Genomic DNA, 83,077 nt, shown 5'->3' on the forward strand with positions numbered 1-83,077 from the left:
TGTAAACTGGTACAATTACGCTAATTAACGATTCCTTCATCTTCCATTCCTTTTTTGCAAATAATTCTCATTGGATTACCTACTACTGTACAATTATCCGGAACATCTTTATTCACCAGTGCACCAGCCCCAATTTTCACATTATTCCCAATATGAATTCCGCCAATTACAATCGCGCCTGTTCCAATAAAGACATTATCCCCAATGTCAGGCACATTGTTGCCATCAATCTTTTTTCCACGTCCTACTGTAACATTTTGATGAACCAAAAAGTTTTTGCCGATGCTTTGTGCATAAACAATCGTGGAATTTCCGTGACATACTAAGAAACCGCCACCTATTTTCTTGGAAATTACATCTACTGAAAAATCTTCTGCCGGCTTATAAAAAAGTCTCACAATTTTTTGCAGCTTTCTTGATTCAAACGAAACTCTTGTCAGGAAAATTCTTCTGAAAAGTTTAGACCGTACAAATAATTTGTGCAAGCTCCATAATGTTTCATTTTCACCCCAACGGCGCATATCCTCCATAACTGCTTGTTTGTTCCGCAATGAATGAAAAGCAATAAACACCGGTATAGAACGCCAGATAGTTAAAATCAGAAAAACTTTCTCCATCATATCTTCACCTTCTCTCTGCTACGGTAGGGAAAGTTACTCATAGCAATTCTTCAACAAATATTTTGCATAAAAGCGATAAATCGGCTTATATCCGATTGACCAATTCAAAATCAAATAAGCAAGGAACTGCTGTTTTCTGCTCAAAAGCGGAATCCACTCTTTATGCTTTTTAATTAAATTCCATACCGTTTTTTGTTCCAGTGTGAACTGACCAGTTCTATCCAGCACCAGAGAATTATATACGTTGACGCATGTACCGATATAAGCTTTTTCCGCTGCTTCCGTCATTCCATCAATTTTCATGTCCAGGATCAACTGCTTCACACGAATTGGGTCAAAAACTTTTTGTTGGTTCAGAGAAACCCTGGATGTCGATGTGTTACGCACCAAATAGTGATATTTGCAGGTATCCTGGAAAATTGACATATTGGCATTAGAAAACAAAATGTAGTTCATAAGTAAATCTTCATTGATTTTAATACTTCTGTCCATCACCTCAGTGTGTAACAAGCTGTGGAACAAGGTCTTGTGAAAGAGCTTATTACACAGGCCCGGCTCGACAAGTGATCCATCCAACAGGTCCTTCAGACCTGTTGTTCTGTCTTGCTGTACAAGACAGCCTGTATTATGAAAGCAGCTGATGCGACCATCAGAAAAAATCATCTGATACCCACAATGAGAAATATCAGCCCCATATTGCTCCGCATTTTTCAAGAGCATCTCATACATATCCGGCTCAATTTCATCATCTCCATCCACAAAACCAATCCACTCACCGGATGCCTGCTCCACTCCTGCTAAACGCGCAGCCGTTACTCCCTGATTTTGCGTATGTATTACTATAACCCGCTTATGCTGAGAAGAATATGTATCAATTATCCTTCCGGTTTTATCTGTCGAACCATCATCTACTACGATGACTTCAATTTCCGAATAGGTTTGCGCCAAAATACTGTCTAATGTTCTAATTATCGTAGATTCTACGTTAAACGCAGGCACAATCACACTAATCATACCTTTTCCTCACATAATTGAATCAGCAGTTTCTCAACCGCCTGCACTGTTTTTTCTGCGCTAAAATATTTTCCTCTCCGTTCCGCCTGTTTCGTGTAATATTCCAGTAACCCCGGTTCCACAAAGAAACGCTTAATCCCTTGATACAAGGCCTCTTCATTATTCTCAACCACAAGACCATATTCATTATTCTCTCCCAGCATTTCCTTCATACCAGAAACTTCGACAGTACAAACAGGTGTACCGACAATCAGTGCCTCCGTTGCTGCAGTGGAAAAGCCTTCTGCAAAGCTGGCACAAACAAACAGATCACACTTTGCTACATATCTGTAGGGGTTTATCTGATATCCCAAAAGAGTAATACTGTGTTCGAGCCCATTTTGCTGAATGTATTCCTGGAGACTGTTGCGTTCCGGTCCCTCTCCAAGTATATAGAGATGAACTGGATAACCTTGTTCTTTCAAACGTTTTACGATCCTTGCAACCCGATCAAAGCCCTTGCTCTTTAGTAACTTTCCCACCCCCACCAGCTTGATCTCATTAGGATTTATCATCCCCGGCTCCACAGCTTCCTGTGAAAGTCGAATGATTTTGTCGCTCTCATTGGTATTATATAACACTTCATGAGGCACAGGAATCTGCAATGCTTGTAAAAAATCCTGCTTTACAGTCTGGGAAACACATATAATACGATCAAACCGCCCATAGCACTCCTTAGCCTCTGCTACATTTCTGAAGGACACCGCCGCCCGTTTTGCCGTATGCTGTTCAATATGAATCCAGGTCAGCATTTTAACAGTTGGATCACTGCATCCACTGATCACTCTGGCACAAGGGCCTTCCAAATATGATATTTCTATATCGTAGTGCTCTTTAATAATGAGCTTATGAAGCTGCTTCGGGCTAAGTAGTTTCATCAAATGTGAATTGCCCGGAATCATTTTCTTGCACCAAGTCTTGTACCTTACATTTTTCCCTAAAAACTGACGATTCTCTCCACTGTCAAAAAGCGTCATTACAGTAATATCAAATTTTGAATCATCCATGTTATTGACCAGATTCACCAGAACCTTTTCTGCGCCGCCCTGGCCCAAGTCATGGATTAAAAAAAGCACCCTCTTCATAATGACGCTTTCCTCCTATATTGTATAACCGGTACCTTTCGTTATTATTTCTAAAAAGATTTATTTAGCACCAGCATTTTTAAAAAACAAGCGGGTTTAAAAAATTTATTTTGCAATATTAGCGATAATTTTCTCGACAGAAAAATTCTTTTATCCTTTAAAATCTCCACCACTGTTAAACTCGTCTTTTTCCGAAATTTGATGATCATATCTATCGCCTTTTCACGTTCTTGCCCTTGCAGACGTGATTTTGCAAGTACATAAGCGTTCATGCATTCTGCCAACACATTACTAAAAGCCAACATTCTCATCGCAGGATATTTATCAGCTATATATCGTGCTCTATAATATTTTCCTTCTAAATAATCAAGATTTTTTATACCAGAAAATGTCGACATAATACTTCCTTGCCTTTGTCTATAATAATATAAACAACTCGATATACTAGCTATTTTACCAGTAGAATCTACTACCAAATATTTCCACCATAAATCTTCATTCCTTTTTCCAATTTCAAATTTATTATTTAATACAACCTTGCGATAATACAATCCATTCCATACTACGTCAAAAGTTGAGTATTGCAATAATTTTACAAGGTACTCTTCAGAAGAACAAAAATCCGTTTCAAATAAAGATAAATCCATCATTATTAAATTTTCGATTTGCTCTTTATTATAAAACTTTTCATATTTGCAAAATACAATTTCACTTTTATTTTCAATCGCCACTTTAAGTAGACTATAAATCATTTGAGGATGTATAATGTCATCTCCATCCACAAACATAATGTATTCTCCACCGGAAGCTTCAATTCCAATATTTCTTGCTACAGACACTCCCTGATTTTCTTGATGAATAACCCGTATTCTCGAATCTTTTGTTTTCCATAGGTCACATTTGTCTGAACTGCTATCCTGTGAGCCGTCATCAACCAAAATTATTTCGATATTTTTATATGTAGACTTTAGAATAGAATCTACACAATCGTCAATATATTGCTCTATGTTATAAACAGGAACAACAACTGATACAATTGGAAGCATTTCATTTTCTCCTTTTTTATCTGAATAGTCGCTACCTACATTTTAATTTTCTGATTATACGATAAATTCTTGCCCGAAGCGCCCCATTTATTAGATTTATTACTATCTGTTTTCGCCGAGCATATTTTCTTTCTGTTCTAAATTTTTCAATCTTTTCAACATTTTTTTCTGGCTCAGTATATTCTGCGCATCGAATCATATCTAAATTGTAAAATGTATTCCTAGCAATAGCAAAGCCTATAGAATTATTCGTAACAAATTCGTTCATCGTTCTTTTCTGGAGATGAATATACATAAGTTCTCTTGTTTTCTTTCCATCAAAAGAGCAAAATTTAAGTATTCCATCAATCCATAAAACATACCCACTTGATTTTCCATCGATTATTTCATAGCTATCGACAGGAACGTCCAGAAAATCCCACGCTGTGTAGAACCTTATGCCGCAATCTGGATCGACCTCGTGTGCCCATGCAACCGTGCCATTTTCGTCAAAATGGCATGCATAATCTGTGGAAAACGCATATTCCCAATCCATTATATGCGGATATTGTCTCATAAAAAGCGTGTTCATCAATTCACAATTGCGAAAGAGGCTAAAGTGTCCTTCATAATATAGTTTATCATGCAAATCAAGTAATTCATCTGATATAAATTTAGAAATATTCCCCAAAATAAGGTCAACATCCATAAATCCCCAGAAATCATATTTTTGAATATTTTCTTCAAATAACAAACCATACATCGGCCTATAATCACACAGCTTATATGGTGATTTTAAACGCACTTTTTTATTTAGTAGTTTTTCTATTTTACACTTCAATTCCCCAAAAGATACTTTTATTTGTTTTACATTTGATTCTGGATTTATATTCAATTGAAGATCCGAATAAATTAAAAAATCAAAATCAAGGTTTTTCTCTGCAGATTGTAGCCACAAAGAAAAATAAGGAGGCACTTTCCCAAAATACGGTATTATGAATACAACTTTATTTTTCATAAATATCCTATAACCTTTCTGGCAAATAAAATTTCAGATTTTTATGGGATATGTTTTCTAGTCCAAACGATTATCTTTCTTCCCTCATTCAATAACAGTCAGATATGTAGTTATCCATTTTCTTTTGCCTTTTTCCTAACAACCGCCGTCAGCACCCATCCTAACGGTGTACACAAAACCGTCAACAGTTTTCTGGGCGACTCCTGAATATAGTACTTATTCCTTGCAATCTGACTGCTGGAACAATAATGGATACAATCCCGAATCATCCGCTTTTTACTTGTCGGATACTGCATTGCAACTTTTCGCAGGAAAGCAAAACCGCAAGGATTATTTAAATATTGCTTCCACATGGTTCCTGTTGAGCCATCGGCCTGATACTCGACTTCACAGATAACATCATTTAAAACGAACAGTTTATATTTCTGATCTACTAATGTATATTTGTAAACCAGTCCTACATATTTTTCTCCTGGGAAAACCGGATATGGAGGAACACTTTTGATCACATCGGTACGGTAAATCAGTTTCTTATCTCCTGAGCCTCCTGCAGCATAGTACCCACTCAAAGTGGTCTCCTGCATTCCGCTTGGGAATCCCTTCCCAATAAGATTTCCAGAAAAGTCTGTATCCAGAGCAATCAATCCGGCATATTCTTTTCCTCTGACCTTTTCCCAGGTCTGTTTAATTTTGCTGACAGCCCCCGAAGCCATTTTATCATCAGAATCAATGCAGACATTCAATTCTGTATGAATGTTTTCATATGCCGTATTATGGGCTGTATGCATTCCGCCATTTTCTTTATAGATATATTGAATTTCAAATCCTTTTTCTTCTTTTTGCCATCTTTTAACCAAATTTGCAGTTTCATCGGTAGATCCGTCATCCACAATCAGCCATATAAAATCCTTACAATCCTGCTCGCGCAGGCTCTCATAAGTACGGGGCAAAGTATGTGCCCGATTATAGGTCGGCGTAAAAACTGTAAGTAACACCATGCCATTTACCTCTCTGCTATTTCCAGATAAAATTTTTCCAATTTATTTGCTGCAGTTGAAATATCATAGCCGGCTTCCTGAATTTCTTTTCTATGGTTTTCATGTCGCCGGCCACTTTGTTGTAAAATACACTCCGCCCATCGTGCCGGAGATTCTTCCAAAGGCATACTGGAAACCAACCCCCTGGTTACAATGCATTCATCTGATACATGATCGGAAATAATACACGGCAGTCCCGATGCCTGTGCCTCTATCATGGTAACAGGGAGCCCTTCATATAAAGAAGGGAATACAAACACATTCATCGCCTGCATCAATCGATTGACGTCAGAGCGAACACCCGTAAAAACAACCTTACTTTGCAGATTCATATCAAAAACTTTTCGCTCTATTCTGTCTTTTCCCTCTCCATCTCCCACAAGCATAAGCTTAATATTGGGATCAAGTTTCGTACATTCATAGAAAATATCAATCAAAAATTCCTGGTTTTTTTGAGGCACAAATCTTCCAACATGACCAATAACAGTACCTTTGTCCAAGCCAAATTCCTCTCGAACAGCCATATCTACATTTTGGGAATACATATATCGATTTATATCTATCGCATTATTAAGAAGCTGAAAAGTGCTTTCTCCAAACATCCATTTACCAGCTGATTTACTGCAGGCAAAAAGATCGGTCGCATAGTCAGGTATTTTCTTCATGTAATACAGTTTGATCAAATATTTCAAGTTTTTATCCTGATTACTATTATGACTATGGGCAATGCGCATCGGCACACCACATTCCTCAGCACATTGCAGTGCAACAGAGCTCAAACAGTCCTGATGAACATGAACGATCTGATATTCCTGATGTTCATGAAAAAACTTTTTTAATTCCGTACGATACGCTCTGCTCCACGGAACAAGCCGGGAAACATGATAAATCCTTCCGCCCAGATCCAGAATTTCTTTGTCATAATCCGCTTCAAAATCACGATGAACCAGAAAATCTAATTGAACTTTATTACGATCAATATGGCGGTAATAATTCATTAACATGGTTTCCAGGCCGCCCCGCCCCATATAGGTAACCACTTGTAGTACTCTAATCATTTACTTTTCCCCACTTACAAAATTCCCCAGGCCACATGCATCTGATAATAAAAGAACGCCAAATAACCCACAACCAAAGCTATTTTTACAAGTCGTGCCGATTCTTTGGTAAACATATGGTCAATCAGCCATGGTACTGCAACATACCCCTGCAGCGTCGTGTAGATCGGAAGTCGTCCGATGTAAATGCCAGATGAAAAAGCACTCAACAGATAAATCATAGAAGTACAAATGCTGCAATTGACACACATATTTATGACAGGGGAATTCTCTTTATCAACATAACGTTTCCCAACCAATGAGAGACCCGCAGGAATCGAATAAAACAGCACTCGAAAAATATTAGTTCCATCGTCACTTGTCCAGATTTCATTTGTTATCAAATCACTATATTGTGTTTCCGCCAGCATGGTATCAAGAATCGATGTGAATTGGTCAATAAACAGAATAGCCACTCCAATACCGATCATCATAAATAAGGTACGCTTATTCCACGCTTTTCCTTGAATAACAAAAATAATGGGCAACATAAGCAATGCAGACCCATGAATTGTTGCTGCCAACAAGATCAGGCATATAGCAGGAACGTATTTTTTCTTTAAAACAAAGCCAAAACTTAATAGAACAATACTTACTGCAATAAATTGCCTCATACCGTTAAACATCCAGGATAAATAATCCGTAGATGCCACAAACATAAACATACACAGTATAAAATCAGTCGAATACTTTCTGAAAAAGTAAACAACACAAAACAGCTGAAACGATGCAATCACAAGGAAAAACAGCTTATCATTGTTACCAATAATACTCTTAATAACTGTCGCAAGAATGGTAAATCCCTTATCCTTCGTGTTTTCTGATAAGTAAACGAGCAGTTGAGAAAATGATTCCGGAAGGCCTCGAAATGTTTTCCTGTATGCTTCCGTGTCGCCAATAAAGCGGCGATTCATACACCAAACGGCATATGGGCATGCCAGCAAAATCACCGCCGGCCAGCTCCATCTATACTCAGTTTTTCCCAATACCTGCACTGGTTTTTTGGAAGCCGCAATTGCCAAAAAGCCTCCGGCTACAGCAAGCCAGATCAGCAGCCACCAATAATTCGTCAATGTCATATCTGTGTTCCTTTCTTTCCCTGCATCAGGCACGATTCCGACGCCATATTTATCTTGAAAGTCAGCATATATGCAAACAATATGAATTTCCTTACTACTAGTTTTTAATTATACCATGCAAATTACTTTTTTCCAAATGCTTTGCTATATCCATCTCTCTAATTTCTTTTAAAAACCGTTGTTCTCCTCTTTTCATTCTGATAAAATAGATACGAAAGTCAAAAGAGAATCAAAATCAGGAGTATATCGCAGTCATGAATCAGAAACCACGAAAAAAGATTCTTCTCATCACCAATCATTCCTATATGCTGTGGCAGTTCCGCAGAGAGCTGATCAGCGAACTGATGAAAGAAAACGAAGTCATTCTCAGCATGCCCTTTGTCGGCCATGAAGAGGATTTTCAAAAAATGGGGCTTCGATGCATTAATACGGACCTTGACCGCCGGGGCATCAATCCGATGACCGATTTAAAGCTTATCAATACATATAAAAAAATGCTGAAACAGGAAAAACCGGATATGGTCATCACCTACTCCATCAAACCAAACGTGTATGCAGGCCTTATGTGCGGAAAGCTGGGGATTCCCTTCTGTGCCAATGTGCAGGGTCTGGGAACCGCTTTTCAGAAGCCTGTCCTGGCACAGTTTGTAACTGTACTCTATAAAATGGCCTTCCGAAAAGTCCGCACAGTTTTTTTTGAGAACCAGACCAATGCGGAGGAATTCCGGAAACGGCACATTATTCCCATAGAAAAGCAGACGATTCTGCGCGGAGCCGGCATCAATCTGGAACATTATGCACTGCAGCCTTACCCTGTCAATGACAAGGTACATTTTTTATTCCTTGGCCGTATCATGAGGGAAAAAGGTATTGATGAACTTTTTTCCGCCGCCTCCCGTCTCCATAAAGAAGGATTTTCTTTTATGGTGGATCTGGTCGGATTTTTCGAGGACGAATATAAAAAACAGGTAGAAGATCTGGAAAATGCCGGAATCGTAAGTTTCCACGGATTTCAAAAAGATCCCCGTCCTTTCTACGCTGCTGCCGACTGTGTTGTCCTTCCCAGCTATCATGAAGGAATGAGCAATGTCCTTCTGGAGGCTGCTGCCGTAGGACGCCCTCTGATCACCAGCGACATTCCCGGGTGCAGAGAAGCAGTTGACAATGGAAAAACCGGTATCCTTGTCAAAGTCAAAGATACAGAAAGTCTCCATGCAGCCATGAAAAATATGATAAACCGTTCAGAAACTGACAGACAGAAAATGGGCCTTCTCGGAAGAAAAAAAATGGAAACAGAATTCCGGAAAGAGCTGGTCGTTGCCGAAACCATCCGGTCTCTCGGACTGAAAAAGGAGAAGCCGCTCTGATAACGGAGTGCTTCCCCTTTTTTACATTTTTACGATTCCTTGTTTTCCCTGGCGTGGATCGTTCCGGTTCCCCCTTCTACCACACCATCACTTTTAAAAACAGAACGAAATGTTCCGAAGAAGCATTTGATATCCATGGGGAAGCTCAGATGCTCTACGTAATATCCGTCAAGCTTTGCCTTTTCTTCGATTTCCAGCTCATCCCGCCCATGGATCTGCGCCCATCCGGTCAATCCCGGACGAACGTCATTGGCACCATATTTATCTCGTTCCGCAATCAGATCGAATTGATTCCATAATGCCGGCCGGGGGCCCACCACCGCCATATGTCCTGCAAAAATATTGAAAAGCTGAGGCAGTTCATCCAGGGAGGTTTTTCTTAAAAAACGCCCCACCTTTGTAATATACTTCTCCGGATTTTCCAGAAGATGTGTCGGCATGTCGTGAGGAGTATCCGTCCGCATTGTCCGGAATTTATAGATTTCAAAATGTCTTTTATGTATTCCCACCCGCTTCTGTCTAAAAAAGATCGGGCCGGGTGATGTCAGTTTGATTGCGATGATGATAATGACAAACAGCCATGATAAACAGATCAGCCCCAAAAATGAAAGGATGATCGAGAGAATCCGCTTTATAAAACTGCGGTACATTCAGTTTCCTCCCTTTTCCAAAACTCTTTCCATCGATTATTCTTCTGTCTCATTTTCCTTTCTCTCTGATTTTTTCTTTTCGCCATATCCGTAGCCGTAGCCATACCCATAGCCATAGCCGTACTTACGACGTCCATAACCATAACCGTAGCCATATCCATAATTATAGCCGGTAATTCCTGCTTCTGCTCCGTTGATGGCATATCCCAGTATTTTTATTCCGGTATCAGCCATTGTTTCCACACCTGACACAATCCTGTCGACTCTGGCATGATCCTGCCGGACTACCATGACAGCCCCCTGTGCAAAACGTGCTTCTATCGATGCGTCAGCAACCACACTGCAGGGAGGCGTATCCACAATAACATAATCCGCATTCGCCTCGAGAGTGAGAAGAAGCTTTTCCATCCGCTTGCTTCCCAAAAACTTCACAGGATTGGATACAGCCGATATTCCCGGAAGGATAAGGAGTCTGGAATCTTTCTCATAAGATATCAGTGCGCTTTCCAACGGGACCTTCCCCTTAAGCACATCAGCAATTCCGGCAGATACCTGATCAAGGCCCAGGGCAGATGCCACCGAAGGGTTTCTCAGATCTCCGTCAACCAGTATGACGCGGTTTCCTTTTTTGGAAAGAGAAATTGCCAGATTCGCCGCAAAGGTAGTCTTCCCTTCCCCTGAAACTGCACTGGTCACAAGAATCCGGTGGATGTTCTGTTCCTCCGCATCCTTTAACAGTCTGGTACGGATCATACGAAAACTCTCTCCAAGGACCACAGAACATTCCCTTGTATCCATCAAAACCAGCTGATTTGTTTTTTTGCTCCGTTTTTTCAATTTAACCAGCGGGATGCTTCCCAGGTAGGTAATATTCAGCCGTTTCTTTATATCCTCTTCCCTGCGGACGGTTTTTCTTGTCATTGCATAAAAGAAAAGGAAAGCCAGACTGATCACAGCGCCCAGAAACGCACCCTTTTTGGCACTGCTTTTAAAGTCCGGAGGATTCACAGCCGTATCGGGAACGCCGCTTTCATCCATCAGGGTAAGCTGTGTATCTCCTATAATATATTCTGCCACCGCAGGATAATTCTCGATAACTGCCTGCAGCACATCATATGCCATCTGCGGATCTGTTGAATTGACTTTTATTGTAAAGAGTGCTGTCTCCTGCATGGCCTCTGCCATGATCGTAGCCGGGACACTGTCAAGCCCCAGACTTTCGGCCACCACCTGATTTAAGACTCCGCTGGTCATGATATAAGGGAAGGTCTTACTCAGCTGCTCCGCCGTTGTCTTGTTATAATAGGACTCATTGTATCCATATGCAGTCCGTGTATTTACTACAAAAGAAGAATACGCCTGATAATAGGGAACATAAGCTCTCTTCGCGCGGAAATAAAAGAAAGAGGAGCAAAAACTGATAAGCAGAAGAAAAATCCAGAAGAACCGTTTGAGTCCTCTCCACATATCGTCTAACAGGATCGACAGATCAATTAATTCCATATCGTCTGATGTATTGTTATGCCCGTTTTCCATAATGTCCTCCATAACCATAGTTTCCTGTATCCTTTATAATTCCTGTCATGACATCATTGAAAACACATCCGATCACTCTTCCCCTTGTCTGATTCAGTATATCCACCGCATCATTGATATCCTTTGCCAACACCATGTCCTGGCGGACAACGAGGACAGAAGCATCTGCAAACTCCGCCAGCTCCTCCGTATCAGCCACCAGAGACAGAGGAGAAGTGTCCATAATGACGTAATCCATTTTCTGTCTGCAGAAATCCAGAATATTTTTCAGGGTTCCGTTTTCTATCAGACCTTCCATGGAATCTGACGCTTTACTGTTGAAGATCGTATAAAGACTGCTGTCTTTTTGTTTCTTGATCAAATTTGTCAGACCCGAATGATTTTTAAGCACTTCCGGAAGATTTACCGCCTCATTTTTAGCCAAATCAAAAATTTTATATTGAGCCGGCTTTCTGAAATCGCAGTCGATCAGAAGAACTCTTTTATTCTCCTGTGCCAGAGACAGGGCCAGATTCGCCGCGACTGTAGATTTTCCTTCATTCTCTGTGACACTTGTCACCAGAAGGACCTTCACCTTTTTCTTATCCATCTGGCTTCTGATCCTGGAAGCCGTCATCCGGTTGGATTCAACAAAACGAAAGCTCAGCACCGGGTTCTTAATCAGAAGAGAAACGGATCTGGCTTTTTTTACCTGCCGCAGAGATTTGATTTTGCGCTCATGATACACCGTCCCCAGCCTTCTTGCATCGATCTTTTCCGACACCTCGCGCTCATTTTTTACTGTATCTCTCATATAAGAAAAGAAAACAAAGTATAAGATGAACAAGGCTGCCGTGATCAGGGCGCTTTTTTTCATGATTCCCTTTACATTTAACGGATTAGAAGGGCCGGTCGGAATAGAAGGGGACTGGATCACTTCAAGGATCACATTTTCGATCACATAGTCTGAGACCGTATTGTAATTATTCATGATAGAATTCATGATCCTGTAGGCGTCCAGTGCCGAATCTGCCGTGACCTTAAGCTCCATCAGGTTCGTCTCCGGAAGCACCGACGCAGAAGTGGTGGCCGTAAAAGAATCAATCTCCAGCTCTTCTGCCACTTTTTTCTTCAGAACATTACTTTCCAGGACCTGAGAAAACCGCTCCGCCAGTTCCTTCGTATAGGAAAGATTCTGATAGATGCTGCTGTTGGTTCCCTTTGCTGTCACTACAAAGGTGGACGATGTTGTATACTCCGGCCTGTATGTTTTATTTGCCCATACATTGACAAAAAGGCTCACAGAAACAGCCATCAGAAGAATAACCCACCATTCCCGGAGCACATCCTTTATGATACTGATGGGATCAAGCCGTCCCAAAATCCCCTTGTCTGTCTTGTTATCCATTCCCGCATCCTCCTACTCACTTACCACAACGATCAAACGGGTCATTCCTGTTCCGCCTTCCCCCGTCACCTGATAAGTGACCTCATACACTCCGGGAGTGTTATAGTCTATTTCCTGGCTGATCAGAAGATTTTCCCGGCTGGCGCCTTCTCCGGTAATCTCCCTGACATAAGCCGCAGGATTGATCGGCGAACCGGCTGCTGCATAAACCAGATATTCAGAAAGCTCGATCTGCGGTTTCATTCTTTCTTCTGCAGGATCGTAAATCTGAACAGTCACCGGAAGGTTCACTACATCTCCCGCACTGTTGACCACCGTAAAAAACATGGGATAATCTCCCGGCGTACCTGTATTGATAGAATAGTCAGTGGAAATCTTGATCTTATCTGTCAGGCTTCCATCCAGTACATCGGTCACATCCATTCCGCTTAAAATATCCTGAGTGCCGATCGGGAACCTGAGAGGCGCGCTCAGAGAAAATCTGGGAGACTGATAATCACTGTAAATAATTTCTCTGGAAGCCTTTGTCACATGGCTGCCCGAATCAAAGGCTGCTACTGTGATTTTCCTTCTGCCCTTTTCGATAAAATTACTCATACTCTCTATCAGAAGGCTCTCTGACACATCACCGTCTCTCTTATCCACTGCCTGGATACCGGAAAGGAGCTCTTCTTCACCGGCATTCACTGAAACTGTGATGCTCTCCTGACCCATGGTAATCCTGGGGCCCACCTGATCCGTTGTCTTAAACTCCTGATATTTATATATCCCAAAAACCGCAAGGGCGGCTGCAAATACCAGGATACTGAAAATTCTCGTCCTGCTCATGAATTTCTCCTGTTCTCACCAAAAAAATCTTTTCTTTTCCGGCAGCTTTCCGTGTACCGGTATGATGCCGTCTGTTATGATCTGTTCCGGATTCTTTACCAGAAGGCGGTACATCTGTTCATCTCCATACCTGTCTTTCAGATAATCAGCTGCATCGCCCATAAAAGTTGTCCTGGTATAGGGGCCATGGGCATCGCTGGCCACACAGGTGGCCAGATCATTGTCTAACATGATCTGGGAAAGCCGTTCTGAACGCCGTCCGAACTTTCCGAACATACTGCCCTTATTGATCTGGGTCAGACACCCCATCTGCAGCCATTCATAGATAAGCTCCGGAGCTTCCTGTGTACAGTAATAACGTTCCGGATGGGCAATCAGCGGAATACCTCCCACGTCCATGATCTCCGACAGTCTCCTGAATATCCAGTCCGGTTTTCCGTCAAAAGGAAATTCTACCAGAAAATACCTGGAATAATTGAGCCCTATAAGGAGCCCTTCCCTTATCTTTTTTCCCATATCCTCTGAGGCAAAGATCTCCATCCCCGGCAGGATCTGTATCTGTGCCCCTTTCTCCGAAAGAGCATCATAGAAATCTATAAAGACCTGTTTCAATTCTTCTGTATGATAATTTTCAAATCTGCCTTTCTGATTGCTGTGAGGCGTTGCCACCAGTGTATCCACCCCACCCTCGAGAGCCAGCTCCACCAGACACAGGGAATCCTTGATATCCTGGACGCCGTCATCCACTCCCGGCAGAATATGCACATGCAAATCAATCATACTTTCCCTTTCTGCCGGTCTGCATGATTACTGTTTTATTGCAGACCTTCTCAGTTTTTAACTATAACACAAAATGCTCAATAGATAAAGCAAAAACAATAGGATTAACAAAATTTGGATTTAATGATATACTTATCTCATCATTCTATTTCAAAAGAGGAAACCAACATATGAAATCAAACCGAAGCTTTGTATTCAAGATTATTGTATCTCTTTTGGCCGTAATCAATCTGATCGCTCTGTTTTTATTAAATTATCAAATTCCGGGATTTCTTCCTTTTTCACAAAAGGATTCTGAAAAGACAGCCGTCGTGTCTGTTTCCGGTTCAAATTCATCAAAATCCGGCTATACGATCCGGTTTGATACAGATACCCTTTCTTATGACGGTACGACAAAGCTTGATCTTTTGAAGGGTGTTTCCCTTGTTTCGCCCGACGGCAAGACGTCTGACATAAAAATTTTTGCCCGTATTCTGGCCGGTGATTCGCTTTCCAGAAAAACAGTTGAATATTCTGCCGACACAGCTGACGGACAGATCACCGCGACACGAAGCTTAAATCTTTCCGGTTACAGCGGGCCGTCTATTACCTTACCGGACACGCTTCCTTCCATCACGGAAGAGCAGCTGGATTCTGTTTTAAACACCATGACGGATATTTATGCAGATGACGGATACGGCAACGATATCACCGATTCTGTTCAGGCAAGCTATACACTGGCCTCCGACGGCACCGGCGGCAATGTTCATTACAAATTCAGCGTCACCAATGCTTTCAATGATTCGGCTCTTGTGGAAGCAGATCTTTCTTTGGGCGCTGCCAAGCCGGTACTTACTCTTTTAAAAACATCTGTGACTATAGAAGCCGGAGATGATTTCAATCCGCTGCGGTATGTGGACTCTGCCGTAGATACAGACGGAAGCTCCCTTTCCCAGCGGATCCGGATCTCGGGAACCGTGGACACAGAAACTCCCGGAACCTACGACCTCACTTATACGGCATCTTCCCCCAGCGGTGAAGTCTCCGATCCGAAAAAACTGACCGTGATTGTTGAATGATTATTTTGTCAAAAAAATCCTCAGGCCCTTTATCGGCTCTGAGGATTTTTTTCAGCAATTATTATTTCAGTGCTTCCAGACGTTTTCTGGAGATCACAGCAGTTCCGGAAAGGAGCGCTGCTGCTGCAACACCATAGATCAGAAGATTTGCTTCCCCTGTCTCAGGTGCCTTGGACGTCGTATTTGTAGTATCGGTAGTGTCTTTTGTTCCAGACGGGCTGGCCTCTGCCATGGCAGTTAAAGACATGCCGAACATCAAAGTGAGCGCACAGAAAACTGCGATTACCTTTTTCTTCATTTTGCTTCCTCCTTTTATTTTAACCAAAATTAATTTACCTTTTCATAAAACACATCCAGGATCAGTTCATAAAGTCCTTCTTCATCCGGAATGAATTCCGCATACTTTTCACCCTTAACGACTTCGCCGGGAACAGAATACATATTACCCTCTGAAAAGCCACCCTGCAAAACAAGCGATGCCAGATATGTGACCTCAGATACTGAGATATCCGTAACCATATATTCCGATGCCGCCTGATACAGTGCAACCGGAACCGTAAGATCTGACTTTGTTTTGGAGATCGTCGTGCCAAGGAAGCTCATCAGATACTGCTTCTGTCTGGCCATACGCATATTATTGGAATCAAGGAGCTCCGTATCTCTGGATCTCACATAAGTGTGGGCCTGCTCCCCCGAAAGAGTCACTGTCTTTCCCACCTGCAGTTCAGAATCCTGACCGGTGAGATCTTCCAGTACCTCCACAGTGACACCGCCCACAGCATCATTCAGAACACTGATTCCGGAATAATCAATGGCTGCATAAGCATTCACCGGCATTCCGTACAGCAGACGAGATACAGAGGCAACCGTATTCTCACAGCTTTTCTCCTTCCCATCACCATAGGCATAAGACAGACAGATCTGCATATTCTCAACGCCCAGATACTTTCCTTCCACATTGTACTTATTCACATCAACCATGGAATCCCTGGAAATGTTGACAAAAGACAACTGCCCCGTCTTTGTATTGAGAACCGCCAGAAAAAGTGCATCTGCCTGGCCATTTTCACCAATATTGTCAAGTCCCGTATCCCGGATCGACTTATCGATGCCCATACAGAGAATACTCACGATATCCTCATTATAACAATATTTTTCTCCTTTGTAAATAATGACTTTTCCAGCTTCCTCAACCTCGGCCTCCTCAGGAGCGGTGATCGTTTCCTCTTCCCTTGTCTCTCTCAGAAGCTTTTCCCCTCTGCTGCGAAGCACAAAAAACGCTGCGACCACAGCAGCAAGAAGAAAAAGGAGCACACACAGAAAAATAACAAACACCTGAAAGGGCTTTATCTTCTTCTTTTTTTTCTGCTGCCTTTTCAGTTTTCTGCGCCGTTTTTTGCTGTATTTGCCATGTCCTCCGGAGCCGCTTTTTTTCCTTCCCTGTATGTCACTGTCTTCCGGACTTCCGGCTCTGATCTGTTCCATCAGCTCCCGATTCAGCATATCAACGTCCGATTCTCTGTTTCTATTTTCCATTCCCATCATCCTTACTCAGAAATACCGCTCACACCTCTGCTGTCCGAGACCAGAACAGCCTGAACTAAATACCTGTAGCTTGTCTGAACTCCGACACAGGTCTCCAGCGTGATAATACGATCATCCACTGTCACATCCACAGCTTCTCTTATATTCGCGTCCATGGCCCGCACATGGAGAATACTGTTCAAATATTCTTCAAATACAGTCGGATCATCAAAATCAAAGGAGTTCATGATATGACGGTCATCATAAGTATAAGAGGCAAATATCTCATAAACCAGGATCCCATCCGGCATATAAATATACACGTAGGGATGCTCATCAAAAAAGGTCTTATCTTCAAACAGGTGAAGGTTCTGGAACATGGATTTGTTCTTCATATTGTGCCCGTATATGACAGTATTGGGATCTGTGAAATCCCTGCTGTTGCAGTCTTCTGTATAAATACAGCCCGCAAACCTGTATTGCTGGTACATATCATGATGCAGGTAGAATTCATCATCCCCTTCCCGCTGGGCAATGGGGTAATTGATATTGGTATCCGGAATCTGTATCCAAGCGTAAAGCTCCGGATTAATATCCTGCAGTGACTTAAAATCTATGGGATTTTCCAGATCCTTGAAAATATTGTCGGGGAGCTCGGCTTCCTCGCCGTCTATTTCTCCTGTAAACACATAAGTCTCCGGTTCTGTCTCCTGCTCTGTCTGCGGCTCTGTGGCTGTTTCCTGAATCTCTTCATATTGCTTCTGTGCCGCATAGTCCTGAACCAGATACCAGGCCACAAATCCCAGGCAGCAGATACATCCAACCAGGGAGAGGACCAGAATCATCCTCCAGAAACGTCTCTTTTTTTCCATGGTCATTGCTTTCCTTTCTACTACTTTACCTTTTCCAGAGTATTGCCCCGGATCTCATAAATATGATCACTCATGGTGAGAACACTGGGACGGTGTGTTGTCACAATACAAGTCCTGTTCTTCCCGTATGTCATGATATTTTTGAGGACGCGCTCTTCTATCTCCATATCGAGAGCCGATGTTGCCTCGTCCAGAAGAAGGACCGGTGCATCCCGCAGGAGTGCCCTGGCAATGGCCAGCCGCTGCGCCTGCCCTTCGGAAAATCCTGTTCCCCGCTCACCGATACTGCTGTTGATTCCCTGAGGAAGCTGTTCGATAAATTCGTAGGCACATCCTGCCTTCAGTGCTTCTATGATTTCTTCATCCGTTGCGTCTCTTTTTACCATACGCATATTTTCTGCCACGGTTCCTGCAAACACCGTATTGCCCTGCGGTACATAGCCGAAAAACTTTCTGGTTGCCGAGGAGACCGGACAGCGTACTCCATCTGCTCCAATGAGCTCTGCCCTGCCGGAAACGGGATAAATGAGTCCCAAAAGCAGTCGGATCAATGTCGTTTTTCCCTCGCCGGAAGGCCCGATGATCGCAACAAGTTCTCCCTTATCCGCACGGAAATCTCCTTTGCATACCACCTGGTTTCCTTCTCTGTAGGTTACATCTACCCGGCAAAGCTCCACAGACAATCCGTCTTTCTTCTGCTTTTCCAGTTCCTCTACAGCATCCTCCTCCAGTATCTGCTCCTTTTCAAGCTCGGCAACTGCCATCAGACGTCCCGCACACGTCGTCGCACTGATCGCAGACGGTACGACCTGTACCAGCGAAGAAAAAGACGAAGAAAGAGAATTGGCCATCTGAAGGAACATGATCATGGTTCCCGTTGTGATATAGCCGCTCCAGAGACGGTAAACGCTCCAGCCGAAGCAGATATAGGAAACGACCATTCCCACAATGGACATGAAGGAGGAGGTATATACAGAAAATCTGTTATACTCAAGCATTTTATTTTTATAATGCTGCTGCAGCTTTCTCAATTTATCCCGGAACAGACTCATGAGACCAAAGGCCTTTACTGTCTGCAGATTCTGAAACGCGTCATTCTGGAAAGACATCAGATCACTGCTGATCTGCCGCATTTCCTTATTGTACCGCCTCATCCGTTTCATCAGATAACCGGACACCAGAACCATGACCGGAGCGCTTAACAGCGCAATAAACGCCATCACCGGATCATAATAAAAGATGATTCCAAAGGCCCCCAGAAACTGTATCATCCTGGTGATCAGATTTGGAATCCATCCAATCACGCTCCCTGCCACTGTGCTTACATCACTGTTCAGCCGGTTCAGAAGATCTCCGCTCCGAAACTCATGGAGAGACTCCCAATCTGTATCGATGACCTTATCAAATATATCCGCCTGAAGCTCATTCTGTACTTCCACATTGATCCTGGCCGATATCCGGCTGATGACAGCCTTTGAAATAATATTTCCCAATGCCATGAATACGATCACTGCAGCCATAAGACCGATACGGCTCCTCTGTACACCCGTCACCGCATCGATCAGGTACTTGGAAACCACACTGCCGCCCAGGCTCATGCAGGTGCTGAAGATTCCTGCTGCAATATAAAAACAAATGGATGCCCAATATCTTTTCGTATACTGATACATCCACTTTGCCTCTTTGTACATTTCCTTCAGATATCCTTCGCGTATCTTTCCGAAGGCCTTCCTTATCATTCCCATAAAATCTGTCCCGAATTCGTATTTTTAACGATTATACCACTATTTGCCCGGGCAGACAAGGCTGTATATTTTTATGGCCGCCCTTCTGAAAGGGATCATATGAAGCCATACCAGACGGAAAAATTCCCACCAGAAGTTCCCCGGTCTCAGCCATTTTCCTTTTCTGCATACAGCCTTGATCAGACCGAATATCTGATCCTCTTCTATGGGACCCTCCGTCACAGTCTGGGCATCTCCGATAAAATAATACTGTTTTTTTCCGTTTCTTCCGGGACGGACAAAGCGGATCCGGTGCATCACATACTGACCGGACACCCTCTGAAAAAAGGCCATATCTCCTTTTTTTAAAGGCCTGTCCACCCTGCTGATCAATATTTTATCTCTCTCATGGACGAGGAAGGGAGACATGCTGTTTCCTGTCAGGATCAGCGCAGCCTCTCTCCCCTCCTTCAGGATCTCTTTTACTGTATTCAGATACAAGTCTGTATCTACTTTTTTAATAGGAATATCATTCTGCATTGCTTTATTCCTGTCGCTATTCTTCGTCCTTTGTCATAGCTGCTTCCTCACGTGGAGACTGACCGCATATCATATATTCGGGCACAAGCTCCTTCATCCGTATCCTGATATCTTCCGCCTCATCAAAAGCCATCCTGACAAGTGCTTCCACCTTGCCCCTGATATCTGTGCAGTCCACTTCTGCCGGATGGGCCACAAAGATCCTCTCATTGACGGTTTTCGTCAGGTTCTTCTCATTGATCAGCATCTCTTCATAAAGCTTTTCACCGGGACGCAGGCCGACGAATTCTATCTTGATATCTTTATCCGGTGTGTAGCCATATAGACGGATCATCTTTTTTGCCAGCTCCAGGATCTTCACCGGCTCTCCCATGTCCAGAATAAAGATTTCTCCTCTCTTTGCCAGAGCTCCGCACTGGAGTACCAGATTAACTGCCTCAGGGATCGTCATAAAATAACGGATGATATCCGGATGGGTCACCGTCACCGGTCCGCCTTCCTCGATCTGCTTTTTAAATAAAGGGATCACGCTTCCGTTGCTGCCAAGTACATTGCCGAAACGTACAGCCGCGAATTCTGTCTTTGACTCCTGGGCGAAGCCCTGGATGATCAGCTCGCAGATCCGCTTGGATGCCCCCATTACATTGGTAGGCCGTACCGCTTTATCTGTGGAGATCAGCACCATTTTCTTTGCACCAAACTGACTGGCCGCACGGGCAACTGTCCAGGTTCCAAGCACATTGTTCTTGACAGCCTCACAGGGGCTGTCCTCCATAAGCGGCACATGCTTGTGGGCTGCCGCATGAAAAACAAGATCAGGATGGTAGGTCTTAAAAATCGAATTCACACGCCGTTCATTCCGTACAGAACCGATGAGGACTTCAAGGTCCAGATCCGGATGTTTTTTCAGAAGTTCGTTCCGGATATCATAAGCATTATTCTCATAAATATCAAAGATGATCAGCTTGCCCGGATGGTGGAGTGCCAGCTGCCTGCAGATCTCACTTCCTATAGAGCCTCCCCCTCCTGTGACGAGGATCACTTTACCGGAAACGTAGTCCATGATCTCTTCCATCTCAAGCTTCACAGGTTCCCTTCCCAGAAGATCCTCGATTTCCACCTGCCGCAGCATGGAAACGCTGACCTCTTCATTGACCAGCTGATAAATTCCCGGAAGTGTAAGGATCTTACAGCAGGTAGTCTGGCAGATCTCCAGAAGCTCTTTCTGCGCTTTCCTGGGCAGGGTAGGAATTGCAATAACGATTTCTTCGATCTGATACTTCTCCGCAAACTCCGGAATGCTTTCCTTATTTCCTACCACAGGAATCCCCTGCAGATATGTACCGATCTTGTTCGGATCATCGTCAATGATACAGGGTATCTTCCGATTCAGATGCTTACTGTTTTTCATTTCCCGCACGATCATATACCCTGCGGAACCGGCGCCTACGATCATGGTACAGACCGGCCTCTGTTTTCTATGATTTGCCAGATTATGTCTGGCGATTCTCAGAAAACGATAAGAAAAACGGCTGACTACCGTCAGGCAGGTGAGGAGCAGCAGATAAAGAAAAGGATAGCTCCTGGGGACCGGCAGATCAAAAAGCCGCATGCCTAAAAACTGCATGACAGTAGAGATCACCACTGCAAAAAGTACATTTTTCAGTTCAACGATACTGGCAAAACGCCAAAGACTGCTGTACAGTCGGAATGCCCAGAAGATCAGAAGTGTACATCCTATGTTCGGAAGTATGTAATTGCGGACTGATCCCATAAACTGCGGCTCAATCACCGTAAAGCGAAAATCATACCGTATCCACAAAGCACCGGCCATACTGACAATGATCAGGAGCACATCCAGAAGAAGAAGTGCCATACTGCGGAGCATCATATCTTTATTATTTTTAATCATAAAGCCTTTCATACTCTACTTTCATCCTATTAACATTAATCATTGTTAATTTCCCTTATCTTTAAGCATGCGCTTAAAAACCGAGTTTGTCAATATTATATTTTTGTCAATTACTGTTAAAAAACCGTAAAAAAGGAGCTACAGCTCCCAATGAGGCTGGGAGCTGCAGCATATTGATCAATGCCCGGCTTTTCGATGTCCATGTGAATATTCACGGCACGAAGTGCTCCTCCATGTCCGTTTGTTACATATCATCCTGCCTTTCTCTGCCCTCCATTTCTTCCAGAGCCCGCAGCCGGATCCGTTTTTTCCGTTTTGACAACGCAGCCATATACCAGACAAACTCCAGGCCGATGACGCCAAATACCACCCAGATAAACCAGGCTCCCAGGTCACGGCAGGAAGCAGAGGAGACTATAATATACACGAACATCAGAAGAACGGCCGCATCGGTCCATGCCAGATAGGTTCTTGTGAGGCAGAGCCCCACCTGCATATCCTCCTCCGTGACAAGGTCCTTCAGTTTTTTGGAATACAGGCCTTCCGGGGTCGTCCCGTATTTGATAAACAGCATAGCGATGAAATGGCAGCCGTAAACAAAAAACAGGAGGATCACCAGAAGAAACAGCATTCCCTTTCCGCTCCAATTATCCACCACTCCTGCCGAATTGTAATGGGTGGGGATCTGGGCGGGGATATACTTCCAGAAGACAAACAGAAAGATCGTTGTCAGCCAGACACTTCCATGGATAATACAGTTTGCGATCCGATAACTGACCCTGTACGTTTTCATTCCTGCTCCCCCTTCCTTCCCTTTTTCCGTTTCCGGACAGCCTCCGTCAGAAGGTACTCGATCTGCCCGTTGATGGAACGAAAATCATCCTCCGCCCACTCTGCCAAATCATTCCAGAGGGTCGGAGACAGCCGCAAAAGCACCTGCTTTTTCGTTTTCTCTTTCTCGTTCTTTTTTTCGGGCATTCCTTCACCACCATTCTTATGCTGCGGCTCCAGTCCCTCGATCCGGCTTACGCCGCAGGTCATATAACTATATGATACAAATCAACTGCGATTAATAGATACTTCCGCTGTTCACAATAGGCTGTGCGTCCTTATTGCCGCAGAGTACCACCAGAAGATTGCTGACCATGGCTGCCTTCCGTTCCTCGTCAAGCTCCACCACCTCATTTTCGCTGAGCTTATCCAGAGCCATTTCCACCATGCCCACAGCGCCCTCCACGATCTTCTGTCTCGCGGCGATGACGGCCACCGCCTGCTGTCTCTGGAGCATGGCCGAGGCGATCTCCGGTGCGTAGGACAGATGGGTGATCTGTACGTCACTGACCTCCAGACCGGCATCCTTTACCCGCTCCTGAAGCTCATGGCGCATCCTTTCCGCCACCTCTCTGGTGCTGCCGCGCAGGGTCTTTTCATCGGCGTCGTTGTTGGGATTGCCGTCGTCCGCCACATCGTAAGGATAGAGGCGGGACACGTTCCGGATCACAGAATCACATTGGATGGACAAAAACGTCTTGTAATTGTTTACATTGAATACGGCTTTGGTGGGATTTACCACCCTCCAGATGACCACAGCGCCCACAATGACCGGATTACCCAGCTGGTCATTGACCTTCTGCTTCTCATTGTTCAGGGTCATGGTCTTCATGGAAACCTTTCTGCCTGTACTCATGGAGATGGAAATATTTCCCGTGGTGATCGCTGCATCCGGCTTCGCCGCCGGGTTTACCGCCACACAGAAGGGATTGACCAGATAAAAGCCCTCCTCCTTGATCGTACCGTAATAATTGCCGAAAAGGACCAGCACCAGCGCTTCCTTTGGCGCCACCACCTTCAGTCCCAGAAGAGGGAGCATCGTCAGGCAGACAGACAGAATTCCCACCGACAGTACAAGTCCCATGGCCACTCCCTCAAGCAGCAGCGCACTGCACAGGATCGCAGCCGCACCCGCCAGCAAAAAGAAAAGCGCCAGCATGATTCCAAGCATACCGCTCACCGGCTCAAGTTCCTTTTCCTCTGAAAAATCAACCTTCATGATACCCTCCCATCTGCGCCTTCCGGCGCTCCTTTTTATGAATGATATTATTTTGATATCAATTAGATAGTATCACCGGGTGTTGGAAATGTCAATTGCCATTGACACAAAAAAGCCGCCGGAAAAAGCATTTTTGCCCTCTCCGACGGCTTTTTATGTATTCCGTTTATTTTTCTTCTCTGGGCTTCATGAAGCATTCCAGTACAGGGATCAGGATAAAGGCCACAATGCCCGCCGTGAATCCGCCGTTATACAGCAAGAAGCCTCCATGAAGAGCCGGTACGCTGGTGACGAGGATCGCATGGATAGCGCCGGCTGCCACCCCTGCCGGGAAACCGAATCGGCCTGCCACCGGCGCCAGGCCGCTGGCGAAGGCCATGCCCACCAGGATCCCCTGGGTAGTCAGGGTCCAGCTCTGAGCCGGCACAACACCTGCCATCGCCATGAAGAAGGGAAGCAGGGAAGCCAGTGCATATCCAATCATGATGGGGAACACATTTCTGGGATGAGTTCCCTGGGCGCTGAATGCCATCATGCACATGATAGCGCCCATAGTAGCACCAGTGAATTTTGCCCCGGTAAACACCACGTCTCCGTCCGCCACAGCCATTCCGCGGACCAGATTGAAATACAGCAGCACGAAGATCCCGTAAATACCGATGTTGACCAGTGTGGCCGGGATTCCGAATTTTTCGGTAAAATCTGTTTTATAGCTGTCGCTCTTCCAGAGCGCCCTGTAGTTTTTGAAGCACTCCCTGTCCAGCATATATGCCGCAGCAAGACAGAGAACGAATACGATCAGGAAGAACACACTGACAAATACCTGATAACCGTCACCCAGCTTCGTGTTTGTGGGCACCTCAACCCCCGGTGACTTGAAAAAGATACAGAACATGAGGAACGCCAGGAAGCCTGCCGCCGGTCCTGCATTGTATAAATCATAGCCCTTGTGGAATGCCGGAGCATGTGCACAGAGGGCAGGCATCACGCAGCCCACCACAATGCCGAAGATCACTGTGCCGATGAGGCCCACCACGGAAAAGCCGCTGACCTCTGCATTGGGATAACGGAACATGAACTCGCTGGCGAAGGGTGCCAGTGCCGTGGAGAACATGGCCAGATTGGCCACACTTCCGAAGGATACCTTCTTGATCCTGGAATACACAAAAACACCCAGGAAGAACGGCCACATATTGACCGGATTCATACCGAAGGTGGCAAATCCCACATTCAGCCAAAAGGCTGCCACCGTAAGACCGGTACATCTGGCCTTTGTCACATACAGCAGAGCGCAGCAAAACAGCGCCACAAGACCCGTATTCAGAAAGGCACTCCCAAGACCGCCCAGAACAAAATAATCCATGGTAAACTGAGCCGGATGGGTCCAGATTGCCCAAAGCCCCGGAAACAGATTTCCGTAATCGCCCGCGCACAGAGCGCCGATCACAAACGCGACGGAGAATCCGAACAGGATCCGAAGAATCATTTTGCTGTTATCCACCGTTTTCTCTTTCATACTGCATACCTTCTTTCCCTAAGTATCAAACCCACTGTGACAGCCGCCGGCCTTCTGCCGCAGATAACAGAAAAGGCAGCATTCGCAAACACAAATGCTGCCCAGACGGTCGGCTCATATGGATTCCGGCTACACCGTGTTTTTCACGTTTGTCCGTCAGTAACCGAAACCTTATATTATGTTAAGAATATAACACAGTTTTCAGACTCCGTCAACCCATTTTGCAAATTATTCTGCGTTGGCCTTCTCGACTCTTGTAATGGCTGTCTTGACCATGGGGATACGGCAGTTCTTGTTTCCGCCGAATTCCACGATAACCATATCATCGGTAATGTCGATGATCACACCGTAAAAACCGCTGGTGGTCTCCACGCTGTCACCAACCTCCATGCTGGCGATGAGAGCCTGCAGCTGCTTCTGCTGCTTTCTCTGAGGACGAATTGCGATAAAATACATGAAAGCGATGATGACTACAATGTAAATGACCCAGAATCCTACACCGCCCATGCCGCTGGCTGCTAATAAATTCATATCTGTTCTCCTTTTTCCTCACAGGAGCCTTCCATCCGCTCCAGTTTTTCTTTTTTATACTCGGCAAAGCGATGATTCTCGATCGCTTCCCGTATCTCACTCATCATTGTATTATAAAAATAAAGATTATGCAAGACGCAAAAACGCATTCCCAGCATTTCTTTGGCTTTCAAAAGATGCCGGATATATGCTCTGCTGTAACGCCTGCACACCGGACAGCCGCAGCCCTCCTCAATGGGACGAGTATCCAGCTCATATTTGGCATTAAAAAGGTTCAGCTTTCCGTAATTGGTATACACATGTCCGTGACGCCCGTTGCGTGAAGGATAGACACAGTCGAAGAAATCCACGCCCCGCTCCACTGCCTCCAGGATATTGGCCGGTGTGCCGACCCCCATCAGATAGGTGGGCTTCTCCTCCGGCAGATGAGGTACTGTCACGTCCAGAATGTGATACATTTCCTCATGACTCTCCCCCACAGCCAGTCCGCCAATGGCATAGCCGTCCAGATCCATTTCCGCGATCTCCGCCGCATGGCGGATACGGACATCGTCAAGAACAGCGCCCTGATTGATCCCAAACAGAAGCTGATGAGGATTGATGGTGTCGGGAAGGCCGTTCAGCCGCTCCATCTCCGCTTTGCAGCGGGCCAGCCATCTGGTGGTCCGTGCCACGGATGCTTCGATATAGTCCCGCTCTGCCTTGGCCGGCGCACATTCATCAAAGGCCATGGCAATGGTGGAGGCCAGATTGGACTGAATCTGCATGCTCTCCTCCGGTCCCATGAAGATCTTTCGTCCGTCCACATGGGAGTTAAAATACACGCCCTCTTCCTTTATCTTCCGCAGCCCCGCCAGGGAAAACACCTGAAAGCCGCCGGAATCGGTGAGAATGGGCTTGTCCCAGGACATAAACCGGTGAAGACCGCCAAGCTTTTTCACCACCTGGTCGCCGGGCCGCACATGAAGATGGTAGGTGTTGGAAAGCTCGATCTGTGTCCCGATCTGTTCCAGATCGGAGGTGGCGACGGCACCCTTGATGGCCGCCGCCGTTCCTACATTCATAAATACGGGAGTTTCCACAGTCCCGTGGACAGTCTCAAGCCTGGCACGCTTGGCCCGTCCGTCCTTTGTCAGTATTTTATACATAGATTATTTCTGCTCTTTTGCCTTTAACTTGGTCTTCATCAGATACCAGATCGGTCCGGTCAGGAATACGGAGGAATATGCTCCGCAGATGATGCCGACGATCAGCGGCATGGCAAATTCCCGGATGGAGGATACGCCCAGAATAAACAGGACAAATACCATGATGAAGGTGGTCAGTGAGGTATAGATGCTTCTGCTCAGAGTCTGATTGATGCTTAAATTCACCACATCGGCCAGATCCGCCCTGGTGCCCATGGCCTTCATGTTTTCGCGGATCCGGTCGAAGATCACGATGGTCGCATTGATGGAATAACCGACGATGGTCAGCATACATGCGATAAAGGTGTTTCCGACACTCCATTTGGTGATGGCATAGAAGGCCAGAACCACCAGCACATCATGAACAAGGGCAAAGACCGCACTTGTTGCAAACCGGATATCCTTGAACCGGAACCAGATATAGATCAGCATGAAAATGGTAGCCACGATCACGGCGATGACGGCATCCCGCTTCATCTCCGAGCTTACGGTGGCGCTGATGCTGTCCGCCTTGATGTTTTCCTTGTCCACACCGTAGGCAGCCACCAGCTTGTCGTTGAGGCTTTCTCTCTCCTCCACGGAAAGAGTTCGTGTCTTGATGATGACCTCGTTGGTACCGGTCACCTTCTGCGTCTCCACATTGGCATCGCCGGTAACCTCTTCCACCAGAGGAATCACGTCGCTGTGGATGGTATCCATGGACATGTCCTCGTTGAAGGTCACATTGGTGGAGGTGCCGCCCTTAAATTCCAGACTGTAATTCAAAATGCTGCCCTGGCTGCCGTTTGCATACACGCCCATGGCCACGAAACCGGCTGCGATGACTGCCAGAGAGCAGATGATGCAGACCATCTTCTTTTTGACGAAATTGATCTTCTTCGGCGGCTTTGCTTTTCCATACAGCTTCTCTGACTGGAAGCCAATGCTGTAAAGAGCATTCAGCGCCAGTTTTGTGACCACAAGCGCTGTGAACATGGAAAGCACGATGCCGAGAGCCAGTGTCTGCGCGAAGCCCTTGACGGTGCCGGAGCCTCTCCAGAGAAGCACTGCCGCTGCGATCAGAGTGGTCACGTTGCCGTCCACAATGGCAGAAAGAGCTCTGCGGAAGCCTTCCTTAATGGCGGATTTTACAGTTCGTCCCGCTGCCAGTTCTTCACGGATTCTGGCAAAAATGATCACATTGGCGTCTACGGCCATACCGATGGACAGAATGATACCGGCAATACCGGGCAAAGTCAGGGTAATATCAAAAGCACTTAAGAATACGATCACGAGAGCTACATAGAAGGCCAGAGCGATGGCTGCCGCCACACCGGGGATCCAGTAAATGGCAATCATCAGAACAGCCACCAGGATAAAGCCGATGAGGCCTGCCTTGAGGCTGGTGGAGATCGCATCCTGTCCCAGCTTTGCTCCTACCACATTGGAACGGATCTCCTTAAGCTCCAGAGGCAGGGAACCGATCCGGATGGTGGAAGCCAGCTGGCTTGCCTCCTCGTAGGAAGACTGGCCGTCGATGCTGCAGTTTCCTCCGGTGATCTTCTCCTTCACCGTAGGAGCAGACACCGTCTTTCCGTCATAAACAATGGAGATCGCCTGTCCCACAAATTTTTCGGTTGCCTCGGCAAATTTCTGACTGCCCTCATCGTTGAGCTGCAGGGAAACGGAGTATTCCGTTGCACCGGTCAGCTGATTTTTCTTACCCGCAGGCTGTGCATCCTTCACATCATCACCGGTGAGGACCACATTGCCGTCGGGATCCTTGAAGGCCAGAGTACCGGGCTGACCCAGCTCCTCCAGGATCTTGTTGGCATCGGACACACCGGGAATATCCACATTGATCCGGTTGGAGCCCTCCTGGTAAACCTCAGCCTCATTGCTGTAGCCGTCCACACGAAGCTTCAGCTTGTAGATGGTATCCTGCATGTCCGTTTCGGAAGGATTCTCATCTACGGTCTGATAGGTAATGCTGACACCGCCGGCCAGATCCAGGCCCAGCTTGATGTCGCTCATACTTCCGGAGCCGTCGCTGCCCAGTCCCATCAGAGCCGTATAGTAAAGGCCTGCGACAAGGACCAGCAGAACCAGCAGACAGAGGATACCCTTTCCCCGTCCGGAATTCTTCTTTGCATAGGTTTTCATTGTATTCTCTCCTTTTTAAGACTCATCCGCCAAAGCGGCCTTTATCATGATCGCACACTCGATCCGCTTCTTCTGCATCTCACAGCCAATGTCATAGGCTCCGGTGATCGAGCCATTAAAATTCCAGGAATTGGCCGCACAGCCGCCGCTGCAGTAAAATCTGGCAAAGCAGTCCCTGCACTTTTCCTTGGCATAGACATTGCAGAGCTTGAACTCGTCGCGGACCTGCGTGTTTGTCACTCCGGTGTCCACATTGCCCAGCAGGAATTCCTCCTGCCCCACGAACTGATGGCAGGGATAAAGGTCTCCCCAGGGTGTCACAGCCAGATATTCCGTGCCGGATCCGCAGCCGGACAGCCGTTTTGCCACACAGGGGCCCTGACTTAAATCGATCATAAAATGGAAGAAGTTAAAGCCCCTTCCCTCTTTCTTTCTCTTAATAAACTCCTTTGCCAGACGGTCATACTCGGAAAGGATCTTCGGAAGATCTTCTTCCCGGATGGAATAATCCGCCTCCGGAGGCGCAACCACCGGCTCCACAGAGATCTGATCAAAGCCTTCGTCGGCAAAATGCAGCACATCCTCGGCAAAATCCAAATTATATCTGGTGAAGGTTCCCCGGATATAATAGCTCTTATCCCCGCGCTTCTTTGCAAACTCCTTGAACTTCGGCATAATGATATCGTAGCTGGAGCCCTTTCCGTTCCTGGTGGGACGCATCCTGTCGTTGATCTCCTTGCGGCCGTCAATGCTTAAGACCACATTTGCCATTTCCTTATTGACGAAATCAATGACCTCATCGGTCATCAGCATGCCGTTGGTGGTGATGGTAAAACGGAAATTCTTGTTGTGCTCCTTCTCCTGGGACCGTCCGTAGGCCACCAGCTTTTTCACCACCTCCCAGTTCATGAGGGGCTCACCGCCAAAGAAATCCACCTCCAGGTTCCTGCGGTTTCCGGAGTTGGCAATCAGAAAATCCAAGGCCTTTTTTCCTACCTCATAGCTCATGATAGCACGGCGGCCGTGGTACTCTCCTTCCTCCGCAAAGCAGTATTTGCAGCCCAGGTTGCAGTCATGGGCCACATGGAGACACAGGGCCTTTACCACAGTCTTTCTGCTCTTGAAATCCTTCACATACTGCTCATAAATATCCTCGGTGAACAGAAGGCCTTCGCTTTTCAGCTCCTCGATCTCCTCCAGAGCCTCCTCCACCTCTTTCTCGGGATATTTTCCCGAAAGAGCGCCGCTCACGGCCTCTTTTCCTTCTTTATCATAGACGGCCACCGCATCATAGACCACGTCATCCACCACGTGAACTGCTCCGCTGCACACATCCATGACAATATTGTATCCGTTGTTTTTATACTGATGGATCACAGTATCCAAGCTCCTCTCTATAACGGAAGAAAAGACACTTCGCGTATGCAAAGTGTCCCCTTACATGTCGTATTGCAAGAATGTGGGAGCGAAGACTCGCTCCCCCATCCCCAATTATTTATGATTTTCGCAGGACTGATTTCCCACTGTGCAGGAAGTCTTGCAGGCAGACTGGCAGGAAGTCTGGCACTCGCCGCAGCCACCCTTCTTCATGGACTCCTTCAACGTGCTGGAAGTCAATGTCTTTACTCTCTTCATGATCCTATCCTCCTATCTTAACCCAGTTTAAATGATTATAGCACAGTTTTTTCCATAAGAAAAGGTCTTTTTCCAAATATTCTGACATACGATGTCTTAAGCAGCGGACAGACGTCCTCCATATTCTGCTTCCTATTTTATTCATCAGAAAGAAGGTTATCCCATGGCATCCATCCCCAAAAGCAAACCTCTCTATTTGCTCCGTTCTCTCCTGCTCTCCTATGTCCTCAGCGGCCTTCTGCTGCTCCTTCTGTCCTTTCTTCTCTATAAGATGAAGCTGTCCAGAGACCAGATCCAGGCAGGCGTATACATCATCTATGTACTCTCCTGCTTTTTCGGGGGCTTCCTCTCCGGAAAGCAGCTTAAGACCCGCCGGTTTTTATGGGGAGGCCTATCGGGACTCCTCTACTTTGGCATCCTGCTCCTTCTGTCCCTTCTCCTGGGCAAGGGGATCCAAAGCGGCCTTTCCAGGCTTCTGTTAAGCCTTGGCCTCTGTGCCGGCAGCGGTGTCATCGGCGGAATGCTCAGCTGAAAGGCTTAAAACAGCAGATCCTCCCGGGTCGCGATTCTTGACATCACTGCGTCGATATTGTACAATCATTCCCATATAATACTATTTAGGAGAGTGATTTTTTTTGGACCCAAGTGACGTCATACAGATTGTCAGTATTGTAATCCTGTTATTTTTATCAGCATTCTTTTCCTCCGCGGAGACTGCGCTTCTGGGTATCAGCCCGCTGCGGATCCGTACCCTGGTGGAGGAGGGAAACAAACGTGCCGTGACTCTGGAGAAGGTGGTTCACAACAAGAGCAAAATGCTCAGCGCGATTCTGATCGGCAACAATGTGGTGAACTTAAGCTCCTCCTCCCTCATCACCACCTTTGTGATCCGGAAACTGGGCAATGCCTATGTGGGAGCCGCCACCGGCATTCTCACCCTGCTGATCCTGATCTTCGGAGAGATCTCCCCGAAGACCATGGCTACCCTGAAGGCAGAAGCCATGGCACTGCGGTTCGCCGGTATCATTTCCGTGCTGATGAAAATTCTGACGCCTGTGATCTTTATCGTCAACCTGCTGGCCAGAGGCTTCCTCCGTCTCATGCATGTGGATCCCGATGCCAAGACCGAGACCATTACGGAAAATGAGCTCCGCACTATCGTCGATGTCAGCCATGAAGAGGGTGTCATCGAGAGTGAAGAGCGGAAAATGATTAACAACGTGGTAGATTTCGGAGATGCCCAGGCCAGAGATATCATGGTTCCCCGCATCAACATGGTATTTGCCAGCGAGGATGCCACCTACGATGAGCTCCTAGAAATATACCGTGAATGCATGTTTACCCGCATTCCCGTTTACCGGGATACCACCGACAATGTGATCGGTATCATCAATATGAAAGATCTCCTGTTCTATCGGAAGGAAACGCCCTTCCAGGTACAGAATTACCTTCGGGAAGCTTATTTTACTTATGAATTTAAAAAGACCTCGGAGCTTTTCATGGAAATGCGCCAGAATTCCGTAAGCATCGCCATTGTTCTGGATGAATACGGTGCCACCGCAGGACTGGTGACTCTGGAAGATCTTCTGGAAGAGATCGTCGGCGAGATCCGCGACGAATATGACGAGGATGAGCTGCAGAGCCTTCAGAAGATCGGAGACCTGGAATATCGGGTGGAGGGCTCCATGAAGCTGGACGATATCAACGAAGCGCTCGAGTTAACCCTCTCTTCCGAGGATTACGATTCGGTGGGCGGTCTGATCATCGGAGAGCTGGATCATCTCCCCGAGGCTGGCGAAAGCGTTGTCACCCAGGGCATCCGCTTTGTGGTGGAAGCCATGGATAAGAACCGGATCGAATGGGTCCGGATGTATCTGCCGGAGCCCGGCGAGGACAGCAGCGAAGAAGATCTATAAATAAAAATACAAAAATGCCCGTTTCCGAACTTTTCCAGGCAGACATGCCTCATTGCGGAAAAGTTCAGAGACGGGCGTTTTTTTATTCTGTCTTTACCAAAATTCCATCCTTGTCAAGGCCCTCATTCCGTTTCGCCCGCACGGCGCAGTAAATGAAATCGGAAATATAATAAACCGCTCCGACAATGACAAAAATCTTTCCCACCGTCACACTGTAGCTGTCCGACAGCCAGGAAATCCCCTTATGGACAAAGGCAAACAGGCAGATGGCATAAATGCCCCAGGCCAGGGTACTTTCCAGGCAAAGGATTCCCTTATAATTGAAGGGCTTATCCTTGTAATCCCACCACACGGCCCCAAAGATCCTGATCATCACCTTCGCCACCAGAAATTCCAGTGCTGTTGCCGAAATACAACCCACCACATAAAGAAGCGGCCAGTTGTGGGCAATGGGTTTAAACAGGAAATAGGCGCCCAGAAAGCCTACACCATAAATAGGGCAGATCGGTCCGCGGACAAAGCCGCGGTTGGTCAGCCTTTTATTGCAGAAGGACATATAAATCGATTCCAGCAGCCATCCAAGCATACTGTACAGCAAAAACCAGTTAACCGCATGATAAAAATCTGTTGAAAACACCTTAATATCCCACATCGTAATTCTCCGCTCTCAAATCACCCAAGGATTTCTGCAAGTATCTTATTGACCAGGGCCGGATCCGCTTTTCCCTTCATGGCTTTCATCGTCTGTCCCACCAAAAAGCCCATAGCCTTCTTCTTTCCGCTCCGGTAATCCTCCACTGACTGAGGATTGTTTTTCACGATCTCCTCAATGGTGCTGCGAAGAGCGTCCTCATCCTGAACCATGATGAGTCCCTTCTCCTCCACGTAGGAGACCGGATCCATATCTTCTCTAAACAGAACCTCAAATACCTCTTTTGCAACCGTTCTGTTGATCTTTCCCTGCTCCACCAGACCGATGAGTGCCGCCAGATTTTTGGGACTGAAGGAAAGATCGGACGCATCCATATCCGCCTCCTTCAGAAGCCGCATGGTCTCCACCATCAGCCAGTTGGATACTTCCTTCGGCTTGCAGCCCAGGGCAATGGTCTCCTCGAAGATATCCGCCAGCTTCTTTTCCGAAGTCAGAATATCGATATCGTACTCGGGAATTCCATACTCCTCCTTATAGCGAAGCCGTTTCTCGTCACGAAGCTCCGGCTGTCTCGATTTGATCTCAGCCAGCCACTCATCGCTGATGACCACCGGCACCAGATCCGGCTCCGGGAAATAACGGTAGTCCTGCGCATCCTCCTTGGAACGCATGGCGTAGGAGCATTCTTTATTGTCATCCCAGCGTCTGGTCTCCTGGATCACCTGACCTCCGTCCTCGAGAATTGCAATCTGCCGCTCCCGTTCTCCTTCAATTGCTCTGGCAATGGCCTTGAAGGAATTCAGGTTTTTCATTTCTGTTCTGGTTCCGAACTTTTCAGTCCCCGCCTCGCGGACAGACAGATTCACATCTGCCCTCATGGAACCCTCCTGAAGCTTGCAGTCAGAAGCTCCCAGGTACTGAATGATCAGGCGCAGCTTGTCGAGGTATGCGATAACCTCCTCCGCCGAGCGCATATCCGGTTCGGAAACGATCTCAATGAGGGGCACGCCGCTCCTGTTAAAATCCACCAGAGTACAGTCATCCCACTCATCGTGGATCAGCTTGCCGGCGTCCTCCTCCATATGGATCTCATGGATTCCGATGGACTTCGGCCCCTCCGCCGTCTCAATATCCACATGGCCGTTTCTGCAGATTGGCAGATACAGCTGGGAAATCTGATAGTTCTGAGGGTTATCGGGATAGAAATAATTCTTTCTGTCAAATTTGCAGTTCTGCGTGATGGTGCAGTTGGTCGCCAGCCCCACCGCCACCGCATATTCCACCACCTGCTTGTTGAGAACCGGCAGGGAACCGGGCATACCGGTACATACCGGGCAGGTATGAGTATTGGGTTCGCCTCCAAACCTGGTGCTGCAGGAGCAGAATATCTTTGTCTTTGTCGCCAGCTCCACATGGACTTCCAGACCAATGACGGTTTCATACTGTTTACTCATCTTCGGAAACTCCTTTCTTTGCCAGCGGACAATGTTCATAGGCTCTCGTCTGTTCATAGGCATAGGCCGCACGGAACAGCTTCTTCTCCTGGAAGCAGTCGCCAATGAGCTGCATTCCGATGGGAAGCCCCTTGCTGTCGGTGCCGCAGGGCACGCTGATGCCCGGCAGTCCTGCCAGATTCACAGAAATCGTATAAATATCTCCCAGATACATCTTGATGGGATCACTCAGGCTTTCTCCCAGCCGGGGCGCCGTGGTCGGTGCCGCAGGTCCGAGAATCAGATCGTATCTGGCAAAGGCCTTGTCAAAGGCCTGCTTAATAAGCGCCTTTGTGCGGAGCGCTTTCAGATAATAGGCATCGTAATAGCCGCTGCTGAGAACGAAGGAGCCCAGCATGATCCTTCTCTTGACTTCCTCTCCGAAGCCCTCGGAACGGGTCTTTTTGTACATCTGATGAAGTCCTTCAAACTCTTCACTCCGGTAGGCATATTTTACGCCGTCAAACCGGGCCAGGTTGGAGCTGGCTTCCGCAGAAGCAATGACATAATAGGCCGGAATCGCATATTCCACCAGACTCAGATCGAATTCCTCCAGCACAGCGCCCTTTTCTTCCAGCACTGCGGCCGCCCGGAGAATGGCATCCTTTACCTCTCCGTCCAGTCCCTTTCCGAAATAATCACGGGGAATCCCGATCTTCATCCCCTTTACATCATCAACCAAAGCCGCCGTAAAATCATAATCCTCCCGCTTTACACTGGTGCTGTCCTTCGCATCGTGGGAGGCAATGGCCTCCAGAATGGCGGCACAGTCCGTCACATCCTTCGCGATCGGTCCGATCTGGTCCAGTGAAGAACCATAGGCGATCAGTCCGTACCGGGATACGGTTCCATAGGTGGGCTTAATGCCGGTCACACCACAGAAGGAGCTGGGCTGCCGGATCGACCCGCCGGTGTCTGAGCCCAATGCATAGGAGCATTCCTCCGCCGCTACGGCTGCACAGGAGCCCCCGGAAGAACCTCCGGGCACATGTTCCGTATTCCAGGGATTTCGTGTCACGCCGAACCAGGAGGTCTCTGTGGTACTTCCCATGGCAAACTCATCCATATTTGCCTTTCCCACAATCACTGCACCTGCCTTTTCCAGATTCAGGACCGCCTCTGCCGTATAGGGAGGAACAAAATTCCCCAGGATCCTGGAGCTGCAGGTGGTCAACAGTCCCCTTGTGCACATGTTGTCTTTGATGGCCACCGGAACTCCGGCCAGGGGACCGGTCAATGCACCCTCGTCAATCAGCCTCTGCACCTCAACTGCACGGGCCAGAACTGCCTCCTCAGGCACCACAGTCACAAAGCTGTGAACTGCCTCTTCCCTTGCCGCAATTGCCGCCAGAGAAGCCTTTGCCGCTTCCCGGACGGAAACCTCTCCTGTCTTTATTTTTTTACCTAATTCAACTGCTGTCAGACTCATCAAGCTCACGGTATTTCCTCCTTATCTACTCCACGGTCTTCGGCACCTTGTAGCAGCCGTCCTTCCGGTCCGGTGCGTTTGCCAGCATATTCTCCCTGTCATTACCGTTCACTACCACATCCTCGCGGAACACATTATGAAGCGGGAACGCATGAGACATAGGTTCCACTCCCGTCGTATCCAGTTCATTCAGCATATCGATATAATCCAGCATATTTGCCATATCCTTTTTAGCCTGCTCCTTCTCCTCCGGAGAAAGCTCCAGCTTGGCCAGGATCCCTACATAATCAATGGTTTCGTCTGAAATCACATTTTTAGCCATAACTGCTCCTTCCTGCAAAAGATCTGACATCTGAAAAGTCCGGAATACTTCAAACGTATCCCGGACTCCAAGATTCCTTTTCTACAACGTAACCACAGCATTTCCTCAGCCCGGAAATCGTAGTTTATCGTATCACAGTTTTTTCAGGTTGACAAGGGGAAATCATCATCTCTCCTCTTCGTTTTCTTACTCCCTGCCGGAGGCTGTTTCTTCGGTGGCATCTTCTGTCCCTTCCGATTCCTCCTCTTCCCCCTCGGCTTCCTCTTCCTCGGCAGGATTATAATAGACAGATGCTCTGGATGCCACAGAAGGCTGTTCGATCTGCGGCTTTGCAAACATGGCTCCCAGCACACCGCCTTTTACAGGGGGAGCCGGAGGTTCTTCTCCATTTTCCCTCGCCTCCTCCGCAAGGCGCTCCTGTTCTTCCCGTTCCTTTTCCTTCATGGTCTTTTTTATCTTCCATGCGGTGAACAATATCCACGCTGCCGCCGCTGCAAAAATGACTGCAAAAATGACGCTGATGACCGTATCCCGTCCGGCTTCCACCTTTCCATTTACCAGATCGCTGATTGTAGAAAAAGAAGAATAAAACAGATAAACCGCTGCCACCGTATAAAGCATCAGGACTGTTCCCTCATTGCGTTCCCGCTTCTTGGCTCCAAACAGACCACGACGCTCTTTGGGAGCTTCTTCGGAAGCCTCCTCCCCGGACCCGGCATCGGAAACTGCCTCAGTCGTTTCCTCCGTTTCTTCTATCTCCACATTTTTCTTTTCCTCTTCCAATACGAACCGCCTTTCCGGCCTTCTTTTCTTTCAGAAGGCGCTTTTCTTTTTGTTTGCACATGAGATTATTTTATCATTAAATATAGAAAAAGCGCAATCTTTTTATATTTTTTTCATAGATAACCCGGTTTCAACATTATACACAGTGTTTTTTCAGACAACCCCTCAAGTCCATTAGTAATTATTAACAATTTTTTCACCCTTTTCATGTGAAAAATGACCGTTTTCTCTTGACATTTCCATATTTTCCGTGTAATCTATAATCAGGTAACTGAGAATTGTTGGCATATTGCACATTTCCCCTTTTCAGGCGGTGATGCTTCACGTTTTACGGACAGCAATCTCAGGCTGCCTGCAGCCATTTCAACCATTATTAAAGATTGGGAGGACAACCACATGTATTTCAAATTTGGTGTAGACAGCTTCATCTGGGCTGAAAGCTTCAGTGAAAAGGATTTATGGGTCATCCCCAAGGCAAAGGAAATGGGTTTCGAGTGTATCGATTTCGCAATTTCCAATCCCTTCACATTCCCCACAGAGGCTGTTAAGAAAGAACTGGAAAGAGTCGGCATCGACTGTGTATGCACCACTACTCTGACACCGGAGACCAACCCCATCTCCCCCGACCCGGAGATCCGCAAGGCTTCTGTAAAGGCCATGAAGAAGTGCATCGATATCTGCAACTATCTGGGCGCTCCGATTCTGGGCGGCGTAAATTATGCCGGCTGGGGATACCTGACCAAGAAGCCCCGTACCGAGCAGGAATGGGCATGGGCTGTTGAGTGCATGAAGGAAAACGTTGCTTACGCAAAGGAAACCGGCAATGTGACCATCTGCGTAGAGTGTGTCAACCGTTTTGAGACCCACTTCTTAAATATCGCAGAGGATGCTGTGAAATTCTGTAAGGATGTAGGCGGCGACAATATCAAGGTTCATCTGGACTGCTTCCATATGATCCGCGAGGAGAAGAGCTTTGCCGGCGCTGTTAAGACCTGCGGTAAGGAATATCTCGGTTACATCCATGTAAATGAGAACGACAGAGGAATCCCCGGAACCGGTCTTGTTCCTTTCAAGGAATTCTTCCAGGCTGTTCACGAAGTCGGCTATGACGGACCCCTGGTTATCGAGTCCTTCGACCCCAGCTTTGAAGAGCTGGCAGGCAACTGCGCGATCTGGCGTACCTTCGCTCCTACCGGCGAGGATCTTGCCCGCGACGGTCTTGCAAATCTGAAGGCGATTGCCGCTGAACTGTAAAAAAAATATAGCCCGCAGGGATTATCCGCTCTGCGGGCTGTTTTAAAGAAAGAGGTAAAAAACATGAAAATTGCAATTGGTTGTGATGAGGCCGCTTACGCATTAAAAGTAGCCATCATGAAGCACCTGGACACCAAGGAGGATATCGAGTACACCGATTTCGGCGCTGCTGCCGGAGAAGTCATTCTCTATCCCGACGTTGCCCAGAAGGTTGCCGAGGCTGTTGCCCGCGGCGAATTTGAGAGAGGCATTCTTGTATGTGGTACCGGAATCGGCATGAGCATCGTTGCCAATAAGGTTCCCGGAATCCGCGCTGCCGTATGCCACGATCCTTTCTCCACCGAGCGTTCCAGAAAGAGCAACAATGCCCAGATCATGTGTATGGGCGAGCGTGTCATCGGCGTAGAGCTGGCAAAGTATCTTGTTGATATCTGGCTGAAATGCGATTTTGCAGGCGGCGGCTCCGCCCCCAAGGTTGCCAGAATTGATGAAATTGATGAATCTTACCGTAAACGTTAAAGGAGTTTTTTCCCATGAATATGATCATTAACAATCCGGATTATGTAGTTGAAGATATGCTGAAGGGCTTTGCAGCAGCAAACTGCGACATCATTGCCCCCACCTCCAATTCCAGAGTATATAAGTATGTCGGCGCTCCTGTTGAGGGCAAGGTCGGCATCGTAACCGGCGGCGGCTCCGGCCACAAGCCTGCATTCATCGGTTATGTCGGCAAGAATATGTGCGATGCTGTTGCCTGCGGCGAAATTTTCGCATCTCCCTCTGCAAAAGCATTTGAGGATGCCATCGAGGCTGCCGATGCCGGTAAGGGCGTTGCTGTTCTTTACGGTAACTATGCCGGTGACAATATGAACGTTAAAATGGCTATGCGCTCTGCAGCCAAGAAGGGAATCACCGTAAAGACCGTTGTTGCCAACGATGATGTTCCCTCCGCTTCCCCTGAGGAACGTGAAAAACGCCGCGGCGTTGCCGGCGAGATCCTGATGTGGAAGGTCGGCGGCGCAAAAGCTGCTATGGGCGGTTCTCTGGATGAAGTAATCGCAGCTGCTCAGAAGGCCATTGACAATACCCGTTCCGTAGGAATCGGTACTGCTCCCTGCACCATCCCTTCCAACGGTGTTCCCACCTTCCAGATCGCAGAGGGAACCATGGAAGTTGGCGTAGGCCATCACGGCGAATCCGGTATGGCAGTAAAGCCTCTGGGAACTGCCAATGAGATGGCCGAGGAAATGCTGGACATCATCCTTCCCGATCTTCCCTTCCAGGAAGGCGATGAGGTTGTTACCCTTCTTTCCGGTCTCGGCGCTACTCCTGTTATGGAGCAGTACATCGTATACGGCAGAGTAAACGAGATCCTGAAGGAAAAAGGCATCAAGGTTCACAGAGCTTATGTAGGCAACTACTTCACCTCCCTTGAAATGAAGGGCGTTACCCTGACTCTGATGAAGCTGGATGATGAGTTGAAGGAATGCATCGATCTTCCCTGCGATTCCGTTGGTTTAAAGCAGCTTCCTCTGGCCGGTGCTGCTCAGGAGACACTTCAGAAGCAGGCTGCTGCTGTGAAACATGAAACCGTTTCTGAGTCCGCCGCTGTAAAGGCTGCCCCCGAAACCAAGAAAGCCGTTTCCGGCGCTTTCTTCAAGAACAGTGCTGCAGGCAGTGTTGTTCTCGACCTGATCAAAACCATCCAGACAAATAAAGATTATCTTTGCGAAGTAGACAGCAAGATCGGTGATGGCGATCACGGCCTCAATATGAACAAAGGCTTTACCATGACCGAAGAGAAGCTGGCAGGAACCACCTACAATCTGTCCCAGGGCTTAAACGTTCTGAGCCAGACTCTGATGGAAGACATCGGCGGTTCCATGGGGCCTCTTTACGGTGTGTTCTTCGATGAGATGGGCATGGCCTGCGAAAGCGATGAAGATATCGACGCAGCCGTATTCAAGGATATGATTAATAACGCTGTTGACGGTGTCATGAATATCGGCGGCGCGAAGCCCGGCGACAAGTGTCTGCTGGATGCCATGGATCCCGCAAGAAATGCTTACAATGCAGCCCTTGAAGCAGGCAAGGATTTCGCAGCTGCTCTTGAGGACATGAAGGCAGCCGCAAAGGCTGGATGGCAGGCAACGGAAGGCATGGTTGCAAAGATCGGACGTGCAAGCCGCCACGGTGAGAAGAGCCGCGGTATCCTGGATGCAGGTGCAACCAGCGCATATCTGATGCTGACCTCCATCGGCAATTCTATTCAGGGTCTCATTAAATAAGACTCCGAATTCTTTCTTCACAGACTATATAACGGAACCCGCCCATATAAGTTCTTTCGGAACTATGGGCGGGTTTCCTTCATTTGTTTATGCCATCTTCTGTATTTTTTCCGAATGTTCTCTGACCACTTGCTTCACTAAGCTCATATCTGTCTCGAGAGCGGTGATCTTCGTTGCCTCTGTCTCATACCGCTTCTCTTCCGGAGCATGTCCGCAAAAAGGCCATGTGCTTTCGCACATGGCCTGATTTCGCAGATTTCTCTGTATGTAATTCTTACGAATTATTTCAGATACTCATCAACATTGTCCTTGGTGATCAGAACGAAAGGAACCATGATGTTCTTCTCAGCGGGAGCGGTGCCGTTGATATCATCAACCATAGCATCGATACCAGCCTGAAGCTGACCAACACCATCCTGAAGAACGGTAGCGCCAAGCTCACCAGCCTTAACCATCTTCAGAGGAGTTTCGTTTCCGTCAACGCCTACGCAGATGATGTCAGGACGGCCGTTTGCGATACAAGCAGACTGTGCTGCGGAAGACATATCGTCGTTATCGCAGATAATAGCTACCAGCTCATCGCCGTACTGAGCGATTGCGTTCTCAGCTGCAGTTGCAGCCTTCTCGCCGCTCCACTGGGTATCTTCATCAGCTACCATCTCGAATTCGGGATGAGGATCGAGGATGTTGTGCATACCTTCGGTTCTCTGAATCTGAGCGGAGTTACCAAGGATACCGTTGCAGTGTACATACTTACCACCATCGGGGCAGTTATCCAGTACCCACTGTCCAAGAAGTTCGCCTGCGTAAACATCATCGGAACCGGAGAATACCCAAGCAACATCATCAGTGCTCTTGGTCTTGGAGTTGAATACGATAACTTTGATACCAGCCTTAGCCATCTCGGTTACAGCGGGATCGGAAGCCTCTGCCTCACAAGGAGCGATGAATACATAGTCACAGCCCTTGGTGATGCAGTCGTTAGCTGCATTGATCTGAACATCGGGAAGAGTCTGACCATCCAGAACTCCGGTCCAGTCATCGATAACGCCATCAGCTTTCAGCTTATCGAAGGTCTCGGTAGCATGAGTATTGATGGGGCCATGGAAGGGGTCAGTCAGGTTCTTGGAGATGTAACCAACAACGATCTTGCCGTCGCCGTTTACGTCGCCGCCCTTAGCTTCTTCCTTAGCTGCTTCTGTTTCCTTAGCTGCTTCTGTTTCCTTAGCTGCTTCTGTTTCTTTCTTGGTCTCGGGAGCCTTGGTCTCTTCCTTCTTGGAACCACAAGCTGCCAGGCTGAGTACCATCATAGCTGCTAAGAGTACTGCCAACACTTTTTTCATTTCTTTTTCCTCCTTTTTGATTTGCTTGATATCCAAGCTCCCGTTCATATTACCACATTAGCCCCTTTAAGTCAATAGAATTTTATAACTTTTTACCAATGGTTTCCACTCAATTTTTCACAAGATTAGTTGTTAATTTTACCAAATCCAGCATATTTACCAAATTATTCAAAGAAAACCCTTGGCATTATGCCAATTCCGTATTCTTTCATTTCTTTCCATGAAATTTTATTTTTCGAAAAGCAGACAGGCTCCGGCACTGTGCCGGAGCCTGTCTATTCTCACTTTATTGAAAACTTCAACGATTATTTACGGCTCTTTCCGTTGATAGCCATATCAAGCATAACGGTTCCGATGATAACGAGACCACGGATGATGGACTGCCAGTTTGCATTGATACCGATCATGTTGATACCATTGTAGATGAAGCCTACGATGAAGATACCGATCAGTACACCGGGCATGGTAGCAATACCGCCTGCGAAGGAGGTACCACCGATTACGGAAGCAGCTACGGCGTCGGTCTCATAACCAACACCCAGGTTGGACTGACCGGAACCGGTCTTTGCTGCCATGATAACTGCTGCAATACCAGCCAGGAAACCGGAAATGGTGTGGCAGATAATACGGATCTTAAGCTCGCTGACACCGGATGCAACGGCCGCATTTGCATTGCCGCCGACTGCCAGAATGTAACGCCCAAGCTTGGTCCAGTGGAACATAATGTACATCAGGATGAATACAACAACCAGAGCCACGATGGGATACGGAATCGCACCGAACAGCTTGCCGTAGTACATATTCTTTACTTCCTCACCAAAGGTGATTGCCTTACCGCCGGAGATAACCTGAGCAACACCACGGATAACCAGCTGCATGGACAGAGTAACAACGAAGGGGAACATACGGAACTTTGCAATAAAGAAACCGTTGATAAAACCAAACAGAGTAGCAACGGAAACACCAACCAGAATACCTACGATTACGGGTAATCCCATATTGGTGATCAGCTGACCCATGATAACGCCTACCAGAGCGAGCTGTGCGCCTACAGTCAGGTCGATACCGCCGATGGTGATACACAGACACATACCAAAGGCCATCATACCGTTAATAGAAATCTGGGTTACGACGTTCATGATGTTTCTGCCGCTGATGAAACTGGGATTGTAGATAGCGATGCCGATGATCATGATTACCATAACTACGGATACGCCGTACTTACCCATGAAATTGCGCCATGTCTCCCTCTCGAGACCTAAAATCTTACCTTCTTTTTTCTGAGCCATTTTTTATCTCCTCCTACTTTCCACCAAATTCTTTTGCCAGGATTACTTCCTGGGTTGCAGCACCGCTGAGAACCTCTTCGCGGCTCACTTCGCCATTCAGCTTGCCTTCATGGTAAACAAGAATCCTGTCGCTCATTCCCATAACCTCGGGAAGCTCGGAGGAAATCATGATAACTGCCATGCCCTTTGCGGCAAACTGGCACATCAGGGTATGAATCTCAGACTTTGCACCTACGTCCACGCCTCGGGTAGGCTCGTCGAGAATCAGAACCTTGGGATTTGCCATGATCCATTTTGCAATAACAACCTTCTGCTGGTTGCCGCCTGAAAGAGAGTAGGCATTATGCTCGATGCTGCCTGCCTTAACTGTCAGAAGCTTGGAATACTCTTCACATTCCTTTTTCTCACGGCTCTGATTGATCAGCAGCCCCTTCTGTCTTGCAGGAAGGTTCGGAAGAGAAATATTTTCTCTGATGGAACGGAACAGACAGAGACCGTAGTTCTTTCTATCCTCGTTGACCATGCAGACGCCCTGTCTGATCGCATCCTTGGGATTCTTAATGGTTATTTCCTTACCCTCGAGCCACATTTTGCCCGAATCCAGCTTGTCAAGGCCGAAGATGGCTCTCATGGTCTCGCTTCGTCCGGAGCCTACCAGACCGGTAAGGCCCAGGATCTCGCCTGCGCGAACCTCAAAGCTGATATCGCTGAAGCCCTTGCCGGTGAGGCCTTCTACTTTGAATACCACATCGCCGATCTCGCAGTCGGTCTTGGGGAATACGTTCTTCACCTGACGGCCTACCATCATGGAAATCAGCTCGTCTCTGGTAACGCCATCCATGGAACGGGCCCCTACGTAGGTACCATCTCGGAATACGGCTACGCTGTCACAGATCTCGAAGATCTCATCCATACGGTGTGAGATGTAAATGATTGCAACGCCCTTGGACTTAAGATCACGGATGGTGGCAAACAGATGCTCTGTTTCCTCGCTGTCCAGAGAGGAGGTAGGCTCATCCATGATGATCATACGGGCATCACAGGAAACAGCCTTGATGATCTCCACCATCTGCATCTGTGCCAGGGAAAGCTTGCCCATTACTGTAGTGGCAGGATAAGGGAAATCAAACTGGTCCAGGATCTTCTGCGCTCTTTCATTCTGTTTTTTCTTGTTCAGGATAATACCCCTGGTATCCTCTCTGTTAAGGAAGATACTTTCTGCAATCGTCAGGTAGGGCTCCGGATTCAATTCCTGATGAATCATGGAGATGCCGGCCTTCATTGCATCGACAGGGCCCTTGGCGGAGTAAGGCTTTCCTTCAAAAGTCATGGTTCCTGCATCGGGCTGATGGAGACCGATTACAGCTTTCATCAAAGTCGATTTACCTGCACCGTTCTCGCCCAGCAGTGCAATGACTTCGCCTTTTTTGACATGGAGCTGGACATCTGCCAACGCCTGAGTACCACCGAATGCCTTATAAATTCCTTCGCATTCAAAGATGTACTCGTCTTTGTTTTTCATTTCTTCTCCCAACTTTTCTCACCTCTATGCTTTCTTTTTCAGGCCGGGCATCACTGCCGCCGCCCCATTAATGTTACTCGCTGCAAAACATCCCTGCTGGCCCCGTAGGTATCCTTGTAAAGCTGATAATACTCCTCGTAGGCTTTGTGGCTTTCAGCATTGGGCGTTACAATGAAATCCTTGTACCGCACCACTGCCTGACACCCTTCCTCGATGTCCCGGTAAATACCCGCACCGACACCGGCTGCAATGGCTGAGCCAAGCCCTGCCTGCTCCTCGGTGTCCGCCACTTTCAGAGGGATGCCGAATACATCCGCCTGAATCTGAAGCCAGGGTCCGCTTCTTGCGCCTCCGCCGGAGGCCACCATCGTCTCGGCTCTAAGTCCGAGCTCCCCGCAGACTTCAATACACTGATTCAGGGCAAATGCAACGCCCTCCATCACCGCTCTTGTCATCTCTGGACGGCCCGTATTCAGATTCACGCCCATGAACATCCCGCTCAGGTTGGGGTTCACATGAGGGGTCCGTTCTCCATTGAGGTACGGAAGGAAAACAACTCCCCCACTTCCCGGTTTTACTTTTGCAACTTGTTCATTTATCAGGTTATAATCAGCCGTCTCGAAGAGGCTGTTAAACCACTTAAGAGAAAGTCCTGCGTTCATAATGGCGCCCATGGTAAACCAGCGTCCCTTTTTGTATCCGCAGAAGGTATTGGTAGAAAGTGCCGGATTTAAGATCGGCACATCACTCTGGAACGAAACCTGACCGCTCGTTCCGATATTGGAGGATGCCTGACCTGCCTTTGTGATGCCGTTGCCGATTCCCTGCATCACCTGATCACCACCGCCGGCAACCACGATCGTAGAGACAGAAAGCCCTGTTTCCCTGGCCGCCTCCGGCGAAACCGTCCCGGTCGCCTCATCGGTCCCATAGCATCTGGGGAATATTTCCAAAGGCACATCGACCGTCTTCAGGATCTCCTCCGACCAGCAGTTTCTTCTGATATCAAAGGCCAGCGTTGCCGAAGCATCGGAATAATCCGAGGAGACCTCTCCGGTCAGCTTAAACTTCAGATAATCCTTCGGCAAAAACGCATATCTGACTCTTTCATAATTTTCCGGCTCATTATCCCGGACCCACATAAGAGAGGGAAGCAGGAATCCCGTATAAACCGGATTCATGACAAGCTCCCGAACCTTATCCTCCCCCAATGCCGCCTTTAGCTTCTCCACCTGTACCCCTGAACGGGCATCGCAGTGAAGGATCGCAGGACGGATCACACGGTAATCCTTGTCCAGAAGCACCGCTCCATGCATCTGACCGGAAAAGCTCACGCCCTTCACCTCAGACGCCGGCGCACCGCAGGCTGCAAGGCAGTCCCTCACAGTAGCACAGCAGGCCTGCCACCATTCCTCCGGATCATGCTCCGCATAACCGCCGCAGGGGGATGAAAACTGATACGGTCTGGCGCTCTGCGCCTTCACATTTCCCACCTCGTCGATGATGATCGTCTTCAGGCTGGAGGTTCCCAGGTCAATTCCCATTAAATATGCCATGGCTGTCTCCTTGTCTCAATATTTTATATCCCGGACACACATGATTCTGATTCACCCTTATTTAAAACAGGTGTGAACCCCCGATACAAAGGTATCGCCAAGTCCGATGGTATACTTCGGATGTTCCAGATATCTGGATGGCACAAGCACTGCCTGCTTATCGGTCTTCCTATTTGCCAGCGTATCGTGGAAGGCAAGGCCTGTAGGGCTCAATCCCAGTGACAGGCTCTCCCTGCACTCTTCCTGTGTGCCGTATTTGCCGATACGCGCTCTGGTCCCTGACATCAGGTTTCCAATGGTCAGACCCTTCTCAATATCGATCCCCTTCAGTTCCTCTCCGTAATACATGGAGTAGTCCTTGGTGTGGAGCACCACGCCGCGGATGCCATACCGCTCCATCATGGCTTCGATTCCTTTTACAACAGATTCGATATCGGTAATATCGGTCACAACGCCGTATTTTTCATTCTGAGCCACCAGCTCCTCCTCATTGGTACCCACAATATTCGCATAAGGAGCCAGACGCTTGAACAGCATCTCCTTCACCTCAGGGTTCATGTAGTATGCCCCCTCCAGGTAGAAAATGAAGTCCGGATTTTTTTTCCTCATAGCCTCAAAATGGCTGCAAAGCTGATCCAGCCGTTCCTCCATCACCTGCTCATCGATGACAGCGTCAAAGCCTGCAGCCAAATAAGAGGAAATATCTGCCGCATGCTCATTCCAGTAATCAAAGAAGCACTGATCAATGGGCACTGTTTTATGTATCGTATCATAAAAGAGAATCAGACGGTTGGAAAGAGGAACTGCATATTCCTTTCCATGGACAAAAATCCTGTCATCCTTGGAAAACTGAAGGATCATATGATACACAGGTGCCTCATCGGAAGCACCCTCCATAATGGGCACCAGACGGTCACCCTTTACCACTCTCATATCGGAGGCATTCATCATCTCACAGACTTCTTTGCACTTGTCGGTAAGCTGCGCCACCATCGGAAATCCCAGAGCTGCCAGAGCTGCCGCTCCCTGAGCGCAGGTGCCGCCAAGGGCCGGCTCTGACTCAAAATGGCTCTGGAGATACTCACAGACCTCCACACTTGTAATATCAAAGTTCGCACCAATCCCCTTTATCAGGCAATAGCTGCTGATCCTGGCAAAATCCTCCATCGTATCAATAGTATCACCCGCCTTGGCACTGGGTTCTTCCTTCAGAAACTCCTTCAGGATCTGATTGTATACATCGACATCCCATTTGAGGACCACATCGTAATTGCTGGTATAACCAAACACGTGCCGTCTGCCGGTCTCTTTACACACTTCAATATCCGCGGGAATCTGATTCAGATATTCCTCATACTTGTCCTGATATGCCATCTTTTCCACCTTTTTCATTATTTTCTAAAGCCTGTATTACAGCTTGGATTCCGCCAGCAAAAGCTCCAGTCTGTCCACATCCCGGGACCCTCGCTCCGCATTTGCCACAAAATAAAGAAGGGCATCGAGCACTGCCATCGCATAGACATGGGATATGGCCCCGAATTCACTGAACAGCGGATCCTCCGCAGAAATATTCAGTGTGTAATCTGCGATCTGAGAAACAGGGCTTCTGGCAGTTCCCGTAACGGCGATGCTTTTCATTCCCTTGTCCCGCCCCAGCTCCAGAGCCTGTATCACCTGCCGGGAGCTTCCCGAATGGGAAATTGCAATAATAACATCCCTCTTGCCTCCCAGGCTGATATTGTTGAGAAAATATTCCGGCACCATGGCGCTGCTGGTGCGGACCCCCAGGCGTCCCAGACGGAATCCCAGATCAATGGCCACAGGACTCGTATTTCCCACAGCCACCGTATGTACCATATCACTCTCCCGGATAAGCTTCGCGCAGTTTAAAACCACGTTCATGTCAAGTCTTGAAGCCACACTCAGAAGGTTTCTCGCAATCCCCTGTAAAATTTCCTTCACCGTATCGGGATTGTTCTGATCGCCCCGATATCCTACCAGTTGATGCTGTCCAAGATCCCTAGCCAGATTCAGCTTCATCTGATAAAACCCCTGATATCCCAGGTGCTTGCACATGCGGATCACAGTTGCGTCACTGACACCGGACAGCTCCGCCAGTTCTGAAACGTTGGCTGAGACCGTCTGCTCCGGATGCTGAAGAATATAATCTGCCACCTTCTTCTCTGCGGAGAACATCTGCTGGTAATTTTCTTTTATTGTATCAATTACTAATTCATTCTGCCCCATTTATGTCTCCCCGCCGGTCTGTATACTCCGCCCTTCGTCCTATTGAACAATTTCATTAATTTTCTATTACTGATTATAGGATAATTGCACAGCTTTGTCAATGAGATATACTGGCAAAATGAAGGTTCGATGAAAAAATCTTTAATTTTTTCGTCTGTTTTTTTTGCTTTTCATTATTTATTACCAATAATCTTTTAATATTTTATTGATTTTTACCATCTCCCTGAAAGAATATTTCACGGAACTATGTCTCATATTTTACTGACAGTCTACTTCTTTTTTTGTACACTTTAGACATTTTATTTTGAAATAATTTCCAATAATATCGGCATTTTTTACATAGTGCAAAACAAATGACGGTACTCGACTCCTCCAAACCGGACAAGTCGGGTACCGCCTGTTTCCAATCACCTTAAAATAGTCATTTATTTTCCGCCTGCTGCCGCCGCTTCCATCGTTCAGCGCTTACAGTGCCTTGATCCGCTCAATGGCCTTCACCGTATTTTCATAGGTACCGAAGGCCGTCAGACGGAAATAGCCCTCTCCGCTGGGGCCAAAGCCGGAGCCGGGTGTTCCCACCACATTGGCATTTTCAAGAAGATAGTCAAAGAATTCCCAGGATGTCATGGAACCCGGTGTCTTAAGCCAGATATAAGGAGCATTGACGCCGCCGGACACGGTGTAACCCGCACCCTTAAGGCCTTCATAGATCACCTTCGCATTATTCATGTAATAGGCTACCTGCGCCTTTAACTGCTTCTTTCCCTCTTCGGAATATACGGCCTCTCCTGCCCTCTGGACAATATAAGGAGCTCCGTTGTATTTGGTACCGTGGCGTCTTGCCCATAAAGAATGGAGGGTCACCTCACCGCACTTCAGTTCCTTGGGGATCACGGTGTAGCCAAGACGCACACCGGTAAAGCCGGCATTCTTGGAAAAGCTCTTAAGCTCAATGGCACAGGTTCTGGCGCCCTCACACTCATAAATGCTGTGGGGCACATTATCCTCGGAAATATAGGCCTCATAGGCTGCATCATAAATGATCACAGCTCCCACCCTGTTGGCATAATCCACCCAGACCTGGAGCTGATCCTTTGTGATCGTGGCACCGGTAGGGTTGTTGGGGAAGCAGAGGTAAATGATATCCGGCGTTTCCTTCGGAAGCTCCGGAGAAAATCCGTTGTCCGCAGTACAGGGCATATAGATCACATCGCTCCACATGCCGGTAGAAACGTCATAGGTACCGGTACGTCCCGCCATTACATTTGTATCCACATAGACAGGATAAACCGGATCGCAGACGGCAATCCTGCTGTCCTGGCTGAAGATCTCCTGGATGTTTCCGGAATCGCATTTTGCACCGTCGCTGACAAAGATCTCATCTGCTTCGATGGCGCAGCCACGCGCCTTATAATCTCCCTCAGCAATGGCATCTCTCAAAAACTCATAGCCCAGATCTGGAGCATAGCCGCGGAACGTCTCCTGGACTCCCATCTCATCCACCGCCTTATGCATGGCCTCAATGATCGCTGGAGCGATGGGCTGTGTCACATCACCGATTCCCAGACGGATGATCTCCTTCTCCGGATGCGCCTCAGAATATTCCCTCACCTTTTTTCCGATGGTAGAAAAAAGATAGCTTCCCGGCAGCTTTAAATAATTATCGTTAATCCTGAACATGTTTTTTGTCCTCCGTTTTTTCTTTCCTGTCTATCTTAGCCGCAGGACTAATGGAAAGTCAAGTCCCACAGCGCATTTTCTTATTTTCTATGGACAGAGGCTGCCGCAGAACACCTTTTTCGCGGGTCCCGTCAGGATCATCGGCCCATCTGCCTTCGACCAGGTGATATCCAGCTTTCCGCCCGGAAGCCTCACTGTCACCTTCCGTTTTACAAGTCCCATGGCCATGGCCGCCGCACAGGCTGCACAGGCCCCTGTTCCGCAGGCCATCGTCTCTCCGCTTCCCCGCTCCCAGACCCGGAGCTTGATATTCTGCGCATCCGTGATCTGAGCAAATTCCACGTTGGTTCTCCCGGGAAACCGCTTATGGTTCTCAATGGCCGGTCCGATCTGTTCCACGTCAACCGAATCCACATCCGAATAAAACAGCACCGCATGGGGATTCCCCATATCCACAGGCGTGAAGGAAAAACTGCTTCCCCCTGCCGAAAGGGATTCCCGCGGAAAAAGAGCCGGAACTCCCATATCCACATCCACCAGATATACCCGTCCCTCCCGGACGCGGCAGACCAGCCGTCGGATTCCGCTGTCCGTCTCCACCTTCATCCGTTCTCTCTCTACCAGACCTGCTTCATATACATATTTCGCCACGCAGCGGATCCCGTTGCCGCACATGGCGCCCCTGGAGCCGTCCGCATTGTACATTTCCATCCGGCAGTCAGCATGCTCTGACGGGCAGATCAGGATCAGCCCATCGGCGCCAATGCCGAAATGTCTGTCGCAGAGCTGTTTTGCCATTCTTTCAGGTTCTTCTACCTTTTCCTCATAACAGTTTACATATACATAGTCGTTTCCCAGACCGTGCATCTTTGTAAACCGCAATCCACACCGCCTTTCCGGCCCATCCGCTGCTACTGCTTCATAATCTCCAGGATCATGTACGCTGTCTCCACCATATTGGTCCCGCTGTCCATGCTGCATTTCTGGATATAGCGATGAGCCTCCTGCTCCGTCATATTATTTCGTTCCATCAAAGTTTCTTTCGCCCTGACGATGATCTCTTTATCCTCCTCACTCCTCTGCTTCGGCTGAGCCTTCCGCTTCCGCCGCCGTCTTGCCAGAGCCTCCTCCATCATGGTGAGCGTATCAATGAGATCGTGAAGCTTTAACGGCATACTGACGCACACCAGATCATCGGCGGTGCATTCTCCCCAGTACTGCCGGGATGCCACCAGAAGCATCTGAAATCCCTCCGGGAGATAGTCATGTAGCACGCTGTAATGCATATCCGCAAACTTATAGCCGCACACCACGATCCCATCCCCCAGCTCTTCTGTGTAATTCAGAGCCTGAGCTCCCGTAGTACAGACAGCCGTGACATTAAAACCATTTCGGGTCAGAATATTCCGGATGCTTTTCGCATCCTCCAGCTTCGGAAAGACCACTATAATGTTGGCCACGCCGTCACCTCCAAGTCACGTAATGAATTTTCAGTCTAGTAACGGTTCAGATATTCCTTGATCTCCCATTCGGTCACCTGTCTGCGGTAGACATCCCATTCCTTCCGCTTGGCGCTGATATACTGTCTCGCCACAGATTCCCCCATCATCTCTGTGATAAAAGAATCCGCCTCCAGGGCATCGATGGCTTCACACATATTTTTCGGAAGTCGTTCAATATCCAGCGTTCTCCGCTGTTCCTCGGTCCAGGCAGACACATTGACATCCACACTGGGACAAAGCTCCAGCTCCTTCTCGATTCCATCCAGACCGGCTGCCAGACACGCAGCAAAAGCCAGATAGGGGTTCGCCGTGGGATCCGGGGAACGAAGCTCCAGCTTTGTATGGGTTCCCATGACCGCCGGCACACGGAGCAGCGCAAAGATGGTCTTGGCTGACCAGGTGGCATATACCGGCGCTTCAAAGCCCGGAACCAGCCGCTTGTAGGAATTCACAAGAGGATTTGTAAGGGCCGTGATCGCTCCGATATGAGAAAGGATCCCGGCCATAAACTGACGGGCCTTTTTACTTATTTTATATTCATCGTTTGCATTATAAAAAACATCGTTTCCCTCTTCATCCCAGAGAGACATATTGATATGCATACCGGATCCGTCCACATCGGACTTGGGCTTCGGCATGAAGGTGGCGTGGAGGCCGTGGCGCTTGGCAATGGATTTTACCGTCATCTTGAAGGTCAGCAGATTATCCGCCGTCTTTAAGGCATCGCTGTATTTAAAATCGATCTCGTGCTGGCCCGGTGCCTTTTCATGATGGGAGGAACGGACCTCAAACCCCATTTCCTCCAGATTGAGCACAATATCCCTCCGGACATTTTCTGCAAAATCCACCGGTCCCACATCAAAATAGCCGGCCTGCTCGTAGGTCAGCGTCGTAGGCATACCCCCGTCGTCAATATGGAACAGGAAAAACTCGCATTCCGGCTCCACCTTGAACACATAGCCCATCCTCTTTGCCTTTTCCACTACCTTTTTCAGCACCATGCGGGTATCCGCCGCATAAGGTGTTCCGTCAACATTGAACACATCGCAGATCAGGCGGGCAACCTTTCCCTGCTGCGGCCTCCACGGAAAGATCTCAAAGGTATCAAGATCAGGCTGCAAAAACAAGTCTGTTCTGGCAAGCTCCCCATACCGGTTGATGGAAACGCCGTCAAAGCTGCACTCATTGTTCAGGGCTTTCTCAAGCTGGCTGACCGTAATGGCCACATTTTTCAATACGCCGAAAATATCCGGAAACTGCAGACGTACAAATTCCACGTCCTCCTCCTCGGCCAGACGAATGATATCCTCTTTTGTATATCTGTTTTCACTCATATGACATAACTCCTTTTTTTATTCTTCCCTTTGTGCGAAAAAGGAAAAGAGCGTACTCCTCTAAACAGAAGAAACGCCCTTGTTCTCTTTTCGATGATAACAGGGCATTTCTTTTTTGTCAATGGTTTAAATAGTTTTTCAGGAATTCAAACAGCTTATCCATCTGCTCATCCGTTCCGATGGTGATCCGCAGATACTGATCGATCCGGGGCACATTAAAATAACGGACATAAATATCCTTCTCCTTCAGTGCCTCAAAAAGCGCCTTCGCATCAGTTCCCGGCCTGCTTGCAAAAATAAAGTTGGCCGAAGGCTCCGGATACACAAAACCGAGGGCAGAAAGCCGCTCCTTTGTCCGCTCCCTGGTGGCTTTGATCTTTCCCACCGTTTCCCGGAAATACACCTCATCCTTCACAGCCTCCACACCCAGGCAGAGGGCAGTCTGGTTCATAGTGTAGGAATTAAAGGAATATTTCACATCGTTAAGGGCCTTGATAAGCGCCGGATTTCCCATGGCATAGCCGATCCGCATTCCGGCCATGGAACGGGACTTGGAAAAGGTCTGAACCACCAGAAGGTTCTCGTATTTCTCCAGAAGAGGAAGGGCAGACTGTCCGCCGAAATCAATATAAGCCTCGTCCACGATCACCACCACATCCTGATTGTGGGCAATGATGTCCTCCACATCGGAAAGTCCCATGGCAAGGGAGGTGGGCGCATTGGGATTGGGGAAGATCACGCCGCCGTTTTCCTTATAGTAATCCTCTTTCCGGATACAAAACGCCTCATCTAACGCCGGCCGCTCGTAGGGGATCCGATAAAGATCCGCCCATACACTGTAAAAAGAATAGGAAATATCCGGAAACAGTACCGGCTTGTCAGAATTAAAAAAAGTCAGGAAGGCCATGGCCAGCACATCGTCGGATCCGACTCCCACAAACACCTGATTTTTTTCCAGACCATAACGCTCTGCCAGAGCTGCCACCAGCACATCGGCAGCAGGATCCGGATACAGACGGAACCGGTCTGTATCAAGACTCTTCATGGCCTCCTCCACTCCCGGTGCCGGAGGGTACGGATTCTCATTGGTATTCAGTTTGATCATATTTTTCTTTTTCGGCTGCTCACCGGGTACATAGGGAACAACCTTTCTGATATTATCTTCCCAGGGTCTCATGTTTTTCTCCTTCCAGACGAACCGCCGGAGCCGTTCGGCCCTTTTTTCTATTCACCGCTTCCTTATACAGATACCCAACTCCGCATACTGCCAAAATCCCAAAAAGTGCGCCGGCTCCATCGATGCATACATCCTTTAATGCCGCCTCCCTCCCAGCCACAAACAACTGATGGAGCTCATCGAAGGCCGCATAGACAAGTGCACATCCCCAGGCTGCCAGACAGCCCTTCCGGATACCGGCAAAAATCGTACCAAAAAATCCCAGAAAAAAAGCTCCCAGAACTGCATATTCCATCATGTGGGCGCCTTTTCTCCAAATCCATTCCGGCAATCCGAAAAGACCGTCAAGGGGACCGCTTAAAGCCCCTGATTCTCCTCCCGTTTGCGCGGAAAAATAAAAGATCAATCCCATCCACAAAAGGGACAGCGCCAGAAATATCCGGCGCCTTCCCCTCATATCTCTATTCTGCTTCATGTCCCTTTGCCCGGATCACCTCAATGACCTGAGAAACATATTCTTCACAGAGTGCATCAGTCCGTGCCTCCACCATGACGCGGATGACCGGCTCCGTACCGCTCTCCCGCACAAGGATCCTTCCGTCATTTCCAAGGGCCTTTTCCACTCTCTCCACGGCCTTTTTCACATCCTCATCGCCTCTGGCCGCAGGCTTATCCTTTACCCGGATATTTTTTAACAGCTGCGGATAGATGTCCACAGGAGCCGTCAGCTTTCCAAGGGATTCCTTCTTTTCCAGCATGACCTCCATCAGTTTCAGGGAAGTAAGGATACCATCCCCTGTGGAGGCATATTTGCTGAAAATAATATGGCCGGACTGCTCGCCGCCGAGCCGGTGTCCGTTGTTCACCATGTTCTCATATACAAACCGGTCACCCACATTGGTCTTTTCGTAACGGATTCCCGCAATATCGAAGGCCTTGTAAAGACCGATATTGGACATCACCGTTGTCACCACCGTATTGGTGTCCAGCATTCCGTGTTCCTTCATATAAAGTCCGCAGACGTAAAGGATCAGGTCACCGTCCACCACCCGGCCGTTTTCATCCACAGCTATGCATCTGTCCGCATCTCCGTCGTAGGCAAAGCCCACATCCAGCTGATTTTCCACCACAAATTTCTGAAGCACCTCGATATGGGTGGAACCGCAGTTCCGGTTGATGTTTGTGCCGTCAGGTTCATTGTTGATCACGTATGTCTTCGCTCCCAGGGCATCGAAAACATTTTTCGCAATGGAGAAGGCGCTGCCGTTGGAGCAGTCAAGGCCCACCCTCTTGTTTTTGAAGGAGCGGGTTGCCAGAGAAATCAGATACCCGATATACCGGTTCCTTCCCTGGGAATAATCAGAGGCTTTTCCGATCTCCTCGCGGACAGCAAAAGGAATTTCTTCCGTCTCTCCGTCGATATAAGCCTCGATCTTTGCAGTCACTTCATCCTCAAGCTTCTCCCCTCTGCCGTTGAGTACCTTGATTCCGTTATCATAAAAGGGATTATGGCTGGCAGAGATCATGATGCCGCAGTCGAAATCCTCCGTCCGCACCACGTAGGATACGCTGGGAGTCGTCGTCACGTGAAGCAGGTAGGCGTCCGCTCCGGAAGCCGTCAGCCCTGCCACCAGGGAATACTCAAACATATAGCTGCTGCGCCTGGTGTCCTTCCCGATGACCACCCGGCATTTTCTTCCTTCTCTGACACCGTAATACCAGCCCAGGAAACGGCCCACCTTATAGGCATGTTCTACTGTTAATACCTTATTGGCTTCCCCGCGGAAGCCGTCGGTTCCAAAATACTTACCCACTGCTGTCTCTCCTCACGCTTTTTTCCCAAGAGCCCCCAGATATCTGGAGAGAGCATCCTGCCATGCGGGCAGCCGCTCAAAGCCGTTTGCTTCCAGCTTATCCTTGGACATCCGGCTGTTCTTAGGGCGTTTTGCCGCAGTCGGATACATGCCGTTATACGTGTCGCTGTCCACAGGGGTCACCTTCACATCCATACCGGCCTGCTTAAAGATCTCGCAGGCAAACTCATACCAGCTGCAAAGGCCCTCATTGGTCGCATGATATCTGCCGTATTTGTCGGTCTGGATCATATCCACCAGAAGTCTTGCCAGGTCATAGGTATAGGTGGGAGAACCGATCTGGTCATCCACAACGCTGACCGCTCCCCGCTCCTCCCCGATCCGAAGCATGGTCTTGATGAAGTTCTTGCCGTTGACACCGAATACCCATGCAATACGTACAGTGAAGAATTTCTCCACATATTTTTCAATGGCCAGCTCCCCCTCGTATTTTGTCAGCCCGTAGGCATTGAGGGGATCGCGCTCATCGTCAGGCTCCCAGGGTCTCTCCCCCTGACCGTCAAACACGTAATCGGTGCTGATATACATCATCTTGATATCCAGAGCTTTGCACACTTTAGCGATATTCTCCGTGCCTCCGGCGTTGATCCTCCGGCAGAGCTCCAGCTTTTCCTCTGCTGCATCCACTGCCGTGAAGGCCGCACAGTGGATCACCGCATCCACCTTTGCTTCGGTGATCACACGCTCCACCGCAGCCGCATCGGTGATATCCATCTCCTCGATGTCAACGCCGACGCCTTCTATCTCTCTCTTTGCCAGCTCGTTCATCACATCGTAGCCCAGCTGGCCCTTGACGCCTGTCACTAATACTCTCATGTCCTGTCTCCTGTAGCGTTCCCGGCGCTGCCGTCTTACTGCAGACGGTCTCCGTACATCTTCTCAAAATAATTGCTGTACTCGCCGCTTAAAATATGCTTCCACCAGTCCTGATTGTCCAGATACCACTGGATCGTCATGGCGATACCGGTATCAAAGTTGTACTGGGGCTTCCAGCCAAGTTCCGTCTCGATCTTGGTAGGATCAATGGCATACCGGCGGTCATGGCCGGGCCGGTCGGTCACATACTGGATTAGGCTCTCCGGCTTGTCAAGAGCCTTCAGGATCGTCTTCACCACCTCAAGATTGGTCCTCTCGTTGTGTCCGCCGATGTTATAGATCTCTCCCACCTTTCCCTTGCGGATGATCAGATCGATGGCTGCACAGTGGTCTGACACGTGAAGCCAGTCGCGGACGTTCTCGCCCTTTCCGTATACAGGAAGACTTTCATCTGCCAGGGCACGGCTGATCATCAGCGGGATCAGCTTCTCAGGGAAATGATAGGGACCGTAATTGTTGGAGCAGCGGGATACGGTCACAGGCAGCCCGAAGGTCCTGTGGTAAGCAAGCACAAACAGATCCGCACTGGCCTTGCTGGCCGAATAAGGGCTGGAGGTATGGATCGGTGTCTCCTCCGTAAAGAACAGATCCGGTCTGTCGAGGGGCAGATCACCGTAAACCTCATCGGTGGAAACCTGATGATACCGTTTCACTCCGTAAGCTCTGGAGGCATCCAGAAGGGTCTGGGTACCCAGCACATTGGTCTTCACAAAAATGCCGGGATCGGTGATGGAGCGGTCCACATGGCTCTCCGCTGCGAAGTTCACCACCACGTCAAACTGTTCCTTCTCAAACAGCTCCATGATAAAGGGACGGTCCGCAATATCTCCCCGGACAAATTTGTAGTTGGGCTTATCCTCCACCGGCTTTAAGGTTTCCAGATTGCCCGCATACGTCAGGAGGTCCAGATTCACGATCTGATCCTCCGGATACTTGTTGACCATATAATGTACAAAATTGCCGCCGATGAAACCGGCGCCGCCAGTCACTAAAATCTTCATCTTCTCTTCCTCACTTTAGTCAAACTTCTTATCAATATATTTTCCATCCATGACGTCCTTTAAATACGCGCCATACTGATTTTTCTTCAGGACCTCATAAGTCTCCATCAGCTCGTCCCTGCTGATCCATCCCCGCAGATAGGCGATCTCCTCCAGACAGGCGATCTTTCTGTGCTGGTGAGTCTCCACCGTCTTTACAAAATTGGTGGCATCCACCAGGGATTCATGGGTTCCCGTATCCAGCCAGGTGAAGCCCTGTCCCAGAAGGGTGACCTCCAGTTCTCCGTTTTCCAGATAAATCTTGTTGAGATCGGTGATCTCCAGCTCTCCTCTGGCGGAAGGCTTCAGATTTTTCGCATATTCGACCACCCGGTTGTCGTAGAAGTAAAGGCCGGTCACGCAGTAATTGGACTTGGGATGCACAGGCTTTTCTTCCAGTGAAATCGCCTTTCCTTCCTCATCAAATTCCACGATTCCGAATCGCTCCGGATCATCCACATAATAGCCAAACACGGTCGCTCCCGATTCCTTGGCTGCCGCCGCCTGCAGACGCTTTGTCAGCCCATGGCCGTGGAAAATATTGTCGCCGAGCACCATGGCAACGGAATCCGTTCCGATGAATTCCTCACCGATGATAAAGGCCTGGGCCAGTCCATCCGGGCTGGGCTGCACCGCATAGGAAAGCTCAATGCCGAACTGATGGCCATCCCCCAGAAGAGACTCAAAACGGGGAGTATCATCCGGTGTGGAGATGATCAGGATCTCCCGAATACCTGCATTCATCAGCACCGACAGCGGATAATAGATCATAGGCTTATCGTAAATGGGCAGCAGCTGCTTGGATGTCACCTTTGTCAAAGGATAAAGACGTGTGCCGCTTCCTCCGGCAAGAATAATACCTTTCATGCGCACCTCCTGAGATAATTTTATTTTATCACTGAAATTTCACATACGTATAGTAAATATATCACAAGTCCGGGGCTTTTGCAATGGAGAATCCGCCTCTTTTCCCGGCTCTGTATACTTTACATTTCCCCCTGTGGCTGTTATGATAAACGTATCAATATGAAAACAAGGAGAATCCGCTATGCAGAAAAAGCCCGTGAAAAAAGCTGTCATTCCGGCTGCCGGTCTGGGCACCCGTTTTCTCCCGGCCACGAAAGCCATTCCCAAGGAAATGCTGCCCATTGTAGACATCCCCACTGTTCAATATATCGTGGAAGAAGCCGTCCAGAGCGGCATTGAGGAAATCCTCATCATCACCAACTCCAACAAACACTGCATGGAGAACCATTTTGACAAAAATTATGAGCTGGAAGCCCGCCTTCTGGAATCCGGCAAACAGGAAGAGGCAGATCTGATCAACAGCATCGCCGGCCTTGCCAACATTTATTATGTGCGCCAGAAGGAGCCCAAGGGACTCGGACACGCCGTCCTGTGCGCGAAGTCCTTCATCGGAAACGATCCCTTCGCCGTCCTCCTCGGCGACGATGTGGTCATCAACGAGGGAGGCAAGCCCGCCCTGAAGCAGCTCATCGATGCTTACGATAAAATTGGCGCATCCGTAGTCGGCGTTCAGCAGGTGGCCGACAGCCAGGTCCATAAATACGGCATTGTGGCCCCCTCCATCCATCAGCCCTCCTGCGAGCCCCGCCTGAAAAAGCTGTATGACATGGTGGAAAAGCCCAAACTGGAGGATGCGCCCAGCAACCTGGCCGTCCTCGGCCGTTATGTGCTGAAGCCGGAAATTTTCGACTATCTGGAGACACAGGGGGCTGGCGCCGGCGGAGAGATCCAGCTGACCGACGCCATCAAGCGTCTGATGTATACCCAGGCTGTCTATGCCTATGACTTTGAAGGCCACCGCTACGATGTGGGCGATAAATTCGGCTTCATCCAGGCGACCCTGGATTTCGCACTGGCCAGAGAGGATCTCAGGGAGCCAGTGGCTGCCTATGTGAAGGAGCTGGCCGAAAAACTGTAGGAGCCTGAGATCAGGCCGCAAAAAGGAGCATTCCCATGATCTACTGTATTCTCGCCGCCTGTATTGTCGGAGCAGATCTCTATTTCAAAAGACAGATCGAAGTCCGTCCGGATACCACCTTTCCCATTCATCTGAAAGGCGGTGTCCGTCTGGAAAAGCATCACAACAGAGGCTTCCTTCTCAACCGTCTGGAGGACCGTCCCGGACTTGTCCGAATCGTGTCCGTGATGACGCTCCTCCCGCTGGTTTTCTGGTTTTTCCATCTGATCATCAAGAAAGCCGGAGCATTGGAAAAACTCGGAGCAGCCTGTCTTTTGGGCGGAGCCGTCTCCAATGTACAGGACCGCCTGATCCGCGGCTATGTGGTGGATTATCTGCGTCTTCCCATCAAAAAAATCCGCAATATCATATTCAACATTGCGGATTTCTTTCTGTTTCTTGGCGCCTGGCTGACCGCCGTCAGCGCATTCTTTTCCAAATAAGTACTGTCTAAATAATGTATTTTTCCTGCCGGTATTTATTCATCATGGCCTTGAAGATCTCACCGTTTCCCGGAGGCGTATAGGTGATGGCATTGGCTCCCGCATCAATGGTCCGTTTGATGCTCTCATCCGTATTTCCTCCGGTGGCAATGATCGGCACACGGGGATAGCTTTTTCTGATCTTCGCCACGATCTCCGGAGTTTTATCAGCGCCCGACACATTTAATATGGAAGCGCCGCTCTCCAGCCGCTTCCCGATATCGGTCTTTTCTGACACGACCGTAATCACAATGGGGATCTCTACCTTTTTGCGGAGATATTCCAGGGTCTCATTGGGCGTCGGCGCATTGACCACCACTCCGTGTGCCCCCTGAAACTCTGCATCCTCCGCCAGATTTGTCACCCGGCGACCGGTAGTGGTGCCCCCGCCCACGCCGCAGAATACCGGAAGATCCGAAGAAGTGATCAGCGCATGGGTAATGATGGGCTGCGGTGTGAAGGGGTATACTGCCATGACTGCATTGGCATTACAGTTTCTGATAATCGCAATATCAGTAGTAAAAACCAGAGATTTGATCAGTTTTCCAAAAATCCGTATTCCGCTGGCCTCCTCAATCACCTCCGGCAAAAGCACCATATGCTTTCTCAGATTTCCTTCGATCACCGGCACATACTTCTTTTCTCCCATAGGCAGTTCCCTCTTTCCATATACTGTATATTAAAGTGAAATAGTTTCAAAAATGTGAAAAACATCCAGCGCTCCATATCCGGAAGAACGGTTGGGATACGTCACCAGAGGCAGACGGTCTGCCCCCCGGATCATGAGACTTTTAACATCCTGGCTTCTCATCCACCTGTAATTCCCCTGCAGGATCCCCCATTGCAGCAGAAGAGCTGCTGCTCCGGCTCCGTGGGCTGCCGCCACACTCGTTCCGCTCTTTGTTCCGAACCGACCTCCCGGCAACGCTCCGTAGATGTCGACGCCGGGTGCCACCAGATCCGGTTTGATCCGTCCGTTCCTGGTAAATCCCCGCCCCGAATGGATATACAGGCTGTTCTGCCTGTGATTGTAGGCTCCAAAGGTAATGGGCTCTGCAGCCGCCGACGGCACCGTCAGCGTCGTATCCGGATTCGGCCGCAGAAACACCGTGTCCGCCTCGGAAAAGCCCTCCATGGGCAGCCAGATATGAAACTGTCCATTGACAAACTGTTCATTGTAAACCACCAGTGTCCAGATTCCCGGCGTCGGATCCGCCATCCGTATTCGGATCACAAAGCTTCCGGACTGACGCTCTACCAGCTGGTAATCCACATAGACCACCGTTTTTTCCATGGTAAACTGAAACACCTGATTGTGATTGAGCCTGGGGAGCACCCGGCTGGTGCTCTCCCCTGTCGGTGACAGGAGCTGCACACTGTACACCTCCGGCGTCTCTGCCCAAAGCTCCATAGTAATTCCGTTTTCATTCTGCGGGATCCGCAGTTCCACGTAGTCGCTTCCGCCCTGTGCCGGGATCGTTCCGAAATAGTGATGCCCCCGGTTGGACTCATTTCCGGAAGGAAGGACCACCGCATTGCCCGTCCGCTTCGCCGCATCGTTCAGGACACAGGAAAGCGGCCCATTTCCATCGTGATCTCCCCAGTTGGTTCCTACGCCTGCCAGAATCACCAGAGGCATCTTCAGTTTCTCACCCAGTTCCGTCAGATACCGGACCCCCATCATCAGATCCGTCTCCTGATACGCCGCTGCATTTTCCCTGATCAGAAAAAATCGTCTCAGATATTCCTTGGCCGGCTTCAGCTTGACCATGGCGATGGACGCCGCGGGAGCTGCCCCGGTAAAATCCCGATCCGGCAGATTACTGCCCGCCGCCACGGAAGCCAGAAAGGTTCCATGGCCGTTTTCATCGACGGATGGTACAAATAGCCTCCCGTTTTCCGCTGTCAATGCTTCATCGATTTCCGCCTTTGTATATTCTGTTCCGTACAGAAAGCCCTCTGGAGGCTCTCCCTCCTGAATGGTCTGATCCCAGATCCGAAGGATTCTGCTCTTTCCTCCGCCGTCCAGAAAAACCGGATTTTCATAGTCGATCCCCGTATCGAGAAGTCCGATCAGTACCCCCTGTCCATCCAGTCCCAGTACCGGCTGGTTCCTGGCCCGCAAAATTCCCGAAGCCTCCATGTTGGTGGTATCAGTCAGACCATAGAGCCGGGGGATCGCCGTATAATCATAAAACTGGACCGAAGCCGGCGGCAGAAGCCTTCTGTTTACATGAATGATCCCCCAGTTTTCCGACACCATCTCTCCGCAGAAGAAATCGGAAAGGGACTGTTCTTTGAGAAACCGATCCCCCGGAAGGATAAAATCTTCATACGCGTTGGATAGAATACGGTTCCTGCACTCTTCTGTTTCTTCAAAAAAACCGGTGTTGTCCATATGATCAAGCCTCCCGGGCCTTATCATATGATTTTATGCATGGACTCCCAGCCGCATTACGCCCCGCATATCGATAATGGGGCCTCCCGTTTTTTCGATATAAGCCTTTGTGATCGTCACGCGGCCGATATTGTCATCCTTGGGAATTTCATACATGATATCCAGCATATATTCCTCCAGGATCGCCCGCAGAGCTCTGGCTCCTGTATGGCGCTCCATAGCCTTTTCGGCAATGGCCTCCAGCGCATCATCCTCAAAAACAAGCTGCACCTCATCCATTTGAAGAAGCTTCTCATATTGCTTTAAGATCGCATTTTTCGGCTCCTTCAGAATCCGTATCATAAATTCTTTGGTGAGTGCCTCCAGGGACACAAGGACCGGAAGCCGCCCCAGGAACTCGGGGATCATGCCGAATTTCTTCAAATCATCCATTTCCGCTTTGCACAGAAGATTTTCATCCTGATCATACCGGTCCCTAAGCTCTGCCCGGAAGCCGATGGAAGACTCCTTCGTGAGTCTCTCCTTGATGATCTCCTCCAGATCAGGGAACGCGCCCCCGCAGATGAAAAGGATATTGTTGGTATTCACGGTCGTCATGGGCACCATGGCATTCTTACTGTTGGATCCCACCGGGACCTCGACCTCGCTGCCCTCCAGCATCTTTAAAAGTTCCTGCTGCACGGATTCCCCGCTGACATCTCTCGTATTCGTATTGCGTTTTTTTGCAATCTTATCTATTTCGTCAATATAGATAATGCCCTGCTCCGCCTTCTCCACGTCATTGCCGGCGGCCTGAAGAAGCTTGGAAACCACGCTTTCGATATCATCGCCGATGTATCCGGCTTCTGTAAGTGATGTGGCATCTGCGATGGCAAGAGGCACATCCAGAAGTCTGGCCAGTGTCTTCACCAGATAGGTTTTTCCGCTTCCGGTGGGGCCCAGCAGCAGCATATTGGACTTTTCGATCTCAATACCATCGGTATTATCTGCACACACCCGTTTATAATGGTTGTAGACTGCCACAGAAATGGCCTTCTTTGCCTTTTCCTGTCCCACCACATACTCGTCCAGCATCTGTTTGATCTGATGAGGCGCCGGAATTGTCTTTCTGTCAAAAACAGGCTTTTTTTCCTTTTCCTTTTTCTTTTTGATCCTCTGATTCTTGGGTATCTCCCGTTCTCCGATGCCAAGATCGGCCAGATTGATCACACCGACGCCGGGAATATTGGAAAGCGCAGAAAGATCAAAGCCATCCTGGCCATTGCCCGGCACTCCCAGATTGATCCCATAAGGCGCACCATTCTTCTCAAAGCTGTCAAACGCCTTCTGCATACAATCCCGGCAGATGGTAATGTTCCCCGGCATGGTGATCATTTTCCCCGCTCTGCTCTCCGGTCTCCGGCAGACGAAGCATATTTTCTCGTATTCGTCCTCTTTCTGCTCCTGCTTTTCCTGCTCCATAATCTCTTCTGATTTATCTTCATCAAACTGTTTTTCCATAGATCCTATCTCCCTTTTCTGCACTCTTTTCTCATTATATATGAGATGCCTCCGTGGAACAAGTAAACTTTTTATGAACCGGGACCGGAAAGGCCCTGCAGAATCCGATACCGGAACCGCAGGGCCTCCACCCGATTGTTTTCCTGTTTTTACTTTTTACTGGCTCTGATAATCTCTTTTATAGCCCAGTGTAACTGTAATCTCCATTGTCTTATACTGACCATCCTCCAGCCTCTCAATGGTCAATTCGATCTCCGTGCCGCCGGCATAATAGCTCAGCTGTGTTTTCAGTTCATCCATGGAAGAGATCCCCTCTCCCTCAACCGCTGTGATAATGTCTCTTTCCCTCAGCTCGGAAGAAGCCGCCGGTCCGTTCTCCACAATGCTGTATACATACACACCTTCCGGCATATTGTACTGCTGAGCATTGGTCCCATTCATGTCCACACCATTGATACCCAGCCAGGATGCATCCTTCTCGTCCACTGCTGTTCTTGTCTGCTTGGTCATCAGATTGCTGATGATATCCTGTGCCTCCGATACAGGGATGGCAAACCCCATGCCCTCCACATCCTCGCTGGAATATTTGGCAGAATTAATACCGATGACCTCACCCTTCAGATTCAGCAGCGCACCTCCGCTGTTGCCGGGATTGATTGCCGCATCTGTCTGAAGAAGCGTCAGTGTGTTGCCGTTGATGGTCACCTCACGGCTCAGGGCACTTACATAGCCATGGGTCAGGGACTGTCCGTAGCCGAGAGCGTTGCCGATGGCGATCACTTCGTCTCCCACCTGCAGGCTGTTGGAATCTCCCAGGGTAGCGATCTTTATGGAACCCATGGTTTCCTCACTCAGCGACTCAAGAGAAACAGCGATCACCGCCAGATCATTCTTCTCAGCCGTTCCCTTCACCTGGGCATCTGCCGTGCTGTCGTCAATAAAGGTCACCTTCAGGGAATTTGCCCCGTCGATCACATGATAGTTAGTCAGCACAAGAAGTTCCGTATCGTTCTGCCCAATGATGATGCCGGAACCGCTGCCGGTCACTTCCTGGCTTCCTCCTCCGTAGAAGAAATAGCTCCAGTCATTGCTCTGATAGATCTGCGTATTGGTAATAGCTACAATGGACGGCATGGCGTTCTTTGCTACCTCTGCAACGCTGCTCCCCGTGCTTCCCGTGGAAGCAGTATTGGTCGGCGTCGTCTCTGCAGTCCCGATCTTCGTTGTTTTTGTCTGATCGGCCGCATCCACCGCCTTCTGAAGCTTCGCCTCATAACCGCTGATCTTCATCACGCCCATGAAAGCTCCTGCTCCTGCTCCTCCGAACAGGATCCCGCACAGAAGAAACACTCCCAGCTTCCGGAAGAGGCCTCCGCTTCTTCTCTTTTTCTTTTCCGGCTTCTTTGGACTGCCAGGTTCCATGGGATCCGTCGGTATATATGTGTATGCGTACGACGAATGATCTTCTTCCTGGCCATATCCGCCCTGAAGGCTTCCATTTTCATAATATTCATTCATACGATCATATCCTTTCTCAGTCCGTTTTCTTTATCTGATGAACATAGAATACCAGTTAAATGTGATGAAACTGTGTTATAAGCTTGAAAAAAATATGTTATTTTCACAAATTAACAGGCGGCTGCACCCGGCAGCCGCCTGTCACTGTGTCATTTCATCAATTTGTTCTGTCTTCCGCGGAATATCCGGTCAGTGCCTCGATCTTATTACTGATCTGTTTTACCGTAGAGGATGGCTCGTAAGTGGTATCACCGAAAAGCTCCTGATGGAACTGGGTCACATCCTCGGCAAGACCGAGGGGAACCTTTACGGACGCCCCGCCAACCATGGCATCCACCTGGTGATACGGGAAGGCTGCCGTCTTTGTGATCTTATAAGAACCGATATCGGGAACAAGGGCCAGCACATCTGCCAGGGTCAGATTGGTCCGGATCTCGGGAAATACTGCATTGCATATGTCTAAAAGCTGCGACGCGCTGGCGCTCTTTGCCTTGTCCAGGATCATACCGATCACTTCCCTCTGCCGCTGGGCACGGCCGTCATCTCCACCATTGTTGTGACGGATCCGGCAGTAGGCCACCGTCTGGATCCCATCCAGAGTCTGAAGGCCGGGGCCTTTCAGCTGAACCGATCCCTTTCCCAATCCGGTCGCCCAGCTCTTGGTCTCCTCCACCGTATTGGTGATATAGCCGTTGATCTCACCCATCATGGTCTCCGGGACGTCAATTTCCAGACCGCCCAGTAGATCCACCACCTGAGCCACTGCATACCAGTTGACACTCACATACTCAGTGATCTGCAGATCCAGGTTTTTGTTGATGGCATTCAAGGCTCCCAGCTCCTCCCCGGTATGATAGGCGTTGTTGGCCTTGGCATATTTATCCATATCACCGGTGCTCAGATCCGGAACATTCCAGTAGGTATCCCGAAGCACCGAGGTGAGAGAGATCTCGCCGGTTTTATTGTCAACGTTGGCGACCATGATCACATCGCTGTGGCTTCCGTTCTCATCAATGCCGAAAATGGCAATGGTCCGGTATCCCTCCATGCTCTTGAGTGTGTTTTCTGACAGTTCATTGACATGGACATCCTTTTTCCCGAAGGATGCCTTCTGAATCAGATCCCATTTGGAGATCACAAAAAGACAAAGAAGGACGAGCACGAGCAGAACACCCTCCACTGCAAATAAAATCTTTCTGTTGCGGCGTTTCTTTTTTGCCTTTGCGGAGAGCCGCTTCTTTCCGTTTCTCCCTGACGGTGCCGTTTCTGTTCTGGTCCGTTTTCTGGTGGACATATCCTCATAGGAATCGTCGTAAGCGGCCGTTCTTCTGTCACTTGTCCGCCTGTCGTAAGGATCCGTACCCATGGTTCTCCTGGAGGTTCCGGTTCTGGCAGATGCGCCGTAAGGCGCTCCCGCACTGTAGGAGGTCCTTGAAGCAGATCTGCTTCCTGTCCCGGAAGCGGTTCTCGCTCCCGCTGCGGTCCTTGCTCCGCTTCCCGTCGACGTGCTTCTTGTCCCGGAGGCCGTTCTCCTGCTGCCGGCTGTCTGTCCCGTGGTATTCTTCCTCCTCTGGGAAGTCATTTCTGCATCAGGCCGCACACGCCTGCGCTGCTCCAGCTCCCGTCTGCGGCTTTCATATTCATATTCATCGTCTCTGTATCTCATGGCCTGTTCCTTTCCACATTCTGCATTTTCTAGTAAGCATTTTTATTGACAAAGCCCTTAAAAAACGTCAGAAAAATGATCTTAAAATCCAAACCCAGACTCCAGTTCTCTATATAGTACAGATCGTACTCCACACGTTTTGTAATGGAGGTATCCCCCCGGTATCCGTTGACCTGAGCCCAGCCGGTCAGCCCCGGCCGCACCTGATGCTTCACCATATACCTGGGAATTTCCTCCCGGAATTTTTCCACAAAATGAGGGCGCTCCGGCCGCGGTCCCACAAGGCTCATATCTCCCCTGATAATATTAAAAAACTGAGGAAGCTCATCTATGCTTGTCTTTCGGATAAACCGCCCTACCGCCGTAACCCTAGGATCATTTTTTGTGGTCCAGGCATTCTTCTCCTCCGACGGCTTCTGCACCTCCATGGAACGGAACTTGTACATTTTAAAGGGCCGATTGTGAAGTCCTACCCGCTCCTGACTGAAGATCACCGGGCCTGGGGAGGACAGCTTGACGGCAATGGCCACGATCAGCATGACCGGCGAGAACAGGATCAATGCCACCGTGCCTCCGAAAATATCCATCAGCCGCTTGATGGCTGCATTGAAAGAGTCCGTAAGAGGCACATGGCGGATATTGATGACCGGAAGTCCCAGAAGATCCTCCGTATATGGCTTCGTCGGTATCATCTTGTTATAATCCGGAATAAATTTTGTATGTACGCCGGATTTTTCACAGGCGTTCACGATCCGTTCCAGCTTGTCATATTCATTGATGCTCAGAGTGATGGCGATCTCATCGAGACGGTTCATGGGCAGGATCTCTTCCAGATTGGCAATGGGGCCGAGCACCCGGATCCCCTTATACTCTGTTCCGCGCTCCGCATTGTCGTCGAGGATTCCCCGAATCAGATAGCCCCAGTCCGGATTCGCCGTCACCCGGTCAATGTAGGACTGAGCCGCCCGGCTGTAACCGATCAGAAGCACATGCTTCTGGTTGTAGCCTTTTCTGCGGAAAGAACGGAGAACGCTTCGCAGCGTCAGCCGAAAAGCCGACTCAAAAACAAAATTGAAGCAGATAAACAGAAAAACCAACAGACGGGAAAAGTGCTGCAGCCGATCCTTGGCCAGATAGAGCACCATGGTAATCAGCAATGCTCCGACCACATTGGCCTTCAGTACATTAAAAAGCTCCAGCCGCCGCCCCATCACCCGCATAGGCTCGTACAAATGGAAAACCCAGTATAAAATCAGTCCTCCCGGCACGATATAAAGAAGCGCGCTGAAGTAAATCCCCTTGGGCAAAGCCAGACTCCGCCCCAGATATCCGAAAATAAGCCAATAGGCAATCAGATATGATATCATTAAAATAACTGCATCAATGACCACGTGAAGCCGGTTCAGATGCTTTTGATTATCTTTAATCAAGGTCTTTCACCCAATAACCTTCCCTGCGATTACAGTCGTTATCGCTTTATATCATACATTATCTTCCTGCAAAGGGCAACCGAAAAAACAATGACTATTCTTAAAGTTTTCTTAATCGGTAGCCGGCGGCCCGGAAAGCTTCCTGTGAACAAATTCATAGATATAGGTAAAGGTTCCGCCGATCAGCCTTCCCTCGATACAGATATAATTCCACAGGTGCTTCGAAGAAAACCTTACTTTTTTGCAGGTTTTCCTGGTGCGCCAGCCCTCCCTCAGGCCCTCTTTATACACTTTACCGAAGCCGATCTTCTCAAAAAACCGGCTTTTTACAAAATACCCTGCCAGGATCGCCGGAAAATTCACCGCCAGCTGAAACAGAGGCATGTTTTTATAATTCAGATAAATGCTGTTTCTGGCTGCCAGACGCACCTTGAATTCATTGTATTTGGATCCGCTTGTCCCGCTGCCCACATGCTCCACCCTGGCCTCCGGACAGTAGAGATTCTGCCAGCCATGGATCCTGGCCCGATATCCCACATCCAGATCCTCCAGATAAGCAAAGTGCTTCTCATCAAAGTATCCGATTTCCTCAAACACCTGGCGACGATACGCTGCAGCACCGGCACAGGCTGAAAAAACCCTCGCCGGCCTTTCATAGCGGTTCACCGAATGTCCCACTCCCCGCTGAAATGCCCAGCCCAGTACCGTATACTGATCCCCAGCATCGTCGATCAGCTCCGGATGGTACATCTGGATCATTTTCGCACTGACAGAAAAGGCCCGTGGATTTTCATCGAGGGTGCGGACCATCGCTTCCACATAGCCCGGACACACCTTCGTATCATTGTTAAGGAGAATCACGTAGGGGGTCTTTGCCGCCCGGATTCCTTCATTGACTGCGCGGCTGAAACCGTAGTTCTCCTGCAGTGCAAGGATCTCCAGCTCCGGATACCGTTCCCGGATAAACGAAAGGCTGCCGTCTGTGGAGCCATTGTCCACCAAAAGCACCCGAAAGGCCTGCTCCGTCTGAGCGCGCAGTCCCTCCATACATTTCTCCATAAACTGTTTTCCATTGTAATTGGGAATAATGACTGTAACCTTTTCCATGTTATCCTGATACTCCGCCTGCGATGGGAATAAATTCCTCTGTATTTCTTTGCTTCTTTTTTTAACCTGCACAGTTTATCTATTATAGCGGATAATCGCAGAAAATGCAAGTTTCCCTGTTTCAGTCGGAGCATTGTCGATTTTTGTCAGAATAAGACGATGAAAATTGCTATACAATCAGAGCTTTTTCTATTATAATGTTTTTAGCACTTGACAAGCAGAAAAAAGGAAACGGGGGTTAAAGGACTATGGATAAAGATTCCAGACGTGAGGAAACTCTGCAGGAACGCATTCAGAATCTGGAAGCCGAAAATGAACGACTCTATCAGATTGTCAGACAGCTGAATTCCACTCTGCAGAGATTGATCGATGCCTATATTCAGCCTGAAACGTAATCTCAGCTGAACACGGCCAGTTTTAAAAGAGGATGCTTCGATATACTGTCTGAAGCATCCTCTTTTATCGCCATTTTCAGATTGCAACGCAGAAAGATCCGGATCAGAATTCCAGGTGTCAGCACCTGGTATTATTAATTGTATTTGTCGATTAAATTGTCTCATTGTTTGTCTATGTTTGTACAATTTAGTCTTTTTATGTCTTTCTTTGTTTTCCCTCTGGAATTTCCTCCTTCTATATTCTATTTTTTAAGAAGATTATTACAAAGGAGAAAACAAATATGGAAATCGACCTGCAAACCTTTCTTCAATCTATGGGTATTTTCCAGCATTACTGCGGATACCCTCAATTTATTCTGGCCGTTGCCCTGGCCGCAGAAAATCCCGACAGACTTCACAATATTCGAAGAGAGATCTATATTCCTGTCGCCAGACTATGTCACACAGAGGTTGCAAATGCAGAGAAAAACATCCGGACCGTCCGCGATGTAATGATGAGAAACGGAGGTGCGGAATTCCTGGCAGCTCTGACCGGAAGCAGTTTCTGGAAAAACAAAACTCCTTACCCCAAAGAGCTCATCGAAACCTTTGCAAAATATTTTGGAACAGAAGCACAGAATCTGAGCACAGAATTCAGAAATAGAGATTCTTTTGAAATCAAGTTCTAAAAATATAGAATTTAAAAGAGTTTCCCTCTATGTTTATCTTGAAAAGATAAATTAACAGGAGGAAAAACCATGAAAACAAATCTCGAATCCATTCTTCGCTCCACAGGTGTCTTTCGCTCCTATGCCGGGTATGGCTTCTTTCTGGAAGCCATATCCATGGCAGCAGAAAACCCGGACCGCCTGAAAGAGATCCACAAAAACCTCTACCTTCCAATTGCCGAGCGCCACCAGGCAGATGTCCGAAACGTCATCAACAATATCAAAACCATTCGCAATGTGATCATGCGCAATGGCGGCTATCCGTTTCTTGAAGAGCTCGCCGACTGTAAGTTCCGACAGAAAAACCAGCCTTATCCAAAAGAAATCATAGAGATCTTCGCTGACTATGTCAGAAAGAATCAGATCTCTGTCAGGTAAACAGAGCCAGGACTGCTGCAAAACGCGGACTGACCGTTTTGCAGCAGATTATTCCCCGCGGGGCTCTTGACAAAGCTTCCCTTATAAAGGTATATATTAGATAATACTATTATGAAAACCGAGGTCAGCCATGCAGCCCAACCAATCTTCTGCGCCACGCAATTATCTGTTTGACAATATCAAAGCTCTCATGCTTTTCTTCGTCGCGTTCGGACACACCCTGGATGTGTACCTGGCTTCCGGCACTTTCGAAATGACTCTGATGAAATACATTTATCTGTTTCATATGCCCATGTTCGCATTTATTACCGGTTATTTCAGCAAAGATCTGGATAAAGCCCGAAACGGCGCCGTACAGAAATGCCTGGTCCCCTATCTGCTCTTTCAGGGATTATACATCGCCATGGCCAATGCCATGATCGCCATGGGCCTGGCCAGCTTTAACAGTGATGTATTCCAGAGCTCCATCCTGCTTCCTTCTTCCGCATTTTACTACCTATTGGCTGTATTTTTCTGGAAACTGTCTGCAAAGGATATTTTCCGGTTCCGATATCCGGTTGTCCTTTCACTCCTTTTGGGGCTTTTCATCAGCATAACCTCTCATCAGGACTTTCATCAGGGCCTGGGAGCTGTGTTCAGCCTGCTCTTTTTCTTTGTTCTTGGCGTATTATGCACAGATGCCGCAATCAGAAAAATACGGAGTATCCCCCGCTGGATCTCCGTTGTCATTCTGATTGCCGGCATCCTCCCGGCCTATTATCTTCCCTATGCCATCCACAGTGTCCGAATGACCTACCAGTCTGTGGGATTTACGAATGTGGAGGGGATCTTATACCGTCTGATCTTTTATGGCATTGCATTAATAATGGGGACCGCGATCATCAATCTGGTCCCCGAAAAGAAATCTTTTATATCCAGAATCGGCGAAGCCTCCATCCTGGTCTATGCAGGCTCCACCTTCCTGGCCCCCCACGCTTACGTTTTGCTCGCCCGGCTTTTGGGCCTTGAGCAAAACCGGTTTGTCAATATGATCTGCATGACCGGTTTTTGCCTGGTTCTTGTGTTTCTCTGCTCTCTTCCCATCTTCGTCTGTTGGTACAGAAAGCTTTTGCAGGTTATCAATCGCCTGCTCTTTAAAAATTAATTCTCCGCCTCAAGATTTTTCAAGGAAAAATCTGAATCCAGCAGAGTGAGATTCGGATTATAATAGGGATCTCCGGCTTTCAGGAAATCCGCCCAGCGTTTTCGGAAAAGCTCCACCTCACCGTCAAACCGCAGGATTTTCTCCGGAGTATCTTCATTTCCTCTGGATTTCGATTCATAATGATGGAGCTGGGCAAACGGATTGTAAACCACCAGTTTTCCCAGACTCCGAACCTTCAGGCAATAATCAATATCGTTGAAAGCCACTGCAAGTTCTTCGTCAAAGCCTCCCACAGCTTCAAAGACATTTCGTTTTGTCATCATACATGCAGCAGTCACCGCACTGTAATCCTGCGCACACATGGAACGAAGAAAATATGTCTTCTCTCCTCTGTGGTAACCGATAAACGTATGGCCGGCGATTCCCTTGTAACCCACGATCACACCGGCATGCTGGATGGTGTCATCCCCGTAAAAAAGCTGTGCACCTGTAATTCCCACTTCGTCTCTCTGGCAAAAGCCAAGAAGCTCCTCCACACAGTCCGCATTGATAAGCTCTGTATCATTGTTCAAAAACAGAAGATATTCTCCTCCGGCATAAGAAAGTGCATAATTATTGATGGCAGAAAAGTTAAAGCCCTTCCCCGGCCAGGTGATAACCCGAAGGTTTTCATATTGCTCTGCAAGTTCTTTATAACACTGAAAGGTGATGTCTTCTGTACTGTTGTTTTCCACAACGATCACTTCCAGATTCTTGTAGGAAGCCCTCTCCAAAAGAGCTTTCACACAAACACGCAGATCATCTGTATGATCCTTATTGGGAATGATCACCGACACCAGCGGTTCTCCTTTTACAGGATACTTCACCCGATAGGCGCCGAGAACCTCATTCTGTTCCACCTCAACCCTTCCGATTCCAATCCGCTCACAGTGCGCCTTTATGGCCCGGGCGCCCGCTTCGAATGCATACAGCTTTTTCTCAGGATCTTCCGCCGTTGACCCGGCATTCACCCGCCAATGGTACAATACCTTTGGAATATGGCAGATCGTCTTCGCCTGTTCCACACATCGGAAAATAAAATCATAATCCTGAGATCCGTCAAATTCCGGCCGAAAGCCACCGATTTGATCCACCAGACCTTTTTCCGCCACAAAAAGATGAGAAATATAATTCATACTGCGAAGAAGATCCGGGTTGTAATCCGGTTTAAAGTGAGGATCAAAATAATGGTTCCTGCCTCCTCTCACCACCAGCTTGTCCTCATCAGAGTACAGCACCTGTGCCCGATATCCTGCTTCCCTCTCCTTATTGATGCGCGCTGCACACTCATATAGGGCATCCTTTGTGAGCGTATCGTCGTGGTCAAGGAGGACTACAAAATCGCCGGATGCCATGGCAAGAGCCGCGTTGGTATTTCCCGCAATCCCAAGATTTTCGGAAAGACAAATATAACGAATCTGTTCCGATGCCGTTTTGAAGTCCCCGGTCACCCGTTCAATAATGTTCCTGATCCGGTCATTCTCTTCGCTCTCTGACTCACCGCTTCCGTCAGCCAGGCAAAGCTCCCAGTTTCTGTAGGTCTGATTTTCAACGGACAGAAGCATTTCTTTCAAAAGCCTCTCCGGTGTTCTGTAAAGTGGAACCACAATACTGAATTTCGGCATGTAGGGAAATACGGTTTCTCTCTGCCGTTTCAATTCCTCCTCACCCGGAATCACCTGCAGTCTCCATTTTTCATATTCTTTTTTATTTCCCTTAAGCTTTTTCCCCACTTTTTTGGCAAAAGCTTTCCAACCGTACTGCTTCAAAAAGGCCACTGCCTTTCCCACGGTGCCTTTATTCTGTCCTTCCCTGCCCGGTTCCAGCTTCTCCCGTATTTCCCTGCCGTCTGCACGGATCACAAGATAATAGGTATCCCCTACAGAATAGGGAAATGAAAGGCAAAAGCCCAGCTTCAGGCTGCTTTTTCCCTGGAACAGATCTTTATTCACATCATACCGATCCGCATCTGTCCGCGTAACATGAACGGTCCCATTCCCTTTGCTTTGGATCTCAACCTCCGCCGGAACATCCGGCGAAGAGCCGGCTGCCCATCCCAGGACCGTCATGGTTGAATTCTGAAGTTTAATGCTGTCAATGTAATATTTCATGGATTGTCCTCTTTCTGCATGCAGATCTCAATAATCAGATTTCCTGTTCTTCTGTCTTCTTAAAAGCTCACGAATTTTTTTAGGGATGAACAATACTATATTTCCGATCCGGTAGGTCAGAGATCCATATATCCCCTCAATGTTTCGCTGCAGATTCTCAATGACCTCCGCTCTTTCCCAACTTATTTTCTCACTCATTTCATATCTTTTCTGCATTTCTTCCAATTCTTTTTCCTTGTTCCCCATCATTTGCCGTTCCGTTTCTAAAATTGTATTCGCTTCCCTGATTTTCTCGGAACAATCCATGCATATTTGATTAGCATATGAATTCGTAGTAAAAATTTTCTGAATTGCCCTCCGGATAATATGGTTTGAAGTAATTAACTGCTCCTTGTATTCCTCAACAGTGAGTTCCGGTGAATTTTTTGATACTAAAACCGACTGAAATATATCTTCCCATATTGCCGCAAAATCTATTTTTTCCAGGTCAAGTGCATAGCACCGTGCATTTGCTCCCAACTTATTACGCAAATTCTTATCATGCAAAAGCAATACAATAGCATCTGCTGCCGCAACAACATTCTTCCATTCAACCTGAAGAACTGCATTGGATTCATTATACAATGTCAAATACGGCATTTCATAAGACACAATCGGAAGACCTGCAGCAAAAGCTTCCGACGTCACCAACGGATACCCTTCACCATCTGAGGTAGAAAGAAACACTGACGCTTTGCTCAGATAATCAGGAATATTATTTGTAAAGCCCGTAAATAAAACTTTCTCTGTAACCCCCAGTTCTTCTGCCAGTAAAGCCATTTTCTTTGTAAGTATATCATTCATATATCCGCACATGGTCAATGTGACATCCGGTACCATTTCAGACACTATTTTAAATATTCTGAGCGCATCTTCTGCATTTTTCGACGAATCATCAATTCTTCCAACCCAAATAATATTATGTGATGTCAAATCAGACACCTTTTGTTCTGACGGTAGAAAAGAAAGTGGATTATGGACCTTATGCACATTGGAATTAACCATTCTCCAATATACCTCATCCGATGTGGACAAAACAACCATGGCATCTGCTTCTGCATATTGGTATTGTGTGTCCAGAACATACGGATAACCATACATTACTCCAACGCCATAAGAACCATGTGCATATACTACACAATACGCCCCCGCATATTTAATTGCACAAATATCCCAAAACAAATTCAAAGACAGCCATGCGTTATGGATCACCAAATCAATATCTTTTTCTTTTATACATCGGATTAATTTATTTACATGTACCATTACCCCCTGACAATCTTCCATATCAGAAGGCTCATATAAAACATATCTCTCTACACCTAGAGGGAGTTCGTAATCCAGTTCATTTACTTCTTCATTTGTAATGATGATTACTTTATAACCACAAGCTGCAAATATCTTTGCGAGGTTACTCATTACATGTTCGATTCCGCCATTATAAAATCTATAATAATAAATACCTATTGTTTTTATTTCTTTTTTATCTGTCGGAAATGCCTGCTGCACACTAAATATTTCTGACGCCTTTTTACAATCAGTTCCATACTTCATAATTAGATTTTTCAACAGTTCTTCCTGACATACCATCTTTTCTGCCATCTTTTCTACCATATTGTTCCAAACCAATTATTCGCAAGTATCGTAATGCATGCTCACAGTGTTGAAAACAATTTCGCCTTTCTGATTTTTCGCATAACAATGGAGCCAATAATCCCCGCCTTTTTCCGGTTGCCAACTGACCCAATTACTGTCACTCCAGTCACTAACCAGACTCCAACTTTCGTTTTTAGTATCATATGCTAACCACTGATACTGTACTCCAAGCTCATCAGACGGTGTTACAACCATTCCGGCCAGTACTGGCGCACCCGGTTCATACTCCGGCACATAGATTCCTACTGCTTTGAATTCCGGTTCCCTATAAGTGATGCCAACTGTACTGGATACTTCTTTTCCTTCCACATTTCTCGCTTTACAATGAAGCCAGTAATTTCCTCCCCGTTCCGGTTTCCAGCTGACCCAGTTGCCTTCACTCCAGTCACTGATCAGGCTCCAGCTTTCTTTTTCTATGTCATACGCCAGCCACTGATACTGCACTGCCTCCTCATTCGACGGTGACACAGCCATTCCGGCTGATATCGTTCCACCTGCCTCATACTCCGGCACGTAGATTCCCACTGCCTTGAATTCCGGCTCTGTATAGGTGATGCCGACAGTACTGGATACCTCTTTTCCCTCTGCGTTTCTCACTTTACAATGAAGCCAGTAATTTCCTCCCCGTTCCGGTTTCCAGCTGACCCAGTTGCTTTCACTCCAGTCACTGACCAGACTCCAGCTTTCATTGGCTATGTCATAAACCAGCCATTGATACTGTACTGCCTCCTCGTTTGGCAGTGACACAGCCATTCCGGCTGATATCGTTCCACCTGCCTCATACTCCGGCACGTAGATTCCTATTGCTTTGAATTCCGGTTCCCTATAAGTGATGCCAACTGTACTGGATACTTCTTTTCCTTCCACATTTCTCGCTTTACAATGAAGCCAGTAATTTCCTCCCCGTTCCGGTTTCCAGCTGACCCAGTTGCTTTCACTCCAATCACTGATCAGACTCCAGCTTTCATTGGCTATGTCATAAACCAGCCATTGATACTGTACTGCCTCCTCATTTGGCGGTGACACAGCCATTCCAGCTGATATCACTCCTCCTGCCTCATACTCCGGTACATAAATGCCTACCGCTTTGAATTCCGCATCATCAATAAAATCAGGGCGCACAATTCCCCAAAGCGTTGAGTATGACCAACTCATGGCTACGCAGCCTGTTGTTCCGGAAATATTCTGATCCACCGAACGGAAGCCATTTACATCAGCAGACGTAATGATTGCCACATGTCCATAACCGCCCCCGCCTGTCGTCCATACTGCGATGTCTCCTGGTTCCGGAATAAAACCGTTATAATACCGGATCCTGCTCCACCCGCTGGGCAATGCATTCGTCGCATAATCTTTTCCATTCCCCCGAACAGGTTTCTCACCAAGGTACGCATAATAATACTTGATTAAATCTACACATTGAGCACCGTAAGCACCATCGTAATCCAGAGCTTTTCCGATCTGAGCAATTGCCCATTCTACTGCCTGATTTCTACTGCAAGTCACATATGCTTTTGCATTCACTGTCCCAAATAAACCGCTCAGAAGTATCACTCCTGTCAGCATTCCAAGTAATTTCTGTTTCATTCGCTACCATCCTTTATCTCTCATGTATTTATATGTTGCATTCATTGATTTTAATCTCTTCTGTATTCTGTATATTCTCAATCACCTCTGCTGTTTCCCGATTTATTTACTCGCATGTCTCGTATCTTTTCCGCATTTCTTCCAATTTTCCCCCGTTTTCGTCCGGGATTGCCGTTCCAGTTCTAAAGCTACATTTGCAATATAAATTTTCCCGGAACAATTTGTCAAGACTTAATTAGCATATGAGGGAGGATACCACTGTCAGAGCAGGTCTTCCAGCTGTTCCAATAACTAATGCAGTATCTCCAGATAAGTACCTTCAGTTCTTCGATCGTCATCCTATCGGTATCATAGCGGTCAGAGTATAATCCAGTGAATGTACACAGGTCTACTTTCATTTTCAATTCCATTTCAAGATTGAAAATACTAAGATAGAAGTAATCGAAGATAGCTAATACATAGAGTTTTCCATCCTTCGCTTCTCCTGTATACAGTTCTTTCACCGGGTATAATGACTCCTTCCAGATATTTGTTAATTCAGCTTAAAAACCTTGTTAACGCTATTCATATCTGGTATACTAAAAAAAATCCAAATGGAATCTACTATCATCATTCTATCAACGAGGTTTAAATATGTCTACCCTAATTAGTGTTATCATGACTACTTACAATAAAGACGAATATATTGCAGAAAGTATTCAAAGCGTATTAAATCAAACCTATGAAAATCTTCAATTAATTATTGTCGATGACGGTTCAACTGATCAGACTGCCGATGTTGTTCGTTCTTTTTCAGATCCTCGTATTGAATTTTATCAGCTTCCAGTGAATGGACATATTGCATATGCCACTAATTTTGCATTCACAAAAATCCGCGGAGAGTACACAGCTATCATCGACAGTGATGACATATGGGTTGAAACAAAACTTGAAAAACAGATGGAATATCTACAGCTACACCCTGAGCATCACGGTTGTTTTTCTTGGCTTGACATTATTGACGATGATGGTAATCTAATCAATGATCAATTATCGGACTTAAAAAATTTATTCGCAGCTCATACCGATACCCGTGAAGATTGGTTAAGATTCTTTTTCTTCATGGGGAATCGCTTGAACAACCCATCTGCTGTCTTTAAAACAAGTACGATTTCTCAAATCGGACCTCATAATTTATTTTACAATCAAGCGACCGATATGGAATGGTGGGTTCGTTTTACCCGTCATTATTCTTTCGGGATCTTAGAAGAACCCCTGACGAAATATCGTCGATTTTTAAAATCTGACAGAAATAATAGCGGTATTTCAGAAGAACACAATACCCGCTTCTATAATGAACATATGCACATCCGTTATCATTTTTTTGATGATATGGATGATGAATTATTTTGCCGCACTTTCCGGCAATATTTCCGTAATCCTTATGCTCAAACACCGGCTGAACTAGAGTGTGAAAAGGCATTTTTAATATGTCTAAGCAGCAAATATTCTCCTGACGGGATTTATAATCCGCTTGGACTATTGAAAATAGAAGAACTCTTATGCAGGCCTGAAACATCACAATTGCTTAAAGAACATTATCATTTTTCCACAAAAGAATGTAGCCAATACACCGGTCATCATTTATATAATGATTCGGAGCTTCAGCATTCCTATAAATCATTATGTGATGCTTTTCAAAAATCCACTGAAGAAAATATTGCTCTACAATCACATATAGATGCATTAAAACAACATATTCAATATACAGAACGTAAAAATAAAGCTTCTCTATTCAGATTCAAAATGTGTGAAGAGAAATATCAAACTGAAATCTGTTATGTACAAGAACAATTATATGAGACCCAAAAACAACTACATGACACTCAAGAACGCTTAAGCGCTTCTTTCGTAGTTCTAAATACGATTACAAATTCAACCTGTTGGAAAATAACAGCTCCTATCCGACGATTGATAGATTTTTTCAAATCAATAGTCGCTCACAAATAATTGGATACCACAAGGAGAGTTTTTATGAAAAAACGTTTGTTCTATTTAGATTTTGTACGCACTATCGCCACAATAAGCATTCTATTAACCCATTATAACGCACGTTTTCTCGAATACTATATGCATCCGGCTATGCCTGACCGGGCAATCATTACTTTATTTCCCTTCAACATTTATATCGGTGCCTTTGGTGTAGCTCTTTTCTTCATTATCTCTGGTGCTGCCCTTATGTACACCTACCAATCCCAATGTAGTTTAAAGGATTTCTATTCTAAACGTTTTCTTTCCATCTATCCAATGTTTTGGATAGGCTATATCCTGGTCTTTCTGTATTATTTTTATGCCTCCAAACATCTACCATATCTTTCTGTACCTAAGCCATATTTTCTGGTAACTCTCCTAGGCATGGATGGATATTTATCAGGAATACTTCCTTCCTATTACCTTATCGGTGAGTGGTTTCTGGGCTGTATCATTTTAATCTATCTGATGTTTCCGCTTCTTCGGAAATTAGCCCTTAGCCATCCATATCTGTTGTGCATTGGTGCGTTGCTTCTTTATCTGCCATTTACCTTTTGGATTCAGGTTCCTAATTTTCTAAGTTCCAAGCTTCTTATGGTTCGTTTACCAGAAATTATCTTTGGTATGATATTCGTATTGAAAATTAAAAGGGTTCGCTTCTGGATGGTAATCCCCAGTGTTTTGATTTTGATTGTAAACACAATCTTTAAACCAACCTTCCCAGAAAGCTTTCAAACCACTTATATTGGTATCAGCTGTTTTCTGATACTTACCTACGTTTCCGCTTGGTTTGATCGGCCGTTTTTCCGCTCTGTCTGTAGCATCATCAGCAAATACTCTTATGCCATCTTCCTGACACACCACGTAATCATCGACGAATTGGCTAACCGCTTTCCCATGACAGAGTTGGTCCGCTCTGAGCGTTATATGTTATTTTTCCTCTGCTGTTTCATTACAGCAATTGCCTCCTGGATTCTCTATCATCTTAATCGTAAACTTTTAATAGCAATTCGTAAAATTCGCTCCGGCGGAGAAAAAATTGCTTAATATAATACTTGCAAAACTTCATTGAATGATAGTACACGTTCCAAACTCCAAAGTTTTTGCATGCTTATATTTTACACCAACGGGGCTGTCGCATCAAAGGTTAATTAGACCTTGGATGTGGCAGCATCTTTTTGCTCATTTCTTGCATTTCATGGTGGACAACTTTCTCTCTTTTGATGAAAAAGATAGTGTCAATAGTTTTTCGCAAATTTAATTTCTGCCGTTCAGCAGATGGCAGTTAACCGGCTATGATATCAGACAGCAGGTCATCCTCTGGTTTGGAAAGGTGATCCATATTCATGTAGCGTCTGGTTCCCCATTGGGTTCCGGCTACATGGCGTAATCTGGCACATACGAGCATCAGAGCACTTTGGCCGTCAGGAAAAGCGCCGATTGCTTTGGTTCGGCGTTTGATCTCTCGATTCAGCCGTTCAATGGTATTATTGGTCCGGATTCTGGTCCAGTGCTGTGTTGGAAAGTCCATGTAGGTTAGAGTTTCTTCAATGCCATCCTGTAGCTTTTTGGCGGCAGAACTAAGCTTCATTTCCTTCAGTTTTTCAGCAACCTGTCGTGCCTTCTCACGTGCTGCTTCCTTGCTCTCCTGGGCATGAATGGCCTTTAACATCATGGCTACAGCCTTCATCTTATTACGTGGAGTAACAGAGAAAATGTTCCAGTAAAAATGGACAGTACAGCGTTGATAATGGGCATCCGGAAATACTTCTGGTATGGTTTCAAGCATTCCGAGATTTTTATCTCCGATGATCAGGCGGACTCCAGTTAAGCCTCGCTCTTTCAGCCATACAAAGAAGGATCGCCAGCTCTCCTTGTCTTCTTTCATCCCTTCAGCTGCACCGATGATTTCACGGCATCCATCGTTGCTGACTCCAATGGCAACAAGGATAGAAACGTTTTGGATTTCACCGCCCCAACTGCGTTTCAGATAGACGCCATCCACATAGACATACGGATAGCTGCCGACCAATGGGCGTGTACGCCAAGTTTCGATATGCTCATATGCCTTTTTATTGAGGTTGCTGATAGTGCCT

The 83,077-nt window shown here is 47.6% G+C and carries 77 protein-coding genes and 1 riboswitch (1 of these 78 cut by a window edge); of the genes, 15 read left to right on the forward strand and 62 right to left on the reverse strand.

What is annotated here, in order from left to right:
• The 9 genes from QJ036_RS03555 to QJ036_RS03595 form a co-directional block, all read right to left on the reverse strand.
• A protein-coding gene (locus tag QJ036_RS03555; RefSeq protein ID WP_283230063.1) for a glycosyltransferase crosses the window boundary here: on the reverse strand, positions 1-40 show its 5' end (the start). The gene continues 938 nt to the left of window position 1, outside the view; 40 of the gene's 978 nt are visible here — the first part of the coding sequence; the start codon lies at positions 38-40; its stop codon lies off the left edge, out of view.
• Positions 21-620, reverse strand: coding sequence for a serine acetyltransferase (locus QJ036_RS03560; protein WP_283230064.1), 600 nt, complete (start codon positions 618-620; stop codon positions 21-23). Before QJ036_RS03560 ends, QJ036_RS03555 begins: the two co-directional genes overlap by 20 nt.
• Positions 621-653: 33 nt before the next feature.
• Positions 654-1,634: a glycosyltransferase family 2 protein gene (locus tag QJ036_RS03565; RefSeq protein ID WP_283230065.1), complete on the reverse strand. Its 981-nt coding sequence runs from the start codon at positions 1,632-1,634 to the stop codon at positions 654-656.
• On the reverse strand, positions 1,631-2,758 hold the full coding sequence (locus QJ036_RS03570; protein ID WP_283230066.1) for a glycosyltransferase: 1,128 nt from the start codon (positions 2,756-2,758) through the stop codon (positions 1,631-1,633). Before QJ036_RS03570 ends, QJ036_RS03565 begins: the two co-directional genes overlap by 4 nt.
• A gap of 50 nt (positions 2,759-2,808) precedes the next feature.
• A complete protein-coding gene (locus QJ036_RS03575) occupies positions 2,809-3,804 on the reverse strand; it encodes a glycosyltransferase (RefSeq protein WP_283230067.1) in 996 nt (331 codons plus the stop codon).
• 31 nt (positions 3,805-3,835) lie between these two features.
• Positions 3,836-4,801 (reverse strand): DUF6625 family protein, encoded by a 966-nt coding sequence (locus QJ036_RS03580; RefSeq protein ID WP_283230068.1) that lies wholly within the window; start codon positions 4,799-4,801, stop codon positions 3,836-3,838.
• A gap of 110 nt (positions 4,802-4,911) precedes the next feature.
• A complete protein-coding gene (locus tag QJ036_RS03585) occupies positions 4,912-5,799 on the reverse strand; it encodes a glycosyltransferase family 2 protein (protein ID WP_283230069.1) in 888 nt (295 codons plus the stop codon).
• Between the two features lie 5 nt (positions 5,800-5,804).
• Positions 5,805-6,896 carry a glycosyltransferase family 1 protein gene (locus tag QJ036_RS03590; RefSeq protein WP_283230070.1) on the reverse strand — a complete coding sequence of 364 codons (1,092 nt, stop codon included), beginning with the start codon at positions 6,894-6,896 and terminating at the stop codon, positions 5,805-5,807.
• Positions 6,897-6,910: 14 nt separating this feature from the next.
• The gene (locus QJ036_RS03595) at positions 6,911-8,014 is read right to left on the reverse strand and encodes an EpsG family protein (RefSeq protein WP_283230071.1); all 1,104 of its coding nucleotides are present in this window, start codon (positions 8,012-8,014) and stop codon (positions 6,911-6,913) included.
• Positions 8,015-8,268: 254 nt separating this feature from the next.
• Between QJ036_RS03595 and QJ036_RS03600 the strand changes: the two genes are divergently transcribed.
• Positions 8,269-9,381 carry a glycosyltransferase family 4 protein gene (locus QJ036_RS03600; RefSeq protein ID WP_283230072.1) on the forward strand — a complete coding sequence of 371 codons (1,113 nt, stop codon included), beginning with the start codon at positions 8,269-8,271 and terminating at the stop codon, positions 9,379-9,381.
• A gap of 29 nt (positions 9,382-9,410) precedes the next feature.
• On the opposite strand, the gene QJ036_RS03605 is transcribed toward QJ036_RS03600, so the two are convergent.
• From QJ036_RS03605 to QJ036_RS03625, 5 genes are read right to left on the reverse strand one after another with little or no spacing between them, the layout of a single operon-like run.
• Complete coding sequence (locus QJ036_RS03605) at positions 9,411-10,031, reverse strand: sugar transferase (protein WP_283230073.1); 621 nt, start codon at positions 10,029-10,031, stop codon at positions 9,411-9,413.
• A 36-nt stretch (positions 10,032-10,067) separates the two neighbouring features.
• Positions 10,068-11,567 carry a tyrosine-protein kinase domain-containing protein gene (locus QJ036_RS03610; RefSeq protein WP_283230074.1) on the reverse strand — a complete coding sequence of 500 codons (1,500 nt, stop codon included), beginning with the start codon at positions 11,565-11,567 and terminating at the stop codon, positions 10,068-10,070.
• Positions 11,551-12,954: a tyrosine-protein kinase domain-containing protein gene (locus QJ036_RS03615; protein ID WP_283230075.1), complete on the reverse strand. Its 1,404-nt coding sequence runs from the start codon at positions 12,952-12,954 to the stop codon at positions 11,551-11,553. The genes QJ036_RS03610 and QJ036_RS03615 overlap by 17 nt, the downstream gene beginning before the upstream one ends.
• Positions 12,955-12,966: 12 nt before the next feature.
• Entirely contained in the window at positions 12,967-13,782 is an 816-nt protein-coding gene (locus tag QJ036_RS03620; protein WP_283230076.1) for a hypothetical protein, read from the reverse strand.
• A gap of 15 nt (positions 13,783-13,797) precedes the next feature.
• A complete protein-coding gene (locus QJ036_RS03625) occupies positions 13,798-14,562 on the reverse strand; it encodes a tyrosine-protein phosphatase (protein WP_283230077.1) in 765 nt (254 codons plus the stop codon).
• Positions 14,563-14,732: 170 nt separating this feature from the next.
• Here QJ036_RS03625 and QJ036_RS03630 point away from each other — a divergent pair, with 170 nt between their 5' ends.
• The gene (locus QJ036_RS03630) at positions 14,733-15,620 is read left to right on the forward strand and encodes an immunoglobulin-like domain-containing protein (RefSeq protein ID WP_283230078.1); all 888 of its coding nucleotides are present in this window, start codon (positions 14,733-14,735) and stop codon (positions 15,618-15,620) included.
• Between the two features lie 61 nt (positions 15,621-15,681).
• Here QJ036_RS03630 and QJ036_RS03635 read toward each other — a convergent pair whose 3' ends face one another.
• The 15 genes from QJ036_RS03635 to scfA all read right to left on the reverse strand — a co-directional run bounded on the left by QJ036_RS03635 (position 15,682) and on the right by scfA (position 31,253).
• Entirely contained in the window at positions 15,682-15,918 is a 237-nt protein-coding gene (locus QJ036_RS03635) for an LPXTG cell wall anchor domain-containing protein (RefSeq protein WP_283230079.1), read from the reverse strand.
• A gap of 29 nt (positions 15,919-15,947) precedes the next feature.
• Positions 15,948-17,156: an LCP family protein gene (locus QJ036_RS03640; RefSeq protein WP_283230080.1), complete on the reverse strand. Its 1,209-nt coding sequence runs from the start codon at positions 17,154-17,156 to the stop codon at positions 15,948-15,950.
• Positions 17,157-17,167: 11 nt separating this feature from the next.
• Positions 17,168-18,016, reverse strand: a complete 849-nt coding sequence (locus QJ036_RS03645; protein ID WP_283230081.1) for a class B sortase — start codon at positions 18,014-18,016, stop codon at positions 17,168-17,170.
• Between the two features lie 20 nt (positions 18,017-18,036).
• A complete protein-coding gene (locus tag QJ036_RS03650; RefSeq protein WP_283230082.1) occupies positions 18,037-19,761 on the reverse strand; it encodes an ABC transporter ATP-binding protein in 1,725 nt (574 codons plus the stop codon).
• A gap of 39 nt (positions 19,762-19,800) precedes the next feature.
• Entirely contained in the window at positions 19,801-20,280 is a 480-nt protein-coding gene (locus QJ036_RS03655) for a S24/S26 family peptidase (RefSeq protein WP_283230083.1), read from the reverse strand.
• Positions 20,281-20,296: 16 nt separating this feature from the next.
• Positions 20,297-22,204, reverse strand: coding sequence for a polysaccharide biosynthesis protein (locus QJ036_RS03660; RefSeq protein WP_283230084.1), 1,908 nt, complete (start codon positions 22,202-22,204; stop codon positions 20,297-20,299).
• 232 nt (positions 22,205-22,436) lie between these two features.
• Positions 22,437-22,985, reverse strand: a complete 549-nt coding sequence (locus QJ036_RS03665; protein WP_283230085.1) for a DUF1648 domain-containing protein — start codon at positions 22,983-22,985, stop codon at positions 22,437-22,439.
• A complete protein-coding gene (locus tag QJ036_RS03670) occupies positions 22,982-23,170 on the reverse strand; it encodes a type II toxin-antitoxin system antitoxin (RefSeq protein WP_283230086.1) in 189 nt (62 codons plus the stop codon). Before QJ036_RS03670 ends, QJ036_RS03665 begins: the two co-directional genes overlap by 4 nt.
• A gap of 91 nt (positions 23,171-23,261) precedes the next feature.
• The gene (locus tag QJ036_RS03675) at positions 23,262-24,242 is read right to left on the reverse strand and encodes an SPFH domain-containing protein (protein WP_283230087.1); all 981 of its coding nucleotides are present in this window, start codon (positions 24,240-24,242) and stop codon (positions 23,262-23,264) included.
• Positions 24,243-24,408: 166 nt separating this feature from the next.
• Entirely contained in the window at positions 24,409-25,758 is a 1,350-nt protein-coding gene (locus tag QJ036_RS03680) for a DUF1576 domain-containing protein (RefSeq protein WP_283230088.1), read from the reverse strand.
• Between the two features lie 92 nt (positions 25,759-25,850).
• A riboswitch (ZMP/ZTP riboswitch) is annotated at positions 25,851-25,932 on the reverse strand.
• 54 nt (positions 25,933-25,986) lie between these two features.
• Positions 25,987-26,289: a preprotein translocase subunit YajC gene (gene yajC, locus QJ036_RS03685; protein ID WP_283230089.1), complete on the reverse strand. Its 303-nt coding sequence runs from the start codon at positions 26,287-26,289 to the stop codon at positions 25,987-25,989.
• The gene (gene tgt, locus QJ036_RS03690) at positions 26,286-27,437 is read right to left on the reverse strand and encodes a tRNA guanosine(34) transglycosylase Tgt (RefSeq protein WP_283230090.1); all 1,152 of its coding nucleotides are present in this window, start codon (positions 27,435-27,437) and stop codon (positions 26,286-26,288) included. The genes yajC and tgt overlap by 4 nt, the downstream gene beginning before the upstream one ends.
• Before the next feature lie 3 nt (positions 27,438-27,440).
• Positions 27,441-29,618, reverse strand: a complete 2,178-nt coding sequence (gene secD / locus QJ036_RS03695; RefSeq protein WP_283230091.1) for a protein translocase subunit SecD — start codon at positions 29,616-29,618, stop codon at positions 27,441-27,443.
• Between the two features lie 15 nt (positions 29,619-29,633).
• Positions 29,634-30,995 carry a thioether cross-link-forming SCIFF peptide maturase gene (gene scfB, locus QJ036_RS03700; protein ID WP_283230092.1) on the reverse strand — a complete coding sequence of 454 codons (1,362 nt, stop codon included), beginning with the start codon at positions 30,993-30,995 and terminating at the stop codon, positions 29,634-29,636.
• 114 nt (positions 30,996-31,109) lie between these two features.
• The gene (scfA, locus tag QJ036_RS03705; RefSeq protein ID WP_283230093.1) at positions 31,110-31,253 is read right to left on the reverse strand and encodes a six-cysteine ranthipeptide SCIFF; all 144 of its coding nucleotides are present in this window, start codon (positions 31,251-31,253) and stop codon (positions 31,110-31,112) included.
• Positions 31,254-31,416: 163 nt separating this feature from the next.
• Here scfA and QJ036_RS03710 point away from each other — a divergent pair, with 163 nt between their 5' ends.
• Both QJ036_RS03710 and QJ036_RS03715 read left to right on the forward strand, forming a co-directional pair.
• A complete protein-coding gene (locus QJ036_RS03710; protein ID WP_283230094.1) occupies positions 31,417-31,785 on the forward strand; it encodes a TIGR04086 family membrane protein in 369 nt (122 codons plus the stop codon).
• Positions 31,786-31,888: 103 nt separating this feature from the next.
• Complete coding sequence (locus tag QJ036_RS03715) at positions 31,889-33,169, forward strand: HlyC/CorC family transporter (RefSeq protein WP_283230095.1); 1,281 nt, start codon at positions 31,889-31,891, stop codon at positions 33,167-33,169.
• 82 nt (positions 33,170-33,251) lie between these two features.
• Here the strand turns inward: QJ036_RS03715 and QJ036_RS03720 are convergent, their stop codons facing one another.
• The 5 genes from QJ036_RS03720 to QJ036_RS03740 all read right to left on the reverse strand — a co-directional run bounded on the left by QJ036_RS03720 (position 33,252) and on the right by QJ036_RS03740 (position 37,848).
• The gene (locus tag QJ036_RS03720) at positions 33,252-33,821 is read right to left on the reverse strand and encodes a putative ABC transporter permease (RefSeq protein WP_283230096.1); all 570 of its coding nucleotides are present in this window, start codon (positions 33,819-33,821) and stop codon (positions 33,252-33,254) included.
• 20 nt (positions 33,822-33,841) lie between these two features.
• Positions 33,842-35,275, reverse strand: coding sequence for an Asp-tRNA(Asn)/Glu-tRNA(Gln) amidotransferase subunit GatB (gene gatB, locus QJ036_RS03725; protein ID WP_283230097.1), 1,434 nt, complete (start codon positions 35,273-35,275; stop codon positions 33,842-33,844).
• Positions 35,268-36,743, reverse strand: coding sequence for an Asp-tRNA(Asn)/Glu-tRNA(Gln) amidotransferase subunit GatA (gatA, locus tag QJ036_RS03730; protein WP_331487476.1), 1,476 nt, complete (start codon positions 36,741-36,743; stop codon positions 35,268-35,270). The genes gatB and gatA overlap by 8 nt, the downstream gene beginning before the upstream one ends.
• A 25-nt stretch (positions 36,744-36,768) precedes the next feature.
• A complete protein-coding gene (gatC, locus tag QJ036_RS03735; protein WP_283230099.1) occupies positions 36,769-37,065 on the reverse strand; it encodes an Asp-tRNA(Asn)/Glu-tRNA(Gln) amidotransferase subunit GatC in 297 nt (98 codons plus the stop codon).
• A 186-nt stretch (positions 37,066-37,251) separates the two neighbouring features.
• Complete coding sequence (locus QJ036_RS03740) at positions 37,252-37,848, reverse strand: hypothetical protein (protein WP_283230100.1); 597 nt, start codon at positions 37,846-37,848, stop codon at positions 37,252-37,254.
• A gap of 396 nt (positions 37,849-38,244) precedes the next feature.
• On the opposite strand from QJ036_RS03740, the gene QJ036_RS03745 reads away from it, so the two are divergent.
• The 3 genes from QJ036_RS03745 to dhaL all read left to right on the forward strand — a co-directional run bounded on the left by QJ036_RS03745 (position 38,245) and on the right by dhaL (position 41,390).
• Positions 38,245-39,102, forward strand: a complete 858-nt coding sequence (locus tag QJ036_RS03745; protein WP_283230101.1) for a sugar phosphate isomerase/epimerase family protein — start codon at positions 38,245-38,247, stop codon at positions 39,100-39,102.
• Positions 39,103-39,165: 63 nt separating this feature from the next.
• On the forward strand, positions 39,166-39,621 hold the full coding sequence (gene rpiB / locus QJ036_RS03750) for a ribose 5-phosphate isomerase B (protein WP_283230102.1): 456 nt from the start codon (positions 39,166-39,168) through the stop codon (positions 39,619-39,621).
• A 14-nt stretch (positions 39,622-39,635) separates the two neighbouring features.
• On the forward strand, positions 39,636-41,390 hold the full coding sequence (gene dhaL / locus QJ036_RS03755) for a dihydroxyacetone kinase subunit DhaL (RefSeq protein WP_283230103.1): 1,755 nt from the start codon (positions 39,636-39,638) through the stop codon (positions 41,388-41,390).
• 87 nt (positions 41,391-41,477) lie between these two features.
• On the opposite strand, the gene QJ036_RS03760 is transcribed toward dhaL, so the two are convergent.
• The 17 genes from QJ036_RS03760 to rfbA all read right to left on the reverse strand — a co-directional run bounded on the left by QJ036_RS03760 (position 41,478) and on the right by rfbA (position 59,697).
• Positions 41,478-41,630 carry a hypothetical protein gene (locus tag QJ036_RS03760; protein ID WP_283230104.1) on the reverse strand — a complete coding sequence of 51 codons (153 nt, stop codon included), beginning with the start codon at positions 41,628-41,630 and terminating at the stop codon, positions 41,478-41,480.
• Between the two features lie 41 nt (positions 41,631-41,671).
• Entirely contained in the window at positions 41,672-42,733 is a 1,062-nt protein-coding gene (locus QJ036_RS03765; protein ID WP_283230105.1) for a substrate-binding domain-containing protein, read from the reverse strand.
• 305 nt (positions 42,734-43,038) lie between these two features.
• Positions 43,039-44,022, reverse strand: a complete 984-nt coding sequence (locus tag QJ036_RS03770) for an ABC transporter permease (protein WP_283230106.1) — start codon at positions 44,020-44,022, stop codon at positions 43,039-43,041.
• Positions 44,023-44,035: 13 nt separating this feature from the next.
• Positions 44,036-45,544: a sugar ABC transporter ATP-binding protein gene (locus QJ036_RS03775; RefSeq protein ID WP_283230107.1), complete on the reverse strand. Its 1,509-nt coding sequence runs from the start codon at positions 45,542-45,544 to the stop codon at positions 44,036-44,038.
• Positions 45,545-45,594: 50 nt separating this feature from the next.
• On the reverse strand, positions 45,595-47,100 hold the full coding sequence (gene xylB, locus QJ036_RS03780; RefSeq protein WP_283230108.1) for a xylulokinase: 1,506 nt from the start codon (positions 47,098-47,100) through the stop codon (positions 45,595-45,597).
• A gap of 57 nt (positions 47,101-47,157) precedes the next feature.
• A complete protein-coding gene (locus QJ036_RS03785; RefSeq protein WP_283230109.1) occupies positions 47,158-48,474 on the reverse strand; it encodes an ADP-dependent glucokinase/phosphofructokinase in 1,317 nt (438 codons plus the stop codon).
• Between the two features lie 36 nt (positions 48,475-48,510).
• Positions 48,511-49,347, reverse strand: coding sequence for a MurR/RpiR family transcriptional regulator (locus QJ036_RS03790; protein ID WP_283230110.1), 837 nt, complete (start codon positions 49,345-49,347; stop codon positions 48,511-48,513).
• A 465-nt stretch (positions 49,348-49,812) separates the two neighbouring features.
• Entirely contained in the window at positions 49,813-51,027 is a 1,215-nt protein-coding gene (locus tag QJ036_RS03795) for an LL-diaminopimelate aminotransferase (protein WP_283230111.1), read from the reverse strand.
• A gap of 87 nt (positions 51,028-51,114) precedes the next feature.
• Positions 51,115-51,909, reverse strand: a complete 795-nt coding sequence (gene dapF, locus QJ036_RS03800) for a diaminopimelate epimerase (protein WP_283230112.1) — start codon at positions 51,907-51,909, stop codon at positions 51,115-51,117.
• A 29-nt stretch (positions 51,910-51,938) separates the two neighbouring features.
• Positions 51,939-52,487, reverse strand: coding sequence for an ANTAR domain-containing response regulator (locus QJ036_RS03805; protein WP_283230113.1), 549 nt, complete (start codon positions 52,485-52,487; stop codon positions 51,939-51,941).
• A gap of 35 nt (positions 52,488-52,522) precedes the next feature.
• Entirely contained in the window at positions 52,523-53,863 is a 1,341-nt protein-coding gene (locus tag QJ036_RS03810) for a glutamine synthetase family protein (RefSeq protein WP_283230114.1), read from the reverse strand.
• A 118-nt stretch (positions 53,864-53,981) separates the two neighbouring features.
• Positions 53,982-55,040 carry a histidinol-phosphate transaminase gene (gene hisC / locus QJ036_RS03815; RefSeq protein WP_283230115.1) on the reverse strand — a complete coding sequence of 353 codons (1,059 nt, stop codon included), beginning with the start codon at positions 55,038-55,040 and terminating at the stop codon, positions 53,982-53,984.
• Positions 55,021-55,515 carry a VanZ family protein gene (locus tag QJ036_RS03820; RefSeq protein WP_283230116.1) on the reverse strand — a complete coding sequence of 165 codons (495 nt, stop codon included), beginning with the start codon at positions 55,513-55,515 and terminating at the stop codon, positions 55,021-55,023. The genes hisC and QJ036_RS03820 overlap by 20 nt, the downstream gene beginning before the upstream one ends.
• On the reverse strand, positions 55,502-56,854 hold the full coding sequence (gene glmM, locus QJ036_RS03825; protein WP_283230117.1) for a phosphoglucosamine mutase: 1,353 nt from the start codon (positions 56,852-56,854) through the stop codon (positions 55,502-55,504). The genes QJ036_RS03820 and glmM overlap by 14 nt, the downstream gene beginning before the upstream one ends.
• Positions 56,855-56,866: 12 nt before the next feature.
• On the reverse strand, positions 56,867-57,730 hold the full coding sequence (gene rfbD / locus QJ036_RS03830; RefSeq protein WP_283230118.1) for a dTDP-4-dehydrorhamnose reductase: 864 nt from the start codon (positions 57,728-57,730) through the stop codon (positions 56,867-56,869).
• A gap of 35 nt (positions 57,731-57,765) precedes the next feature.
• Entirely contained in the window at positions 57,766-58,791 is a 1,026-nt protein-coding gene (gene rfbB / locus QJ036_RS03835) for a dTDP-glucose 4,6-dehydratase (RefSeq protein WP_283230119.1), read from the reverse strand.
• A 15-nt stretch (positions 58,792-58,806) separates the two neighbouring features.
• The gene (gene rfbA, locus QJ036_RS03840) at positions 58,807-59,697 is read right to left on the reverse strand and encodes a glucose-1-phosphate thymidylyltransferase RfbA (protein ID WP_283230120.1); all 891 of its coding nucleotides are present in this window, start codon (positions 59,695-59,697) and stop codon (positions 58,807-58,809) included.
• 181 nt (positions 59,698-59,878) lie between these two features.
• Between rfbA and galU the strand changes: the two genes are divergently transcribed.
• Positions 59,879-60,775 (forward strand): UTP--glucose-1-phosphate uridylyltransferase GalU, encoded by an 897-nt coding sequence (gene galU / locus QJ036_RS03845; protein WP_283230121.1) that lies wholly within the window; start codon positions 59,879-59,881, stop codon positions 60,773-60,775.
• Between the two features lie 35 nt (positions 60,776-60,810).
• Positions 60,811-61,257 carry a signal peptidase II gene (locus QJ036_RS03850; RefSeq protein ID WP_283230122.1) on the forward strand — a complete coding sequence of 149 codons (447 nt, stop codon included), beginning with the start codon at positions 60,811-60,813 and terminating at the stop codon, positions 61,255-61,257.
• Positions 61,258-61,264: 7 nt separating this feature from the next.
• Here QJ036_RS03850 and QJ036_RS03855 read toward each other — a convergent pair whose 3' ends face one another.
• From QJ036_RS03855 to QJ036_RS03885, 7 genes are all read right to left on the reverse strand, one after another.
• A complete protein-coding gene (locus QJ036_RS03855; protein WP_283230123.1) occupies positions 61,265-61,945 on the reverse strand; it encodes a beta/alpha barrel domain-containing protein in 681 nt (226 codons plus the stop codon).
• 30 nt (positions 61,946-61,975) lie between these two features.
• The gene (locus tag QJ036_RS03860) at positions 61,976-63,694 is read right to left on the reverse strand and encodes a S8 family peptidase (protein WP_283230124.1); all 1,719 of its coding nucleotides are present in this window, start codon (positions 63,692-63,694) and stop codon (positions 61,976-61,978) included.
• 33 nt (positions 63,695-63,727) lie between these two features.
• A complete protein-coding gene (gene clpX / locus QJ036_RS03865; RefSeq protein ID WP_283230125.1) occupies positions 63,728-65,194 on the reverse strand; it encodes an ATP-dependent Clp protease ATP-binding subunit ClpX in 1,467 nt (488 codons plus the stop codon).
• Positions 65,195-65,350: 156 nt separating this feature from the next.
• On the reverse strand, positions 65,351-66,712 hold the full coding sequence (locus QJ036_RS03870) for a S1C family serine protease (protein WP_283230126.1): 1,362 nt from the start codon (positions 66,710-66,712) through the stop codon (positions 65,351-65,353).
• Positions 66,713-66,869: 157 nt separating this feature from the next.
• Entirely contained in the window at positions 66,870-68,378 is a 1,509-nt protein-coding gene (locus tag QJ036_RS03875) for an LCP family protein (protein ID WP_283230127.1), read from the reverse strand.
• A gap of 29 nt (positions 68,379-68,407) precedes the next feature.
• Complete coding sequence (locus QJ036_RS03880; RefSeq protein ID WP_283230128.1) at positions 68,408-69,808, reverse strand: undecaprenyl-phosphate glucose phosphotransferase; 1,401 nt, start codon at positions 69,806-69,808, stop codon at positions 68,408-68,410.
• A gap of 111 nt (positions 69,809-69,919) precedes the next feature.
• Positions 69,920-70,915, reverse strand: a complete 996-nt coding sequence (locus QJ036_RS03885; protein WP_283230129.1) for a glycosyltransferase family 2 protein — start codon at positions 70,913-70,915, stop codon at positions 69,920-69,922.
• Between the two features lie 248 nt (positions 70,916-71,163).
• On the opposite strand from QJ036_RS03885, the gene QJ036_RS03890 reads away from it, so the two are divergent.
• The 4 genes from QJ036_RS03890 to QJ036_RS03905 all read left to right on the forward strand — a co-directional run bounded on the left by QJ036_RS03890 (position 71,164) and on the right by QJ036_RS03905 (position 73,539).
• Positions 71,164-71,310 carry a hypothetical protein gene (locus QJ036_RS03890; RefSeq protein WP_283230130.1) on the forward strand — a complete coding sequence of 49 codons (147 nt, stop codon included), beginning with the start codon at positions 71,164-71,166 and terminating at the stop codon, positions 71,308-71,310.
• Between the two features lie 281 nt (positions 71,311-71,591).
• The gene (locus tag QJ036_RS03895) at positions 71,592-71,978 is read left to right on the forward strand and encodes a sporulation initiation factor Spo0A C-terminal domain-containing protein (RefSeq protein ID WP_283230131.1); all 387 of its coding nucleotides are present in this window, start codon (positions 71,592-71,594) and stop codon (positions 71,976-71,978) included.
• 69 nt (positions 71,979-72,047) lie between these two features.
• A complete protein-coding gene (locus QJ036_RS03900) occupies positions 72,048-72,395 on the forward strand; it encodes a sporulation initiation factor Spo0A C-terminal domain-containing protein (RefSeq protein WP_283230132.1) in 348 nt (115 codons plus the stop codon).
• Positions 72,396-72,525: 130 nt separating this feature from the next.
• Complete coding sequence (locus tag QJ036_RS03905) at positions 72,526-73,539, forward strand: acyltransferase family protein (protein WP_283230133.1); 1,014 nt, start codon at positions 72,526-72,528, stop codon at positions 73,537-73,539.
• Here QJ036_RS03905 and QJ036_RS03910 read toward each other — a convergent pair.
• The 3 genes from QJ036_RS03910 to QJ036_RS03920 are packed head-to-tail and all read right to left on the reverse strand — an operon-like array spanning position 73,536 to position 78,971.
• Entirely contained in the window at positions 73,536-75,689 is a 2,154-nt protein-coding gene (locus tag QJ036_RS03910; protein ID WP_283230134.1) for a glycosyltransferase family 2 protein, read from the reverse strand. The two genes, QJ036_RS03905 and QJ036_RS03910, sit on opposite strands and share 4 nt — an antisense overlap.
• Positions 75,690-75,716: 27 nt before the next feature.
• Complete coding sequence (locus QJ036_RS03915; protein ID WP_283230135.1) at positions 75,717-77,330, reverse strand: glycosyltransferase; 1,614 nt, start codon at positions 77,328-77,330, stop codon at positions 75,717-75,719.
• Positions 77,331-77,357: 27 nt separating this feature from the next.
• Complete coding sequence (locus tag QJ036_RS03920) at positions 77,358-78,971, reverse strand: CHAP domain-containing protein (protein WP_283230136.1); 1,614 nt, start codon at positions 78,969-78,971, stop codon at positions 77,358-77,360.
• 633 nt (positions 78,972-79,604) lie between these two features.
• Here QJ036_RS03920 and QJ036_RS03925 point away from each other — a divergent pair.
• Positions 79,605-80,960, forward strand: coding sequence for a glycosyltransferase family 2 protein (locus QJ036_RS03925; protein ID WP_283230137.1), 1,356 nt, complete (start codon positions 79,605-79,607; stop codon positions 80,958-80,960).
• Between the two features lie 24 nt (positions 80,961-80,984).
• The gene (locus QJ036_RS03930; RefSeq protein ID WP_283230138.1) at positions 80,985-82,028 is read left to right on the forward strand and encodes an acyltransferase family protein; all 1,044 of its coding nucleotides are present in this window, start codon (positions 80,985-80,987) and stop codon (positions 82,026-82,028) included.
• Positions 82,029-82,266: 238 nt separating this feature from the next.
• Here the strand turns inward: QJ036_RS03930 and QJ036_RS03935 are convergent.
• A partial coding sequence (locus tag QJ036_RS03935; protein WP_283230139.1) for an IS256 family transposase occupies positions 82,267-83,077 on the reverse strand: 811 nt, incomplete at its 5' end.

This window comes from Fusibacillus kribbianus (assembly GCF_030053595.1).
Lineage (GTDB): Bacteria > Bacillota > Clostridia > Lachnospirales > Lachnospiraceae > Lientehia > Lientehia kribbiana.

What these genes read in the sequence shown, in the direction of transcription:
- QJ036_RS03610 (WP_283230074.1), bottom strand. Translation starts at nt 11,567, where the DNA reads ATGGAAAACGGGCATAACAATACATCAGACGATATGGAATTAATTGAT.
- QJ036_RS03670 (WP_283230086.1), bottom strand. Translation starts at nt 23,170, where the DNA reads ATGCCCGAAAAAAAGAACGAGAAAGAGAAAACGAAAAAGCAGGTGCTT.
- QJ036_RS03710 (WP_283230094.1), top strand. Translation starts at nt 31,417, where the DNA reads ATGGCATCCATCCCCAAAAGCAAACCTCTCTATTTGCTCCGTTCTCTC.
- gatC (WP_283230099.1), bottom strand. Translation starts at nt 37,065, where the DNA reads ATGGCTAAAAATGTGATTTCAGACGAAACCATTGATTATGTAGGGATC.
- QJ036_RS03625 (WP_283230077.1), bottom strand. Translation starts at nt 14,562, where the DNA reads ATGATTGATTTGCATGTGCATATTCTGCCGGGAGTGGATGACGGCGTC.
- rfbB (WP_283230119.1), bottom strand. Translation starts at nt 58,791, where the DNA reads ATGAAGATTTTAGTGACTGGCGGCGCCGGTTTCATCGGCGGCAATTTT.
- QJ036_RS03570 (WP_283230066.1), bottom strand. Translation starts at nt 2,758, where the DNA reads ATGAAGAGGGTGCTTTTTTTAATCCATGACTTGGGCCAGGGCGGCGCA.
- QJ036_RS03795 (WP_283230111.1), bottom strand. Translation starts at nt 51,027, where the DNA reads ATGTTCAGGATTAACGATAATTATTTAAAGCTGCCGGGAAGCTATCTT.
- QJ036_RS03640 (WP_283230080.1), bottom strand. Translation starts at nt 17,156, where the DNA reads ATGGAAAATAGAAACAGAGAATCGGACGTTGATATGCTGAATCGGGAG.
- QJ036_RS03585 (WP_283230069.1), bottom strand. Translation starts at nt 5,799, where the DNA reads ATGGTGTTACTTACAGTTTTTACGCCGACCTATAATCGGGCACATACT.
- QJ036_RS03630 (WP_283230078.1), top strand. Translation starts at nt 14,733, where the DNA reads ATGAAATCAAACCGAAGCTTTGTATTCAAGATTATTGTATCTCTTTTG.
- QJ036_RS03925 (WP_283230137.1), top strand. Translation starts at nt 79,605, where the DNA reads ATGTCTACCCTAATTAGTGTTATCATGACTACTTACAATAAAGACGAA.
- rpiB (WP_283230102.1), top strand. Translation starts at nt 39,166, where the DNA reads ATGAAAATTGCAATTGGTTGTGATGAGGCCGCTTACGCATTAAAAGTA.
- QJ036_RS03870 (WP_283230126.1), bottom strand. Translation starts at nt 66,712, where the DNA reads ATGAATGAATATTATGAAAATGGAAGCCTTCAGGGCGGATATGGCCAG.
- QJ036_RS03905 (WP_283230133.1), top strand. Translation starts at nt 72,526, where the DNA reads ATGCAGCCCAACCAATCTTCTGCGCCACGCAATTATCTGTTTGACAAT.
- QJ036_RS03580 (WP_283230068.1), bottom strand. Translation starts at nt 4,801, where the DNA reads ATGAAAAATAAAGTTGTATTCATAATACCGTATTTTGGGAAAGTGCCT.
- galU (WP_283230121.1), top strand. Translation starts at nt 59,879, where the DNA reads ATGCAGAAAAAGCCCGTGAAAAAAGCTGTCATTCCGGCTGCCGGTCTG.
- hisC (WP_283230115.1), bottom strand. Translation starts at nt 55,040, where the DNA reads ATGAGACCCTGGGAAGATAATATCAGAAAGGTTGTTCCCTATGTACCC.
- QJ036_RS03655 (WP_283230083.1), bottom strand. Translation starts at nt 20,280, where the DNA reads ATGCAGAATGATATTCCTATTAAAAAAGTAGATACAGACTTGTATCTG.
- QJ036_RS03650 (WP_283230082.1), bottom strand. Translation starts at nt 19,761, where the DNA reads ATGGGAATGATAAGGAAGGCCTTCGGAAAGATACGCGAAGGATATCTG.
- QJ036_RS03915 (WP_283230135.1), bottom strand. Translation starts at nt 77,330, where the DNA reads ATGGCAGAAAAGATGGTATGTCAGGAAGAACTGTTGAAAAATCTAATT.
- QJ036_RS03790 (WP_283230110.1), bottom strand. Translation starts at nt 49,347, where the DNA reads ATGGGGCAGAATGAATTAGTAATTGATACAATAAAAGAAAATTACCAG.
- QJ036_RS03595 (WP_283230071.1), bottom strand. Translation starts at nt 8,014, where the DNA reads ATGACATTGACGAATTATTGGTGGCTGCTGATCTGGCTTGCTGTAGCC.
- QJ036_RS03875 (WP_283230127.1), bottom strand. Translation starts at nt 68,378, where the DNA reads ATGAGATACAGAGACGATGAATATGAATATGAAAGCCGCAGACGGGAG.
- gatA (WP_331487476.1), bottom strand. Translation starts at nt 36,743, where the DNA reads ATGAGTCTGACAGCAGTTGAATTAGGTAAAAAAATAAAGACAGGAGAG.
- QJ036_RS03885 (WP_283230129.1), bottom strand. Translation starts at nt 70,915, where the DNA reads ATGGAAAAGGTTACAGTCATTATTCCCAATTACAATGGAAAACAGTTT.
- QJ036_RS03930 (WP_283230138.1), top strand. Translation starts at nt 80,985, where the DNA reads ATGAAAAAACGTTTGTTCTATTTAGATTTTGTACGCACTATCGCCACA.
- tgt (WP_283230090.1), bottom strand. Translation starts at nt 27,437, where the DNA reads ATGTATAAAATACTGACAAAGGACGGACGGGCCAAGCGTGCCAGGCTT.
- QJ036_RS03620 (WP_283230076.1), bottom strand. Translation starts at nt 13,782, where the DNA reads ATGAGCAGGACGAGAATTTTCAGTATCCTGGTATTTGCAGCCGCCCTT.
- QJ036_RS03745 (WP_283230101.1), top strand. Translation starts at nt 38,245, where the DNA reads ATGTATTTCAAATTTGGTGTAGACAGCTTCATCTGGGCTGAAAGCTTC.
- QJ036_RS03920 (WP_283230136.1), bottom strand. Translation starts at nt 78,971, where the DNA reads ATGAAACAGAAATTACTTGGAATGCTGACAGGAGTGATACTTCTGAGC.
- QJ036_RS03860 (WP_283230124.1), bottom strand. Translation starts at nt 63,694, where the DNA reads ATGGACAACACCGGTTTTTTTGAAGAAACAGAAGAGTGCAGGAACCGT.
- QJ036_RS03900 (WP_283230132.1), top strand. Translation starts at nt 72,048, where the DNA reads ATGAAAACAAATCTCGAATCCATTCTTCGCTCCACAGGTGTCTTTCGC.
- QJ036_RS03890 (WP_283230130.1), top strand. Translation starts at nt 71,164, where the DNA reads ATGGATAAAGATTCCAGACGTGAGGAAACTCTGCAGGAACGCATTCAG.
- QJ036_RS03600 (WP_283230072.1), top strand. Translation starts at nt 8,269, where the DNA reads ATGAATCAGAAACCACGAAAAAAGATTCTTCTCATCACCAATCATTCC.
- QJ036_RS03680 (WP_283230088.1), bottom strand. Translation starts at nt 25,758, where the DNA reads ATGAAAGAGAAAACGGTGGATAACAGCAAAATGATTCTTCGGATCCTG.
- scfA (WP_283230093.1), bottom strand. Translation starts at nt 31,253, where the DNA reads ATGAAGAGAGTAAAGACATTGACTTCCAGCACGTTGAAGGAGTCCATG.
- QJ036_RS03590 (WP_283230070.1), bottom strand. Translation starts at nt 6,896, where the DNA reads ATGATTAGAGTACTACAAGTGGTTACCTATATGGGGCGGGGCGGCCTG.
- QJ036_RS03635 (WP_283230079.1), bottom strand. Translation starts at nt 15,918, where the DNA reads ATGAAGAAAAAGGTAATCGCAGTTTTCTGTGCGCTCACTTTGATGTTC.
- gatB (WP_283230097.1), bottom strand. Translation starts at nt 35,275, where the DNA reads ATGAGTAAACAGTATGAAACCGTCATTGGTCTGGAAGTCCATGTGGAG.
- QJ036_RS03760 (WP_283230104.1), bottom strand. Translation starts at nt 41,630, where the DNA reads ATGTGCGAAAGCACATGGCCTTTTTGCGGACATGCTCCGGAAGAGAAG.
- clpX (WP_283230125.1), bottom strand. Translation starts at nt 65,194, where the DNA reads ATGGAAAAACAGTTTGATGAAGATAAATCAGAAGAGATTATGGAGCAG.
- rfbD (WP_283230118.1), bottom strand. Translation starts at nt 57,730, where the DNA reads ATGAGAGTATTAGTGACAGGCGTCAAGGGCCAGCTGGGCTACGATGTG.
- QJ036_RS03560 (WP_283230064.1), bottom strand. Translation starts at nt 620, where the DNA reads ATGATGGAGAAAGTTTTTCTGATTTTAACTATCTGGCGTTCTATACCG.
- QJ036_RS03810 (WP_283230114.1), bottom strand. Translation starts at nt 53,863, where the DNA reads ATGAGTGAAAACAGATATACAAAAGAGGATATCATTCGTCTGGCCGAG.
- xylB (WP_283230108.1), bottom strand. Translation starts at nt 47,100, where the DNA reads ATGGCATATTTAATGGGAATTGACCTGGGAACCTCCAGCCTGAAGACG.
- QJ036_RS03675 (WP_283230087.1), bottom strand. Translation starts at nt 24,242, where the DNA reads ATGAAGGTTGATTTTTCAGAGGAAAAGGAACTTGAGCCGGTGAGCGGT.
- QJ036_RS03765 (WP_283230105.1), bottom strand. Translation starts at nt 42,733, where the DNA reads ATGAAAAAAGTGTTGGCAGTACTCTTAGCAGCTATGATGGTACTCAGC.
- QJ036_RS03605 (WP_283230073.1), bottom strand. Translation starts at nt 10,031, where the DNA reads ATGTACCGCAGTTTTATAAAGCGGATTCTCTCGATCATCCTTTCATTT.
- QJ036_RS03850 (WP_283230122.1), top strand. Translation starts at nt 60,811, where the DNA reads ATGATCTACTGTATTCTCGCCGCCTGTATTGTCGGAGCAGATCTCTAT.
- QJ036_RS03775 (WP_283230107.1), bottom strand. Translation starts at nt 45,544, where the DNA reads ATGAAAAACAAAGACGAGTACATCTTTGAATGCGAAGGAATTTATAAG.
- QJ036_RS03770 (WP_283230106.1), bottom strand. Translation starts at nt 44,022, where the DNA reads ATGGCTCAGAAAAAAGAAGGTAAGATTTTAGGTCTCGAGAGGGAGACA.
- QJ036_RS03645 (WP_283230081.1), bottom strand. Translation starts at nt 18,016, where the DNA reads ATGGAAAAAAAGAGACGTTTCTGGAGGATGATTCTGGTCCTCTCCCTG.
- QJ036_RS03665 (WP_283230085.1), bottom strand. Translation starts at nt 22,985, where the DNA reads ATGAAAACGTACAGGGTCAGTTATCGGATCGCAAACTGTATTATCCAT.
- QJ036_RS03575 (WP_283230067.1), bottom strand. Translation starts at nt 3,804, where the DNA reads ATGCTTCCAATTGTATCAGTTGTTGTTCCTGTTTATAACATAGAGCAA.
- QJ036_RS03910 (WP_283230134.1), bottom strand. Translation starts at nt 75,689, where the DNA reads ATGAAATATTACATTGACAGCATTAAACTTCAGAATTCAACCATGACG.
- rfbA (WP_283230120.1), bottom strand. Translation starts at nt 59,697, where the DNA reads ATGAAAGGTATTATTCTTGCCGGAGGAAGCGGCACACGTCTTTATCCT.
- QJ036_RS03615 (WP_283230075.1), bottom strand. Translation starts at nt 12,954, where the DNA reads ATGGATAACAAGACAGACAAGGGGATTTTGGGACGGCTTGATCCCATC.
- QJ036_RS03855 (WP_283230123.1), bottom strand. Translation starts at nt 61,945, where the DNA reads ATGGGAGAAAAGAAGTATGTGCCGGTGATCGAAGGAAATCTGAGAAAG.
- QJ036_RS03720 (WP_283230096.1), bottom strand. Translation starts at nt 33,821, where the DNA reads ATGTGGGATATTAAGGTGTTTTCAACAGATTTTTATCATGCGGTTAAC.
- QJ036_RS03565 (WP_283230065.1), bottom strand. Translation starts at nt 1,634, where the DNA reads ATGATTAGTGTGATTGTGCCTGCGTTTAACGTAGAATCTACGATAATT.
- QJ036_RS03660 (WP_283230084.1), bottom strand. Translation starts at nt 22,204, where the DNA reads ATGAAAGGCTTTATGATTAAAAATAATAAAGATATGATGCTCCGCAGT.
- yajC (WP_283230089.1), bottom strand. Translation starts at nt 26,289, where the DNA reads ATGAATTTATTAGCAGCCAGCGGCATGGGCGGTGTAGGATTCTGGGTC.
- QJ036_RS03785 (WP_283230109.1), bottom strand. Translation starts at nt 48,474, where the DNA reads ATGGCATATCAGGACAAGTATGAGGAATATCTGAATCAGATTCCCGCG.
- dhaL (WP_283230103.1), top strand. Translation starts at nt 39,636, where the DNA reads ATGAATATGATCATTAACAATCCGGATTATGTAGTTGAAGATATGCTG.
- secD (WP_283230091.1), bottom strand. Translation starts at nt 29,618, where the DNA reads ATGAAAACCTATGCAAAGAAGAATTCCGGACGGGGAAAGGGTATCCTC.
- QJ036_RS03895 (WP_283230131.1), top strand. Translation starts at nt 71,592, where the DNA reads ATGGAAATCGACCTGCAAACCTTTCTTCAATCTATGGGTATTTTCCAG.
- QJ036_RS03820 (WP_283230116.1), bottom strand. Translation starts at nt 55,515, where the DNA reads ATGAAGCAGAATAGAGATATGAGGGGAAGGCGCCGGATATTTCTGGCG.